General features: G+C 64.5%; 112 protein-coding genes, 1 tRNA gene and 1 riboswitch (2 of these 114 running past the window's edge). Of the genes, 56 read left to right on the top strand and 57 right to left on the bottom strand.

Going from position 1 to position 111950, the window contains the following annotated elements:
* A protein-coding gene (locus EN818_RS05660; RefSeq protein WP_165349994.1) for a M23 family metallopeptidase crosses the window boundary here: on the top strand, positions 1-344 show its final stretch. 1636 nt of this gene lie to the left of the window's left edge; the window shows 344 of its 1980 coding nt (coding positions 1637-1980); the start codon falls outside the window, past its left edge; it ends in the stop codon at positions 342-344.
* A 59-nt stretch (positions 345-403) separates the two neighbouring features.
* Here EN818_RS05660 and EN818_RS05665 read toward each other — a convergent pair whose 3' ends face one another.
* The 9 genes from EN818_RS05665 to EN818_RS05705 form a co-directional block, all read right to left on the bottom strand.
* Complete coding sequence (locus EN818_RS05665) at positions 404-1951, bottom strand: MFS transporter (protein WP_129553744.1); 1548 nt, start codon at positions 1949-1951, stop codon at positions 404-406.
* Between the two features lie 226 nt (positions 1952-2177).
* On the bottom strand, positions 2178-3716 hold the full coding sequence (locus tag EN818_RS05670) for a L,D-transpeptidase family protein (protein ID WP_129553743.1): 1539 nt from the start codon (positions 3714-3716) through the stop codon (positions 2178-2180).
* Between the two features lie 121 nt (positions 3717-3837).
* Positions 3838-4197, bottom strand: coding sequence for an MmcQ/YjbR family DNA-binding protein (locus EN818_RS05675; protein WP_095804917.1), 360 nt, complete (start codon positions 4195-4197; stop codon positions 3838-3840).
* Between the two features lie 122 nt (positions 4198-4319).
* Positions 4320-6926, bottom strand: coding sequence for an ATP-dependent chaperone ClpB (gene clpB / locus EN818_RS05680; protein ID WP_129553742.1), 2607 nt, complete (start codon positions 6924-6926; stop codon positions 4320-4322).
* A 261-nt stretch (positions 6927-7187) separates the two neighbouring features.
* Positions 7188-8189 (bottom strand): DUF4167 domain-containing protein, encoded by a 1002-nt coding sequence (locus tag EN818_RS05685; RefSeq protein WP_135904122.1) that lies wholly within the window; start codon positions 8187-8189, stop codon positions 7188-7190.
* Positions 8190-8499: 310 nt separating this feature from the next.
* Entirely contained in the window at positions 8500-9369 is an 870-nt protein-coding gene (gene prmC / locus EN818_RS05690) for a peptide chain release factor N(5)-glutamine methyltransferase (protein ID WP_129553740.1), read from the bottom strand.
* On the bottom strand, positions 9362-10441 hold the full coding sequence (gene prfA / locus EN818_RS05695) for a peptide chain release factor 1 (protein ID WP_135904124.1): 1080 nt from the start codon (positions 10439-10441) through the stop codon (positions 9362-9364). The genes prmC and prfA overlap by 8 nt, the downstream gene beginning before the upstream one ends.
* A gap of 201 nt (positions 10442-10642) precedes the next feature.
* On the bottom strand, positions 10643-12913 hold the full coding sequence (ptsP, locus tag EN818_RS05700; RefSeq protein WP_095804439.1) for a phosphoenolpyruvate--protein phosphotransferase: 2271 nt from the start codon (positions 12911-12913) through the stop codon (positions 10643-10645).
* Positions 12914-12995: 82 nt separating this feature from the next.
* Entirely contained in the window at positions 12996-14249 is a 1254-nt protein-coding gene (locus tag EN818_RS05705) for an aspartate kinase (RefSeq protein WP_126089711.1), read from the bottom strand.
* A 213-nt stretch (positions 14250-14462) separates the two neighbouring features.
* Here EN818_RS05705 and EN818_RS05710 point away from each other — a divergent pair, with 213 nt between their 5' ends.
* On the top strand, positions 14463-14759 hold the full coding sequence (locus EN818_RS05710; RefSeq protein WP_129553738.1) for a hypothetical protein: 297 nt from the start codon (positions 14463-14465) through the stop codon (positions 14757-14759).
* A 132-nt stretch (positions 14760-14891) separates the two neighbouring features.
* Complete coding sequence (gene ubiG, locus EN818_RS05715; protein WP_129553737.1) at positions 14892-15641, top strand: bifunctional 2-polyprenyl-6-hydroxyphenol methylase/3-demethylubiquinol 3-O-methyltransferase UbiG; 750 nt, start codon at positions 14892-14894, stop codon at positions 15639-15641.
* A gap of 10 nt (positions 15642-15651) precedes the next feature.
* On the opposite strand, the gene EN818_RS05720 is transcribed toward ubiG, so the two are convergent.
* Positions 15652-16566, bottom strand: coding sequence for a DMT family transporter (locus EN818_RS05720; protein ID WP_129553736.1), 915 nt, complete (start codon positions 16564-16566; stop codon positions 15652-15654).
* A 92-nt stretch (positions 16567-16658) separates the two neighbouring features.
* Here EN818_RS05720 and EN818_RS05725 point away from each other — a divergent pair, with 92 nt between their 5' ends.
* Positions 16659-17153, top strand: a complete 495-nt coding sequence (locus EN818_RS05725) for a MarR family transcriptional regulator (RefSeq protein ID WP_165349993.1) — start codon at positions 16659-16661, stop codon at positions 17151-17153.
* Positions 17154-17195: 42 nt separating this feature from the next.
* On the opposite strand, the gene EN818_RS05730 is transcribed toward EN818_RS05725, so the two are convergent.
* The 4 genes from EN818_RS05730 to EN818_RS05745 all read right to left on the bottom strand — a co-directional run bounded on the left by EN818_RS05730 (position 17196) and on the right by EN818_RS05745 (position 19635).
* Entirely contained in the window at positions 17196-17621 is a 426-nt protein-coding gene (locus tag EN818_RS05730; protein ID WP_129553735.1) for a DUF1178 family protein, read from the bottom strand.
* A complete protein-coding gene (locus EN818_RS05735) occupies positions 17618-18478 on the bottom strand; it encodes a carbon-nitrogen hydrolase family protein (protein WP_129553734.1) in 861 nt (286 codons plus the stop codon). Before EN818_RS05735 ends, EN818_RS05730 begins: the two co-directional genes overlap by 4 nt.
* Positions 18479-18481: 3 nt before the next feature.
* Positions 18482-18751 carry a glutaredoxin 3 gene (grxC, locus tag EN818_RS05740; RefSeq protein WP_095804446.1) on the bottom strand — a complete coding sequence of 90 codons (270 nt, stop codon included), beginning with the start codon at positions 18749-18751 and terminating at the stop codon, positions 18482-18484.
* An 83-nt stretch (positions 18752-18834) separates the two neighbouring features.
* Positions 18835-19635 carry a ComF family protein gene (locus EN818_RS05745; protein ID WP_129554076.1) on the bottom strand — a complete coding sequence of 267 codons (801 nt, stop codon included), beginning with the start codon at positions 19633-19635 and terminating at the stop codon, positions 18835-18837.
* Between the two features lie 65 nt (positions 19636-19700).
* On the opposite strand from EN818_RS05745, the gene EN818_RS05750 reads away from it, so the two are divergent.
* Positions 19701-20573, top strand: coding sequence for a methyltransferase domain-containing protein (locus EN818_RS05750; RefSeq protein ID WP_129553733.1), 873 nt, complete (start codon positions 19701-19703; stop codon positions 20571-20573).
* A 29-nt stretch (positions 20574-20602) separates the two neighbouring features.
* Here EN818_RS05750 and EN818_RS05755 read toward each other — a convergent pair whose 3' ends face one another.
* From EN818_RS05755 to EN818_RS32570, 6 genes are all read right to left on the bottom strand, one after another.
* A complete protein-coding gene (locus EN818_RS05755; RefSeq protein WP_095804449.1) occupies positions 20603-20791 on the bottom strand; it encodes a Flp family type IVb pilin in 189 nt (62 codons plus the stop codon).
* 105 nt (positions 20792-20896) lie between these two features.
* On the bottom strand, positions 20897-21205 hold the full coding sequence (locus EN818_RS05760) for a hypothetical protein (protein ID WP_095804450.1): 309 nt from the start codon (positions 21203-21205) through the stop codon (positions 20897-20899).
* Positions 21206-21430: 225 nt separating this feature from the next.
* Positions 21431-21853, bottom strand: coding sequence for a (deoxy)nucleoside triphosphate pyrophosphohydrolase (locus EN818_RS05765; protein ID WP_095804451.1), 423 nt, complete (start codon positions 21851-21853; stop codon positions 21431-21433).
* A complete protein-coding gene (locus EN818_RS05770; RefSeq protein WP_245454744.1) occupies positions 21850-22623 on the bottom strand; it encodes a GNAT family N-acetyltransferase in 774 nt (257 codons plus the stop codon). Before EN818_RS05770 ends, EN818_RS05765 begins: the two co-directional genes overlap by 4 nt.
* A 5-nt stretch (positions 22624-22628) precedes the next feature.
* Complete coding sequence (argJ, locus tag EN818_RS05775; RefSeq protein ID WP_095804452.1) at positions 22629-23870, bottom strand: bifunctional glutamate N-acetyltransferase/amino-acid acetyltransferase ArgJ; 1242 nt, start codon at positions 23868-23870, stop codon at positions 22629-22631.
* A 244-nt stretch (positions 23871-24114) separates the two neighbouring features.
* Positions 24115-24303 carry a hypothetical protein gene (locus EN818_RS32570; protein WP_186815417.1) on the bottom strand — a complete coding sequence of 63 codons (189 nt, stop codon included), beginning with the start codon at positions 24301-24303 and terminating at the stop codon, positions 24115-24117.
* Here EN818_RS32570 and EN818_RS05780 point away from each other — a divergent pair.
* The gene (locus tag EN818_RS05780; protein ID WP_165349991.1) at positions 24296-24859 is read left to right on the top strand and encodes an RHS repeat-associated core domain-containing protein; all 564 of its coding nucleotides are present in this window, start codon (positions 24296-24298) and stop codon (positions 24857-24859) included. The genes EN818_RS32570 and EN818_RS05780 overlap by 8 nt on opposite strands.
* A 179-nt stretch (positions 24860-25038) precedes the next feature.
* Here the strand turns inward: EN818_RS05780 and EN818_RS05785 are convergent, their stop codons facing one another.
* Positions 25039-26121 (bottom strand): transposase, encoded by a 1083-nt coding sequence (locus EN818_RS05785; protein ID WP_129553731.1) that lies wholly within the window; start codon positions 26119-26121, stop codon positions 25039-25041.
* Positions 26122-26593: 472 nt separating this feature from the next.
* Between EN818_RS05785 and EN818_RS05790 the strand changes: the two genes are divergently transcribed.
* Both EN818_RS05790 and EN818_RS05795 read left to right on the top strand, forming a co-directional pair.
* Positions 26594-26992 carry a hypothetical protein gene (locus EN818_RS05790; RefSeq protein ID WP_135904126.1) on the top strand — a complete coding sequence of 133 codons (399 nt, stop codon included), beginning with the start codon at positions 26594-26596 and terminating at the stop codon, positions 26990-26992.
* A 107-nt stretch (positions 26993-27099) separates the two neighbouring features.
* Positions 27100-28035 carry a hypothetical protein gene (locus tag EN818_RS05795; RefSeq protein ID WP_095804456.1) on the top strand — a complete coding sequence of 312 codons (936 nt, stop codon included), beginning with the start codon at positions 27100-27102 and terminating at the stop codon, positions 28033-28035.
* A gap of 68 nt (positions 28036-28103) precedes the next feature.
* Here EN818_RS05795 and EN818_RS05800 read toward each other — a convergent pair whose 3' ends face one another.
* On the bottom strand, positions 28104-29021 hold the full coding sequence (locus EN818_RS05800) for a peptidylprolyl isomerase (RefSeq protein ID WP_129553729.1): 918 nt from the start codon (positions 29019-29021) through the stop codon (positions 28104-28106).
* A 264-nt stretch (positions 29022-29285) separates the two neighbouring features.
* On the opposite strand from EN818_RS05800, the gene secA reads away from it, so the two are divergent.
* The 3 genes from secA (at position 29286) to EN818_RS05815 (ending at position 34827) form a co-directional block, all read left to right on the top strand.
* On the top strand, positions 29286-32018 hold the full coding sequence (gene secA / locus EN818_RS05805; protein ID WP_129553728.1) for a preprotein translocase subunit SecA: 2733 nt from the start codon (positions 29286-29288) through the stop codon (positions 32016-32018).
* 125 nt (positions 32019-32143) lie between these two features.
* A complete protein-coding gene (locus EN818_RS05810) occupies positions 32144-33547 on the top strand; it encodes a lipopolysaccharide biosynthesis protein (RefSeq protein ID WP_095804459.1) in 1404 nt (467 codons plus the stop codon).
* Entirely contained in the window at positions 33547-34827 is a 1281-nt protein-coding gene (locus EN818_RS05815) for a GNAT family N-acetyltransferase (protein ID WP_129553727.1), read from the top strand. The genes EN818_RS05810 and EN818_RS05815 overlap by 1 nt, the downstream gene beginning before the upstream one ends.
* Before the next feature lie 72 nt (positions 34828-34899).
* On the opposite strand, the gene EN818_RS05820 is transcribed toward EN818_RS05815, so the two are convergent.
* Positions 34900-35154, bottom strand: coding sequence for a DUF1127 domain-containing protein (locus tag EN818_RS05820; RefSeq protein ID WP_129553726.1), 255 nt, complete (start codon positions 35152-35154; stop codon positions 34900-34902).
* Positions 35155-35274: 120 nt separating this feature from the next.
* Between EN818_RS05820 and EN818_RS05825 the strand changes: the two genes are divergently transcribed.
* Positions 35275-36795 carry a winged helix-turn-helix domain-containing tetratricopeptide repeat protein gene (locus EN818_RS05825; protein WP_245454743.1) on the top strand — a complete coding sequence of 507 codons (1521 nt, stop codon included), beginning with the start codon at positions 35275-35277 and terminating at the stop codon, positions 36793-36795.
* Between the two features lie 133 nt (positions 36796-36928).
* On the opposite strand, the gene EN818_RS05830 is transcribed toward EN818_RS05825, so the two are convergent.
* Positions 36929-37321 carry a GFA family protein gene (locus EN818_RS05830; RefSeq protein ID WP_129553724.1) on the bottom strand — a complete coding sequence of 131 codons (393 nt, stop codon included), beginning with the start codon at positions 37319-37321 and terminating at the stop codon, positions 36929-36931.
* 209 nt (positions 37322-37530) lie between these two features.
* On the opposite strand from EN818_RS05830, the gene EN818_RS05835 reads away from it, so the two are divergent.
* Positions 37531-38001 carry a nucleoside deaminase gene (locus EN818_RS05835; protein WP_129553723.1) on the top strand — a complete coding sequence of 157 codons (471 nt, stop codon included), beginning with the start codon at positions 37531-37533 and terminating at the stop codon, positions 37999-38001.
* A gap of 138 nt (positions 38002-38139) precedes the next feature.
* On the opposite strand, the gene EN818_RS05840 is transcribed toward EN818_RS05835, so the two are convergent.
* A tRNA-Leu gene (locus tag EN818_RS05840) sits at positions 38140-38224 on the bottom strand.
* A gap of 331 nt (positions 38225-38555) precedes the next feature.
* On the opposite strand from EN818_RS05840, the gene EN818_RS05845 reads away from it, so the two are divergent.
* Together EN818_RS05845 and EN818_RS05850 are read left to right on the top strand one after the other, a co-directional pair.
* Complete coding sequence (locus EN818_RS05845) at positions 38556-39146, top strand: YqaA family protein (protein ID WP_129553722.1); 591 nt, start codon at positions 38556-38558, stop codon at positions 39144-39146.
* Positions 39147-39169: 23 nt separating this feature from the next.
* The gene (locus tag EN818_RS05850) at positions 39170-39688 is read left to right on the top strand and encodes a disulfide bond formation protein B (RefSeq protein ID WP_129553721.1); all 519 of its coding nucleotides are present in this window, start codon (positions 39170-39172) and stop codon (positions 39686-39688) included.
* A gap of 164 nt (positions 39689-39852) precedes the next feature.
* Here EN818_RS05850 and EN818_RS05855 read toward each other — a convergent pair whose 3' ends face one another.
* Positions 39853-40410, bottom strand: coding sequence for an HNH endonuclease (locus tag EN818_RS05855; RefSeq protein ID WP_095804476.1), 558 nt, complete (start codon positions 40408-40410; stop codon positions 39853-39855).
* 111 nt (positions 40411-40521) lie between these two features.
* Positions 40522-41181, bottom strand: coding sequence for a DNA-3-methyladenine glycosylase (locus tag EN818_RS05860; RefSeq protein ID WP_135904128.1), 660 nt, complete (start codon positions 41179-41181; stop codon positions 40522-40524).
* A 106-nt stretch (positions 41182-41287) separates the two neighbouring features.
* Here EN818_RS05860 and gluQRS point away from each other — a divergent pair, with 106 nt between their 5' ends.
* A complete protein-coding gene (gluQRS, locus tag EN818_RS05865; protein WP_129553719.1) occupies positions 41288-42163 on the top strand; it encodes a tRNA glutamyl-Q(34) synthetase GluQRS in 876 nt (291 codons plus the stop codon).
* Positions 42164-42264: 101 nt separating this feature from the next.
* Here gluQRS and EN818_RS05870 read toward each other — a convergent pair whose 3' ends face one another.
* The gene (locus EN818_RS05870; protein WP_095804478.1) at positions 42265-42552 is read right to left on the bottom strand and encodes a hypothetical protein; all 288 of its coding nucleotides are present in this window, start codon (positions 42550-42552) and stop codon (positions 42265-42267) included.
* 160 nt (positions 42553-42712) lie between these two features.
* Here EN818_RS05870 and EN818_RS05875 point away from each other — a divergent pair, with 160 nt between their 5' ends.
* A complete protein-coding gene (locus EN818_RS05875) occupies positions 42713-43648 on the top strand; it encodes a DMT family transporter (protein ID WP_129553718.1) in 936 nt (311 codons plus the stop codon).
* A gap of 71 nt (positions 43649-43719) precedes the next feature.
* Here EN818_RS05875 and EN818_RS05880 read toward each other — a convergent pair whose 3' ends face one another.
* Complete coding sequence (locus EN818_RS05880; RefSeq protein WP_095804480.1) at positions 43720-44571, bottom strand: YihY/virulence factor BrkB family protein; 852 nt, start codon at positions 44569-44571, stop codon at positions 43720-43722.
* A 58-nt stretch (positions 44572-44629) separates the two neighbouring features.
* On the opposite strand from EN818_RS05880, the gene EN818_RS05885 reads away from it, so the two are divergent.
* The 7 genes from EN818_RS05885 to EN818_RS05915 all read left to right on the top strand — a co-directional run bounded on the left by EN818_RS05885 (position 44630) and on the right by EN818_RS05915 (position 50157).
* Positions 44630-45496, top strand: a complete 867-nt coding sequence (locus EN818_RS05885) for an SDR family oxidoreductase (protein WP_095804481.1) — start codon at positions 44630-44632, stop codon at positions 45494-45496.
* A 24-nt stretch (positions 45497-45520) separates the two neighbouring features.
* A complete protein-coding gene (locus EN818_RS05890; RefSeq protein WP_095804482.1) occupies positions 45521-45712 on the top strand; it encodes a twin transmembrane helix small protein in 192 nt (63 codons plus the stop codon).
* Between the two features lie 16 nt (positions 45713-45728).
* Positions 45729-46310 (top strand): cob(I)yrinic acid a,c-diamide adenosyltransferase, encoded by a 582-nt coding sequence (locus EN818_RS05895; protein ID WP_095804483.1) that lies wholly within the window; start codon positions 45729-45731, stop codon positions 46308-46310.
* 25 nt (positions 46311-46335) lie between these two features.
* Positions 46336-47145 (top strand): rhomboid family intramembrane serine protease, encoded by an 810-nt coding sequence (locus EN818_RS05900; protein WP_095804484.1) that lies wholly within the window; start codon positions 46336-46338, stop codon positions 47143-47145.
* 161 nt (positions 47146-47306) lie between these two features.
* Entirely contained in the window at positions 47307-48056 is a 750-nt protein-coding gene (locus tag EN818_RS05905) for an electron transfer flavoprotein subunit beta/FixA family protein (RefSeq protein ID WP_095804485.1), read from the top strand.
* 23 nt (positions 48057-48079) lie between these two features.
* Positions 48080-49009 carry an electron transfer flavoprotein subunit alpha/FixB family protein gene (locus tag EN818_RS05910; protein WP_095804486.1) on the top strand — a complete coding sequence of 310 codons (930 nt, stop codon included), beginning with the start codon at positions 48080-48082 and terminating at the stop codon, positions 49007-49009.
* Positions 49010-49278: 269 nt separating this feature from the next.
* Positions 49279-50157, top strand: a complete 879-nt coding sequence (locus EN818_RS05915; RefSeq protein WP_095804487.1) for a 3-hydroxybutyryl-CoA dehydrogenase — start codon at positions 49279-49281, stop codon at positions 50155-50157.
* Between the two features lie 18 nt (positions 50158-50175).
* Here the strand turns inward: EN818_RS05915 and EN818_RS05920 are convergent, their stop codons facing one another.
* The 3 genes from EN818_RS05920 to EN818_RS05930 all read right to left on the bottom strand — a co-directional run bounded on the left by EN818_RS05920 (position 50176) and on the right by EN818_RS05930 (position 53454).
* Positions 50176-52137 carry a PAS domain S-box protein gene (locus tag EN818_RS05920; protein ID WP_245454742.1) on the bottom strand — a complete coding sequence of 654 codons (1962 nt, stop codon included), beginning with the start codon at positions 52135-52137 and terminating at the stop codon, positions 50176-50178.
* Positions 52138-52276: 139 nt separating this feature from the next.
* Positions 52277-52915, bottom strand: a complete 639-nt coding sequence (locus EN818_RS05925; protein WP_095804489.1) for an NrsF family protein — start codon at positions 52913-52915, stop codon at positions 52277-52279.
* Complete coding sequence (locus EN818_RS05930) at positions 52912-53454, bottom strand: sigma-70 family RNA polymerase sigma factor (RefSeq protein WP_095804490.1); 543 nt, start codon at positions 53452-53454, stop codon at positions 52912-52914. The genes EN818_RS05925 and EN818_RS05930 overlap by 4 nt, the downstream gene beginning before the upstream one ends.
* A gap of 203 nt (positions 53455-53657) precedes the next feature.
* Between EN818_RS05930 and EN818_RS05935 the strand changes: the two genes are divergently transcribed.
* From EN818_RS05935 to EN818_RS05950, 4 genes are all read left to right on the top strand, one after another.
* Entirely contained in the window at positions 53658-54665 is a 1008-nt protein-coding gene (locus EN818_RS05935) for an iron ABC transporter substrate-binding protein (protein WP_095804491.1), read from the top strand.
* A gap of 172 nt (positions 54666-54837) precedes the next feature.
* Positions 54838-56415 carry an iron ABC transporter permease gene (locus EN818_RS05940; protein ID WP_129553717.1) on the top strand — a complete coding sequence of 526 codons (1578 nt, stop codon included), beginning with the start codon at positions 54838-54840 and terminating at the stop codon, positions 56413-56415.
* Complete coding sequence (locus tag EN818_RS05945; protein WP_095804493.1) at positions 56412-57494, top strand: ABC transporter ATP-binding protein; 1083 nt, start codon at positions 56412-56414, stop codon at positions 57492-57494. Before EN818_RS05940 ends, EN818_RS05945 begins: the two co-directional genes overlap by 4 nt.
* A 178-nt stretch (positions 57495-57672) precedes the next feature.
* The gene (locus EN818_RS05950) at positions 57673-60111 is read left to right on the top strand and encodes an EAL domain-containing protein (protein WP_135904130.1); all 2439 of its coding nucleotides are present in this window, start codon (positions 57673-57675) and stop codon (positions 60109-60111) included.
* A 50-nt stretch (positions 60112-60161) separates the two neighbouring features.
* Here EN818_RS05950 and EN818_RS05955 read toward each other — a convergent pair whose 3' ends face one another.
* Positions 60162-60842, bottom strand: coding sequence for a TlpA disulfide reductase family protein (locus tag EN818_RS05955; RefSeq protein WP_095804495.1), 681 nt, complete (start codon positions 60840-60842; stop codon positions 60162-60164).
* A gap of 35 nt (positions 60843-60877) precedes the next feature.
* On the opposite strand from EN818_RS05955, the gene argH reads away from it, so the two are divergent.
* The 7 genes from argH (at position 60878) to EN818_RS05990 (ending at position 68546) form a co-directional block, all read left to right on the top strand.
* Complete coding sequence (gene argH, locus EN818_RS05960) at positions 60878-62278, top strand: argininosuccinate lyase (protein WP_095804496.1); 1401 nt, start codon at positions 60878-60880, stop codon at positions 62276-62278.
* An 11-nt stretch (positions 62279-62289) separates the two neighbouring features.
* Positions 62290-62553: a hypothetical protein gene (locus EN818_RS05965; RefSeq protein WP_095804497.1), complete on the top strand. Its 264-nt coding sequence runs from the start codon at positions 62290-62292 to the stop codon at positions 62551-62553.
* A gap of 87 nt (positions 62554-62640) precedes the next feature.
* Complete coding sequence (locus tag EN818_RS05970) at positions 62641-62847, top strand: lipoprotein (protein ID WP_095804498.1); 207 nt, start codon at positions 62641-62643, stop codon at positions 62845-62847.
* A gap of 52 nt (positions 62848-62899) precedes the next feature.
* Positions 62900-64168: a diaminopimelate decarboxylase gene (gene lysA, locus EN818_RS05975; protein ID WP_095804499.1), complete on the top strand. Its 1269-nt coding sequence runs from the start codon at positions 62900-62902 to the stop codon at positions 64166-64168.
* Positions 64169-64225: 57 nt separating this feature from the next.
* Positions 64226-65164 carry a threonine/serine dehydratase gene (locus EN818_RS05980; protein WP_095804500.1) on the top strand — a complete coding sequence of 313 codons (939 nt, stop codon included), beginning with the start codon at positions 64226-64228 and terminating at the stop codon, positions 65162-65164.
* Positions 65165-65279: 115 nt separating this feature from the next.
* Entirely contained in the window at positions 65280-67868 is a 2589-nt protein-coding gene (locus EN818_RS05985; RefSeq protein ID WP_135904132.1) for a TIGR02302 family protein, read from the top strand.
* A gap of 75 nt (positions 67869-67943) precedes the next feature.
* Positions 67944-68546 (top strand): 2-hydroxychromene-2-carboxylate isomerase, encoded by a 603-nt coding sequence (locus EN818_RS05990; protein WP_095804502.1) that lies wholly within the window; start codon positions 67944-67946, stop codon positions 68544-68546.
* 26 nt (positions 68547-68572) lie between these two features.
* On the opposite strand, the gene EN818_RS05995 is transcribed toward EN818_RS05990, so the two are convergent.
* Positions 68573-69448: a LysR substrate-binding domain-containing protein gene (locus EN818_RS05995; protein WP_095804503.1), complete on the bottom strand. Its 876-nt coding sequence runs from the start codon at positions 69446-69448 to the stop codon at positions 68573-68575.
* Positions 69449-69674: 226 nt separating this feature from the next.
* Here EN818_RS05995 and EN818_RS06000 point away from each other — a divergent pair, with 226 nt between their 5' ends.
* Positions 69675-70625 (top strand): DMT family transporter, encoded by a 951-nt coding sequence (locus EN818_RS06000; RefSeq protein ID WP_095804504.1) that lies wholly within the window; start codon positions 69675-69677, stop codon positions 70623-70625.
* Between the two features lie 108 nt (positions 70626-70733).
* Here EN818_RS06000 and EN818_RS06005 read toward each other — a convergent pair whose 3' ends face one another.
* From EN818_RS06005 to EN818_RS06015, 3 genes are all read right to left on the bottom strand, one after another.
* Complete coding sequence (locus EN818_RS06005) at positions 70734-71105, bottom strand: response regulator (RefSeq protein ID WP_095804924.1); 372 nt, start codon at positions 71103-71105, stop codon at positions 70734-70736.
* 157 nt (positions 71106-71262) lie between these two features.
* Positions 71263-71805 carry a hypoxanthine phosphoribosyltransferase gene (gene hpt / locus EN818_RS06010; RefSeq protein WP_095804505.1) on the bottom strand — a complete coding sequence of 181 codons (543 nt, stop codon included), beginning with the start codon at positions 71803-71805 and terminating at the stop codon, positions 71263-71265.
* Between the two features lie 90 nt (positions 71806-71895).
* A complete protein-coding gene (locus tag EN818_RS06015) occupies positions 71896-72534 on the bottom strand; it encodes a hypothetical protein (protein ID WP_095804506.1) in 639 nt (212 codons plus the stop codon).
* Positions 72535-72715: 181 nt separating this feature from the next.
* On the opposite strand from EN818_RS06015, the gene ftsE reads away from it, so the two are divergent.
* The 4 genes from ftsE to EN818_RS06035 all read left to right on the top strand — a co-directional run bounded on the left by ftsE (position 72716) and on the right by EN818_RS06035 (position 76144).
* Entirely contained in the window at positions 72716-73375 is a 660-nt protein-coding gene (gene ftsE / locus EN818_RS06020) for a cell division ATP-binding protein FtsE (protein ID WP_095804507.1), read from the top strand.
* Positions 73368-74357: an ABC transporter permease gene (locus tag EN818_RS06025; protein ID WP_095804508.1), complete on the top strand. Its 990-nt coding sequence runs from the start codon at positions 73368-73370 to the stop codon at positions 74355-74357. The genes ftsE and EN818_RS06025 overlap by 8 nt, the downstream gene beginning before the upstream one ends.
* A 77-nt stretch (positions 74358-74434) precedes the next feature.
* A complete protein-coding gene (locus EN818_RS06030) occupies positions 74435-75184 on the top strand; it encodes a YdcF family protein (protein ID WP_095804509.1) in 750 nt (249 codons plus the stop codon).
* 165 nt (positions 75185-75349) lie between these two features.
* On the top strand, positions 75350-76144 hold the full coding sequence (locus tag EN818_RS06035) for a 1-acyl-sn-glycerol-3-phosphate acyltransferase (RefSeq protein ID WP_095804510.1): 795 nt from the start codon (positions 75350-75352) through the stop codon (positions 76142-76144).
* A gap of 6 nt (positions 76145-76150) precedes the next feature.
* Here the strand turns inward: EN818_RS06035 and EN818_RS06040 are convergent, their stop codons facing one another.
* The 3 genes from EN818_RS06040 to EN818_RS06050 form a co-directional block, all read right to left on the bottom strand.
* Positions 76151-76771, bottom strand: a complete 621-nt coding sequence (locus EN818_RS06040; protein ID WP_095804511.1) for a LysE family translocator — start codon at positions 76769-76771, stop codon at positions 76151-76153.
* A 114-nt stretch (positions 76772-76885) separates the two neighbouring features.
* Positions 76886-77833: an aldo/keto reductase gene (locus EN818_RS06045; protein ID WP_095804512.1), complete on the bottom strand. Its 948-nt coding sequence runs from the start codon at positions 77831-77833 to the stop codon at positions 76886-76888.
* 225 nt (positions 77834-78058) lie between these two features.
* Complete coding sequence (locus tag EN818_RS06050) at positions 78059-78595, bottom strand: gamma-glutamylcyclotransferase (protein WP_135904149.1); 537 nt, start codon at positions 78593-78595, stop codon at positions 78059-78061.
* A gap of 123 nt (positions 78596-78718) precedes the next feature.
* On the opposite strand from EN818_RS06050, the gene EN818_RS06055 reads away from it, so the two are divergent.
* Positions 78719-79717: a DUF2125 domain-containing protein gene (locus tag EN818_RS06055; protein WP_095804513.1), complete on the top strand. Its 999-nt coding sequence runs from the start codon at positions 78719-78721 to the stop codon at positions 79715-79717.
* Between the two features lie 8 nt (positions 79718-79725).
* Positions 79726-80652: a sugar kinase gene (locus EN818_RS06060; protein ID WP_095804514.1), complete on the top strand. Its 927-nt coding sequence runs from the start codon at positions 79726-79728 to the stop codon at positions 80650-80652.
* A 15-nt stretch (positions 80653-80667) separates the two neighbouring features.
* Here EN818_RS06060 and EN818_RS06065 read toward each other — a convergent pair whose 3' ends face one another.
* Positions 80668-81606, bottom strand: coding sequence for a prephenate/arogenate dehydrogenase family protein (locus EN818_RS06065; RefSeq protein WP_176478325.1), 939 nt, complete (start codon positions 81604-81606; stop codon positions 80668-80670).
* 5 nt (positions 81607-81611) lie between these two features.
* Positions 81612-82715 carry a histidinol-phosphate transaminase gene (gene hisC / locus EN818_RS06070; protein ID WP_165349989.1) on the bottom strand — a complete coding sequence of 368 codons (1104 nt, stop codon included), beginning with the start codon at positions 82713-82715 and terminating at the stop codon, positions 81612-81614.
* 152 nt (positions 82716-82867) lie between these two features.
* Positions 82868-82945: riboswitch (SAM riboswitch) on the top strand.
* Between the two features lie 96 nt (positions 82946-83041).
* Between hisC and EN818_RS06075 the strand changes: the two genes are divergently transcribed.
* The 4 genes from EN818_RS06075 (at position 83042) to EN818_RS06090 (ending at position 87125) form a co-directional block, all read left to right on the top strand.
* The gene (locus EN818_RS06075; RefSeq protein ID WP_095804517.1) at positions 83042-84211 is read left to right on the top strand and encodes a homoserine O-acetyltransferase; all 1170 of its coding nucleotides are present in this window, start codon (positions 83042-83044) and stop codon (positions 84209-84211) included.
* A 91-nt stretch (positions 84212-84302) separates the two neighbouring features.
* Positions 84303-84917, top strand: a complete 615-nt coding sequence (gene metW, locus EN818_RS06080; protein WP_095804518.1) for a methionine biosynthesis protein MetW — start codon at positions 84303-84305, stop codon at positions 84915-84917.
* 47 nt (positions 84918-84964) lie between these two features.
* Entirely contained in the window at positions 84965-85957 is a 993-nt protein-coding gene (locus tag EN818_RS06085) for a glycosyltransferase family 2 protein (protein WP_095804519.1), read from the top strand.
* Positions 85958-86189: 232 nt separating this feature from the next.
* Positions 86190-87125: a glycosyltransferase family 2 protein gene (locus tag EN818_RS06090; protein ID WP_095804520.1), complete on the top strand. Its 936-nt coding sequence runs from the start codon at positions 86190-86192 to the stop codon at positions 87123-87125.
* A gap of 13 nt (positions 87126-87138) precedes the next feature.
* On the opposite strand, the gene EN818_RS06095 is transcribed toward EN818_RS06090, so the two are convergent.
* The 3 genes from EN818_RS06095 to EN818_RS06105 form a co-directional block, all read right to left on the bottom strand.
* Positions 87139-87939 (bottom strand): DUF1194 domain-containing protein, encoded by an 801-nt coding sequence (locus tag EN818_RS06095; RefSeq protein ID WP_095804926.1) that lies wholly within the window; start codon positions 87937-87939, stop codon positions 87139-87141.
* A gap of 70 nt (positions 87940-88009) precedes the next feature.
* On the bottom strand, positions 88010-89836 hold the full coding sequence (locus EN818_RS06100; protein ID WP_095804521.1) for an ABC transporter ATP-binding protein/permease: 1827 nt from the start codon (positions 89834-89836) through the stop codon (positions 88010-88012).
* A gap of 101 nt (positions 89837-89937) precedes the next feature.
* Positions 89938-90714, bottom strand: a complete 777-nt coding sequence (locus EN818_RS06105) for a methyltransferase domain-containing protein (protein ID WP_095804927.1) — start codon at positions 90712-90714, stop codon at positions 89938-89940.
* A gap of 201 nt (positions 90715-90915) precedes the next feature.
* Here EN818_RS06105 and gloB point away from each other — a divergent pair, with 201 nt between their 5' ends.
* Both gloB and EN818_RS06115 read left to right on the top strand, forming a co-directional pair.
* On the top strand, positions 90916-91683 hold the full coding sequence (gloB, locus tag EN818_RS06110) for a hydroxyacylglutathione hydrolase (protein ID WP_095804522.1): 768 nt from the start codon (positions 90916-90918) through the stop codon (positions 91681-91683).
* A gap of 68 nt (positions 91684-91751) precedes the next feature.
* Entirely contained in the window at positions 91752-92183 is a 432-nt protein-coding gene (locus EN818_RS06115; RefSeq protein WP_095804523.1) for a cupin domain-containing protein, read from the top strand.
* A 99-nt stretch (positions 92184-92282) separates the two neighbouring features.
* Here the strand turns inward: EN818_RS06115 and EN818_RS06120 are convergent, their stop codons facing one another.
* The 3 genes from EN818_RS06120 to EN818_RS06130 all read right to left on the bottom strand — a co-directional run bounded on the left by EN818_RS06120 (position 92283) and on the right by EN818_RS06130 (position 94714).
* The gene (locus EN818_RS06120; protein WP_095804524.1) at positions 92283-92954 is read right to left on the bottom strand and encodes a lysoplasmalogenase family protein; all 672 of its coding nucleotides are present in this window, start codon (positions 92952-92954) and stop codon (positions 92283-92285) included.
* Positions 92951-93838, bottom strand: coding sequence for an EamA family transporter (locus EN818_RS06125; protein ID WP_095804525.1), 888 nt, complete (start codon positions 93836-93838; stop codon positions 92951-92953). The genes EN818_RS06120 and EN818_RS06125 overlap by 4 nt, the downstream gene beginning before the upstream one ends.
* Before the next feature lie 87 nt (positions 93839-93925).
* Entirely contained in the window at positions 93926-94714 is a 789-nt protein-coding gene (locus tag EN818_RS06130; RefSeq protein WP_129553712.1) for a DUF3108 domain-containing protein, read from the bottom strand.
* 255 nt (positions 94715-94969) lie between these two features.
* Here EN818_RS06130 and rpmB point away from each other — a divergent pair, with 255 nt between their 5' ends.
* The 3 genes from rpmB to EN818_RS06145 all read left to right on the top strand — a co-directional run bounded on the left by rpmB (position 94970) and on the right by EN818_RS06145 (position 97924).
* Positions 94970-95266 (top strand): 50S ribosomal protein L28, encoded by a 297-nt coding sequence (gene rpmB, locus EN818_RS06135; RefSeq protein ID WP_095804527.1) that lies wholly within the window; start codon positions 94970-94972, stop codon positions 95264-95266.
* 109 nt (positions 95267-95375) lie between these two features.
* Entirely contained in the window at positions 95376-96053 is a 678-nt protein-coding gene (locus EN818_RS06140; protein WP_095804528.1) for a queuosine precursor transporter, read from the top strand.
* Positions 96054-96145: 92 nt separating this feature from the next.
* A complete protein-coding gene (locus tag EN818_RS06145) occupies positions 96146-97924 on the top strand; it encodes a polysaccharide biosynthesis protein GtrA (protein WP_095804529.1) in 1779 nt (592 codons plus the stop codon).
* A 13-nt stretch (positions 97925-97937) separates the two neighbouring features.
* On the opposite strand, the gene EN818_RS06150 is transcribed toward EN818_RS06145, so the two are convergent.
* From EN818_RS06150 to EN818_RS06165, 4 genes are all read right to left on the bottom strand, one after another.
* Positions 97938-98960, bottom strand: coding sequence for an esterase-like activity of phytase family protein (locus tag EN818_RS06150; protein ID WP_095804530.1), 1023 nt, complete (start codon positions 98958-98960; stop codon positions 97938-97940).
* Positions 98957-100855, bottom strand: coding sequence for a cobaltochelatase subunit CobT (cobT, locus tag EN818_RS06155; protein WP_095804531.1), 1899 nt, complete (start codon positions 100853-100855; stop codon positions 98957-98959). Before cobT ends, EN818_RS06150 begins: the two co-directional genes overlap by 4 nt.
* A 51-nt stretch (positions 100856-100906) precedes the next feature.
* Positions 100907-101893 (bottom strand): cobaltochelatase subunit CobS, encoded by a 987-nt coding sequence (cobS, locus tag EN818_RS06160; protein WP_095804928.1) that lies wholly within the window; start codon positions 101891-101893, stop codon positions 100907-100909.
* A gap of 122 nt (positions 101894-102015) precedes the next feature.
* Positions 102016-102639 (bottom strand): J domain-containing protein, encoded by a 624-nt coding sequence (locus EN818_RS06165; protein WP_095804532.1) that lies wholly within the window; start codon positions 102637-102639, stop codon positions 102016-102018.
* A 136-nt stretch (positions 102640-102775) separates the two neighbouring features.
* On the opposite strand from EN818_RS06165, the gene EN818_RS06170 reads away from it, so the two are divergent.
* Positions 102776-103078, top strand: coding sequence for a BolA family protein (locus tag EN818_RS06170; protein ID WP_095804533.1), 303 nt, complete (start codon positions 102776-102778; stop codon positions 103076-103078).
* 24 nt (positions 103079-103102) lie between these two features.
* Here the strand turns inward: EN818_RS06170 and EN818_RS06175 are convergent, their stop codons facing one another.
* The 5 genes from EN818_RS06175 to EN818_RS06195 all read right to left on the bottom strand — a co-directional run bounded on the left by EN818_RS06175 (position 103103) and on the right by EN818_RS06195 (position 108330).
* Positions 103103-104656: an acetolactate synthase large subunit gene (locus tag EN818_RS06175; RefSeq protein ID WP_129553711.1), complete on the bottom strand. Its 1554-nt coding sequence runs from the start codon at positions 104654-104656 to the stop codon at positions 103103-103105.
* Positions 104657-104763: 107 nt separating this feature from the next.
* A complete protein-coding gene (locus tag EN818_RS06180; protein ID WP_095804535.1) occupies positions 104764-105567 on the bottom strand; it encodes an alpha/beta hydrolase in 804 nt (267 codons plus the stop codon).
* A gap of 119 nt (positions 105568-105686) precedes the next feature.
* On the bottom strand, positions 105687-106580 hold the full coding sequence (locus EN818_RS06185) for a transporter associated domain-containing protein (protein ID WP_095804536.1): 894 nt from the start codon (positions 106578-106580) through the stop codon (positions 105687-105689).
* Positions 106577-107722 (bottom strand): 3-dehydroquinate synthase, encoded by a 1146-nt coding sequence (aroB, locus tag EN818_RS06190; RefSeq protein WP_095804537.1) that lies wholly within the window; start codon positions 107720-107722, stop codon positions 106577-106579. Before aroB ends, EN818_RS06185 begins: the two co-directional genes overlap by 4 nt.
* On the bottom strand, positions 107719-108330 hold the full coding sequence (locus EN818_RS06195) for a shikimate kinase (RefSeq protein ID WP_095804538.1): 612 nt from the start codon (positions 108328-108330) through the stop codon (positions 107719-107721). Before EN818_RS06195 ends, aroB begins: the two co-directional genes overlap by 4 nt.
* 191 nt (positions 108331-108521) lie before the next feature.
* Between EN818_RS06195 and EN818_RS06200 the strand changes: the two genes are divergently transcribed.
* From EN818_RS06200 to EN818_RS06215, 4 genes are all read left to right on the top strand, one after another.
* Positions 108522-108674, top strand: coding sequence for a histidine kinase (locus EN818_RS06200; protein WP_095804540.1), 153 nt, complete (start codon positions 108522-108524; stop codon positions 108672-108674).
* A 20-nt stretch (positions 108675-108694) separates the two neighbouring features.
* On the top strand, positions 108695-109609 hold the full coding sequence (locus EN818_RS06205) for a site-specific tyrosine recombinase XerD (RefSeq protein WP_095804541.1): 915 nt from the start codon (positions 108695-108697) through the stop codon (positions 109607-109609).
* Between the two features lie 99 nt (positions 109610-109708).
* A complete protein-coding gene (locus EN818_RS06210; RefSeq protein WP_095804542.1) occupies positions 109709-110659 on the top strand; it encodes an acetyl-CoA carboxylase carboxyltransferase subunit alpha in 951 nt (316 codons plus the stop codon).
* Between the two features lie 350 nt (positions 110660-111009).
* On the top strand, positions 111010-111950 hold the 5' portion of the coding sequence (locus tag EN818_RS06215) for a murein L,D-transpeptidase family protein (protein ID WP_095804543.1). Its footprint extends 352 nt past the window's final position; the window shows 941 of its 1293 coding nt (coding positions 1-941); it begins with the start codon at positions 111010-111012; its stop codon lies beyond the right edge, outside the window.

A 111950-nucleotide genomic window follows, 5' to 3' on the forward strand; every position in this document is an offset into this window, starting at 1 on the left:
AGATCATCATCCGCCACGCCAATGGCTACGAGACTTCCTACAATCACCAGAGCGCGTTCGCCAAAGGCATGCAGCCCGGCATGCGGGTGCGCCAGGGCCAGGTCATCGGCTACCTCGGCCAGACCGGCCTCGCCACCGGCCCGCATCTTCACTACGAGCTGATCGTCAACGGCACCAAGGTCGATCCGATGCGCGTGCGCCTGCCGGTGGGCAAGGTGCTGAGGGGCGACGACCTGGTCGCCTTCAAGCGCGAGCGCGACCGCATCGACGACCTGCTCAAGCAGGAAGACGGCAATTCGCTGAAGGTCGCCAGCGCCAAGACGGATTCGCAGGTTCCGAACTGAGCAGTTCCACGAAAGGCGAGAAACCGGCTTTGCCCGGCATAGCATAAGACGCGGACTGCCTATCCGCGCTCCGTTTGCTGCGGCCAGGGCGACGCCTGGCCGGGCACCGTGAACCAGGCGGTGATCGCGGACAGCAGGCAGAGCAGCGCCGTGACCGCCGCCACCGCGGCAAAGGCCGAATCGCTCGCGGCGATCCTCGACGCATCGAGATTGGCTGCCAGCCCGGACGCGGGCTCGCCGAAGCCGGGCATGCCGGCGGGATTGCCGGTCAATCGTGCATAGACGAAAGCCGCCAGGGAACCCATCGCCGCCACCGCGATCAGCCCGCCGATGCGCGAGACGGCGTTGTTGATGCCTGAGGCCGCACCCGTATCCCGGTCCTCGACGGAGGTCATGATCGCCGTCGACAGCGGCGACACGACCAGCGCCATGCCAAGCCCCATCAACGCCATCAGCGGAAAGATCCCGGTCCAGAACCGGTGGATGCCGGCATGGCTGAGCAGGGCGAGACCGGCAAAGGCGACGGCGACAATCAGGCTCCCCGCGGCAATCGGCAGGCGCGGACCGATTCGGTCGGACCAGTGGCCGACCGGCCCCGAAAGCAGCGCGATCAATGCCGAGAGCGGCACGAAGATGACGCCGACCTCGGCCGAGTTCAGGCCCCAGCCGGCGATCAGAACCATAGGCAGGTAGAAGAGGTTGGCCGAAAGCGCGAAATAGAGGAAGAAAGTTGCAAGGTTGGCGCCGGCGAAGGCGCGGTTGCGAAACAGGCCGAGATCGATCATCGGCTCGCGCTGCCAGCGCTCGTAGAGGACGAAGACGATCAGCAGGACGACACCGGCGCCGATCGCCGGCCCTGCCATCACGCCGCCGCCCTCGGCGTTCATCGCCGTCAGCCCGTAGGCCAGCGATCCGAAGGCGAGCGTGGCGAGCCCGGCACCGCCGAGATCGAGGCTGCGTTTCTCGGTCGGCTGGTCGGCCGGAATCTTGGCGAGCAGCAGATAGATCGAGACCAGTCCGAGCGGCAGGTTGACGGCGAAGATGGCGCGCCAGACGCCGTTGCCGAAGGTCGACAGCACCAGGCCGCCCAGCACCGGACCAAGCGCCGTCGTCAGCGCCGACGCCGCTGCCCAGATGCCGATCGCCCGGCCGCGCTCCTTTTTCGGATAGGCCTTGGCGATGATGGCAAGGCTGCCTGGCACCATGATCGCGGCGCCGATGCCCTGGACGGCGCGAACCGCGATCAGCACCGCCGGATTGGGCGCCAACGCGCAGGCGAGGGAAGAGACGATGAAAAGCGCGATGCCGGTGACGAAGGCGTGCCGCAGTCCGAATCGGTCGCCGGCGGCACCACCTGCGAGAATCAACGCCGAGAGCGTCAGCGCATAGGCATTGGAGATCCACTGCGCTTCCGCCAGGCTGGCGCCCAGGTCGACGCGCAGCGCCGGCATGGCGATGGCCAGCACAGAGCCGTCGATGAAGCCGAGCGCCGAGGCCAGGATCGCCGCGACCAGCACGAACTTGCGTCGCGCCTGAGGACAGAACGTGCCGTTCGCGCGCTGCGCGGTCGAAAGCGAATCGGCGGTGTGTTCGTCCGAAGCTGACATGACAGCCTGCTTAGCTCTGCGATGCACTCGCAACAACGAGCCACAGGATTGCGGTTCTTGAAACAGATTGTGCTGGCACACGGCCAGCGGGCGACAGTCATGAGACAAACGAACCGGCCTGCGTCAGGTTCCGGTCCCCCCGGGCGCTGTCCGTTCAGACCTGGCCCCAGGGTCGCCTTTATCGTGCGTGCTGGCGCGGCTTTTCTATGCCGCCGCGCCGCGCGCCTCACTGCTGCACAAAATCATCGGTTGCGGTCCCGCCGACGTCAGCGATTGTTGGTCCGCCGACGAATTCCACGGTAACGCCCGGCGACACGAGCTTGGCGAGTTCGCGTGCATCCCAGTTGGTCAGTCGCACGCAGCCATGGCTTTCGGTCTTGCCGATCTTGGAAGGGTCGGGCGTGCCGTGAATGCCATAGGTCGGCTTGTCCAGCGCGATCCAGACCGAGCCGACCGGACCGTTCGGCCCCGGCGGGATGGTCAGGATCTTGTCGTTCTGGCCTTGCTTGAAATTGATGTTGGGATTGTAGGTGTAGTTGGGGTCGAGCGCGATGCGGGACACAGTGTGGATGCCCGACGGAGAAGGCGTGTCGGACGAGCCGATGGTGGCCGGGTAAGCCGCGACCAGCTTGCCGCCGGCATCATAGGCGAAGACTTCCTTCTTGTCCTTGTCGGCAACGATGCGTGCAACCGGTGTCGACACCAGCTGTCCGAAATTGGCGACCTTGATGATCGTGCCCGGGCGATTGAAGTCGAGGCCCTTGTTGATCGACTTGAGGTAGTTCTCATCCATGTGGAAGCGCTCGGCGAGCGCCTCGGTGACGGAGGTGTAACCCATGCGATCGAGCTTGGCCTTCTGGCTGTAGTCTTCCGGGATCGACGCGACATAGGGGCCTGCCACGTCCTCGGGGGTGATCGTGTAAGAGGCGAAAGCGTCGCCGCCCGATTGAGCGAGGGCGGCCTCGATTCCGGCCGCATCGGTCGATTTCAGATTGCTGCCGGTGATCTGATTGTAGGCGGCCAAAGCCTTGTCGACATTCGAGCCGAAGCGCCCGTCGATGACCCCCGGCGAAGCGCCGCCGCGGTCGAGCAGCACCTGAAGCGCGGCAACGTCCTGGCGCACGCCGAGCGACAACGATGGATCGACGCTGGCCTTGCCGCCGGTGTCCGGCGGCAGCGAGGCCTGCGTTTCCGGATTGACCTGCAGCACTTCTCCCTGGCCAGGCTGCGCCGGCTCGATCGACGCCTCGTCCAATGGCTGGCGCTTGATCGTGTCCGAGTTTGGTGACTGCGGCAAAGTGGCGGTTTCGCCCTCATCGTTCGGCGCCGGCGGATAGGCATCGATGAAATTTTCGCCATACGGATCGTTTTCATCGACCGGCGGCGGAATCACCCTGCCCTCTTCTTCCAACTGCCTGCGGCGGAAGCGCGCCATGTCTTCGGGATCGTCGAGATAGTAGCGATCATCCTCGGCCGGAGCGCGGCCAAGTTCCTGCATGCGCAACTGACGGCGAAGCGCCCTGCGGTCGAGCCTGGTCCCGGGCGGCTGGATGGCGATCACCTTGCCGGTCTCGGCATCGACAAGCACCCGGTTGCCCCTGCCGTCATAGTAGATGTCGATATCGCCTTCCTGGGCGAGCATTAGCCCGCCGTGCTGCGCTGGCCGGGCGGCACTCTGCCCGCCGTCCACGCTCGGCGCCGCGAAGGCACTGGAAGTCACCAGCCCGGCCGCGAGTGCCGAAAGGGAAAGGATCGTGCGCAGCATGTAGGTCAAGCTCTCCGGTCGACGTGGTCTTGGCAGGCGAACCCTTCGCCAGCAAACCAGTTACCAAAACTAAGGTTCCAACATGAACCGGGCATGAAGATGGCGGATTCCCGGCGTTTCATCAGCCCAGCCCCAACTCGCTGCGCACCTGCCTGGTCAGCTTGAGGACAACCAGCCGATGGCTCTCGCGTACATAATCCTTCAGCGCGCCATCATCCACGCTCTGGCTTGTCTGGCGCTGGATCCATTTCATCCCGCGCGAGGCAAGATAGGGCGCGGGCCGGCAGCCCGGCTGCTCCTTCAGCACGTCATAGGCCAGGTCGGAACATTTGAAGGTGACGAAGACCTGCCCCTCCCGGTCATGCCCGCCGATCGCGAACACCTTGCCGCCGACCTTCCACACATGCGCGCCGCCCCACTGCACGACATGCGTCGCGGCCGGCAGCCCGGCGCAGAAGCCGTTGTAGTCCTCAAGCTTCATCCGAGCCACCTCCACGGCCTTCAAGTTCGGCCGCGGATTTGCAATGCGGTCGGATAAAAAAGCAAGAGCGCGCCGCATCCATGTGATGCGACGCGCTCCGGTTCATGCGCCCTGGTCCGGGCTCAGGCCGCGGCGTCGGTCGCCACAACCGAGGGCTTGGAGCGGAAGTTCAGGCGGTCGGAGCCGGCAGTGACCTTGACGGTCGAGCCGTCGAGGATCTCGCCCAGCAGTATCTGCTCCGCCAGCGGATCCTGCAGTTCCTTTTGCATCACCCGCTTCAGCGGCCTTGCGCCATAGGCCGGATCATAGCCCTTCGAGGCCAGCCACTCGATCGCCTCATGATCCAGCGACAGGCTGATCTTGCGATCGGTGAGCAGGTTCTCCAGCCGCTTGAACTGGATTTCGACGATGCGGTCCATATCGTGCCGACGCAGCCTGTGGAACAGGATCACTTCGTCGACGCGGTTGAGGAACTCCGGCCGGAACGAGGCTCTCACCACGCTCATCACTTCGTCGCGAACGGCATCGACATCCTGGTCTTCGCCAAGGTTGACCAGATATTCGGCGCCGAGGTTGGACGTCATGATGATCAGCGTGTTGCGGAAGTCGACCGTACGGCCCTGGCCGTCGGTCAGGCGGCCGTCGTCGAGCACCTGCAGCAGCACATTGAAGACGTCGGGATGCGCCTTCTCGATTTCGTCGAACAAGACGACCTGATAAGGCCGGCGCCGCACCGCTTCGGTCAGCGCGCCGCCTTCCTCATAGCCGACATAGCCGGGAGGCGCGCCGATCAGCCGGGCGACCGAGTGCTTTTCCATGAACTCCGACATGTCGATGCGCACCATGGCGCCCTCGTCATCGAACAGGAAGTTGGCCAGCGCCTTGGTGAGCTCGGTCTTGCCGACGCCGGTGGGCCCAAGGAACATGAACGAGCCGATCGGCCGGTTTGGATCCTGCAGGCCGGCGCGCGCGCGCCGCACGGCCTTGGAAACCGCCTGCACCGCCTCGCCCTGGCCGACGACCCGCTTGCCGATCTCGTCTTCCATGCGCAGCAGCTTCTCGCGTTCGCCTTCCAGCATCTTGTCGACCGGAATGCCCGTCCAGCGCGACACGATATGAGCGACGTGGTCGGGCGTGACCACCTCCTCCACCATGCCGCCCTTGCCGTCCTGCGCCTCGGCTTCGTTCAGCCTCTTTTCCAGTTCCGGGATCTTGCCATAGGCAAGCTCGCCGGCGCGCTGGAACTCGCCCTTGCGCTGGGCAATCGCCAGTTCGTTGCGCGCTTCGTCGAGCTGCTTTTTCAGGTCGGCGGCGAGGCCGAGCTTCTGCTTTTCGGCCTGCCACTTGGTGGTCAGTTCGGTCGACTGCTCCTCGAGGTCGGCGAGGTCCTTCTCCAGCCGTGCAAGCCTGTCCTTCGAGGCGTCGTCCTTTTCCACCTTCAGCGCCTCGCGCTCGATCTTGAGCTGCATGATGCGGCGGTCGATCTCGTCCAGCGCCTCCGGCTTCGAATCGACCTGCATCCTCAGCCGCGAGGCGGCCTCATCGACGAGGTCGATCGCCTTGTCCGGCAGGAAACGGTCGGCGATGTAGCGGTTGGAAAGCGTCGCAGCCGACACCAGGGCCGAATCGGAGATGCGCACCTTGTGGTGCTGCTCGTACTTCTCCTTCAATCCGCGCAGGATCGAGACGGTGTCCTCCACCGTCGGCTCGTCGATGAAGACAGGCTGGAAGCGGCGGGCAAGCGCGGGGTCCTTCTCGACATGCTTGCGATACTCGTCGAGCGTGGTCGCGCCGACGCAGTGCAGCTCTCCGCGCGCCAGCGCCGGCTTCAACAGGTTCGAGGCGTCCATGGCGCCATCCGCCTTGCCAGCGCCGACCAGCGTGTGCATCTCGTCGATGAACAGGATGATGTTGCCGCTGGCGGCCGTCACCTCGTTGAGCACGGCCTTCAGCCGCTCCTCGAACTCGCCGCGATATTTGGCCCCGGCGATCAGCGCGCCCATGTCGAGCGCCATCAGTTGCTTGTCCTTCAGCGATTCCGGCACATCGCCATTGACGATGCGCAGCGCCAGGCCTTCGGCGATCGCCGTCTTGCCGACGCCCGGCTCGCCGATCAGCACCGGATTGTTCTTGGTGCGGCGCGACAGCACCTGGATCGTGCGGCGGATCTCGTCGTCACGGCCGATGACCGGATCGAGCTTGCCGGAGCGGGCGTCCGCGGTGAGGTCGCGCGCATATTTCTTGAGCGCGTCATAGCCCTGCTCGGCATTGGCCGAATCGGCGGTGCGGCCCTTGCGGACGTCGTTGATGACCTGGTTCAGCGCCTGCGCGGTGACGCCGGCCTTGGCCAGTATGTCGGCGGTCTTGGCCGACTTTTCCATGGCGAGCGCCTGCAGCAGGCGCTCCACGGTGACGAAGCTGTCGCCGGACTTCTTCGCCAGTTCCTCGGCGGTCGAGAACACTTTGGCGAGCGGCTGGGCGAGGTAGAGCTGGCCGTTGCCGCCTTCGACCTTGGGCATGGCTTCCAGCGCCGCCTCGACGCCGAGCTTGACGTCGCGCGCACGACCGCCGGCGCGCTCGATCAGGGAAGCGGCCAAGCCCTCGTCGTCGTCGACGAGCACCTTGAGCATATGTTCGGGAGTGAATTGCTGGTGGTTGCGCGAGAGCGCCATCGTCTGCGCGGACTGGATGAAACCGCGCACGCGCTCCGAATATTTTTCGAGATTCATATCTGTCTCCTTCCGTCACCGGCCCGCTTTGCGGCACCGGATCAGATTGCGGTGACGGACCCGCTCATTCGAGCCGGGCCCTGTTCAGCCGAGATATGGTGTATGGGCCCAAGTCTCTCAAGACACGTTGATATTGGTCAACGCAGATTATTCCAATGCGGGTCGCCCATAAGTGTGCAGACACGGCGGCTTTTGGGCGCGCACAAACGAAAACGGCGGAGATGTCTCTCCGCCGGTCAATGTCTCATGATCAGGTCTGGATCAGTCGTTTGCTGCGACGACCGCAGGTTCGCTCGCCGGCTCGCCAGCACTGTTGTCGCCGGCGTTGTTTTCGGTCGACGGCGCGGCATTAGTCTCCTCGCGCGCAGTGGCTACGGCGTCGTTGCCCTGCCCTGCCGCCTCACGTTCATCGGCCGAGGCGTTCGCCTGGTCGCTGTTTCCCTGCTCGGCATTGCCGCGCTGGCGGCGCGGACGCCGCGGGCGGCGACCGCCACCATTGTCCATGGCGGCCTCGTTGAGTTCAGCCTGGGCAGCAAGAGCGGCCGGCGAAAAACTGCCGAACAAAGGCGCCTGCTCGGCCGGGAGACCAGCCTCGCTGGAGGCGGCCGCTTCCGGCTGCGCGGCCTGTGCCTCGCCGCGGCGGTTCTGGTCGAACTGCTGCCCGCCATGCTCGCCACGCTGGCCCTCGCCGCGCTGTCCATTATCGCGCTGGCCATACTGGCCATAGCCGCCATTGCGGCGGTCGCGGTGTCGGTCGCGGCCACTGTTGTCGCGCTGGTTGTTGTCGCGGCGATTGTTGTCGCGGCCGTTTTCCTGGTTGTAAGCCAGTTCGGCCGGCGTGCCCTCGATCACGGGCTGCGGACCGGACCCGGTCGCCGCGGCCGGCTGCTCGCCGGCATTGGTGTTGCCGATGCTCTCGAAATCGTCGCGATCCTCATCGACCTCGTCGTCGAAATCGTCGCGGTTCTGCTGGACGTTCTGGATCGGCATCTGCGCCTGCGCAGCGGCAATGATGCGATTGTAGTGTTCGGCGTGCTGGAGATAGTTCTCCGCCATCACCCGGTCCCCGGAGCTTTGCGCGTCACGGGCGAGTGCGGCATATTTTTCGGCGATCTGCTGAGCCGAGCCACGGATCTTCACGTCCGGACCGTTGCTCTCGTAGTTGCGCGTCAGGGGATTGGGCCCCTTGCGGTTGTTGTTGTTGGCACCGCCGCCATTGTTGTTGCGACCGCGCATGCGCCTGTTCTGCTGTTGTGGCCTCATTCGACTCTCTTCGATGTGAAAATATCAAATCTCTCGCGACCGGTGGCGCTCATGCAGCCAGCCGTTTCGCTTCTTCACCGGCGTTCGCCCGCATCGATTGCGTTGGCGCCACGTGCCATCCTGTTCCGGTTACATCACTTGCCGGACGATCCCCGCACGAAGCTTGGGCGTCGTTTTCGCAAGAAGGCAGCTATTTCCAAGGAAAACCGAATCGCTAGGAGCACTGCCTGCTTCGTCTCATCCGGTCAAGCTGGACCCTAGCTGTATTCCCTTGCATTGCCAAGCGTTTTTTCGCATTGCACCAAGGCTTTCAACGCTCGAACACCAGAACCCTGTCGTTTCCACCGAGATCGCGATACGCGCCTGCCGGGCTGTAGCCTTCTGTGGTGAATATCCCGGTAACCTCGTCTCGCTGCGTGTAGCCGATCTCGACAGCTACCTTGCCTTGCATTTCAAGAAATGGGCCCGCCTCGCGGGCAATGATCCTGTAGGGTGCCAGACCGTCCGCGCCGCCATCTAGGGCCAGTCGCGGATCGAAATCGCGGACCTCGTCCTGCAGATTTCCAATGTCTCGACTGCGTATATAGGGAGGGTTCGCGACAATTACATGGTATCGGCCGGAAACTTTTTCGAACCAGTTGGAATGCAAGGCTTTGAACCGGCCGTCGAGCCCGAGATCCACGGCGTTTTGCATGGCAGTGGCCAAGGCGCCGGGGGAGACGTCGACGCCGGTCGCGGTGGCGACGGCAACGGCGCTGAGCAGCGCCAGCGCGATGGCGCCGGTTCCGGTGCCGAGGTCGAGGATCCGGCACTCTCCAAGGCGCTCCGCCGTCGTCTTCACAAAGGGCAGGATCGCCTCGACCAGCGTTTCGGTGTCGGGCCGCGGCTCCAGCGTTTCCGGCGAGAGCGACAGTCGCAGGCCGTAGAATTCGCGATAGCCGAGGATGCGATGCACCGGCTCACCTGCGACGCGACGCCTCAGGGCGGCGTCAATGGCAGTGAGGGCAGTTGCGTCGACCGGATGACCTGGCTCGGCGATCGCCTGGACGCGGGTCGCGCCCGAGAAATGCTCGACGATCAGTCGGGAATCGAGCGCCGGATCGGCAATGCCGGCGGCAGCGAGCCGTTGCCTCGCCGCGCGCAGCAGCGAACCGAGCGCGGCGGGCAGCGCATCAGCCATCAGGGCTCATATCGGCAAGCAGCTTCGACTGATGGTCGGCGATCAGCGCGTCGATCACCTCGTCGAGCTCGCCCATCATCACTCGGTCGAGCTTGTAGAGCGTGAGGTTGATCCGGTGGTCGGTGACCCGGCCTTGCGGGAAATTATAGGTGCGGATGCGCTCCGACCGGTCGCCCGAACCGACCTGCGATTTGCGCGACTCCGAGCGTTCTTCGTCCGCGCGGCTGCGTTCGAGGTCGTAAAGCCGAGCCCGGAGGATCTGCATGGCCCGCGCCCGGTTCTGATGCTGCGACTTCTCTGCCTGCACCACCATGATGCCGGTCGGCAGATGGGTGATGCGCACCGCCGAGTCGGTGGTGTTCACATGCTGGCCGCCGGAACCCGAGGCGCGCATCGTGTCGATGCGGATGTCCTCGGGCCGGATCTCGATGTCGACCTCCTCGGCCGCCGGCAGCACAGCGACGGTCGCCGCCGAGGTATGGATGCGTCCGCCGGCCTCGGTTTCCGGCACGCGCTGCACGCGGTGCACGCCCGATTCGAACTTCAGATGCGCGAACACGCCCTTGCCCGACACCGAGGCGATGATTTCCTTGTAGCCGCCGACTTCGCCCTCGCTGGCCGAGACGACCTCGAAGCGCCAGCCGCGCGCGGCGGCGTAGCGCTCATACATGCGGAACAGGTCACCGGCGAACAAGGCCGCCTCGTCGCCGCCGGTGCCGGCGCGGATTTCAAGGATAGCGTTCCTGTCGTCGGCGGCGTCCTTGGGCAGCAGCAGGATCTGGATGTCCTTCTGCAGCGCCTCGATGCGGTTTTCCACCTCGGGCAGGTCGGCCTCGGCAAGCGACCGCATCTCGGCGTCGGTGCCCTTGTCGGCAAGCATCGCTTCCAGATCGGCCTGCTCCTGCTCGGCGGCGCGCAACGCCCGGATCTTGCCCACCATCTCCTGGATGTCGGCATATTCCGAAGCCATCTTTACATAGGCATCGGCCGTCGGCCCAGCCGACATCTGCGCTTCAAGCATGTCGAAACGCTTGACGACTTGGTCCATGCGGTCGCGGGGCAGGTTGATCATGGTCTTGGAACTTCGATGGAATTCACGCCAGAGCTAGTCGAAAATGGCCGGTTTCGAGACCGGAGTGTACATTTAGGTACATGAGCACCGGCCTACGCCGGCCATAGCCTTAATTCAACTGCCGCGCCACTCATGAATACTGCGGCCGGCTGAGGCCGGAAGCGCAGAAAATTGCCGTTTGCAGACCGCCCTCACGTGAAGCTAGAGCGGAATGGAGCGGTCGTCGGCAAAGGCCTGCAGCAGCGCCCGCATTGGGATTCCTTGCGCAGGCGCCATCAAATTGTCCTTGAAGAAGGCCTCCAGTTCCTGCAGCGGCAGTTCGGTCAGCATCGCCTTGACCGGTCCGATCGAGGCCGGCGACATCGAGATCGAGCGAAAGCCCAAGCCGATCAGCGCCATCGCAGAGATCGGCTTGCCGGCCAATTCGCCGCACAGCGTCACCGGCGTGTGGTTGCGCGCGCCGGCATCGGCGATCGACTTCAGCACGCGCAGGAACGGCACCGACAGCGTGTCGAAACGGTCGGCAAGCTGGGTGTTGCCGCGATCGACCGCCATCATGAACTGGAAGAGATCATTGGAGCCGACCGAAACGAAGTCGACCGCCTTCATCAATTCGTCGAGCTGGAACAGCAGCGACGGCACCTCCAGCATCGCGCCGAGCTTGAGGCTGGTCGGCAGATGATGGGCGAAGCGCGACAGATGCCGGACCTCGCGATCGATGATCTCGCGCGCCTGCGCAATCTCCGACAGCTCGGTCACCATGGGCAGCATCAGCTTCAGCTCACGGCCGCCGCAGGCCTTGAGCAAGGCGCGGATCTGAGTCCTCAGCAAGCCTGGACGGTCGAGGGTGAGCCGGATCGCCCGCCAGCCAAGCGCCGGGTTTTCTTCCTGAAGGGCGCCCTTGAAATAGGGCAGCACCTTGTCGCCGCCGATGTCGATGGTTCGGAACGTCACCGGCTTTCCGCGCGCGGCGTCCAGCACGTCGCGGTAGAGCCGCTCCTGCGCCTCGGCGCGCGGGAAGGTCGAGGCGACCATGAACTGCAATTCGGTGCGGAACAGGCCGATGCCGGCAGCGCCCGATTCGGCAAGCTGCGGCAGGTCGACCGCGAGCCCAGCATTCATCAGCAGATCGACATGGACGCCGTCCTTGGTCAGCGACGGCTTCTTGCGCAGTTCGCGGTAGACCTCCTGCCGCCGGGCGCGGAAGCGGACCTTCTCGGCATAGGCGGCTTCGAGATCAGCCTGCGGCCTGAGATGGATCGTGCCTTCGTCGCCGTCGACGATGATGGCATCGCCGTTCTCCGCCATGGAGACGGCGCCCTTCATCTGGCCGGCGACGGGTATGCCCATGGCCCGCGCGACGATGACGACATGGCTGGTGGCCGCGCCGTCCTCCAGCACCACGCCGCGCAATTTGTCCCTGGGGTAATCGAGCAGTTCGGCCGCACCCATCGAGCGGGCGACAAGGATGGCATCCTTGGGCAGCGAAGCGGCCACGTCCTCCGGACCGCGCCCCATGAGCTGGCGCAGGAGCCGGTTGGCGAGGTCATCGAAATCGCTCATCCGCTCGCGCAGGTAAGGATCGGTCATGTGCAGCATGCGGGCGCGCATGTCGCTCTGCACCTTTTCGACCGCCGCTTCCGCCGTCAGGCCGTTGCGGATCGCCTCTTCCAGCCGGCGCACCCAGCCGCGATCGTTGGCGAACATGCGATAGGCTTCCAGCACCTCGCGATGCTCGCCCTCGAAGGCGACGTCGCGCCGCTCCAGCATGTCGTCGATGGAGAGCCGCAGCGAACCGAGCGATCGGTCGAGGCGGCGCACCTCCTCCTCGCTGTCCTCGTTGAACAGGTTGGTAACGACGATGCGCGGCTCGTGCAGCACGACATGGCCGAGGCCGACGCCTTCGTTGAAGGAGAGGCCGGTGAAGCTTACCGGGCGACTGAGATCGAGCTCGAGCCCCGGCCGGGTCAGGCGGGCGAGATCGCCGGTAGCGATCATCTCGGCGATCACCATCGCCGTCGTTTCCAGCGCCTCGACCTCGTCGTCGCGATAATGGCGCATGGTCTTGTTCTGCACCACCAGCACGCCCAGCGTGCGCCCTGCCCTCAGCACCGGCACGCCGAGGAAGGAATTGTAGATCTCCTCGCCCGTCTCCGGCAGGTAGGCGAAGGCCGGATGCTCCTGCGCATTGGAAAGATTGAGCGGCCGCGCGCTGGCGGCAATCGTGCCGACGAGACCCTGTCCGAGCCGCAACTGGGCCAGGTGGACCGCGTTGGGGTTCAGACCCTCGGTGGCGTAGAGCTCGAGCACCGAATCGGCGCGCAGCACGTAGAGCGAGCACACTTCGGCGACCATGTTGGAGGCAATGTCGCGCACGATACGGTCGAGCCGCTCCTGCGGCTCCAGCGGCTCTTGCATGAGCTCGCGGAGCCGTTTCAGCAGAACGCGCGGGCCACTGGCCGTATCACGCATCGCGGCTTCTTCTCCAATAGAGTCCTTGCCGGCGCAGTTTCGGCTGCGCCCGGCTCTCACGCAACAACTGACTCAGTTCTAGCTATTGCTTATCGAGACCGTAGACGGAATGCAAAGTGCGAACCGCAAGTTCCGTATAGGGACCATCGATCAGTATCGAGATTTTGATTTCGGACGTCGTGATGGCGCGGATATTGATCGCCTTGTCGGCCAGCGCCTTGAAGGCGGTGGCGGCGACGCCGGCGTGGCTGCGCATGCCGATGCCGATGACCGAGACCTTCGACATGCCGGCTTCCGACTGCACCACGTCATAGCCGACATCGGCCTTCAACCGCTCGAGCACGGCCAGCGCCTTGTCGACGTCGCCCGAAGGCACGGTGAAGGTCATGTCGGTGAACTTGCCGTCCTCGGAGATGTTCTGGACGATCATGTCGACATTGATGTTGGCCTCGGCCAGCGGGCCGAAGATGCCAGCGGCCACGCCAGGGCGGTCGCCGACGCGGCGCAGCGAAATCTGCGCCTCGTCCTTGGCGTAGGCAATTCCGGTGACGACCTGCTGTTCCACGATCTCTTCCTCGTCGCAAATAAGCGTTCCGGGCGGATTGAGCAAATCCCCCATTCCGGGCGCATCGGGATCGTCGAAGGACGACCGCACGAAGGTACGCACCCTGTGCACCATGGCAAGCTCGACCGATCGCACCTGCAGCACCTTGGCGCCCAGCGAGGCCATTTCGAGCATTTCCTCGAACGAAATCTTGGCCAGCCGGCGGGCTTTCGGCTCGATGCGCGGATCGGTCGTGTAGACGCCGTCGACATCGGTGTAGATGTCGCAGCGGTCGGCCTTGACCGCCGCGGCGATGGCCACGGCGCTGGTGTCGGAGCCGCCGCGGCCGAGCGTCGCGATGCGGTTATCCGGGCCGATGCCCTGGAAGCCGGCGATCACCGCCACCTGGCCCTCGCCGAAGCGCTTGACCAGGAACGCGCCGTCGATGTCGAGGATCCGCGCCGCGCCATGCGCGTTGTCGGTCTTGATCGGGATCTGCCAGCCTTGCCAGGAGCGGGCGTGCACGCCCATGTTCTGCAGCGTGATCGCCAGCAGGCCTGCGGTGACCTGCTCGCCGGACGCGACGACGGCGTCGTATTCGCGCGCGTCGTGCATCGGCGAGGCTTCCCGGGTCCAGGCGACCAGCTCGTTGGTCTTGCCGGCCATGGCCGAAACCACCACGGCAACCTCGTGGCCTGCGTCGACCTCGCGTTTGACATGGCGCGCCACATTGCGGATGCGAGCGATGTCGGCGACCGAGGTTCCGCCGAATTTCATCACGATGCGCGCCATGGAAGCGAAATGCCTTTGACTGAAGCCGGCTCAAGGCCGGAGATGCGAAAGTTGCGCCCGGCAAGCCGAGCCGCGGAAATGCGCGGCCTCCTTAGCCAAATCGGCCAGGCTTCGCAAGCGATGGCCGACAAAGAAGGATCGTGCCAGGCATCCTGACAGCTTTCTTGCGGCCGGCATGCGATAGGATGGGAAATCAAACTCGCGGAGGAATTCATGACCGAGACCCTCGAAATCGTCAGCTTCCGTCTCAAGCCGGGAGCTGCGGCCGATTTTGTCGCCAGCAACGGCGTTGTCACCGACTGGCTTGCGCGGCAGCCCGGCTTTCTCAGCCGTCAGCTCGGCGAACGCGAAGATGGGGAGTGGATCGATGTCGTGCGCTGGCAAAGCCTCGAACAGGCGCAGTCCGCGGCTCAGCGCATTATGCCCGAGATCGGCGACTGCAAGGCGATGCAGGCGATCGAGCCGGCCAGCGTCACCATGAGCCATGTCGCTGTTGCGCTGTCGCGTTAGGCTCGATTGCCCTTTTGACCGAGAGGTTTGGCAGCGAGTGGCGGCAGCAGCGGAAAAACCTGCCTTGACTTTCGCTGCCGGGGACCCGACTTCCTAGCGTTCCCCGATTTCGTAGTGTTCGAGGAGTCCCCCATGCCAGAGCCCCGCCGATCGACCATCGACGCCGGAGAAGTCGAGCGCTTCTCCGCCCTTGCCGCCGAGTGGTGGAACCCGAATGGCAAGTTCCGCCCGCTGCACAAGTTCAATCCGGTACGGCTCGCCTATATCCGCGACCAGGTGGCAGCGCGCTTCGGCCGCGATCCGCGCGCCGCGCGGCCTTTCGAGGGCCTGCGCTTCCTCGACATCGGCTGCGGCGGAGGTTTGCTGTGCGAACCTATGGCGCGACTTGGCGCCGAGGTTGTCGGCGCCGATGCTTCCGCCACCAACATCGAAGTCGCCAAGCTCCATGCGGCCGAGGGCGGCGTCAGCATCGACTACCGCGCTACCACCGCCGAGGCGTTGGCGGACGCCGGCGAGACGTTCGACGTCATCCTCAACATGGAAGTGGTCGAGCATGTCGCCGACGTCGATCTGTTCGTCGCCAAATGCAGCGAGATGGTCCGGCCTGGCGGCATCATGTTCGTCGCCACCATCAACCGCACGCTGAAGGCGCTGGGACTCGCCATCATCGGCGCCGAATATGTGCTGCGCTGGCTGCCGCGCGGCACGCATCAGTTCGGCAAGCTGGTGCGGCCCGAGGAATTGGGAAAGGCGCTTGTCGCGGCCGGACTCACGATCATCGATCGAACCGGCGTGATCTATCATCCGCTGGCCGACCGCTGGCAGAAATCGAAGGACATGGACGTCAACTACATGGTGCTGGCCGAGAAAGCTTCGGTCTGACCCTTGCTTGTCAGGCCGGCTGGTTCTGCACCTTCATGCTCGTCTGGTTCTGCGCCTTGGTCGTGATGAAGACGCCGGCCGTGATGATGACCGCCCCCAGCCAGGTCAGCAGCTGATAGTGCTCGCCAAGGAAGATCGTGCCGGCAAACAAGCCGACCGCCGCCGCGACATAGCCGATCTGGCTGAGATAGACCGGCCCGCCGACCGACTGCAGCCGGAAGAAGAAAGCGAACATCGCCGAAGCCGAAGCGATCTGTCCGGCAGCCACCAGCGGCACGCCACGAAGCGGCGCAAACGCCTGCCAGCCGAACAGCGTCAGGATACCGATCAGCAGCAAGGTCGCCGAAGCGAGATGACTGCCGACCGCAAGCTCGATCGGGCCGGTGTTTTCCGGCCAATCGATTGTGCGGTAGATGTTGCCGACCGCGAGGCTTACCGGAATGAGCAGCCCCACAGCCACCCAGAAATAGTCGGCCGGCTGGCCGGCTTCGCCCCGCGTCAGGGCAACCATCGCCGCCCCGGCAAAGCCCACTGCGATGCCGATGACGCCGAGCAGGTTGGGCCGCCGCACGCCGAGCAGGATCGAGAAGACCAGCGTGATCACCGGGGACAGCGTGAACATGATGCCCGTGTAGCCGGCGCCCAGATGCGGGATGGCCGAGAACATCAGCAGGTTGGGAAAGGCGTAGGAAACGGCGGCGGTGACGAAGAAATAGCGCAGCTTGCGCGCAGTCAGCCGGATGCGCCGACCGCCGAGCAGCAACGCGCACAACAGCACGCCGCCGGCGCCGAACGAGATCACGAAAGCCCAGACCATCGCCGGCACTCCGGAGGCGGTCGCCAGCTTGCCGAAGGGCAGCGTCATGCCGAGCAATCCGCCGGTGACGATCAGGAGGCCGGCTGCCGAATCCCAAAGAAATTTCATCGAATGGGTCCATTCTTCACAGTCGGCGCTTGGCCGCCACGATATCTTGCGTTAATATACTGCCAAGATTCTTAACGTCAAGATACTTTTAAATGAGACACATCGATCGCGCGAGCAAGGCCATCGAGCAATGGCGGAAGGAACGGCCGGACCTCGACGTCTCGCCTATGGGCGTGATCGGGCGGTTGAATGAAGTGTCTTCGCTGATCGCACGCGACCACCTGGCGCCGGTCTTCGCCCGTTTCGGCCTGCAGCAGGGCGAATTCGACGTGCTGGCCACGCTTCGCCGCTCCGGCGCGCCTTACGCGCTGACGCCGACCGACCTCTATGAGGCGACGATGGTCACATCGGGCGCCATGACCGCCCGCCTCGACCGGCTGGAGAAGGCCGACCTGATCCGACGCGCGCCGCATCCCAGCGACCGGCGCGGGATTGTGGTGCAACTGACCACGAAAGGCCGCGAGCTTACTGACCAGGCGCTTAACGCCCATGTTGCCAATGAACACCAGATCCTCGCCGGCCTGACACGTGAGGAGCGGGAAATTCTGGCGAGTTTGCTGCAGAAACTGATTGGAAGCCTGGGCTAAGCAATTCCAGGAAATGCGAGCCGCTTTTGCCAAGGGGCATCCTTAGTGCCGGTCCTCCGGAAAGCTCGGGATCGGCATGAACTCGACCCCGTCCTCGGCGAGGCTCTTTGCCTCCTCGGGCGTCGCCTCCCCATAGATGCCGCGCGGATCGGTTTCGCCGAAATGGATCTTGCGCGCTTCCTCGGCGAACTTGTCGCCGACATAGTCGGCGTTCTCGCGCACCTTGTCGGCCAGCGTCTTGAGCTGCTCCAGCGCCTGCTTCTGCGCCTCGCCCATGGCAAGTGCGACCTTTTCCTGTTTGCGCGACGTCGAGACGGCCGGCGCCATCAGCGCCTTTTCGACCTTATGCGAACCACAGGTCGGGCAATCGACGAAGCCGCGCTTCTTCTGCGTGTCGAAATCGTCATTGCTGCGAAACCACGCCTCGAATTCGTGCTCGCGCTCGCAGATGAGGGAAAAGCGGATCAAGAGGCCGCACCCCTGAGGCGCGGTGCCTCGCCGGCACTGACGCTGAACTCGCGCGCGTTCTTGAGATTGGGGATTTTCCTGCGCGCGGCGAGCGACTGGGCCGGATCGATCTCGGCGACGATCACCGCCGGCTCGTCATGCGCGGCTTCGGCGATGACACGGCCCCACGGGTCGACGATCAGCGAATGGCCGTAGGTCTCGCGGCCGTCCTCGTGCAGGCCGCCTTGCGCGGCCGCCACGACATAGGCGCCGTTTTCGATCGCGCGCGCCCTCAACAGCACATGCCAATGCGCCTCGCCGGTTTGACGCGTGAAGGCGGCCGGCACCGACAGCACATCGGCACCCGCCAGCGCCTCGGCGCGGAACAGCTGCGGAAAGCGCAGGTCGTAGCAGACGGCAAAGCCGAGTGTTGCGCCGTCGATCCCGGTGACGACCGCCTCGGTGCCCGGCTCGTAGGCGGCGGACTCGCGCCAGCTTTCACCATTGTCGAGATCGACGTCGAACATGTGGATCTTGTCGTAGCTGGCGAGCGTTTCGCCGTCCGGCGACAACAGCAGCGCGCGGTTGGCGAGCTTGCCGTCGGCGCGCAGGATGGCGGTCGAGCCGATATGCAGGAAGATGCCGAGTTCCTTGGCAAGCCTGCGCGCCGTCGCGACGATGACGTCCTTGTCCTCCGAGGTGAAGGACGCGGCCCGCGCCTCCTTGTCGCGCACCAGCGCGCCGGTCATTTCCGGCGTCTGGATATAGGTCGCGCCTTGGCTCGCCGCCTCGCGCACCAGTCGCTCCAGGTCGACTGCGTTGCGTTCGGGGCTCGTGCCGGAACGCATCTGGACTGCCGCCGCTTTGAAAACACCCATTGATCAGGCCCTCGAACCGTTGGCGAGCAGCGTGTCCAACCGACCCTGAGCCTCCAACTCGTGGAGATCGTCACAGCCGCCGACATGCGTGTCGCCGATGAAGATTTGCGGAAAGGTGGTGCGCCCATGCGCGCGGGAAATCATTTCCTGGCGCAACTCCGGCGAAAACGACGCGTCATGCTCGGTATAGGCCACGCCCTTGCGCTCGAGCAGCCGCTTGGCTGCCGTGCAATAGCCGCACATCATGCGCGTGTAGATCGTCACATCGATCATCAGCTCAACGGTCCTGCCTGTGCATGTCTTCCCAAAATGCGCAGCAATTGCTGGATACATGCACAAAAACAACGATTTCAACCCTATATAGTTGCGGACTCGTCGGCCCGGAAGTCCCCCGGCAGGACACGCGCGAAGGTAAGCACGTCGACGGCCCCCGCGCCGCCCCTCTTCAGCGCCTTGGCCGCCGCCCGCGCTGTAGCTCCGGTAGTGTAGACATCGTCGATCAACAGCACCCGACGCCCGGCGATCACGATCTCGGCCTCGGGAGGCACGCGGAACGCAGCGCGCACATTCTCCTCGCGTTCATGCCGCTCCAGCCCGACCTGCTGGCGGGTGAGCTTCACGCGTCGCAGCGCCGCGGGAGAGAAAGGCAGGCCGCTCAGTTTCGAGACCGCCCGCGCCAGCTCCGCCGATTGGTTGAACTGCCGCCGGAAGAAGCGGCGCCAGTGCAGCGGCACCGGCACGACGACGTCGGCTTCGGCAATCAGCTCGGCGCCGGCGCGCATCATCCAGCGCGCCATCCATGGCGCAAGGTCGGTTCGATCCTGGTACTTCAGCCCTTGTACCATCTGCCGCGCGACTCCCGAATAGACCACCGCCGCCCGTGCCCGCTCAAACGGCGGCGGATCGGCGATCGCCTCGGCGGAAAGAAACCCTTCGCCCATGTCGTGGGTGAATGGCGTGCCCATCACCGGGCACCAGGGCTTCTCCAGCAGCCTGAGCTTCGGCCAGCAGGCGCCGCACAGCGCGCCGGGCTGTGAGACGTGGCGCCGGCAGCCGGCGCAGACCGGCGGAAACAGGATGCGCGCCGGCCAGCCCAGCGCCTGCCGCGCCAGGCTGCTGATCGCCATGGTCTTGATCTTCCGCACCGGATCGGCCACGTGACTGAAACCCCCGCGCCACCATAGCATCACTCCACTATGCGCGGACAACAGGAACCCGCCCGTTGCAGCCCTTGATCGATCCGCAGCTCTGGCTCGCGCACAAGCGCCGGGCGCTCGCTCGCCCTGTCGGGGGTGCTGATTTTCTCATGCTGCGCGCGGCGGAAGACCTCGCCGACCGGCTCGGCGCCGTCGAGCGCCGCTTTGGCAAGGCGGCGGCGCTTTTCTGCCAGACGCCGGCCGCGGCCGAAGTTCTCGCCGGCAGTGGCAAGGTGTCCGACATCGTGCGCGTCGAGATGGACGCAGCCTTCCTGGCTGGCGGCGCCGGCATCGTCGCCCGGCCGGAAACCGTGCCCTTCGAGCCCGAAAGTCTCGATCTTGTCGTCTCGCTGCTGTCGCTGCAGGCGGTGAACGACATTCCCGGCGTGCTTGCCCAGGTCCGCCGCGCGCTGAAGCCCGATGGGCTTTTCCTTGGCGCCTTGGCCGGCGCCGGAACGCTCGCCGAATTGCGCGAAAGCCTGCTTGCCGCCGAGACCGAGCTTTATGGCGGCGCCAGCCCGCGCGTCCTTCCTTTTACCGATGTCCGCGATGCCGGCGCGCTCCTGCAGCGTGCCGGCCTGGCACTGCCGGTCGCCGATGTCGAGACGGTCACGGTACGCTACGATTCACTGTTCGGGCTGGCCGCCGATCTGCGCGCCATGGGCGAGACCAACCCGCTTTTCGACCGCAGCCGACGGCCTGGCGCCCGGCGCCTGTTCGCCCGCGCCGCCGAAATTTACGCCGAACGCTTTTCGGATCCCGACGGCAGGGTCAGGGCGAGCTTTTCGATTGTCTGGATGTCCGGTTGGGCCCCCGATGCCTCGCAGCAGAAACCGCTGAAGCCCGGATCAGCCAAGGTCTCGCTGAAGTCGGTGCTGGAGAAGCCCACGAGGCCCTAATCGCCCCACCTATTGCCTGACCAAGCCGGTCAGTGCTGGGCGAAGGCGTTGACGAGCCTGCTGTTGTTGTCGCTGAACAGCCACTGGATTGCGTTTGCGGCTTGGCCGACACCACCGATGATAGCAAGCGACAGCACCGCAGCGATCAGACCATATTCAATAGCCGTGGCACCGGTCTCGTCTCTGGCAAATTGCTGCAGCAGGTTTTTCATGGTCATCGATCCCTCTTGCCGGGAACCATAGTGCCTACCCGTTAAGAAAGGTTAATTTCAAAAGCTTAACAGGCGGTGAAACGGCCGCTTCTCGCTGAAATTATTAACCAATTAGCAATCGCCGTGACGGCTGCCATCGTTTCGTATGACGCAGATCGAACTTGGCAGCGGCTGCAGCACGCTGCGGCGCAGCGTATAGGTGTCGCGATGGCCGATCGAGCCGGTGCTCGCCATGTCGAGGCCGCCGTCGCGGGCGATTTGCTGCCGCGTCTGGCTGTCGAGGAACGGCGTTGCGACCAGCGCCAGCGCCACGGCCGCCGAGCCAAAGAGCAGCGTGATGCGTAGCATGCCCATGCCGGCATCCGCGACGCGAAAACTGCGCTCCGGGCGGATCGAATCCCAATCTCTGTCGAGGCTCATGGAATGGCTCCAAACAAATCGACGTGCCGCCGCGCGGACGATTCTGCCTCAATTTTCCACGCTGAGATAAATCTTCCATTAACGCTGCCTAAAACAGACGGGGAGCGGCCGGTTGGAGCGTTTCCAAGGAAGTGCGCAGTGGCTTTCCGTCCAGATCGCGCGAAACACAAATGGTCGGAGCGGAAGGCGCTTCCGTGCAAAGCTCAACTGTCTCTAGTTGTGTAGTCACAGAAGATCGATGAGAAACTGGATCAGCGGCGCGTCGGCCGGCGGCATCGGGTAGTCGCGCATCTGCCGCGGCCTGACCCATTTCAGGCCCTGCCCTTCCTTCGGCTGGGCAATGCCTCGAAAGCGGCGGCAGATATAGAGCGGCATCAGCAAATGAAAATCGTCGTAGCTGTGGCTGGCGAAGGTGAGCGGCGCCAGGCACGGTATTTCGGTCTCGATGCCGAGTTCCTCATGCAGTTCGCGGATCAGGCACTCTTCGGGCGTCTCGCCGGGTTCGACCTTGCCGCCGGGGAATTCCCACAGGCCGGCAAGCTGCTTGCCTTCCGGGCGCTGCGCCAAAAGCACCCGTCGGTCGGTGTCGACCAGCGCGCAGGCCGCGACCAGGAGCAGGCGCTTGCCAGGGGGCTTGAGCGCGCTCATGCGCCGGGCGGCCGGCGATAGTGGTAGCGATAGACCTCCTCGAAGCCGAGCGCGCGATAAAGCGACAGCGCAGGCAGATTGCCGGCCTCGACCTGCAGCCAGGCTTCGCGCGCGCCACGCAGCCGCGCCCATTTGAGTGCCGAGGAGATGAGATTGCGGCCATGCCCCTTGTTGCGTGCCGCCTTGTCGGTGGCGATCTCGAACAGGCCTGCCAAATCGCCGTCATGAACGCAGATCAGCGTCGCCAGCGGCTCGTTTCCGTCTTCAAGGGCGAACAATCCCGCTTCCGGCTGGATGGCGCCGATGATCTCCGATAGGCCGGGCCGCAGCGAGGCGTCCGAGCCGCTGACCTTGAGCGAGGCGCCGATGAAACGGCTGATGTCCTTGAGCGGGATCTGGTCCATGGCGGCATCGAGCCGCGCGTCGGCCAGCGGCAGCCGCATCACCAGCGACTCGTCGAAGCTGCTCCAGCCGGCGTCGTCGAGATGCCTGGACAGGACCTGCCCCGACAGCGGCGACACGCGGAAAGTGAGCGGCCGGCCATAGGCCTCGAAGCGGCGGCTGGCGCGGCCGATGCGCTCGGCAATGTTGAGCGTGTCGCCCGGATCGAGCGGATTGACCGAATTCAGCCGCTTTGCCGGGTGGCCGGCGGTAAGCCGCACCACCCAGGTTCCGTCATAATGCACGGCTGCCGCCGGCCAGGCGCGAAAGCCCGCCGCCTCGTATCGGCGAACGGTCGCGAGCACGCTTGCCGGATGTCCGGACACCAACGTTCTCAGCTCCGATAGTCGCCGTTGATGGCGACATATTCCTTGGTGAGGTCGCAGGTCCACACCGTCGCCTTGCCGCGGCCGATGCCGATATCGGCGCGGATGCGGATGTCGTCGCGCTTCATGTAGGCCGAGGTTGCTTCCTCGGAATAGCCCGGGTCGCGCTCACCCTCGAACGCCAGCCTGTTGTCGCCGAACCAGATCGACAGCCGGTCGCGGTCGGCCGGCTCGCCGGCCTTGCCGACGGCCATGACGACGCGGCCCCAATTGGCGTCCTCGCCGGCGACCGCCGTCTTGACCAGAGGCGAGTTGGCGATGGCGAGCGCGATGCGCTTGGCCGAGCGTGCCGACTTGGCGCCGGTGACGGTGACCTCCACCTGCTTGCGTGCGCCTTCGCCGTCGCGCACCACCTGCAGCGCCAGCGACTTCAATATCTTGGCCAGCGCACGGCGGAACGCGCCGAGCCTTGGGTCCTTGGCATCGCTGATTTCCGGCGCGCCGCGGGCGGCGGCCTTGCCGGTGGCGAACAGGAGCAGCGTGTCGCTGGTCGAAGTGTCGCTGTCGACGGTGACGGCGTTGAAGGTCTTGGCCGTGCCGCGCGACAGCAGTTCCTGCAGCACAGGCGCGGCGATCGGCGCGTCGGTGGCGATGAAGGACAGCATCGTCGCCATGTCGGGTGCGATCATGCCTGCGCCCTTGGCGATGCCATTGATGGTGACGTCTGCATCGCCGAGCTTCACCGTCTGCGTCGCCACCTTCGGATATGTGTCCGTGGTCATGATGGCCTTGGCCGCTTCGGTCCATTGATCCGGCTTGCCGTTCTTCACGAGGCCGCCGAGCAGATGGCTGAACTTGTTGGTGTCGAGCGGCTCGCCGATGACGCCGGTCGAGGCCAGGAACACTTCGCTTTCACCGCATCCCGCTGCCTTTGCCGCCGCCTCGCCGGTCAGAGCCGTCGAAGCCTTGCCCTTTTTGCCCGTGAAGGCATTGGCATTGCCGGAATTGACCACCAGCACGCGCGCCTTGCCGGCCGGCAGGTTCTGCCGGCAGTAGTCGACCGGTGCCGAAGGACATTTCGAGCGCGTGAAGACACCGGCGACGGCCGTGCCCGCATCGAAGACCATGGCGAGCAGGTCGGTGCGATTCTTGTATTTGATCCCGGCCTCGGCGGTAGCGATGCGCACGCCCTCGATGACCGGCATCTTCGGGTATTTCTTCGGCGCGAGCGGCGAGATCGTTGCGGACATGGGCACCCCGGAGCGGCAGGAACGCGAAAGGAAGGCCGGTTTGCCCGATAGCGCGCCCTGGCGCAAGGGCGTTCTGAGGATGTGGGCGACCCCTTCGCAATGACGGTTTCGTAGACCACCGATACATTTGGCCGCACCGCAACCTTCGCCTGATCCAAGTTCTGTCTCAAGCTTGCCGAACATCGCCGGGTCGTTACCGTTGCCGGAAGCGGTCCAAGAGATCACCTTCTGGATGGAACCAAGCTCATCTACACCTGCGATCGTCCGGAAAGCGTGGCCGCGCCGTCGTCACCTCGAGCGACGTCCACTCGCTGCAGCCGGGCTCGAACCGGCTGACCGGCATCGTCACCGACGGCACGCCGAGCCGCGGCTTCCAGTCGGACCTTTCCGGCAACATCAGCCAGGACGCCACCGTCACGCCGGCGGTGACCAAGGCCTACAGCTACAATGCCGCCGGCCAGCTTGCCGGCGCCACCAGCAACGGCGCGGCCAGCGGCGCCTATGTCTATGACTACCTGTCGCGGCTGGTCTCGCGCAGCATCAGCGCCACCTCGACGACGCTGCACATGGTGCACGATCTCGACGGCAATGTGATCGCCGAATATGACGCCTCGGGCGCGCTGGTCACCGAATACATCGCGGTCGACGGCCGGCCGCTGGCCATGATCGACGCCGCCGGCACGGCGCCGGTCCTCTACTATGTGCTCACCGACCATCTCGAACGCCCGATCATGATGACCGACGAGAGCCGCGCCATCGTCTGGCAGGCGAGCTATCTGCCCTATGGCGAGGTGCGCACCATCACCGGCAGCGCCACGCTCAACCAGCGCTTCCCCGGCCAGTGGTTCCAGATCGAGACAGGGCTTTCCTATAACTGGCATCGGCATTATGATCCAAGCACAGGCCGCTATCTGCAGCCCGACCCGCTTGGTATGCCCGATGGGCCGAGCAGGTTTGCCTATGTCAGAAACAGCCCCTTGATGGCATAGGCGCTAAGATAGCGTTGGCATGGACTGGAATTTGCGTTTTCGTGGTGGCTCGCGCCAACGATGTCGCAAGGCATGGAGATTTTGGCGCAGGGTTGCCAGGGGCGGTTGCGTAAAGATCGCTGCGATCAGGGAGGCGACGATCTGGCGGGTAGCGCGCCACAGCAGCGGGCGCCCGTCGCTCAAGGGGGAGAGACACCCAACTCCTGCGAGAGGGGTTCGGTCACAAGCGCGATGAGGAAGTGGGCAAGAATCCAAGGCTTTGCGATCCTTGGGTCTTTGGCGGGAGGCGCGCGCAGTCCGATCAGGCTCTTCAGACGCTTGAAGGCGAGCTCGATGCGCCAGCGCATGCGATAGAGCTTGAGAACCGTGCCGGGGGGAAACGCCTCCCGGTCAAGCGAAGTCACAAGGATGACGAAGCCGGCGGCAATCAGCGTCTGCGGTTGAACCTTGTTGCCCTTGGCCTTGGCTTCCTTGTTGATTTTGCGCCGCGCTTCCTGTGCCGCGGCCTCGGATTTGCGCAAGGCGATCAGGCGCATCTTCACAGGCTCGCCCTTCTTGAGACCTAGCCGGACAGGCGTTTCGAAGACCTCCTCCCGGCAGCTCTCCAGGTGGCCGATGAGATCGAACGCCTCGCCGTTGGCGTCGAGCCATCGCGCATTCTTCCACGACGCGCGCACGACAACGTCGCCGCCTTGCGCCATGACCTTTGCGATCCGCTCGGCCTGCAGATAGACGCGGTCGCCGATGCGGATCTCGCCCGCCACCACCGGCACCCGGTCGATCAGCTCGGCCTCGCTCTGGTCGGTGATCTCGAGGAAATCGAACTGCTCGCGCTCAAGCTCGAAGGCGCAGTGCATGCGCCAAAGGCCATTGTTCTTCTTCTCATGCGCACCGGCCTTGGCAACCGCCGTCGCATCGAGGATGCGGATCAGCCGGCCCTTGGCCAAGCCTGCCTCCTCGCGCTTCAAAAGATGTCCGATCAACTGCTGCAGCCATGGCCCTGCATTGCGCAGCCGGCCGAGCAAGGCCACGTCCGAGATGTCGGCTATCCCGCTCGCCGCCGCCCAGGCCACGACGCCCCGCATGCCCACCTTGCCGAGGCAGTAAGCCAGCGTCAGGCGCAGCAGATCGCTCGCCGACCGGATGCCGCGCGGGCGCAGGAACGCCTTCGTCTCGCGCGCGCTCCCGGCGATCAACTCTTCGCCGCCGAGAAGCTCAATCGTCTCGGCCCAGCCGTCATCAACAAGCGATTCGTGTGTCATCCTCAGCGTAGAATCACAACCGATTCCGCGCCGCAATACCTATCGTCGAGGGGTGTCGATCCGGAAGGGTTGGCATGGAAGCAGACTAGGTTGGGCAGAATGTGGTGCTATGGGCCATGGAGCTGCATACCGGCGCCCCCCAGTACCGCAGTCGTGCGATGCTGGCACCTATAACCCCAATGCGTACCCACCGCTGCTTCCTTTGCCGATGTCGCAAGGGCCGCCCGGTTCGACTTACGAAGATGAAGAAGGCAGCCGAAGATATGGACCTGATAGATATCCCGAGGTAGATCGCGATAGACCGCACCCCGGACATCCACCCGGATCATTGGGAACGGGAGATCATTCCCATGATTGGGGCAGGCCGGCAGACGGTACTCCGCCGACACACAAGGATCGTGGCCCTCATAGGTTACCAAAGCCAACGGACCCTCCGCCACCAAAAGCTAATAACGATAGGAGCGACTGACCAATGGAAAAACAGCACGATATTGAGTTTGTCGGCGATCCTAAGACAGTACGCGGCTACATTCACGATGCTGTCATTGTAGAGTTTCATTTGGAGCGCAAAGACCGTTTTACAGTATGGCTTGAATACGAGGGTGAAACCCGACGAATCTCATTTGTGGGTAACGTCAGGGTTGGAATTGTGAATTTCACTAGCCTTACAATCGTTGGCGATATGTACGTGTATTTTCCAAATAATGATATCCCAGACGAGGTTTTAAAAGTATTGTATGGTCTTGTTCACATAGGTAATGAAAGTATTCATATTTGTAAAGATAATATACGAAATAACAATCAGAAGATATGTTACATTAATTCGTCATATGGGGGTGAGATCGCAATTCAATTCTCGGATTTTGGATGATATGGTGCTTGTAGATAATACCGTTGCCAATATAATAGCACGGGTCCCTCGTTACTTCGGGTATCTGGAATTGCGGTGACGCTGCACTTTTATTCTTGGGATTCACTGTGATCGAGGCAAAGCCCGATAACTCAACGGCCTTGTGCGAGCCGCAATACTCCGGCTTCGCCCTCGTCGCCGTCCTCGTCTTCCTCCTCGTCGTCTCCGCCATCACCTCCACCTTCGCCCTGGCCGCCTGGACCCGCCGCACCGTCGCGGCGAACGAACTGCAGGTCCAAAGGTTCAGCTTGCTTGCCGAAGGCCTCACCAATGTGCTTGCCGCCCGCCTGGGCGAGGGCGCCGAAACAAAGCTGCCCTTGAATTTCGAACCTGTTGCCTGCAGGACAAACGATCTGGCGATCGTGACGCGGCTTCAGGGCCATGCCGGGCTGATCGATCTCAACGCTGCGGACCGCAACCTGCTGACGCTGGGATTTGCCTCGCTCGCGCTCAATGCGCAAACGTCCGGCGACCTGTCAATCGCGGTCGAATATTTCCGCAGCGGCGCCAGCATCTTTGCCGCCGCTGCCAAGGCGAACGTCGAGATCGCAGGCGGCTACAAATTCGCCCGCTTCGAATCGGTGGCCGAGTTGCAGGATTTTGCTCCGCTGCGCGCGGTACCCTTGGCCGCCCTCTACCGGACGTTCACCGTCAATTCGCGCAGCGGCGCCTTCGACCCGGCCGAGGCGCCGGCCGTGCTTGCCGCCGTGGCCAGCAACGGAATGCCGGAGAGGGCATCGATGGCGCACAGGGCAGCAGAGGCGGCCTTCACCATCCAGGTTGCGATCATGCGGCGCGGCTCTCCCATCGTCGGCTCCGCCGGCTACATTTTCGAAAACCGCTCCAATGCCGGCTTGCGCCGCAGCGCGATCGATCCGGCGGCCGTTCCGGACGAGTCGGCGTTTGCGGGCGTGTCGGCTTCGTGCGACGCGCTCTTTGCGGGCACGATGCTGCGATGGAGGCGAGGCGACGATCGGTCCGTCATATCACGCGCACAATGCTGATGCGCTGATCGCGAAATCAAAAGGGCACCCGACGGCGCCCTTTGCAACATACCTGGATCGGCAGCGAATCACTTGCCGCTTTCCATCGTCTCGACTGCGGCCTTCAGCTTCGCGTCGGCGATTTCGACCTTGGCCGCCGCGCGCAGCTCCTTGACCATGGCGAAATACTTGTCGCGGATCACTGCCTGCTTGGCCTGGTCCTTGACGTCGTCGAAGGCCGGCGGCTGCTTGGCGCGCTTGTCTTCGACCTTGATGACGTGCCAGCCGAACTGCGACTGCACCGGCTCCTTCGAATATTTGCCGACCTCCAGCGCAAACGCCGCCTTGTCGAACTCCGGCACCATCTGTCCGGGACCGAACCAGCCGAGGTCACCGCCGCTGGTCTTGCCGCTCGGGTCGCTGGTGTGCTCGTTGGCGAGCTTCTGGAAATCGGCGCCGCCGTCGAGCTGCTTGATGATCGCCTCGGCCTCTTCCTTCGTCTTCACGAGGATGTGACGGGCATGGATTTCGTTGACCGGGGGCGTGTTGGCGATTTCCTGGTCGTAGCGCGCGCGGATTTCGGCGTCCGTCACCTTGCCGACAACGTCCTTCTCGACCACTTCGCCGTGCAGCGCCCGCTGCTGCAAAAAGGCCATGCGGCGCTGGAAATCGGCATCCTTGTCGAGGCCGCTGTCGATCGCCTTCTTGGCCATGACGCGGATCTCGATAGCCGCCGAAAGGGCTGCCGCGCGGCGCTGTTCCGGCGGCAGCTGCGCGAATTGCTGCGACAGCTCGCCTTCGGCGAGGGCAAGATCCGCCTCGGTCAGCTTCTCGCCGTTGATGGTTGCGACCACCGCATTCGGATCGACCGGAGCGGCAGCGGGAGCGGCGGTGTCGGGCTGGGCCGGCTTCGTCTCCTGCGCCATCAGGGGCGAGAGTGAAAGAGCCGAAAGGCCGAAGGCCAGGCCGACGCTGGCGAGCGACACGCGGCGGAACGACAGGGACATCTAGATAAACTCCAATGGGGATTGCCAATACGGATCGCTTGCGCGGAAGGGTTCCAGATCAGCCGGATTGTGGCGGAATTTGGCGCTGCCCATAGGGCTAACGCGGCGTTGACATCAGTTGAGCCCCCTCTTATCTGTCCAACGACTTGGCGTCCAGAACCGTTTTCCGGGCGCTTTTTGCGTTTGTCCGCCTTCACGCGGATTTGATGGGCCCGCCAGGCGCCTGTCGCAAACGACCAAAATTGCTATCGAAAGGGCCATTGGATGGTCAGTCTCGGCGGTCTCGCCCGTAAGGTTTTCGGCTCTTCCAACGATCGCCGCGTCAAGGCGACCCGGCCCCGCGTCGAGGCCATCAACGCCATGGAAAACGAGATGCGGGCGCTCTCCGATGCCGAGCTGCAGGCCCGCACTGGAAAATTCCGCCAGGATCTCGCCAACGGCGCCTCGCTCGACGATCTGCTCGTGCCGGCCTTCGCCACCGTGCGCGAGGCGGCCCGCCGCGTGCTTGGCCTGCGTCCTTTTGATGTGCAGTTGATCGGCGGCATGGTGCTGCACAATGGCGGCATCGCCGAAATGCGCACCGGCGAGGGCAAGACGCTGGTCGCGACCCTTCCGGTCTATCTCAACGCCTTGGCCGGCAAGGGCGTTCACGTCGTCACCGTCAACGACTATCTGGCGACGCGCGACTCCGAATGGATGGGCCGCATCTACAAGTTCCTCGGCCTCACCGTCGGCGTCATCGTCCACGGCCTCTCCGACGAGGAGCGCCGCGCCGCTTACGGCGCCGACGTCACCTATGCCACCAACAACGAGCTCGGCTTCGACTATCTGCGCGACAACATGAAGTATGAGCGCTCGCAGATGGTGCAGCGCGGCCATGCCTACGCCATCGTCGACGAGGTCGATTCCATCCTGGTCGACGAGGCGCGCACGCCGCTGATCATTTCCGGTCCGCTCGAGGACCGTTCGGAAATGTACAACACCATCGACGCCTTCATGCTGAAGCTCGGCCCGGCCGACTACGAGGTCGACGAGAAGCAGAAGACCACCATCTTCACCGAGGACGGCACCGAGAAGCTGGAAAACATGCTGCGCGCGGCAGGCCTGCTGAAGGGCGAGTCGCTCTACGACGTCGAGAACGTCGCCATCGTCCACCACGTCAACAACGCGCTCAAGGCGCACCTGCTGTTCCAGAAGGACAGGGACTACATCGTGCGCAATGGCGAGATCGTCATCATCGACGAATTCACCGGCCGCATGATGCCCGGCCGCCGCTATTCCGAAGGGCTGCACCAGGCGCTCGAAGCCAAGGAGCATGTCACGATCCAGCCGGAGAACCAGACGCTGGCCTCCGTCACCTTCCAGAACTATTTCCGCCTCTACAAGAAGCTCGCCGGAATGACCGGCACGGCGCTCACCGAAGCGGAGGAATTCGCCAACATCTACAACCTCGAAGTCACCGAGGTTCCGACCAACCTGCCGGTCGCCCGCAAGGACGAGGACGACGAGGTCTACCGGACGGTGGACGAGAAATACAAGGCGATCATCAAGGAGATCCGCGACGCCCGCGAGCGCGGCCAGCCGATCCTGGTCGGCACCACCTCGATCGAGAAGTCCGAGCAGCTCGCCGAGCGCCTGCGCAAGGAAGGCTTGAAGAATTTCGAGGTACTGAATGCCCGCCACCACGAGCGCGAGGCGGCCATCGTCGCCCAGGCCGGCAAGCCGGGCGCCATCACCATCGCCACCAACATGGCCGGCCGGGGCACCGACATCCAGCTCGGCGGCAATGCTGACATGCGCATCGCCGAGGAGCTTGCGGACGTTCCGGCCGGACCGGAGCGCGACGCGCGGGAAAAGCAGATCCGCGACGACATCGCGCAATTGAAGGAAAAGGCGCTGGCCGCCGGCGGCCTCTACGTGCTCGCCACCGAGCGCCACGAGTCGCGCCGCATCGACAACCAGCTTCGCGGCCGTTCAGGACGCCAGGGCGACCCTGGCCGCTCGAAATTCTTCCTGTCGCTGCAGGACGATTTGATGCGCATCTTCGGCTCCGAGCGCATGGACGGCATGCTGCAGAAGCTCGGCCTCAAGGAAGACGAGGCGATCATCCACCCCTGGATCAACAAGGCGCTGGAAAAGGCGCAGAAGAAGGTCGAGGCGCGCAATTTCGACATCCGCAAGAACCTCCTGAAATATGACGACGTCTCGAACGACCAGCGCAAGGTCGTGTTCGAGCAGCGCATCGAGCTGATGGACGGCGAAGGCCTGTCGGAGACGATCGCCGAGATGCGCGAAGGCGTCATCGAGGAGATCGTCGCCAAGAACATCCCCGAAAACGCCTATGCCGAGCAGTGGAACGTCGCCGGCCTCAAGGAGGAAGTGGCGCAGTACCTCAATCTCGACCTGCCGGTCGAGGAGTGGGTCAAGGAAGAAGGCATCGCAGAGGACGACATCCGCGAGCGCATCTCCGCTGCCGCCGAGACCGCCGCCAAGGAGCGTGCCGAGCGCTTCGGCCCGGATGTGATGAACTATGTCGAGCGCTCCGTGGTGCTGCAGACGCTCGACCATCTGTGGCGCGAGCACATCGTCAACCTCGATCATCTGCGCTCGGTGGTGGGTTTCCGCGGCTATGCCCAGCGCGACCCGCTGCAGGAATACAAGGGCGAGGCCTTCGAGCTGTTCCAGGCCATGCTCGGCAATCTGCGCCAGGCCGTCACCGCGCAGCTGATGCGCGTCGAGCTGGTGCGCCAGGCCGCCGAAGCACCGCCGCCGGAGGCGCCCGACATGTTCGGCAGCCACATCGACGGCACCACGGGCGAGGACGATTTCCAGGGCGGCGAGACCGCGCTGCTGATCCGCCAGGACCAGAACGCCATCGTCGCGCCGGAAAACCGCGATCCGAAGAACCCGGCGACCTGGGGCAAGATCGGCCGCAACGAAGCCTGTCCCTGCGGCTCCGGCAAGAAATACAAGCACTGCCACGGCGCCTTCGCCTGACGCCTTCTTCCTTCTCCCCGTCTCTATGGCGTCGTCGCGGGAGAACGAAGCCTCACCCAACCGTTTCTTAAGGGGTTTTCGCTAGACCGGAACGCTGGAAAGAGGCGGAAAACGGAGAGTTTTGGGTGCGCTTTTCCGCGGCGACGACTGCCGGGCGGTTGCTGCCGCAGCGCTGGGCGCTGCGGATGCGACCACTGCTTGGCCGCATCGACGCCGTCCTCTTCACCGCCGACGAGCGCGGGCAAGCCGGCCGCATGTCGCTGATCGCGTTTTCGATCCGCATCGTCAGCGCCGTCATCGCCTTCGTCAGCCAGGTGCTGATGGCGCGCTGGATGGGCTCGTTCGAATACGGCATCTTCGTGCTGGTCTGGGTGACGATGGTGATCGTTGGCAACCTGGCCTGCCTCGGCTTCCACACCTCCGTCATCCGCTTCATCCCGGAATATCGCGAGCGCGGCATGCTGGCCGAGCTGCGCGGCATCGTGCTGGCGAGCCGCCTTTTCGTGATCGCCGCCTCGACGCTGATTGCCGGCCTCGGCGCGCTCGGCGTGTGGCTGTGCTCGGGCTGGATCGAGGCCTACTACGTCATCCCCTTCATCCTCGGCATGATCTGCCTGCCGATGATTGCGATGGGCGACCTGCTGCAGGGACTGGCGCGCGCCAATTCCTGGGCGCTGTTCGCGCTGTCGCCGACCTATCTGGTGCGGCCGGTGCTGATCCTGGTTTTCATGGCGGCAATGCTCGCCTTGAACTACGCGCCCGATGCCAAAACCGCCATTTTCGCCTCGATCGCCGCCACCTACGTGACAACGCTCGGCCAGCTGATTGGCGTCACCTCGCGCATGCAGCGCAAGGTTCCGGCCGGGCCGATGACCGTGCATTTCGGCCGGTGGTTCCTGGTGTCGCTACCGATCTTTCTGGTCGAGAGCTTCTTCTTCCTGCTCACCAATGCCGACGTGCTGATGGTCGGCGCCTATCTCGATCCCAATGACGTGGCCGTCTATTTCGCCACGGTGAAGACGCTTGCCCTGGTGCATTTCGTCTATTTCGCCGTCAAGGCCGGCGTTGCCCAGCGCTATGCGCAATTCACCCATGGCGAGCCCGAACGCCTCGCCGCTTTCGCCCGCGAGACGGTGTCCTGGACCTTCTGGCCCTCGCTGGCGATGGCGCTGCTGGTCCTGGTGCTCGGCGAGCCGATGCTGGTGCTGTTCGGCCCCGAATTCACGGCCGGCTATCGGCTGCTCTTCCTGCTCGTGCTCGGCGTGGTGGCGCGCGCCGCCGTCGGCCCGTGCGAGAGCCTGCTCACCATGAGCGGCAACCAGAACATCTGCGCCGCCGTCTATGCCATGACGCTCGCCCTCAACATCGGCCTCAACGTGATGCTGATCCCGTTCTTCGGCCTGTGGGGCGCCGCGATCGCCACCAGCCTGGCCATGGTCTTCGAGGCGAGCGCACTGTCCTTCACCGTCTGGCGCAAGCTCGGCATCGTCATGGCGGTCTTCGTGCCTGCAAAGAAGGAAACTGCCTGATGGCCGCCGTCCCGTTGCTCGAGGAGACCAGCGGCGGCCCCGCCGGCGCCATGGTGTCCGGCCTTGCCGGCCTGGCGCGCGAGGTCGATCCCGCCCATATCGAGCTCTTCGCCAACAACCGGCCCGAGCGTAAGCTCGCCATCTATCCGGCATCGGCCGGCTTCGATCTGGTCGACGAGCTCGATTATCTCTGTACCCGCACGATCGAGCCCAACGTCTTCTTCAACCCGCGCTTCCTGGCGCCCGCCATGCCGCGGCTGGAAGATCGCGAGGTGCGGCTGGCGGTGATCCGCGACGGCGACGAGTTCCGCAGCCGGCTGCGGCTTCTGGTGCCGTTCTCGGTCGAGCGCCCGGGCATCCCCCTCGGCGTCCCCGTCATGCGCACCTGGTCGAGCCCGTTCGGCCCGCTCGGCACGCCGCTCGTCGACCGCGACGACCCGGTGGAAGTCATCGAGGATTTCTTCGCGATGCTTTCGCGGCCGCATCTCAAGCTGCCGAAGGTCTTCGTGCTGCCGGACATCAGGCTGGACGGCCCGGTGGCGAGCCTGTTGACCTCCTTTGCCGACAGCCGCGGACTGACCCTGGTCACCACCGGCAGGATCGAGCGGCCGGTGCTCGAAAGCGACGCCGACGGCGAGGACTACCTCAAAGCCTCGCTGCGCTCGCACCATTACCGTGAGTTCCGCCGGCTGAAGCGCCGCCTTGCCGATCTCGGCAAGCTCGAGCACGAGGTGGCGCGCGGGCCGGAGGAGATCCGCCACGCCATCGAGAGCTTCCTGACCCTTGAGGCCGCCGGCTGGAAAGGGCGGGAACGCACGGCCATGGCGATCGACCGCTATCGCGCCGCCTTCGCCCGCGAAGCCGTGCACGGGCTGGCCGAGCAGGACATGTGCCGCATCCATTCGCTGACGCTCGACGGCCGCACCGTCGCCTGCCTCATCGTCTTCGTCGAGGCGGGTGTCGCATACACCTGGAAGACGGCCTATGACGAGACGTTGTCCGCCTATTCGCCCGGCACGCTGCTGATGATCGAGGTGACAAAGCAGCACCTCGACGATCCCAACATCGTGATGAGCGATTCCTGCGCGGTGCCCGACCACCCGGTGATGAGCCGCCTGTGGAGCGAGCGCAAGCCGTTCGGCACGCTGGTCGTCGGACTGACGCCCGACGCCGACCGCCAGACCCGCCAGGCCGCATCGCAACTGCATCTCTACCGCGAGACCCGCAACATGGCGCGTCTCCTGCGCAACCGCATGCGGAGCCTGCTGAAAAGGCGCTAGATGAGAAGCCTTGCGCAGGCGATGGCATCCGGCGCTGGCCTGCTTGCCATTTCCATGAAGCGGTGAACCGCTCTACCGCTGCCAGAAGGGCAGCTTGGCGATCTCCTCCTCGGCCTGCTCTCTCGTCAGGCCGATATCGTCGATCAGATGCGGATTGGTCTCCGACATCCGCTTGAGATCCCGGCGGAAATAGGCCCGCGCGCGCCAGGACGCGATGATGCTTCGCAGGGCGGCCAGGGTGTTGCGCCGGCGCGAGGGCCGTGCCGCGGGCGTTCCGGTCCGCGCTGCCTGATGCGGGGCTGACGCCAGGGTGCAGGTATCATTCATGGCAACCTCCATACGGGCCCGGAGGCCTCCGATCTGAAAGAGGTTGAATTCTGAAGCATGCAGACGGCGCCGTAATTAAGCGCTCCCAAATAGTTCTCAAAACTTCCAAATTGGCTATAGATGCCCCGTATGCAGGGATCGCGCTTTGCCTTTGGTCCGTTTGTGCTTGATCCGGATGCGGGAACGCTGCTTCGGAATGATGTTCCCGTTGCCGCCGGCTACCGGGGGCTGAAGTTGCTTTCGGCGCTGGTAGCGCGGCCCGGCGAAATCCTCGGCAAGGCCGAATTGATGGATGCCGCGTGGCCGGACACGGCCGTCGAGGAAGGCAACCTCACCGTTCAGATCGCGCAGCTCAGGAAGCTGCTTGGCCCGGCCGCCGATGGCGGTGAGTGGATCGCCACGGTTCCGCGCGTCGGTTACCGCTTCACGGGGGCGATCGAACAGCGCGACGGGGGCACGAAGCGAAAACCCTTGGCGCTGCCCGACAAGCCGTCGATAGCCGTGCTGCCCTTCGTTGCGTTCAGCAACGATCCCGAGCAGGAATCCTTCGCCGATGGCTTGACCGAGGACCTGATCACCGACCTGTCCAGAATCGGCGGCCTGTTCGTCATCGCCCGCAACTCGGCCTTTGCCTACAAAGGCAGGGCCATGGACGTGCGCAGGATAGCCGAGGACCTTGGCGTTCGCTACTTGCTGGAGGGGAGTGCCAGACGCGCCGCGGGGCGCGTGCGCATCAATGCCCAGCTGGTCGATGCGGTGAGCGGCGAACATCTGTGGGCCGAGCGCTTCGACCGCAGCCTCGAGGATATCTTCGCCGTCCAGGACGAGGTGACGGCCAAGATCGTGGAGGCGCTGCTTGGCCGGCTGCGCGCGCCGCCGCCGCGCAATCGGCCCAGGAATCTCGAAGCCTACGATCTCTGCGTGCGGGCCCGCAAGCTGATCGACGACTCGCCGCAGTCGGCCCGCGAAGCGCATCTGCTGCTGACGCGCGCGGTGTCGCTCGACCCGGACTACGCCGAGGCCTATCGCTGGCTTGCCATGAACCACTGGATGTCATGGGTGCACTGGGGGGAACCCGTTGAGCCGAACCGCAGCATCGCGCTGGAGCTGGCGCACAAGGCCGTGGCGATCGATCCCAACGATGCCGGCTGCCGCTGGGTGCTCGCCAACCTGCTTGCATATGAACGCCGCTTCGAGGAGTCGGATGCCGAGTTCGCCAGGGCGATCGAGCTCGACCCGAACGAGGCTGACATCTGGGCGACACTGTCCGACATCGTGGTCCTGGCCGGACATGTTGATGAAGGCCTCGAGCATATTCGCAAGGCGTTCCGGCTGAACCCCTATCCGGCCAGCTGGTATTATCTGACGCTCGGCGCGGCGCAATATGCGGCCCACGACTACGAAGCCGCCATCGAGACGCTGCGCACGGACGAGACTTATCGCACAAGCTCGCGCCGTTTCCTGGCGGCAAGCCTTGCCCAGCTCGGCCGGCTCGACGAGGCCCGCGCGGAGGTCGAGATGTTCCTCGTCGCCAACCCGCATTTCACCACCAGCCACTGGGTCTGGACCGAGCCGTTCCGCGATGCCGCCACGCAGCAGCATTTCGTCGACGGCTTCCGCAAGGCCGGCCTTCCGGAGTGACGCGCCGGCTCCGACGCGGAAAATGATGCGACCTAGGGCAATTCCAGGAAAAGTGCGTAGCGGTTTTCCGTCCGGAATTGCGCAAAATCAAGAACTTAGAGCGGTCAGCGATTCTGTGAAAAGCTGAACCGCACTAGGGCTCGAACGGACTCGCGGCGTCGCGGTCGCGCTCGTATTGCGTCGCGACCGGAAATGGCGGCAGCCACGACTCGCGACGGATGGTCCAGCTTTCATAGGTCGGCTTCAACTGGTCAGGGGCGTCCAGGGATCCCAGGTGCACTTCGATCTCGTTCGCCGTGCGTGCGAAAACAGACGAGCCGCAGCGCGGACAGAAGAACCGCCCGGCATAGTCGCGGGTCTCGCCTTCGACCGTCACCGCATCCTGCGGGAATACCGCGGCGGCATAAAAAAGCGCCCCATGATGCTTGCGGCAATCGAGACAGTGACAGATGCAGACCCGGTATGGGCGTCCCGACGCCACAATCCGCACATTGCCGCACAGGCAACCGCCAGTGAGCCGGTCCATGCAGCGCCTCCTCTGAAATCAAGCGACGAGGAATGTTTAGAACGAGCCGCAGGCAGGGTCCATGACGACTCTCAAATCGAACGTCGATCCTGCGACTGCGGCCTTGGCCGCGCAAGGCGTGGCGCCCGGCTATGGCCCCGAACAGATTCGTATCGAGATAACTTGCCCGCCCCTTCCCATGCGGCCTCACGCGCCTTAGGCTGGGCGATATGACGCGCGACCAGATGATCGCTCACCTTTTCGCGGCCGATGCCGTTGCCCGCGGCGTGGTCGCGCATGGCCATCACCCATTCGGTGCGGTGCTGGTCGGGCCCGACGGCGCGATCCTCATGCGCCAGGGTAATATCGACACGGTGCATCACGCCGAGACCGAACTCGCGCGGCGCGCGGCGGATGCCTATTCGCCGGAGTTTCTCTGGACCTGCACCCTGGTCTCGACCGGTGAACCCTGCGCGATGTGCACCGGAACGCTTTACTGGGCGAACATCGGCCGGCTGGTCTACGGCTACGAGGAGAGCAAGCTTCTCGCGCTGACCGGCGACCATCCCGAAAACCCGACGATGAGCCTGCCCTCGCGCGTCGTGCTTGGCTCTGGCCAGAAGAAGATCGAGGTTCACGGCCCCTTCCCCGAAATTGAGGACGAGCTTCTCGCTGCGCATCGCGACTTCTGGCGACGGTAAAGTGGCGACCAGGGCGCCGGCTTAGGATTGCTGATCCACGAACGTCGCTGGATCAAATCCGTCGACGGTCCTGCACCAAGGCATCGCAGTCTAACCATCTTTGAGTGGCCTGCCACCCGAAGCTCGGAGAGCGAAGGGTGGTGCCCCTAGCCGGGATCGAACCAGCACTCCTTGCGGAACTCGATTTTGAGTCGAGCGCGTCTACCAATTCCGCCATAGGGGCTCAGGCCGGGCGGCCTGGATGGGCGCGGACTATACGGTCGGACGGGTCTTCGTCAACTGGCCCGTTGCCGATTTGCCAGCGCCAATCGCACCGGATGCCCCGTCATTCGGTTTGAAAACGGCATCGCCATTGTCCGGCGCGGAGAATCTTTCTAGACAGGCGAGCTATTGGGCTGCCCCGGCGAAAGCCTGGCTGCGGCGCTTTGGGTGCTTGTTTCGTGCCTGCCGGTGGCCGAAAACCACGGCAGTGTTGTCGGGCGACCAGAGCAATTGCAGGAAAAGTGCGCGGCGGTTTTCCGTCCGGAATTGCGTCAACCGCATTAGGAGAGCCGATGCTTCGCGGACTTTACGACTGGACCCTGTCGCTGGCGGCGCGCAAATCGGCCGAATGGTGGCTGGCCGTCATCGCTTTCGTCGAAAGCTCCGTCTTCCTGGTGCCGGCCGACGTGCTCTATCTGCCGATGGCCCTGTCCAAGCCCGAGCGCGCCTATCGCTATGCGCTTGTCGCAACGGTCGCCTCGGTGCTCGGCGGCGTCGCCGGCTGGTTCATCGGCCACTATGCCTACGAGGCGGTCGCCAAGCCGATCCTGGAATTCTACGGCAAATATGATGAGTTCGAGCAGTTGCGGACCTCGTCGGGCGTCGGCTTCATCATCCTGATGCTGATCACTTCGGGCGCCGCCCACCTGCCGCCGATCAAGGTGGTGACGATCCTGTCGGGCGTCATCGGCGTCAATCTCCTGCTTTTCATCGGGCTGGCCATCGTGGCGCGCGGCGCCCGTTTCCTGCTGCTCGCGTGGCTGCTGCGCCGCTATGGCGAGTCGATCAAGGAGTTCATCGAAAAGCGTTTGGGATTGATTGTCGGCGCCGGCGCCGCTGCCCTTATTTTGCTCTATATGCTCGTCAGATACGCCCACGCGTAAGCGTAACGAACGGACCGAAACCGATGACAGCGACGATGACTGCCGACACCGCGAACCAGCAGACGCGCGCCGCACTGTTTCTTGCCGTCGCCATGGCGGCGACCGTCGGTTCGGCGCTCGCGTTCCAATATATCGGCGGCTACATCCCCTGCCATCTCTGCCTGGAGCAGCGCACGCCCTACTATATCGGCGCGCCGCTGATGGTGGTGGCGGTGATCGCGTCCGTGCTGCGCGCGCCGGCCTGGGTGACGCGCGGGCTGCTGGCCATCGGCGGCTTCTTGATGCTCTATGGCCTCTATCTCGGCGTCTATCACTCCGGCGTCGAATGGGCCTGGTGGCCGGGTCCAGCCGATTGCACCGCGGGCGCGGGCCCGGTCGACACTGGCGGCAAGGGCGTGCTCGATGCCCTCGACAAGTTCGTGCCGCCCTCCTGCGACAAGGCGGCCTTGCGCATCCTTGGCCTGTCGCTCGCCGGCTGGAATGCCATCGCCAGCTTCATCCTGGCCGCCGTCGCCTTCCGCAGCGCGCTGTCGCCCGATTGAGCCAATTCGATTGAGTGGCACGACGCAGAGTTCGGACAAAATTCGGCAGGCTGAGTCGGATGGCGCGGCTTTCGAGAACCGGAGCGGAGCGTACTTGAGTACGTGAGCACCGGAAGCGCAGAAAGCTGCGTCAGGCGGCCAGCATGGCGGATTTGTGCCGAACTCTACGGCTCCAGCTCGACATCCCAGTAGAGATAATCCATCCAGCTTTCATGCAGATGGTTGGGCGGGAACAGGCGACCGTTGTTGTGCAGGTCGTGCACCGTCGGCTGATACGGCTTCTGCAGCGGCCACATCTTGGCCTGCGCCGGCATCATGCCGCCTTTTCTAAGGTTGCAGGGCGAGCAGGCGGCGACGACGTTGTCCCAAGTCGTCGCCCCGCCGCGATGGCGCGGGACGACATGGTCGAAGGTCAGGTCCTCGGTCGTGCCGCAATACTGGCATTGGAAGCGGTCGCGCAGGAAGACATTGAAGCGGGTGAAGGCGGGATGCCGCGACGGCTTCACATAGGCCTTCAGGCTGACCACGCTCGGCAGCTTCATCGAGAAGGTCGGCGAGGAGACCGCATGCTCGTATTCGGCGACGATGTTGACCCTGTCGAGGAAGACCGCCTTGATGGCGTCCTGCCACGACCAGAGCGACAAGGGGTAATAGCTGAGCGGACGGTAGTCCGCATTCAGCACCAGTGCGGGAAGCCCATCCGGAGATACGGCAACCGTCACGTCGTTGGCCTCCTTCGCTCTAGAACCGAACGCCGCGGATACTGTAAGCCCGACATGACAGGGATGTGAAGCGGATTGTCACGCGCCCGAGATGTCCAAAAGGCGCGATTTTCAGGCTTTTTTGACGGTTTGTTCGACGGGTGCGGCGTCTTTGCCCTTCAATTCGCGGTAGTAGGCCCAGAAAAGCCGCGATGCGACCCCTCGCCAGGGGCTCCATGATTCGGCCAGCCGGATGAGCATTTTCTCCGGTGGACGCGGCTCGATGCCGAGCGCATGACCGACCGCGCTCTGCAGCGCGACGTCGCGCGCGGGGAAGACATCCGGATGGCCGGCGGCGAACAGGAGGTAGCATTCCGCCGTCCACGGGCCGATGCCGGGCACCGCTGTCATTGCCGAGATCGCCTCGCCGGCATCGACCGAGCAGAGGTGATCGAGATCGAGCCCGCCGGCCACCGCTTGCGCGACCGCGATCAGCCCGCGCTGTTTCGGCCGCGACAGGCCCGCCTCGCGAAATATGTCTTCGCCGGCGCACAGAATCCCTTCCGGCGTCAACGGATCGACCAGCTTGGTCAGCCGGCCGAAGATGGCGTCGGCGCTGGCGCGCGACACCTGTTGCGAGACGATGATCGAGGCGAGGCTGCCGAACCCCGGCTCCGACAGCCTGAGCGGCACTTCGCCCGCCCTGTCGCGCACCTGCTCCAGTCTCGGATCGATGCGGCAGAGCGCGTCCAGCCCTGCCGCAATGTCGTCGAGCGAGGCGATGCGTTGCACGTTGCTTGTTCCCAGGGCGCCCGCGAAGTGGCAATTGATGGCTGGAGACCGTTTCCAAAACTATCAACCGGCTGAAGCGCCTGACAACCCGAATGCCGCCTTGGACATGACACTGCTGACATTCCGCTTCGCGCCGAGCCCCAATGGCGAATTGCATCTCGGCCATGCCTATTCGGCGCTGCTCAACCAGCAGATGGCGGCGCGAGCGGGCGGGCGCCTGCTGCTGCGCGTCGAGGACATCGACGTCACCCGCTGCACGCCGGAATTCGAGGCCGGCATTTTTCGCGACCTGGAATGGCTGGGGCTGGCCTGGGAGAAGCCGGTTCGGCGCCAGTCGGAGCATTTCGCCGAATATGGCACCGTGCTCGACCGGCTGATCGCCGAAGAACTGGTCTATCCTGCCTTCATGAGCAGAGGCGAGATCCGCGCCTTCATTGCCGAGACCGAAAAGCAGGGCCGTGATTGGCCGCGCGACCCCGATGGCGTGCCGCTCTATCCTTCTTTGGACAAGGCTTTGCCGGTCAAGGAGCGCAAGCGCCGCATTGCCGAGAACATGCCATTCGCCTGGCGGCTGGACATCGAAGCGGCCGTGGCCCGCGCCTCACCTCACCTGTCGTGGACCGAATTCAACGACGAAACCATGAGCACGACGCAAATCGTCGAAGCGAGACCGCAAGTCTGGGGTGACGTCATCGTGGCCCGCCGCGACATCCCGACCAGCTATCACCTCGCCGTCGTTCTCGACGACGCGCTGCAGGGTGTCAGCCATGTCGTGCGCGGGCAGGACCTCTATTCCGCGACCGGCGTCCAGCGGCTGCTGCAGGAACTGCTCGGCCTGTGGCCGCCACGCTATTTCCATCACCGCCTGATCCTCGGGCCGGACGGCAGGAAGCTGGGCAAGAGTCTGAAGGATACCGGCCTTGCCGCGCTCCGGCAGGCGGGCGTGTCTGCGCAGGACGTCAAGCGGCTGGTCGGGCTTTGATTGGCGCAGTTCGCCGTTTCAGGAAACGGGAAACCGCTCTATCTCACTGTTTTGAGGCAATTCCGCACGGAAAACCGCTTCGCCCGTTTTCTGGAGTTGCCTTAGAGGCGCGCCAGCCCGGCCTTGATCAGCGCCGTCACGCTGATGAAGGCGAAGGCGCCGCTCAATCCCCAGGCAACCGCAAGTCTGAGGTCCCTCAGGCTGATGCCATGTTCATTGGCGACGATGACAGCAACGAAGAAGCCCAGCGTGAAGAGCAGCGTGTTGCCGGTCGAGCCGAAACCGTCTTCTTTCATGATGGCATCGAGCGCGGTGCCGAAGAAGAAGCCGAAGACGGCCACCGACGCAACCGCGAACAGCAACCAAGTCGAGTCGAGATGCAAAAGCATGCTTGCTCCATGGCGTTTCTCAACGCCATGCCCCCGTTGGCACCATCTGTTGAATTCTAATGAGCTTATGGATCAACCATTTCATTTTGCTTGCCGAAATGATCGGCATTAGAGCAATTGCCATCATCATCTCTTCACTGCGGCCAGGCCTATCCCGAAAATGCAAAGCATCAAGCGGTTCATCCCCGCCTCCTTCGTCGTCCTGTGGGCAACCGGCTTCATCGGCGCTCGCTATGCTATGCCATGGGCCGAGCCCTTCACTTTCCTCTCCATTCGTTTCGTGCTGGCGGCGATCCTGCTCGCCGCCCTGACGGTCGCGCTCGGTTCGCGCAGGGCGACCCGCGCCGAGGCCCTGCACGCCACCACCGCCGGCGTCCTCATGCATGGCGTCTATCTCGGCGCGGTGTTCTGGGCGATTCACCGCGGCATGCCGGCCGGGTTCTCGGCGCTGATCGTCGGCCTTCAGCCGCTGATCACGGCGGTGCTCGCCGGAAAATTCCTGGGTGAGGCGATCCTGCCCCGCCATTGGGCCGGCCTCGCGGTCGGGCTGGTCGGCGTGGTCATTGTGCTTTGGCCGAAGCTCGGCGCCATCGGCGGCGGCGTCACCGCCGCGACGCTGACGGCTTCGCTCGTCTCGGTGCTCGGCATGAGCGCCGGCACCATCTGGCAGAAGCGTTTTGCCTCAGGCGGCGACCTGGTGGCGGCCACGATGTGGCAATATGTCGGCGGCTCCGCCCTGATGATCCTGGGCTCGCTCGCCTTCGAAACGCGCACCATCACGCTCAACGGCGAGTTGATCTTTGCCATGGCATGGCTGGTGCTGGTGCTGTCGATCGGCGCCATCTTCCTGCTGATGGTGATGATCCGCGACGGCGAGATGTCCAAGGTGGCGTCCCTTTTCTACCTGGTTCCGGCGGTCACCGCCGTCATCGCCTGGGTCCTGTTCGGCGAACAGCTCAATCTGCTGCAGATCGTCGGCATGGCGATCGCCACGCTGGGCGTCGGCCTGGCGACGGCGGGGCAGGCGAGAGCAAAAGAGGAATTGAAGAACCGAGGAACTGAGGAACTGAGGAATTGGAGAAAAAGGCGACAATGACTGGCGCTTTGTTCTTCTTCAGTGCTTCAGTTCCTCAGTTCCTCAGTTCCTCAGTTCCTCAGCTCCTCAACTCAACCGACCCGCGCACGGGCCTCGAGATAGCGGCTGATGGCGGCATTGAGCTCGCCGCCGAGGATGAAGATGGCCGAGATGATATAGAGGAAAACCACCGCGATCATGATCGAGGCGAGCCCGGCATAAGTCGTCACATAGGATGAGAAATGGTCGAGATAGGTGGCGAAGATGGTCGAGCCGGCCAGCCAGGCGACCAGCGTGAACACGATGCCGGGAACGATCGAGACGAAGCGGCGCTTGCCGGCCGGCAGCCAGATATGCACCGAAAACAGGCCGATGATGATGACCGTCGAGGCGATCACGTAGCGCCATATGGTGATCGTGCCCATATAGGGCCTGATCCATTCGAAATGCGCTTCCGCCAGCCGCGCCAGCAGCGGCGCGAACACCAGGAGCACGCTGACGGCCAGGAAGCAGGCCGTCGCGATCAGCACGAAGATGATGCTCTGCACCCGCCGATGGATGATGCCGCGCGTCTCGGTCATTCGGTATGCGCGGTTGAGGGACGTCCGCAGCGCCTCGATGCCGTTCGAGGCGAAGTAGGCAGCAAGCAGCACGCCGAAAGTCAGAAGATCGGTGCGACGCACGGTGAGCACGTTCTGCACTTCGCGCGCGATGGGCTTGGCGATCTGCTCCGGCCAGGTGTCGAAGACCAGGTGCACGGCCGTGTCGGCGAAGGCGCGCGCGCCGAGAAAGCTTGCCAGGGTGGTCGCAAAGATCAGGAACGGAAACAGCGCCATCAGCGAGGTGATCGCCAGATGGCTGGCCATCGCCCAGCCGTCGTCAGTGTTGAAATGGCCGATCGCATCGTAGAGCACGCGCTTGACTGCTACGATATTCCTGAGCAAGGACCCGCGCTCCGCTCAATTGTGTCGACGCCGCGAATATGGGAAGTGATTGCGGCAAATGGCAACCCCAGGTGAAACCACGATTCCCTCCGCGAAAGAGTTGCGCACCATTATCGTCACCGGCGCCTCTTCCGGAATAGGCGCCTATTGCGCGCGCGCCTTGAAGGCGGAAGGCTGGCGCGTGTTCGCCACGGCGCGCAAGCCGGCCGACATTGCCGCCCTCGAGGGGGACGGGATCGAGGGCTTCTATCTCGACTATCGCGAGGCTGATTCCATCGCCGCCTTCGTCGATGGCGTGCTGGAGCGCACCGGCGGCACGCTCGGCGCGCTTTTCAACAACGGCGCCTACGCGCAGCCGGGCGCGGTCGAGGACCTGCCGGTCGAGGCGCTGCGCGAGCAGTTCGAAGCGAACTTCTTCGGCTGGCACGACCTCACCCGCCGCATCGTGCCGATCATGCGCCGCCAGGGTCACGGGCGGCTCGTCCATTGCTCCTCGATCCTCGGCCTGGCCCCTGTGCGCTTTCGCGGTGCGTATTCGGCATCGAAACATGCCGTCGAAGGCCTGATGCTGTGCATGCGCCAGGAGCTTGAAGGCAGCGGTATCCACCTCTCGCTGATCGAGCCGGGTCCGGTGACATCGAAGATCGCCAGCAACGGCCTGGCCTGGTTCCTGAAGAACATCGATGTCGAGAACTCGGTCCACCACGCCGACTATCAGGCGCAGTTGGCCCGGCTGCGCGCCGGCGGCAGCGTCTCGCGGCTGAAGGCCGGACCGGAGGTGGTCCATGCCGCCTTGCGCCACGCGCTTCTGTCGCAGCGCCCTCGCCCACACTATGTGGTAACCGTGCCGGCCAGAATCGGCGTGCTGCTCAAGCGCATCCTGCCGGCTTCAGCGCTCTACCGCGTGCTCGCCAGGCGAGCCTGACCGAAACCGAACTGGAGCCCGCCCATGGCAACCGTCTTCAACATCCTGGCCATCGTCGTCATGGTCGCCGTTGTCATCGTGCTGATCCGGGGGCTCATCAACATGATGCGCGGCGGGTCCGGCATGACCTCGAACAAGCTGATGCAGGCCCGCGTGCTGCTGCAATTCGTAGCCTTGGTGCTGATCATGCTGACGGTGTATTTCAGCCGCAAATGACGCGAAAGAGGAAGGCGTGGTCAAGCTCAACAAGATCTACACGCGCACCGGCGACGACGGCACCACCGGACTTGGCAGCGGCGAGCGCCGGCTGAAATCCGACCTGCGGGTCGATGCTTACGGTACGGTGGACGAGGCCAATGCCTGCATCGGCATGGCGCGCCTGCACACCGGGGGGCAGCATCCGGTCATCGACGCCATGCTCGCGCGCATCCAGAACGATCTTTTCGATCTCGGCGCCGACCTTGCCGTGCCGGACCAAGGCAAGCCTCTGGACTATGAGCCGTTGCGCATCGTCGCCGCGCAGACCGAGCGCGTCGAAAACGATATCGACCTGCTCAACAAGGACCTGCAGCCGCTGAAATCCTTCGTGCTGAACGGCGGCGCGCCGGCCGCGGCGGCTCTTCACCTTGCCCGCACGGTGGCGCGGCGTGCGGAGCGCATCATGGTGGCGCTGGCGCAGGATCCGGCCGAGCACGTCAACCGCGAGGCGCTCAAATACATCAACCGCGTGTCGGACTTTCTGTTCGTCGCCGCCCGCGCGGTCAATGACAACGGAAATGCCGACGTGCTATGGGTTCCCGGCAAGAACCGCTGACAGTCCTGCGTGGCGGGAGGATCCGATGTTTATCCCGCTCTACGATACCAACAGGCTGCGCCACATCCGCCTGCAATATGTGACGATCGGCCTGATCGCGGCGAACGCGCTGATCTATCTGGCGACCGCGATCGGCGGCGAGAACTTCACCAATGCGGCGGTGCTTGGCCTTGGCTTCATTCCCTCCGTCGTCCACGACAAGGTCGAGCTCTCTCCCGAATTCGTCGTCATCCCGGAAAGCCTCAGCTATCTAACATACTCGTTCCTGCACGCCGACATCTTTCATCTCGGCGGCAACATGCTGTTTCTGTGGGTATTTGGAGACAATGTCGAGGATGCGCTCGGCCACATCCGCTACCTGATCTTCTATCTCGCTTGCGCGGTCGCCGGCGCCTTCTTCCAGGGCTTGGTGGCCTGGGATTCGCAGGTGCCCTTGATCGGCGCCTCGGGCGCCATTGCCGGCGTGGTCGCCGCCTACCTGATCCTCTATCCGAGGGTGAAGGTCTGGGTGTTGGCCTTTGCGCGCATCCCGCTGCGCATTCCCGCCTTCATTCCGCTCATCCTCTGGATCCTGTTCCAGATCGTGATGTTTGTCGCGGGCGGCGAGGACCGGGTTTCGTGGGCCTGCCACATCGGCGGCATCGTCGCCGGCTCCATCCTGGTGTTGGTGCTGCGCAGCCGCGGCGTGCCGCTGCTGGCCGGTGCCGACGGTGAGCCCGAGCCCACGCCGAAGATCCAGCAGGCCCCCGTTCCGACCGAACCCACCGCGAATGCCGGCAGTGCCGCGCAGCCGAAGCCGCAATGGGGCCGTGGATCAGTTTCCCCCCAGGACTGAACCGATTTGAGTGCGCTGTGGGATATTGACGCGCCGGATTGCCGCAACTACGGAAACGCCACCACCGGACGGATATTTCGCCCGCAATGTCGGCTTTCGACAACTCTGACCAGGCGCACGCTGCTATAGCGCGCCGACTATCTCAGGAGAGGTGACAGGAAATGAAGATCCTTGTGCCCGTGAAACGGGTTGTGGATGCGAACGTCAAGGTTCGGGTGAAGGCCGATGGCCTTGGCGTCGAACTTGCCAACGTCAAGATGGCGATGAACCCGTTCGACGAGATCGCCGTCGAGGAAGCGATCCGCCTGAAGGAAGCCGGCAAGGCCGAGGAGATCGTCGTCGTTTCGATCGGTCCGCAGCAAGCGCAGGAAACGCTGCGGACCGCGCTCGCCATGGGTGCCGACCGCGGCATCCTGGTCAAGACCGACGAGCAGGCCGAGCCGCTGGGCGTGGCCAAGGTCCTGAAGGGCGTGGTCGAGGCCGAGAAGCCCGGTCTCGTCATCCTCGGCAAGCAGGCGATCGACGACGACTCGAACCAGACCGGCCAGATGCTGGCGGCGCTGCTCGGCTGGGCGCAAGGTACCTTCGCTTCCAAGGTGGAACTCGCCGGCGACCATGCCAAGGTGACGCGCGAGGTCGATGGCGGTCTGCAGACGGTGCAGCTGAAGATGCCGGCGATCGTCACCGCCGACTTGCGCCTGAACCAGCCGCGCTATGCTTCGCTGCCCAATATCATGAAGGCCAAGAAGAAGCCCCTCGACGAAAAGAGCCCCGCCGACTACGGCGCCGACGTCAAGCCGCGCCTGAAGGTGATCAAGACCGAGGAGCCCGGCGGCCGCAAGGCGGGCGTCAAGGTCAAGAGCGTGGCCGAACTGGTCGAGAAGCTCAAGAACGAAGCCGGCGTGCTCTGAGCGATCGGGAAAGGAACAAGACAATGGCTATTCTTCTGATTGCCGAACACGACAATGCAAGCCTTTCCGACCAGACCGCCAAGGCGCTGTCGGCTGCGCTGCAGATCGGCTCGGATGTCGACGTGCTGGTTGCCGGCAAGGGCGCCAAGGCAGCAAGCGACGCCGCCGCCAAGCTGAAGGGCGTGCGCAAGGTGCTCTTGGCTGAGGCCGACGAGCTTGCCGAGCGTCTGGCCGAGCCGCTGGCGGCCCTCGTCGTCTCGCTCGCCGGCTCGTACGACACGATCATTGCCGCGGCGACCTCGTCGGGCAAGAACGTTGCGCCGCGCGTGGCCGCCTTGCTCGACGTCGCCCAGGTGTCGGAAATCATCGAGGTGGTCTCGCCCGATACCTTCAAGCGGCCGATCTATGCCGGCAACGCCATCCAGACCGTGCAGTCGACCGACGCCAAGAAGGTGATCACGGTGCGCACCGCCTCCTTCTCGGCCGCCCCGGAGGGTGGTTCGGCCTCGGTCGAAACGGTCGGCGCCGTCGCCAACCCCGGCCTCTCCTCCTTCGTCGAGAACAAGCTCTCCGAGAACGACCGTCCGGAGCTGACCTCGGCCAAGATCATCATCTCGGGCGGCCGTGCTCTCGGCTCCTCGGAGAAGTTCCAGGAAGTCATCTTGCCGGTCGCCGACAAGCTCGGCGCCGCCGTTGGCGCATCCCGCGCCGCGGTCGACGCCGGCTACGCCCCGAACGACTGGCAGGTCGGCCAGACCGGCAAGGTGGTGGCGCCCGACCTCTACATCGCCGTCGGCATCTCCGGTGCAATCCAGCACCTGGCCGGCATGAAGGACTCCAAGGTCATCGTGGCCATCAACAAGGACGAGGAGGCGCCGATCTTCCAGGTTGCCGACTACGGCCTCGTCGGCGATCTGTTCGTCATTCTGCCGGAACTGCAAAAGGCGCTTTGACGGCTTCTGCTCAGGCATATTAAAATCCAAAGGGTGGGGTAGACGAAGTCGCCCCGCCCTTTTAGTTTGCACTGCACAAAAAGAGGCCATGAAGGCACAAAGCAATTCCGGGAAAGATGCGTGGCGGTTTTCCGCCCGGAATTGCGACAGACAATGAATGCAATTTCAGCAAAACGGCGCAGCGGTTTTGCGTCTGGAATTGCGGGAAACAACAAGGCAGCGTTTCTTCGCTTCGAAGAAGCGGAAATGCTCCAGACGGGATCGGGGTAATGAGCAAGATCGAGACGATCGGCATTGTCGGTGCGGGCCAAATGGGGGGCGGCATCGCCCATGTTTCGGCGCTGGCCGGCTACAAGGTCCTCATTCACGACGTCTCATCCGACCGCATCGAGAAAGGCATTGCCACCATCAGCGGCAACATGGCGCGCCAGGTCGGGTCCGGAAAGCTGGAGGAGAAGGCCCGTAACGAGGCGATGGCGCGCATCTCGTCGGCCTCAACGATGGCCGACCTTGCCGCTGCCGATCTGGTGATCGAGGCGGCGACCGAGGATGAGACGATCAAGCGCAAGATCTACGCCCAGCTCTGCCCGCAGCTCAATCCGGAAGCGATCCTGGCGACCAACACCTCGTCGATCTCGATCACCCGCCTTGCCGCCCAGACCGACCGGCCCGAGCGCTTCATCGGCATCCATTTCATGAATCCGGTGCCGGTGATGAAGCTGGTCGAGCTGGTGCGCGGCATCGCCACCGAGGACCAGACCTTCGAGGCGGCCAAGACCTTCGTAAAGCAGCTGGACAAGACGATTACCGTTTCGGAGGATTTCCCGGCCTTCATCGTCAACCGCATCCTGCTGCCGATGATCAACGAGGCGATCTACACGCTTTACGAAGGCGTCGGCACGGTCGATGCCATCGACACGGCCATGAAGCTTGGCGCCAACCACCCGATGGGACCGCTGCAGCTCGCCGATTTCATCGGCCTGGACACCTGCCTGTCGATCATGCAGGTGCTGCATGAGGGCCTGTCGGATTCGAAATACCGCCCCTGTCCGCTGCTGGTCAAATACGTCGAGGCCGGCTGGCTCGGCCGCAAGACGGGTCGCGGCTTCTACGACTATCGCGGTGAACATCCGGTTCCGACGCGTTGATCTTCGCTCGGCTTCCCCTCAGGAGGCCACGGCAAGCGGTGTCGGCGCGAGGCTTTCGCTGATGGCCTCGTCCGGCGCCGCCGAGACGCATCCGCGTCCTGCCGCCTTGGCGACATAGCAGGCGGCATCCGCGCGGGCGATGATCTCGTCCACCTCGCCGCAGCCGGCGCGGATCGGCGCCAGCCCGATGCTGGCGCCGATCGAATGCGGGCGTCCGTCCCACTTGAAGTTCAAGTTGCGGATGGCGTCGATGATGGACCGCGCCGCGCTCTCGCCACCGGCGGACGATCCCGACTTCAGGATGACCGCGAACTCGTCGCCGCCAAGGCGTGCGACGATGTCCTCGGGGCCGAGCACGCTGCGCACTGCGTCGGCGACGCGCTTCAGCAGCGCATCGCCCGCGGCGTGGCCGCCGGTGTCGTTCACCGCCTTGAAATGGTCGAGGTCGATGAACATGAACTGATGGGCGCTGCCGTCTCGCAGGCTCTGATCGATCAGCCCTTCCATGGTTTGGATGAAGCTCGGGCGGTTGGCCAATCCGGTCAGCGCGTCGTGGGCCGCGGCATAGGCCAGCTGGCGCTGCAGCGCTCGCGCGTCGGTAAAATCCTGGAAGACGATGACCAGCCCGCAGAACTCGTGGCGGTCGTTCATGATCGGAGACACGACCTGGCGGATGCTGCAGCGCGTTTCGTCGCGACGGATCAGCACGGCGCGGCTGTTCTGGTCGATGGGGCCCAGGCTGCCGGCCGCGGGCCGTGCCATGCCGATCCGCTGCCCGGTTTCCTCGTCGACCGCCCAATAGATGTGGCCGAGAGTCTTGCCCAGCGCCTCGGCGGCGGCAACGCCCGTCAGCTTTTCGGCCACCGGATTCATGAAGGTGATGCGGTTGGCGGCATCCGTGCAGATCACCGCGTCGCCGATCGATTGCAGGGTGACCCTGAGACGCTCCTTCTCGTCGGCCAGCATCGCCGCCGAGACCATGAGACGCGCTTCGGCCTCCTTGCGCTGGGTGATGTCGGTCAGGCTGCCGATGGCCCTGATGAGCTTTCCCTCGCTGTCGCGCTCGATCGCCTTGCCGCGGTCGAGGATCCATATCCAGTGGCCATCCTTGTGACGCATCCGGAACTCCGCCTCGAAGTACGGCGTTTCGCCGGCTAGATGCGCCCGGTCCGCTTCGGCCACCAGGGCGCGGTCGTCGGGATGGATCATCGTCAGCCAGCGATCCGGGTCGCCGTCCATTTCGCCATCCGCATAGCCCAGCATGTTCGCCCAGGTCGTGGAATAGGTCGTGCCGCCCTTGCGCATGTCGAGGTCCCAGACGCCTTGCCCGGCGCTGGTCAGCGCGAAATTCCAGCGGGTCTCCGCTTCGGCGATGCGCGCCTCCGCCTGCTTGCGTGCGTCGATATCCTCGATCTGGGAGACAAGATAGAGCGGGCGATCGGTTTCCTCTTCGCGGATCACCGATCCGGCAAGCTGCGCCCACACGGGCGTTCCGTCCTTCTTGAGGTAGCGCTTTTCGAAATGGAAGGAATCGATCTTGCCATCCTTGAGAGCGAGCATCGTCTCCCTTCCGATCTGTAGATCCTCGGGATGGGTGATCTGGAAGAAGGTCAGCGCCTCGATTTCCGCGCGGCTGTAGCCGAGCATGGCGGCAAAGGCGGGATTGGTCTGCAGGATGCGGCCGTCGAGACCGACGATGGCGACGCCGATCGCCGAGTCTTCCATAGCCCGGCGGAAGCGCTGCTCGCTCTCGGCGATCTGACGGCGGTCGTCGGCGATCTGCCGGATGAACATTGCCGCGAGAAACACCGCGCCTGCCGCCATGGCAATCGAGAGCTGGAGGCAGAGTTTCAGCGTCTCGGCGCCAAGTTCCAGCCGCGGCGACAGGACGGCAGTGGCCGTGGCGATCACGCTGGCCGTCACCAGCCCCGGCGCGGCATACCTTTCCGCCCGAAGAGCCTTCCAGTTCAACCGCCTCACAATGCGTTCCACCCCTGCGTCTGCACGTTCCGATAGAACCTTCGCCGATCGATTTTAAGGAATGGTTGCACCCACGGCAGCGGCTGGCCGGTCAACCGGCAAACAATTTCCGACATGATTAAGGATCGGTTGCGCGGCCTTACCAGCGCACGAAGAACCGGCCTCCGATCGCGCCGAGCGCGGCCAGAAAGGCGATTGCGATCGTGTACCAGGTGGCGACGAACAGCGGCGAATCGTCGAAGCAATGCGCCGCATAGAAGGTCGCCGCCAGCCCGCCGGCGAGCAGGCCGGCGACCGCGCCGGCCAGCACGGGACGCGCCGGCGCGCCATAGCGCAGCATCCACAGGAAGATCGCCAGCGGGCCGACGCCGATCAGCGGGATGAACGCCATGCAGATCATCATGTTGGACCCGACAAGCCGCCTGCCCCATTCGGCCTCGGGCACCGCAAGAAGCTCCAGGACCACCGCAACCACGACGAGCAACGGCGCGGCGACCATCCAGGCCATCGCCCGTCGCGTGGAAGCACCAGGCGTGGACAGCGCGCGGCTCAGCGCGAAGGCGGCGGCGGCGAGCACGATCGTGAAGACGAATTTGGCGAGGAAGCGCATCGTGTGCGCGGCCGCCATGAAGTCGGGGCGCGGGCCGATGGTCATCCAGAATGCCGCCGCCGCGATTACGGCGGCCCCGGCAAGCGCCAACAGCCAGGCCGCGTTTAGCGGCATCGCCTTGCTGCGCGCATCGGCGTCGAGCGCCCTGATGAGATCCTCGGTCCTCATGTCGATTGTCGTCCGAACCTCTTCGCGATGGCGGCAAGGCCGCGGTGCAGCGAAACGCGCACTGCCGTCTCGCTGACCCCCAGCTTGGACGCTGTCTCTCCGATTGAGCGGCCTTCGACCGAGATCGCCGAGACCACCGAGCGTTGTGCCGGGGGCAAGCCGTCGAGGGCGCGGTTTATGTCGCGCTCGCTGACCGTCTCGCTTTCCGGCTCGGCGAATGTTTCCGCGATCTCGTCGATCTCGATCTCGATGCGGCGCCCGCGACGGCGGAACGCGTCGATGAGCTTGAAACGGGCGATCGCGTAGACCCACGGCAGAACCGCGGCGTCCTCGCGCCATGTATGCCGTTTCACGTGAATGGCCAGCAAGGTTTCCTGCACGACATCCTCGGGGTCGACCCCGCCCTGTACGATCTTGCGCCGGACAAAGCCGCGAATGAGAGCGGCTATCCGGTGCAGAAAGTCCGCGTAAGCCCTTTCGTCTCCCGCGATCGCGGCTCTGAGGAGCCGGGAGAGCTCGGCCTCGTCCTTGCCGGTCACAAGAGTTCACCCCCGAAATTCGCGCTGCGGCCCTGGTTTGTTACGTGGCCGGCGAAATAATGTCCAAGCCAAAGTGCCGGGAAATCACGAAAGTTTGCGCCCCGGCGACCGAATGAAGCAGGGCCGCAATGTTGACTATTATATTCAGGTATAGGTAGGTGCAGCCGAGCCTGATCCATGTCTCCAAATTGAGGACGATGCCCATGAAACTATCGTTTTCCACCCTCGCCGGCGCGACCGTGCTGGCGCTCAGCCTGGCGGCGGGCCCGGCCCTTGCCGAGGACGCAGGCATCGTCGTCTACAATGCCCAGCATGAGAGCCTGGCCAAGGAATGGGTGAAAGGCTTCACCAAGGAAACCGGCATCAAGGTCACGTTGCGCAACGGTGGCGACAGCGATTTCTCCAACCAGATCGTTGCCGAAGGCGCGGCATCGCCTGCCGACGTCTTCCTGACCGAGAATTCGCCGGCCATGACGCTGGTCGAGGCGGCGGGGCTGTTCGCGCCGGTCGATGCAGACACACAGGCCCAGGTTCCGCAGGAGTACCAGCCCTCGAGCGGCAAATGGGTCGGCGTTGCCGCCCGCAGCACCGTCTTTGTCTACAACAAGGACAAGCTCAAGGAAGACCAATTGCCCAAGTCGCTGCTTGATCTTGCCGATCCGAGCTGGAAAGGCCGGTGGGCCGCCTCGCAGGCTGGCGCCGATTTCCAGGCTATCGTCAGCGCCTTGCTCGAACTCAAGGGAGAGGCCGCGACCGCCGACTGGCTGAAGGCGATGAAGACGAACTTTACCGCCTACAAGGGCAACAACACGGTCATGAAGGCCGTCAATGCCGGCGAGATCGATGGCGGCGTGATCTATCACTACTACTATTTCGGCGATCAGGCGAAGACCGGCGAGAACAGCAAGAACGTCGGCCTGCACTATTTCAAGAACCAGGATCCGGGTGCCTTCGTATCGGTCTCCGGCGGCGGCGTGCTGGCTTCCAGCAAGCATCCGAAGGAGGCGCAGGCGTTCCTGAAGTGGATCACCGGCAAGGGCGGCCAGGAGGTGCTGAAGAACGGCACGTCCTTCGAATATGCGGTCGGCAAGAGCGCCGCGTCCAACCCGAAGCTGGTGCCGCTCGCCGATCTGCAGGCGCCGAAGGTCGATCCGGCGAAGCTGAACTCGAAGAAGGTGACCGACCTGATGACGGCAGCCGGCTTGCTTTAGTTCGCGCAGGTCCTAAAAGGGCAGCCGACCGTGCTCCTGCGGGAATTCGCTTTCCGCGGGAGCGTCTTGTTTTGGAGGTAGCGTCGTCGATGACGAACAGCTGCGTTTGGAGCCGCTTCCGCGGCTCGCCCGATCGCTTCCGCCACTCGGCGACTGCCAGGCTGTCTGCCTGATGCATTCGGCGATCGGCGTCCCGCATGCAGGCCTGCCGGCTGCCGGACTGCGGCAGCGCCGGCGGTCCGTGTCCTGGACCCTGCTCGCGGCGGCGCTGGTGTCGATGATTGCCCTGCTGCCGCTTGCCTTTATCGTCTGGGTGGCGATCCAGACCGGCTGGGAGACGGTGGCGGCGCTGATCTTCCGTCCGCGTGTTGGCGAGCTTCTGGTCAATACCATCCTTCTCGTCGTGGTGGCGGTTCCGATCGCCATCGTGCTGTCGGTGGCGCTGGCCTGGCTGACCGAGCGCAGCGACCTGCCCGGCCGGCGCTGGTGGTCATGGCTGTCGGTCGCGCCATTGGCCATTCCGGCCTTCGTCCATAGCTATGCCTGGATCAGCCTGGTGCCGGGCCTGCACGGCCTGGGGGCTGGCGTGCTCATCTCCGTCATCGCCTATTTCCCGTTTCTATATCTGCCCATTTCCGCGGCGCTGCGCCGGCTGGATCCCGCGCTGGAAGACGCCGCCGCCGCTCTTGGCCTCGGGCCCTGGCGCGTCTTCGCACGCGTCGTGCTGCCGCAACTGAGGCTGGCCATCTGCGGCGGCGCGCTGCTGGTCGGCCTGCATCTGCTCGCCGAATATGGCCTTTACGTCTTCATCCGTTTCGACACCTTCACCACGGCGATCGTCGATCAGTTCCAGTCGACCTTCAACGGCCCGGCCGCCAACATGCTGGCCGCGGTGCTGGTCGCCTGCTGCTTCGTCATGCTCGGCCTCGAAGTGCTGGTGCGCGGCGAGGAGCGCTACGCCCGCGTCGGCTCGGGCGCCGCGCGCCAGCAGCAGCGCACCCGCCTCGGCCGGGCCGCGCTCCCTTGCCTGATGCTGCTTGCCGTCACCGCGCTGCTCTCGATCGGGGTGCCCTTCGTCACCGTCGGTCGCTGGCTGCTGGCCGGTGGGCTCGAGGTCTGGCGCTGGGATGAAATCGGCCTGGCGCTGGGCCAGACTCTCGTCCTGGCGCTCGCCGGCGCGCTGCTTGCCACCGTCGCTGCCATGCCGATGGCATGGGTCTCGATCCGCGCGCCGGGCCCTTTGCAGCGTCTTCTCGAAGGCTGCAACTACATCGTCGGATCGCTGCCGGGCGTGGTGATCGCGCTGGCGCTGGTGACCATTACCGTGCGCGTCGCCATGCCGCTCTACCAGACGCTGTTCACCATCCTGTTCGCCTATGCCCTGATGTTCCTGCCGCGTGCGCTCATCAGCCTGCGCGCTTCGATCGCCCAGGCGCCGGTGGAGCTCGAGCGCGCCGCCTCGAGCCTCGGCCGCCCGCCCCTCAAGGCGCTGTGGTCGACGACGATCCGCCTCTCGGCGCCTGGCGCGGCCGCCGGCATGGCGATGGTTGCGCTCGGCATCACCAACGAGCTCACCGCCACGCAGATGCTGGCGCCGAACGGCACCCGAACGCTGGCGATGGCCTTCTGGTCCTACAGCGGCGAGATCGACTATGCCTCCGCCGCGCCCTACGCTCTGATCATGGTGGCGATGTCGCTGCCGATGACCTGGCTGCTCTATGTCCAGTCGAAGCGGATGGCCGGACGATGAGCTTCCTCGAACTCAGCGGCGTCGCCAAGCAGTATGGCCGGGTTGCAGCGCTCGCCGGCGTCGATCTGAGCGTGCCGAGCGGCAGCCGCACCGCGATCGTCGGACCCTCCGGCTGCGGCAAGACGACCCTGCTCAGGCTGATCGCCGGCTTCGAGGCGCCGGATCGCGGCCGCATTTCGCTCGACGGCAAGGTGCTCGCCAATGGCGGTGCCGCCGTGCCGGCGCATCGCCGCGGCATCGGTGTCGTCGCGCAGGACGGTGCCCTGTTTCCGCATCTCACCATTGCCGACAATATCGGCTTCGGCATGGCGCGCGGCGAGGACAAGCGCGCCGAGCGCATCGTCGAGCTGGCCTATATCGTCGGGCTCGACAAGGCGATCCTGAAGCGGCGGCCGCATCAGCTCTCCGGCGGCCAGCAGCAGCGCGTCGCCCTTGCCCGCGCCATGGCCATGCGGCCGCGGCTGATGCTGCTCGACGAGCCGTTCTCGGCGCTCGACACCGGGCTGCGCGCCTCGATGCGCAAGGCGGTGGCCGAGCTGCTGGAGGAAGCCGGCATCACCACCATCCTCGTCACCCATGACCAGGCCGAGGCGCTGTCCTTCGCCAGCCAGGTGGCGGTGATGCGCGACGGATTGTTCTCGCAAGTCGGCACGCCGCGCGAGCTCTATTTCCAGCCCAAGGACAGGATGGTCGCCGAATTCCTCGGCGACGCCATCATCGTGCCGGCGAGGATCGCCGACGGTTTTGCCATTTCGCCGCTCGGCCGCATCGCCGTCGACACCGCCGAACGGCGTGACGTCGCCCGCATCATGCTCAGGCCCGAACAGGTCCTGCTCAAGCGCACCTCTCAGGAAGGCATGTCTGGCACGCCGGAAATGCTGTTCGGCGAGGTGACGGAATCGGAGTTTGCCGGCTCCATCTGCACGATTGCGGTCAGACTGCTCAACAGCCCCGATCCGCCCGATGCGGCCGCGATCGGCAACACGCCGCTCATCCTGCGCAAGCCGGGCATGGACGCGCCCGCCATCGGCGAGATCGTGCGACTCACCGTTTCGGGCAAGGCGCACGTTTTTCCCTGACCCAGCGCGGTCGCGGCTCTGCGCGCCTATTGCCGCTGACCAGAGCGGCCAGTTATTCTTATATACAACCTGAAAAGACACGCTGTGGTTGCAGATGAATTAATCGATTGTTCAGCCGTTGGGCACTATTGATAGTCGCATTGCCCTTGATTGAAGCGGGAAGATCAGGTGATGCAAGATGTTGACAGTCTATAACTGTATCGTGCTTGAGCATGATCTGAGACTGGTGGCACTTGCAGCGCTGATTTGTGGTATCTCATCTTTCTCCGCGGTTAACCTTCTTCGCCATGTAGAGCAATCGACGAACAGAAATCGCCATGCCTGGCTGATGATTGCCGCAGCTTCGACCGGATTCGGCATATGGGCGACGCACTTCATCGCCATGATCGCCTTCACGCCCGGGATACCAAACGCCTACAATGCGGAGCTTTCCGCGCTTTCCCTGGCCGCCGCCATTGTCCTGACTGCCGCCGGAATGTGGATAGCCACCGTGCGCGGCGGGATCGATCACTACCTTGTCGGCGGTGCCGTGCTCGGAGTCGGCATCGCGACCATGCATTATACCGGCATGGCGGCTTTCGAGGTGCAGGGCAGGATCGTCTGGAACCAGCTTCTGGTCGCGGTTTCGCTGGTCGCCGGCGTCACGCTTGCCGCGCTGGCGCTGTTCGTCGTGCTGCGCCGTCCCTCGACATTGGCGACGGCCGCGGCCGCCGTCCTGCTGACGTTGGCCATCTGCACGCTCCATTTCATCGCCATGGCTGCCGTCTCGATCTTCCCGGACAGCTCGATCGAGATTTCCAAATACACCATCGAGCCTATGTCTCAGGCCTTCGCCGCCGCAGCGGCAAGTCTGGTCATCCTGGTGCTCTCGGCCGCTGCACTCTGGATCGATCTGCGTTTCCGCCGCCACAGGGTCGAGGCCGAACGCATGCACGGGCTGGCCAATGCCGCCGTTGAGGGCCTGATCGTCTGCGACGGTGCACGCATCGTCAGCGCCAATGACAGCATCGCGGCTCTGAGCGGCATCGCCGACGAAACATTGAATACGATGAGCCTTGGCGACCTGTTCGGCGAGCGTATCGCCGCCAGCATCGCCGGCGGCAACGGCCAGGCGCAGGAGACCGAGTTGCGAGGCCATGACGGATGCCGCATCCCCGTCGAACTGATCGCCCGGACCATCGACTATTGCGGCAGGCCGCACAATGTTGTCGCCGTTCGCGACGTCCGCGAGCGCAGGAAGGCCGAGCAGGAGATCCTGCGGCTGGCGCACTACGATCCGCTGACCGGCCTCGCCAACCGCCGCAGCTTCACCAGCCGGCTCGAGGCCGAGATCGCTGCGGCAGGTCGCGGCGGCACGGGCAGCCAACTCGCGCTCATGCTGCTCGATCTCGACCGGTTCAAGGAAGTGAACGATCTCTTCGGCCACGCGGCCGGCGACGCGGTGCTGCAAAGAACCGCGCAATGCGCTTCGAGCGTGCTCCGTCCCGGCCAGATGCTGGCCCGCCTGGGCGGCGACGAGTTTGCCATCATTGCCCCGAACCTTTCCGATCCGCAGGCCGCCGGCCGCATCGCCGAGACGGTGCTTTCCGCCCTGCGCGAGGAAAGCCGGCTGTCGCCCGGCGCCGAGTTCGTGTCGGCCAGCATCGGCATTGCCCTTTTCCCGCTCGACGCCGATGAGCAGGCGGCGCTGGTCAGCCACGCCGACACCGCGCTTTATCGGGCAAAGGCCGAAGGCAAAGACACCTATCGTTATTTCGAGGCATCGATGGGCGCGGAGGCGCGCGACAAGCGCGTCATGGAACATGATCTGCGCCAGGCGGTGGCCCGCGACGAGTTTCGCCTCGTCTACCAGCCGCAGAAGGAGATCAGCAGCGGCAGGATGATCGGGTTCGAAGCCCTGCTCCGCTGGCACCATCCGCAGCGCGGCGACATCCCGCCGGCCGTCTTCATTCCGGTGGCCGAAGACAGTGGCTCCATCGCCCAGATCGGCGAATGGGTGCTGGCGACGGCTTGCGAGGAGGCTGCGCGCTGGAAGAATCCGCTGACGGTCGCCGTCAACATTTCGGCGGTTCAGCTCCACAACCCGAATTTCAGCCGCAAGGTGCACGAGATCCTGCTGCTCTCGGGCCTTCCCGCCGGTAGGCTCGAGCTCGAAGTGACGGAAACGGCGCTGATCAAGGACATGCCGCGCGCCCTGGCGACCTTACGGCAGGTGAAGGCGCTGGGTGTCCGCGTGGCGATGGACGACTTCGGCACCGGCTATTCTTCGCTGTCCAACCTGCGCGCCTTTCCATTCGACAAGATCAAGATCGACGGTTCCTTCGTCAAATCCGTCGACAGCAACCGCCAGGTCGCGGCCATCGTGCGCGCCGTGCTCGGACTGGGGCGTGGTCTCGGCCTGCCGGTTCTGGCCGAGGGCGTCGAGACGCTGGACGAACTGCGCTTTCTCGATGCCGAGGAGTGCGCGATCGGACAGGGATATTATCTGGGCAGGCCGGGCCCGATCGAAACCTTCGCAGAGTTGACCGGCACGCCGGCACCGGCAGGCGGTCACGCCGCGCCTCGCGGTGGCGGCATGCTCACGCTGCAGCCCGCCGCCGCCCTGCGCTCAAGCTGACTTTGTGGCGTGACGGACTACGAACAACCGACGGATTGCTTTTCCGATGTTCACCGTGCCAGCGCGGCTTCCACCAGTCGCCTGGCGTCGGGGCTCGACCATTCCGCCGGGCCGTTCATATGCGCGATCAGGCAGCCTTCGCCGTCGATCAGCATCGTCACCGGCAAGCCCAGCGCCAGTCCCCGCGCCTTGGTCTCGTTGAACAGGCCCATGGTCGAATCCCGGTAATAGCCGAGCGTTTCGACGCCGATCTCCTTGAGGAATTTTTTCGGCTTGGCGTCGTCGCCGGTGTCGACATTGACGGCGACGACCTCGAAGGCATCGCTGCCCTTTTCCTTCTGCAACGTGTCGAGCGCCGGCATTTCGGCGCGACAGGGCGCGCACCATGTCGCCCAAAGATTGAGCAGCATCGTCTTGCCAGCCCGGTCGGCGATCGTCATCGGCTTGCCGTCGGGACCATTGAAGGCGAGGCTCTTCAGCGACTGGGGCGGGTCCGCCGGCTGCAGCGCCGCCACCTGCCCGACCGCCTTCGCCGCGATTTCCTTGGCGCGGCCCGCCTTGGTCTTGCAGGCGGCATCGTCCTTGCCGTCGGCTGCTGCCGCCTGGGTCTGGGCGTTGTTGCCAGAACCGCTCTCGCTGACATATACCGCGACCGCGCCGGCCAGCACGCCCGCCACCAAAGCGGCGAGGATCAGGCGCGGGGCCGGGAAGAATCGATTACCGTCTGCCATTTTCTCAAAACTGTTCCGGAGCACGGGTTATAGCGATGAGCGACAAGAAGGCCAGCAACCAGATGTGGGGCGGACGTTTTGCCTCGGGTCCGGCCGCGATCATGGAAGCGATCAACGCGTCGATCGGGTTCGACCGCAAGCTCTATGCGCAGGACATCCGCGGATCGATCGCCCATAGCGAGATGCTAGCGCAGACGGGCATTATTTCCGCGGCCGATCAAGAAAAAATCGCTCACGGCCTGAACACGATCCTGAAAGAGATCGACGCCGGCCAATTCGAATTCTCGACCCGGCTCGAGGACATCCACATGAATGTCGAGGCGCGCCTCGCCGATCTGATCGGCCCGGCCGCCGGGCGCCTGCACACGGCTCGCTCGCGCAACGACCAGGTGGCGGTCGATCTCAGGCTCTGGGTCAAGGAAGAATGCCAGCGCGTCCTGCAGGCACTGAAGGACCTGATTGCCGCCTTCCTGGAGCGCGCCGAAGAACATGCGGCAACGGTGATGCCGGGCTTCACCCATATGCAGGCCGCGCAGCCGGTGACCTTCGGCCATCACTGCATGGCCTATGTCGAGATGTTCGGCCGCGATCTTTCGCGTGCCCGGGACGCCATCGAGCGCATGGACGAAAGCCCGCTCGGCGCGGCCGCCCTTGCCGGCACCAGCTTCGTCATCGACCGCCATATGACTGCCAAGGCGCTGGGCTTCCGCGAGCCGATGCGCAATTCCCTCGACAGCGTCTCGGACCGCGACTTCGCGCTCGAATTCCTGTCGCTCGCCGCGATCTGCGGCACCCACCTGTCGCGGCTTGCCGAGGAGATCATCATCTGGTCGACGCCGCAATTCGGCTTCATCAGGCTGTCGGACTCCTTCTCCACCGGCTCTTCGATCATGCCGCAGAAGAAGAACCCGGACGCCGCCGAACTGGTGCGCGGCAAGACCGGCCGCCTCAACGGCCACCTCGTCGGCCTGCTGACGGTGATGAAGGGCATGCCGCTCACCTACGGCAAGGACATGCAGGAAGACAAGGAATCGGTCTTCGACGCCGCCGAGACCCTCGACCTGATGCTGGCTGCAACAACCGGCATGGTGCGCGACATGACCGTGAACGCCGCCGCCATGAAGAAGGCGGCCGGCGCCGGCCATGCCACCGCCACCGACCTTGCCGACTGGCTGGTGCGCAATCTCGGCCTGCCGTTCCGCGAGGCCCATCACGTCACCGGTCGCGCCGTGGCGCTCGCCGAGGAGAAGAAGGTCGGCCTGGAGAAGCTCTCGCTGGAGGATCTGCAATCGATCCATCCCGGCATCACCGAGGGTATCTTTTCGGTGCTTGCCGTGCAGAATTCGGTGAAGAGCCGCGTCAGCTTCGGCGGCACCGCGCCGTCCGAAGTGAGGAAGCAGATTCGCTACTGGAAAAAGCGGCTGGCGAAGGCGTGAAGGGCTGAGGGATGCAAACCGACGAGATTTTCAAACGCTACAGCGGCCAAAAGTCCAACCTGAGTCTGGCCGTTCTCCCCGACACCGACGGTGGCGATACAAAGATCCTCATACAAGGGTCCGCGCGGGCGTTGCATCTTCTCGCAGAGCTTATCCTAGCGGTTGCTGATGAGAAGGCTAACGACGGCTTCGGCATAGGTCCCAAAAGCGCCGGGAGTTTTCACTTTTCCGCCACGTCTGAGTTTGGCGTGTACATTCACCGGCTGGATGAATAACGAGGCCTGATTTTGCCAGGATGCATTGCGCTCAGAACTCGGCTAAAAGCGGCAGCACAAGAAAGACAGTTTGGAACGGATGGATCGATGACCGGAAGCAGGATTTTGGTGACGCTCGCGTTGCTGGCAGCGGTTGTCACCGTCACGGCCTGCGGCAGGAAAAGCGGCCTCGACACCCCGTATGAAGCGGCCGAGCAGGCGCGCAAGGATGCGGAGCGGGAAAAGCAGCCGCTGCCGCCCGAGCCGGAAAAACCGGTCAAGGACAAGAAGTTCATCCTCGATCCCTTGCTCTAGAGCCGAGGAGATCGCTCGATCTCATCGCGCTCCAACTGACCGGAATACTCTCGTGAACCATTTCGACTACCGTGACGGCGTTCTGCACGCCGAAGATGTCGCGATCTCGGACATCGCGGTCGAGATCGGCACGCCCTTCTACTGCTATTCGACGGCGACGCTTACCAGGCATTTCCGCGTCTTCAAGCAGGCTTTTGCCGGCCTCGACGCGCTGGTCTGCTACGCCATGAAGGCCAACTCCAATCAGGCCGTGCTGAAGACGCTCGCCAGGCTGGGCGCCGGCGCCGACGTCGTCTCGGAAGGCGAATTGCGCCGCGCATTGGCCGCCGGCATCCCGGCAAGCAAGATCCTGTTTTCAGGCGTCGGCAAGACCGCGCGCGAAATGGACTTCGCACTCGCCGCCGGCATCCTCTGTTTCAACGTCGAGTCCGAGCCGGAGTTGGAGCTGCTTTCGGACCGCGCCGTAGCGCTCGGCAAGGTGGCGCCGGTCTCGCTGCGCATCAATCCGGATGTCGACGCCAAGACCCATAAGAAGATCTCCACCGGCAAGGCCGAGAACAAGTTCGGTATTCCCTGGCAGCGGGCACGGCAGGTCTATGCGCGTGCGGCCGAACTGCCGGGCATCAGGATCACCGGCATCGACACCCATATCGGCAGCCAGATCACCGAACTGCAGCCCTTCGACGATGCCTTCGCGCTGCTGGTCGAACTGGTCGGGACGCTGCGCGCCGACGGTCATGCGATCGAGCATGTCGACCTCGGCGGCGGCCTCGGCATCCCATACCGTGTCGACAACAGCCCGCCGCCGCTGCCCGACGCCTATGCCGAGATCGTGCGCAAGCACGTCGCCAAGCTCGGCCTGAAGGTGATGTTCGAGCCCGGCCGGCTGATTGTCGGCAATGCCGGCATCCTGGTCTCCGAGGTGATCTACCTCAAGGAAGGCGACGCCAAGAACTTCCTCGTCGTCGACGCCGCGATGAACGACCTGATCCGGCCGACCCTCTACGACGCCTTCCACGACATCCGCCCGGTGGTGCAGCAGCCCCCGGCCACGCCGCGCCTCACCGTCGATATCGTCGGCCCGGTCTGCGAGACCGGCGATTTCATCGGCCATGATCGCGACCTGCCGAGGCTGAAGTCCGGCGACCTGATCGCCATCGCCACCGCCGGCGCCTATGGCGCGGTGCAGGCGGGCACCTACAACTCCCGGCTCCTGGTGCCCGAAGTGCTGGTCGACGGCGACCGCTTCCATGTCGTGCGGCCGCGCCAGACCTATGACGAACTGATCGGACTGGATTCGCTGCCGGACTGGTTGAAATAGGTCATATTTGCCGGGCGGTCCCGTCCGTGCGGCGGACGTCCATCCGAGGAGCCATGCATGTCGAACAGCAAGATCACGCGCGAAGGGATCGCGGCCGTCGAACCGCGTATCCGGCCTTATGTGCGCCACACCCCGGTGATGCGCGTCGACATGGCGGATTTCAGCCGGCCGGCCTTCCCGGTCGCCCTCAAGCTCGAATGCCTGCAGCATTCCGGCTCGTTCAAGGCCCGCGGCGCTTTCACCAATCTGCTCGAGCGCCCGGTTCCGGCGGCCGGCGTCGTCGCGGCGTCCGGAGGTAATCATGGTGCAGCGGTCGCTTATGCAGCCATGAAGCTGGCGCACAAGGCCACCATCTTCGTGCCGGAAGTGAGCCCGCCGGCCAAGCGCGAGCGCATCCGCGGCTATGGCGCCGAACTGGTTGTCGGCGGCGCGCGCTATGCCGAGGCGCTCGTCGCCAGCGAGGCTTTCGCCGAAAAGACCGGTGCCTTGCAGATTCATGCCTTCAACCAGGAAGAAACACTGCTCGGCCAGGGCACGCTCGGCCTCGAGATCGAAGCTGACCTGCCCGAGATCGACACGCTGCTGGTCGCCGTCGGCGGCGGCGGCCTGATCGGCGGCATTGCCGCCTGGTTCTCCGGTCGCATCCGTATCGTCGCTATCGAGCCTGAGGGTGCGCCGACGCTTTATAAGGCCTTCGAGGCCGGCCGCCCGGTCGATGCCCCGGCCGAGGGCGTCGCCGCCGACTCGCTGGCAGCCAAGCGCGTCGGCGAGATGATGTTTCCGATCGCCGAGGCCTTCGTCGAACGGGCGATCCTGGTCAGCGACGACGACATCGTCGCAGCGCAGAAAGCGCTCTGGGATCGTGCGCGAATCATCGCCGAGCCCGGCGGTGCGGCGGCCTTCGCGGCGCTGCTTTCCGGGCGCTATGCGCCGGCGTCAGGTGAGAAAGTCGCCGTTCTGGTGTGCGGCTCCAACACCAACCCCGCGAATTTCTGACCACAGGCCGGGGTAAGCTCTTCACGAATTTTGGAACCCGCCTCGCCTTCGCCGTGTTTGGTGGTATCCTTCTGACCATGAGGTCCGGGCCATCTCGCCCGGCCAGGAAGGGCCGATGACGGAACGACCCATCTCCAGCGGCGAACGCGGCCTGGCCGGGCGTCTGGCGCTCAGCCGGCTGGCGACGCGGACCTCGATGATCTTCGAGCGCGGCTGGCCGCTGCTTCTGCCGCTGGCGATTGTCGCCGGCCTGTTCCTCAGCATTTCCTGGTTCGGCCTGTTTCCCCGCCTGCCCGACGCGGCGCGGCTCGCCCTCCTGATTCTGTTCGGTGCGGCAGCTCTCGCGGCGCTTTTTCCGCTGCGTCTTTTCCGCCTGCCCTCCGCCCCCGAGATCGACCGCCGCATCGAGGTGGCAAACCAGTTGCAGCACAGCCCGGTTCAAGTGCAGACGGACCGGCCGAGCGGCGCCGGCAGCCTGTTTTCGCAGGCGCTGTGGCGCGAGCATCAAAGGCGCATGGCGGAGCGCCTGGGTAGCCTTGGCGCCGATAGTCCGCGCACCCGCGTGCCGGAATACGACCGTTGGGGTTTGCGCGCCTTGGCCGGGCTTCTGGTCGTCACCGCCTTTGCCTTCTCCTTCGGCCCATCCGGCGGCAGGCTGAGCGATGGCTTTGTGGCCCGCGCCGCGCATGATGCGGTGCCGCCGCGCATCGACGCCTGGGTGACGCCGCCTCCCTATACCGGCAAGGCGCCGCTGTTCCTGACCGCCGATGCCAATCAGGCCGCCTCCACCTTCGTCGTGCCGCAAGGCAGCGATGTCTCGCTGCGCGTCACCGGCGGCTCCGGCGAGGAGACGCTGAGCTATGCGGACACGAAGGGCAATGCCCGCGCCATCGAAGCGGCCGCGCCCAAGGCCTCTCAGCCGGTCGCCGGTCAGACGGCGCCCAAGATCCGCCAGTTCACCGGCAAGCTGGACTCGGACGGCACGCTGACGCTGAGTTCCGGTGAAAGCCATCTCGGCCACTGGGCCTTTGCGGTCACTCCGGACAAGCCTCCGACGATCCGCTTCGTCGGCGATCCGAAGCGCGCCGTGAACGGCGCTCTCGAGGTCAATTACCAGATCGACGACGATTATGGCGCGGCCTCCGCTCAGGCCATTTTCGAGCTGGCGGATTCGCCAACTGCCAAGGCCCATCCGCTCTATGGACCGCCGGACATGCCGCTGACGCTGCCTCGGCGCGGCGGCAAGGGCAATGCCGCCAAGACGACCAAGGACCTGACGGAGCACGTCTGGGCCGGCCGCACCGTCAAGCTGACGCTCACCGCCACCGATGATGCCGGCCACACCGCGACCAGCGAAACCAAGACTTTGGTGCTGCCGCAGCGGCCCTTCTCCAACCCGCTGGCGCGCGCGGTGATCGAGCAGCGCCAGCTGCTTGGGCTGGACGCCAACGCCAAGCCGCGGGTGCTCGACCTGATGGACGCCATCACGCTGCGTCCTGAAGACACCTTCGACAACATGTCGCACTATCTCGCCATCATGAGCGCGATGAGCCGCCTGAAGCTGTCGGAGACCGACGATCAGTTGCGCAACGAAGTGTCCTATCTCTGGGAAATCGCCCTCGGTATCGAGGAAGGCAACCTGTCCGCGGCCGAGCGGCGGCTGCGCCAGGCGCAGCAGGCGCTGCAGGACGCCATCAAGAACGGCGCCAGCGACGAAGAGCTCGAGAAGGCGATGAAGGAACTGCGCGAGGCGATGAACGAATTCCTGCAGGAGTTCGCCCAGCGCGCGCAGCAGAATCCGAACGCGCCGCAGATGCAGCAGAACGGCCGCGAGCTGCGCCAGAGCGACATCGACCGCATGATGGACGAGATCGAGAACCTGGCGAAATCCGGCGACCGCGACCGCGCCCAGCAGCTTCTGTCCGAGCTGCAGGACATGATGAACAATCTGCAGGCCGGCCGCCAGCAGCAAGGCGGCGAGCAGGACAGCGAGATGCGCCAGCAAATGGACAAGCTGGGCGAGATCATGCGGCGCCAGCAGGAGATGATGAACGACACCTTCCGTCTCGACCAGATGCAGCGCGGCCAGCGTGGCCAGAATGGCGAACAGCAGTTTGGTGAAGATGGCGAGCCGGGCCAGCAGCAGGATGGCCAGAGGCCTGGCCCCGGCGAGGACCGCGATCCGCTCGGCCGACCCGGCATGTCGCCGCAGGATCTGGCCGATGCCCTCAAGCAGTTGCAGGAGGGCCAGGGCCAGTTGCAGAGCGATCTCGAGCAGTTGAAGAAGGGCCTCGAAGGCTTGGGCATGCAGCCCAATGAAGGCTTCGGCGAGGCCGGCAAATCCATGGGCGATGCCGAGCAGTCGCTTGGCGAGGGCGACGGCGACCAGGCGGTCGGTCACCAGGGCCGGGCGCTGGAAGCGCTGCGTCGCGGCGCCAAGGACATGATGAAGCAGATGCAGGCCATGCAGGGCGACCAGGGCGGCAGCGAGCAGGGCGGACGCCAGCAGGACGCTGACCGCGATCCCCTGGGCCGGCCGCGCGCAACGAAGGGTCCGGACGACGGCAACTCGGTCAAGGTGCCGGACGAGATCGACGTGCAGCGCGCGCGCCAGATCCTCGAAGCGATCCGCAAGCGGCTCGGCAACGCGCTGAGCCCCGATATCGAGCGCAGCTATCTCGAACGGCTGCTGGAACTGAAGTAGCCGTCCGGACCGTTTCGCTGAAAGATTGCCGGCCAATCCCGGTGCCGCTATCTTCAGGTCGGAGGATCACGGGCGATGATCGACTTCTGGTTTTCCATCGGCAGCACCTACACCTATCTCTCGGTGATGCGGCTGGCAGAGGTCGGGGCGGAGGCGCATGTTCAGTTCCGCTGGCGCCCCTTCAACGTGCGCGCCATCATGATCGAGATGGACAACATCCCCTTCGCCACCAAACCGGCCAAGGCCGCCTATATGTGGCGGGATATCGAACGCCGTGCGGCGATGTACAGGATGGCGCCGCGCCTGCCGGCGCCCTATCCGCTGGCCGAGCTGGAGCGCGCCAATCGCGTCGCTCTCATTGCCGCGCGTGACGGCTGGTGCGAGGCCTATGCGCGGGAAAGCTACCGGCGCTGGTTCGAGATGGACGAACCGGCGGGCAGCGAGCCGAACATTTCGGCAAGCATCGAGAAGGCCGGCCAGAAGCCGGAGCCGATCCTTCGGCAAGCCGACAGCGATGCCGCCAAGGCCGATCTGGCGAGGGCGACCGAACAGGCCAAGGCGCTCGGCATTTTCGGATCGCCAAGCTTCGTCGTCGACGGCGAGCTGTTCTGGGGCGACGACCGGCTGGACGATGCCATACGCTGGCTGAAGCAGATGGAGAGCGGCCCGCCCGACTGAGCCGGGCCAGGCTTGCTCGTCAAAGATCATTCCGCACGCGCCTGCCGGGTCAGCATGAAGGCGTCGCGGATGGCGTACTCCATGCCGTCGATCGCTTCGCCGGTCGCCAGCGGATTGCGACGCAGCACGACGTTCGAGGAATCGATATCGCCGAAGCCGTCGGCGGATGTCAGCTCGCGGCATTCCGCGGGAATGTTGCTGCGCGAGATCGGCGCAATGGCGAGCCCCGAGGTGACTGCAAGCGCCAAGCCGCCGTTGGTGTCGCTGGTATAGGCCACGCGGTAATCCAGTCCGCGCTGCTGCAGCGATTTGATCGCGAAGTCCCGGCACCAGCCGTCACGGCTGTAGAGCGCGATCGGCACCGGCCGCTCCTCATGCATGTGATGCAGTGTCGAGGTCACCCACACCGTCGGATCGTGCATCAGCACCTCGCCGCCGGAAAAGCCTTCCCATTCGAACACGACCGCCAGATCGAGTTCGCCCGCCGCCAGGGCTTTCACCTGTGAGGCCGAGTGGGCGTAGCGCACCGTGACTTCCACGCGCGGATGCCGTTTGGCGAATTCGCCGAGCGCCCGCGACAGGATAGACCGCCCGTACTCGGCCGGGATTCCGATGCGCACCAGCCCGCCGAGAGGCGGCGCCACCAGAGATGCCGCCGTTTCGTCGAGCAGCGAGACGATCCGGCGGGCATTGGCAATCAGCTCGCCGCCGCGGCGCGTCAGCGCCACGCCGCGCGAGCCCCGCTCGAACAGGCTGTCGCCGACCAGGTCCTCCAGCTTCTTCATCTGCATGGAGACCGCCGACTGGGTGCGGCCTGCCTTTTCGGCGGCCCGGGTGAAATTGCCGGTCTCGGCCACCGCCACGAAGGTGCGGAGAAGGTCGCTGTCGAGGGTCGGCTTCATGAAGGATCATCATAAGGAAATTTGATTGCTGGTATAATTTCAATTCGTTTGCAACATGTCAAACCTCGCAGGATAGTCCTATCTCCCATTGGATATGCGACCGCGAAATCGGTCGCGGACCAATTGAAAGTCCTCACTCATACCCGCTGCCCGAAAACGGTAGCGGGTTCTTTTTACCCGGTATGCCAATGCCGGTAAGTTGGCGGCTCGCGGGGGGCCGAAGCAAATGCAGAACCGGACGATGCTTGGCATCCTGAGCCTCTGCCTGGGCGTTCTGGTGTTCTCGTTGCAGGACCCGCTCGTGAAGGCGGTGTCCGGCGGCTATCCGGTGACCGAGGTAATGGCTATCCGCGCGGTCGTCGCGCTGCCCATTCTGCTTGTTGTCGTCTACGCCGATGTCGGCCTGCGCGCGCTCTTGTCGAAGCGATTCGGCATGCTGACGCTGCGCGCCTTCATCCAGTTCTCATCCTATACGTCCTACTATCTGGCGATCGCCGCCTTGGCGCTGGCCGACGCGATAGCGCTTTATTTCATGGCGCCGCTGTTCATCATGGCAATGGCCGGTCCCTATCTCGGCGAGCGCGTCTCCTCGCGAACGCTCACCACCGTGCTGATCGGTCTGGTTGGGGTCGTCGTGATGCTGCGGCCGGGCACCGGATTGTTCGACTGGGCAGCGTTGCTCTCGCTCGGCTCAGCCCTTTTCTATGGCTTTTCGCAGGTGATGGCGCGCCGCATCGGCGACACCGAATCCTCAACGGTCATGGCTTTCTACCAGAACGGCGCCTATCTCACCGGCGCCATCGCCGTTGCCGCCGTGTTTCACCTGGCCGGCATCACCCACGCGGTGCACCCGAGCCTCGACTTTCTGGTGCGGCCCTGGGTTTGGCCGACACTCCCGGACTTCCTGAAGATGGCCGCCTGCGGCGTGGTGGCCTCGGCCGGCATGATTCTCTTGTCGCAGGCCTACCGGATGGCGCCGGCCAACCGTGTCGCCACCTTCGAATACACCGGCATAATCTGGTCGCCGCTCTGGGGTTTTCTGTTCTTCGCCGAGGTTCCGCGCGAAACGACCGTGCTGGGGGCGGCGCTGATCATCGGCGCGGGCCTGTTCGCCCTCAACGGCGAGCGGCGGCGGCGTGCCGCGCCAGCGGTCGCCGCGACGGGCGAAGCCGTATGACGAGTGCATGTCGCCCAGTGTGCATCGGTTCTGGGGCCACGACATGCATCAAAACAAAGATTTAGAACGCGTCGCCTGAAATTCGTTTCAGCGCGCCGCGCTTTAAGCTCAGGCGAAGCAACTCAACGCGCGTCCGACGCGGGCGCGGATCTCGGCAAGCGTGAACGGCTTCTGCATGACGTCGAGAATGATGCCGTTCAACTCCTCGGCCCGCTCGCGCTGGTCGGCATAGCCGGTCATCAGCATGATCTTCATCGCCGGGAACTGTCTTGCCGCCGCGGTCGCCATCTCGATGCCGTCCATCTCCGGCATGCGGATGTCCGAAACCACGAGATCATAACCGCCTCGCTCTGCCTCGATCAGCGCCAGTCCCTGTGCGCCGTCGGCGGCGACGGCGACGTTGTGCCCGTCGCGCTCCAGCGCGCGGGCGGCGAGGGTGCGGACGGACTCATCGTCCTCGACGATCAGAAGCTTTGCCATGGCGAGATACATGGCGGCGAAACGTTGACGTTTCCTGAACCGGAAAGCGCGCCCGCAAGAAATCCAGTGAGCCTTCGGATCCGACGCTCAAGGCTATGTTGAGGTACAGGTCAGGCCGGGTCGCAGTCCTGACGACATCCTGAATATCGACATTCCCTCAGGCGTCACCTTTCACCACTCCTACAAAAGGCAACTCGCGAAAGGCGTGCGCGACATCCATGCCGTAGCCGACGACGAAATAGTCGGGGCAGTCGAAGCCGACATAGTCGGCGTTGAGCGTGGTCTGTCGGCGCATCCGCTTGTCGAGCAGAACCGCGATGGCGCAGCTTTTGGCGCCGCGCGACAGCATGAGGTCGCGGGTGAAGGAAAGCGTCTTGCCGGATTCCAGTATGTCGTCGATCAGAAGCACGTCACGGCCGGCGACCTGATTGTCGATGTCGCGCAGCACCCTGACCTCGCCGCTGGTGGTGCCGGCGCCATAGCTGGAAATGAAGATGAACTCGACTTCCGGCGACAGGCCGACATCGTGCATGGCGCGGATGAGATCGGCGGCAAAGACGAACGAGCCCTTCAGGATCGAGATCACCAGAAGGTCATGATAGTCGCGGCCGGCGATCTCCTTGGCGAGCTCGAGATTGCGTCGTGCGATCGCCGACGCCGAAAACAGGACCTCGATGTCCTTGCCGCGCACAACAGGCATCAACTACCTTCCAAAGAAATCGCCCGAAGCAATTCGCCCAGGCGTGTCGAGATTCAGGTCAGGCCGGCCTCGCCTGAATATCAATACGCCTCAGCCGGCAAAGGTGACCGATACGGCCCTCACGCCGTTTCTAGGCACATCGAGGCGGCTCGAAAAGCCGAATCTTTCGCCGGGTGCCAGCGACCGATCGGATGTCCCCAGCCGGTAGCGGGTAATGCTGCTGTCATTGCCGGTGACCCGGATCTCGAGCGGCGGCAAGGATGCGGCCTGCATCCCGTCATTGGCGGCCTCGCCGTCGACGAACAGCACCGGCCTCGACCCCGAATCGTCGATCCGCGACGTCACGCCGGAGATGGTCAGCGCGCTTGCCGGCTGCGGGCTGGCCCAGAACGGGCTCTGCCGGACCAGCGCGTGTCCGCCCGACACCCAGAACGCGGCCAAGGCCATGCCGACACCGGCGATCCAAAAGATCGGGCCGCCACGCGAAGCCGCTCTTGCCGGCGCGATCTCGGGTTTGCGCAGCATGTCCATGCCTTCGATCGAAGGCGTGGCCGGCAGTGGCGGCGAAGCCACCGGTTCAGAACGGCCTGTAAAACGAGGCAGCACCACATAGTCGGCATCGACGATATCGGCCGGCGCATCGAACATGGCGCGCTCCAGCACGGCATCTGCGGCCGTGCCGGTCATGATTTCGCCGGAAACAGGGCGCGCGGTTCGATCGTCAGCCATTACGGCCCCAGTGCAATCTTCGTTTGTTTTGCGTAAACGGAATTGGTTAACGCTTCCCCACCGGAAATGCTGTGAAACGTCGAAAATGCGTTAGAATTAACTCACCATTAACCATGCCGGCCGATGGTCTGGACAGACAAAAGGCTGGCAAAGCGCCGCCGCGAGTTTCAGGTCGCCGAACGTGATCCGCTTCGAAAATGTCGGCCTCCGCTATGGCATGGGTCCGGAGATTCTCCGCGACATTTCCCTGCACATACCGGAGCGCTCCTTCCAGTTCTTGAGCGGTCCCTCTGGCGCCGGCAAGACCACCTTGCTGCGCCTTCTGTTCATGTCCTTGAAGCCGACGCGCGGGCTCATCACCATTTTCGGCAAGGATCGCTCGCGCATCTCGCGCAGCGAGTTGCCGCTTCTGCGCCGCCGCATCGGCGTGGTGTTCCAGGATTTCCGCCTGCTCGACCACATGACCACCTATGAGAACGTGGCCCTGCCCCTGCGCGTGCGCGGGCGCGAGGAAGCGAGCTACCGGACCGATGTCACCGAGCTCCTGAAATGGGTCGGCCTCGGCGACCGAATGCACGTGCTGCCGCCGGTGCTGTCCGGCGGCGAGAAGCAGCGCGCCGCGATCGCGCGCGCGCTGATCGAGCAGCCGGAGATACTGCTTGCCGACGAGCCGACCGGCAATGTCGATCCGCCGCTGGCGCGCCGGCTGCTGCGGCTCTTCATCGAGCTCAACCGCCTGGGCACTGCCGTGGTGATCGCCACCCACGATCTCGGCCTGATGGAACAGGTCGACGCGCGCCGCATGATTCTCGCCGGCGGAAGGCTGGACATCTATGACTGACCTTCCGGCTGAGCGGTTGCATGACGACGATGCCGAAGACAGGGCGCCCGCTCAGCGCGTCCAGCGCCGCATGGCGCCGATCGTGCCGGCGCACAACATCGCCGGCCGGGCGCTGGTGCTGGTCATCGCCATCATGACCTTCCTGTCCTGCCTGACCTTCGGCGCGGTGACGCTGGTGCGCGACACCGCTTCGGTGTGGGAGAACCAGATCTCGCGCGAGGCGACGATCCAGATCAAACCCGCCGACGGCCTCGACATGGAAGCGGCCCTTGCGCAAGCCTCCCAGATCGCCAGCGAGTTTCCAGGCGTGAAGGGCACCAAGATCATCGACCGCGACGCCACGGCGCGCCTGCTGGAGCCGTGGCTTGGCACCGGCCTCAACATCGATGAATTGCCGGTGCCGCGCCTCATCATAGTCACCATCGACGAGGCCAATCCGCCTGACTTTGCCGCCATGCGCGAAGCGATCACGCCGAAGTTTCCAAGCGCCGCGCTCGACGATCATCGCACCTGGGTCGACCGGCTGGTTGCCATGGCCCATACCACGGTGACGATCGGCATTGCCGTCCTGGCGCTGATGCTCTCGGCGACGGTGCTGACGGTGGTTTTCGCCACGCGTGGCGCCATGGCCGGCAACGGCCACATCATCGAGGTGCTGCATTTCGTCGGCGCCGAGGCGCGCTTCATAGCCCGCGAGTTCCGCTGGCATTTCCTGGTCACCGGCATGAAGGGCGCTGCTGCCGGCGGCGCGGCCGCCATCGTCGTCTTCATCGTCTTTTCCTGGTGGTCGTCGCGCAACATGGCAACGCCCGAGGCCGACCAGGCGACTGCGCTGTTCGGCAATTTTGCGATCGGCTCCGCCGGCTATCTGGGTGTCGGCCTGATGGTGCTGGTGATCGGCGCTCTGACGGCCGCGACGTCGCACGCGACCGTCGTCGCCTATCTCAGCGATATCGAGGTCCGCCAGCCCGACGGAGGATAATCACGCATGCGCCGATTCCGTAACGTAATGTGCGCCTTACCGGCTATCAAAGGCGGCATTTCAGGATTAGATTCAGGATGATGAACGCGCGGGACTCGACCGGGACGGCTGGACGGATGCCGGTGGTGCTGGCAAGCGCTGTCGTGCTCGCCAAAACCGGTCGCCTGAGGCTGGCGCTTCGAATCCTCGGTTTCTCGATGCTTGCCGTGCTGGCCCTGTTTGCCGGCGGCTTCGGCTGGTTTGCCGACAAAGTCAGCCACATGACGACGCCGCTCAATCCGGCGAAGGCCGACGCGATCATCGTGCTTACCGGCGGCCAGTCACGTCTGGACGCCGCGATGGAACTGTTGGCCACCGGCAAGGGCGAGAGGCTGCTGATCAGTGGCGTCCACCCCTCGGCCAGCCGCCGCCAGCTGCAAGCAGCCATGGGCGGCGACAAGCAACTGTTCTCCTGCTGCGTCGACATCGACCGCGCTGCGCTCGACACGATCGGCAATGCCGAGGAAAGCGCCAAATGGGTGGAGAGCCACGCCTATGGCAGCGTCATCCTCGTCACCAACAACTATCATATGCCGCGCAGCCTGCTCGAAATGGGCCGGCTGCTGCATGGCGCAAGGCTCGAGCCCTATCCCGTCGTCAACACCAATCTCGGCAATGGCGGCTGGCTGACCAAGCCGGAAGCGCTGCGCGTGCTGCTGACCGAATACAGCAAATATGTGTTGGCACTTGCGCGCGGCATCCTGCCCCTGCGGCCCTCCGCGGAAGGCATCACGCTCGCCGAAGCCTCGGTGGCCAAGGACGAGAAGCCCGGCCCCATCATCCCGTAGCGGAGATGCCGCGGACGGCGGAGGCCGTGGTGAAATTGCGCGCCTTTTCGCAATTTCGCCTGAAGGAGCGGCTGGCACGGCCGCCATGACGGCGGGCGCCCGCCCTTTCCTTTTTGCCCGCGCTTGGTGTAACGACACACACTTTCACACCGGGCCCCTTCCCGCATGCTCTATGTCCGCTCGCTGGCGTTCAATTTCGCCTTCTATCTCAGCCTGATCGTCCAGATGATCTTCTGGACGCCCTACTATTTCCTGTCGCCGCGCCACCGCGCCTGGTTCGTGCCGAAATTCTGGTCGCGCACCTCGATGTGGCTCTATGACAAGATCGCCGGCACCAGGAGTGAGATCACGGGGTTGGAATACCTGCCCGAAGGGTCCTTCATCCTGGCACCGAAGCACCAGTCGTTCTGGGACGCGATCGCCTTCTTTCCCTATCTCAACGATCCGCTCTACATCCTGAAGCGGGAGCTGACCTGGATTCCCTTTTTCGGCTGGTACATCATGAAGATGCGCATGATCCCGGTCGATCGCGGCAGCCGCTCGAAAGCGCTGAAGGCGGTGGTGGCCGCGACCAGGCAGGAGATGAACCGCAATCCCCGCCAGTTGATCATCTATCCCGAGGGCACACGCCGGGCGCCCGGCGACGAGCCGGCCTACAAATACGGCATCGTCGAACTCTACACCCAACTGGGGGTCCCGGTGGTGCCCGTCGCCCATGTCGCCGGCCTCTATTGGCCGCGCCGCAAGTTTCTACGCTTCCCCGGCACCATCAAGGCACGTTTCCTGGCGCCGATCCCGCCCGGCCTCGAGAAGGAGGAGTTCATGCGGCGGCTGATCGGCGAGACGGAAGCCGCCTGCGACGAGTTGCTGGTCGAAGCTGCGGGCACCGCCAACCCGCCGCCCATGCCGCCGACGGCGCAGAAGCGGCTGGCCGAGCTCGGTGCTGGCAAAGCAGCATAGGCCTGCTCAGGGCAGTGCCGCCGAGGCGGTCGTCAGCACCAGCGTTGCCGCGAAGACCAGGTTGATCGCCCGCGACGCCAGCGGATCGCGCAGCAAACGCGCGAAAACCGTTCCGGCGAGAAGCCAGAGCACATGGATGGCCACGATCATTGCCGCGAGCACCAGCAGCCTGGCCGGAAGACCGAGCACGTCTGTTTGCGACGCAACGCCGGCGAGCACGGCACCAATCGCCACATAGGCCTTCGGATTGGCGACGGCGAGCACGAAGCCGCCCAGAAAGCTGGGACGGGCTGCGGTAGTTCCGCGTTCGGTCAGCGGCGGGGCCGTTGCGATCTTGAAGGCGAGATAGAGGATGTAGCCGGCTGAAGCGACCGCCAGCATCGGGGCCAGCCTAGGTGTCGAGGCGAGCATGCCGAATATGCCGGCGGCGACGACGACAAGCACCGCGATCGTTCCAAGCACGACGCCCGAAGTGTAACGCAGCGACGGTCGCAGGCCAAAGGCGGCGCCGATGGCCGTGACGCTGATCGTCGCCGGACCGGGGCTTCCCATGACGACGGCCGCCGCGATGACCAGCGCCAGCACCTGCTGCCAGCGCTGCGCCTCAGACAGAACATCTCCGGACATGCCGAACCCCGTTTCCTCGCGTGATGCGAGAGGAAATTATCGCGAGCGATCCGCGGGGTCTTGGACGATCGTGCGCGATTCCCGGCGGGCCTCGCACACCTGTCTTGAGTGACGCTACGCGCTGGCTTGGTCGAGCGCGCCTATGTCTTCGGCGGAAAGCTCCAGCGATGCCGCGCGAATAAGACTGTCCATCTGCGCCAATGTCGTGGCGCTGGCGATGGGCGCGGTGATTCCCGGCCGCGCCATCACCCAGGCGAGCGCGACCTCGGCCTGCCTGGCCGCGTGGCGCTCGGCCACCGCGTCGAGCGCGGAAAGGATGCGCATGCCGCGTGGATTGAGGTAATCCCTGACGCCGCCGCCACGCGTGCTTTTGCCGAGGTCGGCCTCGCTGCGGTACTTGCCGCTCAGAAATCCCTTCGCGAGACCATAGTAGCTGATGACGCCGATGTCTTCGGCCAGGCAGAGATCGCGCAGCGGACCGTCGAAGGATGAGCGGTCGTAAAGATTATAGGCCGGCTGCAGCACCTCGTAGCGCGGCAGGTCGCGCAGGCTTGCGACGTTGAGTGCCGCGCGCAGTTGCGCCGCATCGAGATTGGAGCAGCCGGCATAGCGGATCTTGCCCTTCTCGAGCAGGCGCTGATAGGCGCCGAGTGTTTCCTCGTAAGGCGTGGCCGGATCCGGCCAATGCGACAGATAAAGATCGATGACATCGGTCTGCAGCCGTTTCAGCGACGCCTCGACCGCCTTCTCGATGTAGGCGGCGGAGAGGTCCTTCTTGCCCTGCCCCATATCGGAGCCGACCTTGGTGATGACGACGATCCTGTCGCGGTTGCCGCGGCGCTTCATCCAGTTGCCGATGATGGTCTCCGATTCGCCGCCCTTGTTGCCGGGGACCCAGCGCGAATAGGCATCGGCGGTGTCGACGGCGTTGAAGCCGGCCTCGGCAAAGCGGTCGAGCAGGTCGAAGGAGGTCTTTTCGTCGGCGGTCCAGCCGAATACGTTGCCGCCCAGAACCAGGGGCGCGATGGAAAGGTCGGTGCGACCGAGACGGCGTTTCTGCAAAACTGATCTCCGTGACGACTGTGAAGCCTGGAAGGCGTGCGGGTTGCCGCTAAGCTAGGTCTCGCTCTCGGGAGGTCAAAGGCATGGTTTTGCTTTTTGATCGGACCAGAGCAATTCCAGCAAAATGTGTAAGGTTAGGCTCGGCGGGTTCGCCGTAGCCTTGCGTCCGGGATTGCGTGAAAACAAAGAGATGGAGCGTTGGAGGCGATCTGCCGGAAATGCGCTTCACGAAGGCGCGACCCGTCGCCCCACCTCCTCGAGCCAATGGTCGCGTATCCCCAATGCCTTGAGATGCTCGACCGTGCTGAGCACATAGTCCTCGTTGCGGCCCGATTGACCGACGGCGCCGCGAACGACCGCTGCCGCATGGCTGGCGTCGAGACCGCCGGCATATTGCACATGGGCGCGGTCGACGACATAGGCGACCGCCTCGACGGTTCCACCCGCACCCGTGCCATCCTTGTCGAGCCTGACGTCGAGCTTGCGTTCGAGGTAGACGCTGGTTACGAGCTCGCGCTCGCGCAGATAGGCCAGCGCCTCATCGCGCAGATCGCCCGGCACGCGGAAGGCGAGGCCCACGCAGGAGCCGCCACGATCGAGGCCGAGCACCAGTCCCGGCCGTTCGCGTGTGCCGCGGTGCACGAAGGAATAGACGCACAGCGAACGGCGATAGCCGTGGAGACGGGCGCGCCGCGTTTCCACATGGGCGAATCCTGGCCGCCAAATCAGCGATCCGTAGCCAAAAACCCAAAAATCGCCCATATCGCCAAGCCTGATCGATTCGAATGAAGCCATCGCAACGGTAGGTGTTCTTTCTGTCCCCACCTTGTTGTGCGTAGGACAACCAGCCTGCTCGCTGCATGAGGGGTTAACGAGAGCCGCAGCATGACGTCAAGTGACGAGCGATCGCCGAACCATCGCCGCCGGCTGCTCTGGTTTGCCGGAGCCATCGTGGTTCTGTTCGCGCTCTACAGCGCCGGCTGGTTCTACCTCGCCGACCGGGTCAAGACCGAGGCGGAGAGTGCCGTGGTCGAGCTTGGGGATAAAGGCATCAAGGCCGATTGCGCCAATCTCACGGTCAGCGGCTACCCGATGACCTTTGCCGTCTCCTGCGACAGCCTAGCCTATCAGGACGACGCCAAAAACATCGCCGCCTCCACCGGCACCTTCAATGCGGTCGCGCAGATCACCCAGCCTTTGTCGCCGGTCGCCGACGTCAGGGGTCCGCTGCGGACCTCGGCGCCGGGCATGACACCGTTGTGGATCGACTGGGAGAAGCTGCGCGCCACGGTCAAACTATCCTGGCCGTTGCCCCGGCGCGTTTCGCTGCAGGCGGAAGGATTGTCGGGCCAGACCGACCCGGCCGACGACTCCGATCCGGCCGAACTGTTCTACGCGGCAAAGGCGGTCGGACAGTTGGAACCAAATGGCCCGGATGTCACCTATGCCGGCAGCTTCAGCGATCTCGAAATCGATGCCGACGCCATCGGCGGACGCGTGCTGCCGGCCCTCGACGGCAGCGGCGAGGCGACACTGAAAAACGGCGTCGCGCTGATCGCGACCCCGCCGAAGAGCCTGCGCGGCCAGGCGGTCGACGTCAGCAAGCTCGATCTGTCGTCGGGAACGGCGCGCGTGACGGTGTCCGGTCCGCTCTCGGTCGACGCCGACGGCCTGATCGATGCCGATCTGACGATCAAGCTGAAGGATCCAAAGGCGGTGGCGGGCATCCTTGGCGGCGCCGTTCCCGAGCACAAAAACGAGATCGAGCAAGGTTTTGCCGGCCTGGCGATGCTCGGCAACGAACCGTCCATGCCGCTCAAGATCGTCAAGGGCAAGGCCTCGCTAGGGTTCATCCCACTGGGCAAGATCAAGCCGGTTGATTGAGGGCTGCGATGCCGCGATCCGTCAGACTTCTCAGCGTCGGCGCGTTCACCCTCGATACGATCCTGCGCGTCGAGACGCTTCCCGTGCACCAGGGCAAGTTCATCGCCGGCGACGGTGTCCAGATCGCCTCGGGCATGGCGACGAGCGCTGCCTGCGCGGCGCAGCGCCTCGGTGCCAGCGTGTCCCTTTGGGCGAGCGCGGGCGACGACGCGGTTGGCGACCGGATGGTTGCCGAGATCGCGGCCGAGGGAGTCGACTGCAGCCTGATCCGCCGCGTTGCCGGCGCCCGCTCGGCGCTGGCCGCGATCCTGGTCGATGCCCATGGCGAACGCATTATCGTGCCGTTCTACGACAGGCAGGCGCAGGCCGATCCCGAGACTTTGCCGCTTGCCGATCTTTCTGCCTTCGACGCCGTGCTGGTGGATGTGCGTTGGCCGGGTGCCGCGGCGCTGGCCCTCAAGGCAGCGCGGGATGCGGGCCGCCCGGCGATCCTCGATGCCGACACCGCGCCGGTCGAGGTTCTGGAGCAATTGCTGCCTTTGGCCTCGCACATCGTTGCCTCGGAGCCGGCGGCGCGCATTGTCTGCGGCCACGCGCTCGACCCCGAAAGCGCCTGCGCCGATCTCGCCTCGCGCACCGACGCCTTTGTCGCGGTCACCGCAGGCGCTGCCGGAACCTGGTGGCACGACCGCGAAAGCGGCAGCGTGCGCCACGTCGAGGCGCCGAAGGTCAAGGCGGTGGACACGCTCGCTGCCGGCGACGTCTTTCACGGCGCCTTCGCCGTTGGACTTGCCGAAGCAATGCCGCCTGAACAGGCACTGCGCTTTGCGAGCGCCGCCGCCGCGCTCAAATGCCTGCGCTTCGGCGGCCGGCTCGGCGCACCGGACAGGACCGAGACATTGGCAATGATGGCGGCGCACTGGCCGGCATCCTGACAGGCGCGAAGACTTTCAGGGCTTGGAAGCGGGATGCTCCACCACCTGGCGGCCGAAATCCGGCACGTCGATGTCTTGGCCGGCCTCGATGATCGAGCGGCGGATGGCACGCGTGCGCGTGAAGAGGTCAAACAGCTTCTCGCCGTCGCCCCAGCGGATCGCCCGCTGCAGCGAGGCGAGATCCTCGGAGAACCGCGCCAGCATTTCCAGGATCGCATCCTTGTTGTGCAGGCAGACGTCGCGCCACATGGTCGGGTCCGACGCCGCCAGGCGGGTGAAATCGCGAAAACCCGAAGCGGAGTATTTGATAACTTCCGTCTTGGTCACAGATTCAAGATCGTCGGCGGTGCCGACGATGTTGTAGGCGATGATGTGCGGCAGGTGCGAGACGATGGCCAAAGTCATGTCGTGATGCTGCGGGTCCATCGTGTCGATGTTGGAGCCGCAGCGCCGCCAGAACTCTGACAGCTTCTCCAGCGCTTCCGGATCGGTGTCCGGCAGCGGCGTGAAGATGCACCAACGGTTGTCGAAGAGATCGGCGAACCCGGCATCCGGACCGGATTTTTCGGTGCCCGCCAGCGGATGGCCAGGGATGAAGTGCACGCCTGCCGGCACATACGGCTGCATCTGGGCGATGACCGAGGCCTTGGTCGAGCCGACATCGGTCAGGATAGCGCCCTTCTTCAGCGCCGGCGCGATTTCGGCCGCAACCTCGCCCGAGGATCCGACCGGCACCGAGACGATGACAAGATCGGCATCGCGCACCACTTCGCTGGCGTCGGTCGAGTAGGAATCGCCTAGACTCAGCTCTTCGGCCCGCTTGAGCGTCGATCGGCTTCGCGTCGCTATGGCGATGTGGCGGGCCAACCCCTCCCGGCGGACGACGCGGGCAAGTGACGAGCCGATCAGGCCGATGCCGACCAGTGCGATCTTTTCGAACATCGGTGCTGCCATGTGCTCTAGCTTTTCAGGAAACTCGTCAACGCATCGACGACGCCGCGATTGGCTTCCTCGGTGCCGATGCTCATGCGCAGCGCGTTGGGGAAGCCGTAGCCGGTGACGCGGCGCAAGATGTAGCCGCGCTGGCTGAGATAGTCGTCGGCGGCGGCAGCCGAATGCTTCTTGTCGTCGGGGAAGTGGATCAGCACGAAATTGCCGACGCTGGGCGTGATGCGCAGCCCGAGCCCCGTCACCTGCTCGCTCACCCAGGCAAGCCATTTCTCGTTATGCGTCACGCTGCGCTCGACATGGGCGCGGTCGCTTATCGCCGCGATGCCGGCCTCGATCGCGGTGGCATTGACGTTGAATGGGCCGCGCACCCGGTTGATCGCGTCGACGATATGCGCCGGGCCGTACATCCAGCCAATGCGCGCGCCGCCGAGCCCGAGCTTGGAGAAGGTGCGGGTCATCACCACGTTGTCGGAGCTGCCGGCCAGTTCGACGCCGGCTTCGTAATCGTTGCGCCGCACATATTCGGCATAGGCCGCGTCGAGCACCAGAAGCACGTTTTTCGGCAGGCCGGCATGCAGCCGGCGCACTTCCTGGAACGGCACGTAGGTGCCGGTCGGGTTGTTCGGATTGGCAAGGAACACGATCCGGGTCGCCGGCGTCACCGCCGCGAGCATCGCATCGACATCGGCGCGCTCGTCGGTTTCCTTGACCGCTACCGGCTTGGCGCCGGCAGCCTGGATATAGATCTTGTAGACCATGAAGGCGTGTTCGGTGAAAACCGCCTCGTCTCCGGGCGCGAGATAGGTCTGCGCCAACAGGCCCAGGATCTCGTCCGAGCCGTTGGAGCAGATGATGTTCGCCGGGTTGAGGCCATGCACTTCGGCGATGGCCTCGCGCAGTCGGCGCGCCGTGCCGTCGGGATAGACGTCGAGCTTCGCCGCCACCTGTCGCGCAGCCTCGATCGCCTTCGGCGATGGACCGAGCGGGTTCTCGTTCGAGGACAGCTTATAGACCTTCGTCACGCCGGCTGGCGCCGTGCTCTTTCCCGGCACGTAGGCTTCGATGTCCATGATGCCCGCGCGGGGCGTCGGACGTGGCTGATCCTGCTTCATTGTCACAAATCCGTCGAAAGGCCTCTGTCCACAGGCCGCAGCGGAAATACAGGCCGTGGCCCGGAATGTCGAGGGCCGGCGCTTGCGTGGACCGGGCTGGATCCAAGATGCCGAATGTTGACGAAGCGCGGCGCTGGCCCTAGAAGAGCAGCCAGACTTCCCGTGGTGATTTGGCCGGTCGGCTTGCAGCCACGTTAAACAATTCGCTAAAGGGCCGTTTGCAACCTGTAACCGGCTTTGCGAAGGCAGGCCGGTTTTTTGTTGTCCGCTGCCGGCCGGACACTGCATCGGAAGAGATGCCGACGCGGGAACAATTGAGGGATGCAATGGCCGCTCAGCGCGCTGCAAGGACCAACAATGAGGTCGAGAACCCATCGAGCCCGGTGTTGCGCTTCGGCGCCGACAAGCCGCTGAAGCTCGATGCCGGCACGTTGCTGTCGCCCTTCCAGATCGCCTACCAGACCTATGGCACCCTCAACGAAGCCCGCTCCAACGCCATCCTCGTCTGCCACGCGCTGACCGGCGACCATCACGTCGCCAGCACCAATCCGGTCACCGGCAAGCCGGGCTGGTGGGAGGTGCTGATCGGCCCCGGCAAGATCATCGACACCAACCGCTTTTTCGTCATCTGCTCCAACGTCCTCGGCGGCTGCCTGGGCTCGACCGGTCCCGCATCGATGAATCCGGCAACGGGCAAGCCTTACGGGCTCGACCTGCCGATCATCACCATCCGCGACATGGTGCGCGCGCAACTGATGCTGGTCGACCATTTCGGCATCGAGAAACTGTTTTGCGTGCTTGGCGGCTCGATGGGCGGCATGCAGGTGTTGCAATGGGCAGCGAGCTATCCGGAGCGAGTCTTCGCGGCGCTGCCGATCGCGACGGGCGCCCGCCATTCCTCGCAGAACATCGCCTTCCACGAGGTCGGACGGCAGGCCGTCATGGCCGACCCCGACTGGCACGGGGGGAAATATTTCGATTTCGGCAAGCGGCCGGAAAAAGGCTTGGCTGTGGCGCGCATGGCCGCCCACATCACCTATCTGTCGGAGGCGGCCCTCCACCGCAAGTTCGGCCGCAACCTGCAGGACCGCGACGCGCTCACCTTCGGTTTCGATGCCGACTTCCAGATCGAAAGCTATCTGCGCCACCAGGGCATGACGTTCGTCGATCGCTTCGATGCCAATACCTATCTCTATCTGACCCGCGCGATGGATTATTTCGACCTCGTCGCCGACCATGGCGGGCGCCTCGCCGATGCCTTCGCCGGCACCAAGACGCGCTTCTGCCTGGTGTCATTCACCTCCGACTGGCTGTTCCCGACGGAGGAAAGCCGCTCGATCGTGCATGCGCTCAACGCGGCGGGCGCCTCCGTTTCGTTCGTCGAGATCGAGACCGATCGCGGCCACGACGCATTCCTCCTGGACGAGCCGGAGATGTTCGCCGCCATCAACGGCTTCATTGGCTCGGCCGCCCGCGCCCGGGGGCTCAACCTATGAGCAGTTCGCAATCCCCAACGCATGACCCCCAAGCATGCGCGGCGCTCTTGGGAGAACGCCATGCGTCAAGAAAAAGATCGGAGGTGCGCTCATGAGCGTCAACCGCGCCCAGCGCGTCGATCTCGACGTCATCAACGATCTCATCCCGCCGCGCTCGCGCGTGCTCGATGTCGGCTCGGGCGATGGCTTGCTTCTGGAACTCCTGCAGGAGGCCAAGCAGGTCGATGGCCGCGGGATGGAGCTGTCGCAGCGAGGCGTCAACGAATGCGTGGCGCGCGGCCTCTCGGTCATTCAGGGCGACGCCGACAAGGATCTCGAGTTCTATGCCGACAAGGGCTTCGACTTTGTCGTCTTGTCGCAGACCCTGCAGGCGACCCGCAACCCGAAGCTTGTGCTCGACGAACTGCTCAGGATCGGCAATCGCGCCATCGTCTCCTTCCCTAATTTCGGCCATTGGCGGGTGCGCTTCTCGCTGCTGATCAAGGGCAGGATGCCGGTCACCAAGGATCTGCCCTACTCCTGGTACGACACGCCGAACATCCACTTCTGCACCATCCGCGATTTCGTCAATCTGTGCGAGGAGCTCGGCGCGACCGTCGAGAAGGCGACCGCGCTCGACGCCAACGGCCAGAAGATCGGGCTGTCCATGCCCTGGTGGTTCTGGAACTTCTTCGGCCAGCAGGCGGTGTTTCTGCTCAGGCGATGACGGTGGCTTCGATTCGCACATTGGCCATGGTTTGAGCCGGCGGGGACATGTCAGCCGAGCAGCCAACCTATTCAGTTGTCCTGGAGATGGAGAATGCCAGATCCATCGACTGGGACGAAATCGGCGCCGGGCTGAAAGCCTTGGCGCGCGACATTGCCGAGATTTCCGCTGCCGGATATGCAAGGCCGAAGCTTGTCGTCTCGCATGGCGGCCGGGAAGCGGACGCGGACGCGCTGCGCAGCAGCATCGAAGCTGAGGCGCCTCAGTTGGCGCAGGTTGCCGACCTGGCTTTCGCGGCCTGTCCGGCCGGCCGGTACTATGAGCTCAAGAACAACGGCATTGCCTCGACCGAGGGAAGCATCGTCGTCTTCCTCGATTCCGATACGGTTCCGGAACGGGGCTGGCTCTCGACCCTGCTGAAGCCCTTTCGTGACCCCGCAACCATCTGCGTGAACGGGCACACCTATCTTTCCTACGATGACTTCCTGTCGCGCACTTTTGCCTTGATCTGGTTCTTCCCGCTGGCCGAGGGAGACAAGCGCTTTGCCTCCAAGCGGGCGATCAATGCCAACAACATCGCCTTCCGGCGCGACTGGATATGCAGCCACCCGTTTCCCGCACATAACGGTTTCAAGGTCTCCTGCACGCTGCTGATGCACCAGCTTTGGCGCGAAGGCCGCAAAATCGTCAATGTCGACGCCCGCGTCAGTCACTACCCGCCGCGCGGATGGCGGTTCTTCTACTGGCGCGCCCTGGTCACCGGCCGAGATGCCGACAGAAAATTCGTCGAGCTCCATTCTCCCACTCGCACCCGGCGGGTGGTGAAGTCTTGCAGCCGATGGGGCACCATGTCGTGGCGCACCACACGACGCGTCATCCGTTTTGCGCGGCAAACAGGCATGCCGTTCTGGCAAATCCCGTTCTCGCTGACGGTCGGCCTGGCTTTCTATACCTTGGCCTTCCTTGGCCATTTCAGCCTGGCCGCGGGCCTCGTCCGTGACGAGGTCGAAACTGTCCCTGACTATGTCGGCCACAGTTGAGGTCTTGAGGCTGTATTGCCATCGGAATACCACCCTCAGGACCTGGTAAACTGTGGCAGTCAAATCGCATGATCTAAGGAATACGCGCCAAAACCTGCATCCGGAACGGCACTTTGGGTGACATGGCCGCTGGCTTTTTGTAACGCTTGGCGGAATCCAATCCGGGGGCGGCATGGAAGGCAAGCTGGAGGTCCGTCCGATCACCACCAGATCCGGCTGGTAGCGGAGACAGATGCCGACGTTACCGGACACCAGTCCGCTGATCACAGTGGTCACGCCGACCCATAACCGGCGTAGCCAGGTTGTGCGCGCAGTCGAAAGCGTTCTCGCGCAGACGCTTCCCCGCTTCGAGCACATCGTCGTCGATGACGGCTCGACGGACGGGACCGCCGCGGCGCTCGCCGATGTCCGCGACCCACGTCTGATCTATGTCGGGGCGAAATGGCGAGGCGCCAATGCCGCGCGCAACGCCGGTATCGAGCGCGCGCGGGCGCCGGTGGTCACCTTTCTCGATTCCGACGACGTCTATTTGCCGGATCGGCTGGAGCGCACGCTGGCGCGGTTCGACGAGGACCCTTCGCTCGAAGTTCTGATCAGCTCGTTCGTATCCGTCAAAGGCAATCGCAGCACCAAATGTATCAACCGCGAAGGCTTTCTCGGCCAGAACGCGCTGGAGCGGGCTTTGGTCTCGCAGACCATCTTCATCGCCGGCTCGGCGATCACCGCCCGCCACGCCTCGCTCCTGGAGATCGGCGGCTACGACAGCGACATCACACGCATGCAGGACCGCGAGCTTCTGCTGCGCTTTGCCCGGCGCAGCGGAGCCCTGCTGACCGGGGACATCGACTGGAAGAAATACAACTCCGAAAACTCGATCTCGGGCCGCCGCGACGGCTATGTCGCAGCCTACGCCGATCTCATCGAGAAGCACCCTTATATTCCCGATCGCTATCCCGACGTGCCGCCCTACATGATCGCGCGCCAGCTCATCGCCGATACTATCAAGGGCAGGCTGCCGCAGGCTTTGTCGGGCTATCTTGCCAACCGCTCGTCCAAGGCGCTGGGCTATTCGCTGCCGCATTTGCTGCGCGGCTATGTCGTCGGTCGACGCTGGCGCCGCACTTGCTATCAGGAATTCCGCTCCAACTATGGCGACCAGCCGGCCTGAAAAGCGGAAGCTTTCATCGGTCGAGTTCGGGAAAGTACGGGTCGGAATATTTCCGCCGATCGCGCTCGCCCTGCAGGCAATCGACAGGCGGCGCCGCCTCGATCCTGACCGTGGTCTCCCGGGTGATGCCGCTCACCTCCTGGATCAGCTTGCGGCGTATGGCCGTCGAGAACTCGGCAGCCGAGTAGATCGGCAGCACGAAGGAACCGGGTCCGCCCGTCACGCAGTCGGCATAGTAGGCATCGAGATGGCCGATGCTTGGCGATGGGCTGATCAGGATCGGCAGCCCGTTGATGACGATGCCCCTCGCCAGGACGGCATTGCGGATCATGGCGACAGGCAGCCCGGAATTGTTCGGTCCGTCGCCCGATATGTCGATCACGCGGCGCGGCGCCGAGAAGCCGGTTTTCTCCAGAAGCCCTGCGCCGAAGCCCAGCGCGCCGGAAATCGAGGTACCGCGAAAACTCCGGAACGGACGCTGGGCGATCTTGTCGGCGAAAGCGTCGGCACTCTCCTGGCCGTCGACGATCTGCCAGCCGATGACGCCGTCGTCGCGCACCACGCCCGCCCATTCGAAATAGGCGAGCGCAATCCGGCCGTTGCTGCCCGATCGCACCGCCCGGATGAAATCGGGATGGCGCAACGCATCGACATAGCCGGCGCGCTGCAGGACGAATTCGCCCTCGTCCATCGACTGCGAGATGTCGACGGCAAGCACGAGTTCGACGTCGACCGCCATATCCTGGCCAGGTGCCGGCAGCGGCGCCGCCTCGGCGCAGGCAAGACAGGCAAGCAGGCTGAACATCTCGAGCATGGCAGCAAGCAACCCTGACGGTTCGCGCAGATTGTTTCCGCCGATCACGGCGAAATAAAGCTTGGCGTGCCTATTTCCGGCGGCGGGCGACAACCGGCGGCGGTTCGATTGCGCCAGCCCTGACGCGAGCAGGTTTCAGCGCTGGTGCGCCGGAATCCTTCACGATCGTCAACGAGCGCGGGAAGAACTGGACGTTGTGCAGGCCGCGGCCGATGTTGAGGATAGCTGTCTCGGGCAAACGCTTCTCCAGCATCGACAGCACCCGCCTCAGCGATGGGCCATCGAAGGCGTCCAGGGCCTCATCGATGATCACCCAGTTCGGTTTCCGCAGGGCGAGCCGGGCAAAGGCGAGCGAGCGTTGTTCGTCATCGCCCAGTTCACGTTCCCAGCGTCCGCTGCGGTCGAGCGAGGACGACAGCCGTTCGAGACCAACCTCGGCAAGCACCGCCGCGATCTCGGCATCGCTCGCCGGCGCAGATCCGTTCGCATGGTCGAGCACCTCGCGCAACGTTCCGGCCGGAAAATAGGGAACGCGAGGCACGAAGATGGGCGCTTCTCCCTCCGGCAGGCCGATCTTCCCGCTGCCCCACGGCCACAGGCCCGCAAGGGCGCGGAAGAACAGTGTCTTGCCGGCGCCCGGCTCGCCGGTGATCATCACGCGCTCGCCGGCACGAATCTCGACATGCTCGTCGGCGAGCCTCGTGCATCCCTCCGGCGAGGCTACCTCGAGTCTTTCGAACGTCATGCTGCCATCGGCATTATCAGCGAACGCAATGCGCTTTTCCCTGTCGTGCAGCACATCGGTTTCGTTGAGCGCGATGCGGAAGTCTGCCACCCGCATCAGCGTGGCGCGCCAATCGGCGATGGCGCCGATGTTGTTGATGAACCAGCGCAATGACGAGTGCACCTGATTGAAGGCGCCGACCGCCATCATCAGCCCGCCGAAACTGATAGTACCCGAGAAATAAACCGGGGCAGCGACCAGGATCGGCGCCACCACGGTGATCCAGCCATAGGTATCGGTCACCCAGGCCAGGTTGATCTGGGCGGTGTAGATGCGCCGCATGGCGCCGAGCACCGCGCCGAGGTCGAGCTGAAGCCGTCGCCTTGCATCGGCTTCGCCACGGTAAAGCGCGATGGCGTCGACATTCTCGTTGACCCGCACCATGGAGGAGCGCAGCTCAGCCTCCCGTGTGTAGCGATCGCTGTTGAGGCCGATCAGCGGACGTCCGACCAGCCAGCTCAGCCAGGAGGCCGTGCCGGCATAGAGGAAGGCCGCCCAGACCATGTAGCCCGGTATTGCCAAGGAGCGATCGCCGATGTGGAAGACGAAACCCGAGGACAATTGCCACAGCACGCCGACGAAGGACACGAGCAGGATGAACGATTGCAGCAGCCCGACGCCGAGATCCGTCGACAGGTCGGACAGATGCCCGGCATCCTGCTGCATGCGCTGATCGGGATTGACGCCGATCGCTCCGGCATTGGCCAGCCGGAAAGCGCGCGCGGGTCGCATCCATTCCTCGATCAGATCGAGCGTCAGCGCCTCGCGCAGCTTCAGCCGGATCATCTGGTTGAGCCAGGTCTGGCCGATGTTGAGCACCAGCAGCCCGCCGGCAATGGCCGCGAAGACGAGAAGCTGGTGCAGGAAGTCCGCCATGTCGCGGCGCGCCAGCGCATCGTAGAACGGTTGGTTCCAGCGGTTGAGCAGGACCTGGCCCATCGCCGTCGCGACGATGACGCCCACCATGCCGACCGACGTCCACAGCAGCCACCTGCGAACTGGTGATGCTTTGAGCGCCAGCCCGATCGTCGCCACCTGATCGGAAAGGCTGCTGGCCTCGACCGACACGGCGGCCCGCTGGGTTTCGGGCAATTGATCCAGTTGATCAGCCATGAAGGAAATTCCCGATTTCGGGCACGATCACCGGCACAGCGCCGGGAACCCGCCCCTCAGATAGGGGAATGGCGAGCATGCGATGCAAGGAGCGCACCCGTTCACGAACGCGTCAATCGCTTCCGCGTGGCGTCCAAGGCTGTGCGGCCGAGCGTCGTCGCCCCTTGCGGCGAGAAGACCGGCACGAAGACACGGCGCGAGGCGCGCTGCGCGACCGGCACGCCTTGATAGAGCCGTTTCTGCGCCTCGACGATGATGACGCCCGAAAAGATCGGCCAGAACCGTCGCCCCGCCTGCTCCAGCACATTGTGGAACCGCATCATGAAGTGCCGCGGCGACGGCGGAAAGAACAGCGCGTCGGACCATGCCGCCGGAGTGAAATTGGCCTCGCGCAGCAACTCGGTCAGTTGGCCGCGCGAGAACGGCCGGCCATTGCCGAAGGGCGTGTGCTCGAAACGCGCCCAGACGCCGCGTCGGTTCGGGACCACGATGACGACCCGACCCGCCGGCGACAGCACGCGCCAGATCTCGTTCAGCGTCTCGCGCGGATTCTCGACATGTTCGAGCGAATGGACGAGCAGCATCCGGTCGATGCAGGAATCGACCAGCGGCAGCTCCTCGTCGAAGACGAGCGCCGTCGCCGTCGGCCCGGTCGGCGGCCACACCACCGCTCCTTGGGTCGCCGGCATGAAGGCGAACACCCGCTCGGCGTCGGTGCCGAAGCGCTCCAGCCAGGGCAATGTATAGCCGAGCCCGACCAGCCTTTCGTTCGGCACCGCCGCCCATATCGACGACAATGCCATGGTGATCGCGCGCTCGGCCAGGCGCCCGAGCGTGGTCGAATAGAATGAGCGGAGATCGACGATATCGGAATGCATGGCCGGAACGGTAGCGGCGAAGCCTGCCAAGTTCAACAAAGGCCGATGACATCGGCGGCCGAGCGCCCTATGTCTCTGCGGCGCCTGCATCAGCCTGAAATCAATTTCGATTTCGGCAAGGACGATGCGGCAGGTAACAAGTGTTAGGCGTCCTCTTGTGCGTCCACCTGGACGCGCGGCGCTCTGACGGAGGGAGATGCAATGTCCGTCCAGATCGAGCAGTTCATGTGCCGCACCGACAATTTCGGCGTACTCGTGCACGATCCCAGGAGCGGACAGACGGCGCTCATCGACGCGCCGGAAGAAGCGCCGATCCTTGCGGCGGTCAAGCGCACCGGCTGGACGCCGACGATGATCCTGACCACGCACCACCATGCCGATCACGTCGAAGCCAATCGGGCGCTGAAGGAGCGGTTCAAGCTGCGCATCATCGGGCCGGCGGCGGAGAAGGATAAGATCCCCGGCATTGATGAAACCGTCGAGGAAGGCTCAGTCGTCCATCTTGGCGACGAAAGGATCGAGGTCATCGCAACGCCCGGGCACACCGCCGGCCATGTCTCCTACCATCTGCCGGCATCGAGAGTGGCCTTCACCGCCGACACGCTGTTCGCGCTGGGCTGCGGCAGGCTGTTCGAGTGCAAGCCGCCGGTGATGTACGGCTCGCTTAAGAAGCTTGCAGCGCTGCCGGCCGAGACGGCGATCTATTGCGGGCATGAATACACGCTCTCCAACGCCCGCTTCGCGCTGACCATCGACCCGAGCAATTCGGCGCTCAAGGAACGCGCCTCCAGGATCGAGGCGCTGCGCGCCGATAACAAGCCGACCTTGCCGACGACGATCGGCGAGGAACTGTCGACCAACCCGTTCCTGCGCTGGCACGACCCGGCGATCCGCAGGCATCTCGGCATGGAAAGCGCGAGCGACGCCGAGGTTTTCGCCGAAATCCGCAAGCGCAAAGACAACTTTTGATGCATGTCGCCCAAACTGCATTGCGGTCTTGGGGTAGCCACATGCATTAAGGTGAACGGCCTCTTTCCATGACCAGCGCTGCCGAAATCATAGCCACGCTCGACCTCAAGCCGCATCCCGAGGGCGGCTGGTATGCCGAGACTTTTCGTGACGGTGCCGCAGGCACGCGCGGCCACTCGACCGCGATCTATTTCCTGTTGGAAAAAGGCCAGCTTTCGGCCTGGCATAGGGTCACGGACGCGGCCGAGGTCTGGCACTTCTATGCCGGCGGACCGCTGGCGCTCGCCATGCATGAGGAAGGCTCCGCCACAGTGATCGAACAGGTGCTGGGCACCGCACTTGCCGCGGGCGAGCGGCCGCAGATCGTCGTTCCGGCCGGCTGGTGGCAGTCGGCGCGCAGCCTCGGCGAGTGGACGCTGGTCGGCTGCACGGTGGCCCCGGGCTTCGACTTCGCCGCCTTCGAATTGGCCGAACCGGACTGGCAGCCAAAAACCGCCTGATGCATGTCGCCCGGAAGTGCGCAGCGGTTCTGGGGCAACCACCAGCGTAAGAACCAAGACTTAATGCGCGTCGCTGAACCCACTCAGCGCGACGCGGTACTAAAACAGCAGGAATCCCAGGGTGATCGCCAACTGGGCTGCATAATAGAGCACCCAGACCGCGTAGCGCATCCAGACGCGATGCGGCGAGATCGCGGCGAGCAGGAACCGCTCCGCCGCCAGCAGCCCGTCCGAGGTCATGAACAGCACCGCGCCCGGGATGACCAAGGGCTGGAAGGTGGTGAGCGCCGCGATGCCCATTCCCATGATCGTCGCGACATAGACGGCGATCGGGATCCGCAGAGCGGGGCCGACGCGGCGCCAGAGCGCAGCGAGCATCACGATGCCGAATGCAACCATCGCCAGCGCGATCGCGCCGCGCCACGATTGGGCAGAGAGCAACTCGAGGCCGCCGCCGATGTCGAGAAACAGCACGACATAGGCGACATGCGCGGCGAGGAAGCTCGCCAGCCCGGCGAGAAAGGCCTTCTCGCCGTCGCGCGAGAGAAAGGCATCGCCGGCCGCGCTGAGCGCCAGCGCCGCGACGAGCAGCACTGGGCCGCCCTGCATGGCGGCGAGCACCGCCAGAAAGGCGACGGCCAGCGTCTTGGCCGCCGACCGGGCAAGCCGCGGCGGCATGTCGAGGGCAAAGGCGTAGATCACCGCGGCGGCAAACGAAAACAGCAGCGTCGCGTTGGCGTTGGCCTCGATGCCGCCCGCAAAGGGCATCATGCGCCGGCGTCTCCGATTGCCGGCCTGCGCAACAGGAGCGACTTCGCCGCGAGCGCGGCGCCCCCGGTGATAAGCAGACAGGCGGCGAGAATGCGCAGCGACGGCTCGGCGACTCCGGCCGCAAGCAACACCAGGGTCGACAGCAGCGGCGCGGCATAGCTTGCCGCCCCGAGGACCTGGATGTTGCCGCGCTTGACGCCGACATCCCAGGCGTAGAAGGCCGCCCCCACCGGCATCAGGCCCAACCCAAGCACGGCCAGCCACTGTGCGGCGCCGTCGGGCAGAACTGTCCTCTCGAGCAGAAAGTGGCAGGCCAGCGAAAGCACCGATGTCGCGGCGCAGAACCAGGTGACGATCGAGGTCGGCACCGAGGGAAACCGCCGCGACAGCAGCGAATAGGAAGACCACAGGAGCGCGCAGACGCCGGCCATCGCGTAGCCGAAGGCATAGCGGGCGTCGAAGGCCAATCCACCGCCCTTGGTGACGATCAGGACCGTGCCGGCTAGGCCGAGCAGCGCGCCGACGACATGGTTCCAGGCCAGCCTCTCGCCCGGCATCAGTGCCGAGCCGAGCACGATCAGGAGCGGCCACAGATAGGCGATCAGGCTGGCCTCCACCGCCGGCGCATTCCGCAAGGCGGTGAAGTAGAAGAAGTGGTAGCCGAACAGGCCGGCGATGCCGATGACCCAGACCTGCGGCGGAACCTTCTCAGGCCGTCCGGCGGCCGGCATCACCAGCCGCGCGGCAAGTCCGACGCCGGTGCCGATGGCGAAGGTGACGGCCGACAACAGGAACGGCGGCACCTGCCCGGAGGCGTCGGTGAGCAGCGCCAGCAGCGCCCACATGGCGACCGCGGAGAAGCCGATCAGTGTTGCCCGCCCCATCCGCGTCTCCTGCGGCGCATAAGGGCGCCTCTGACAATTCCAGGAAAAATGCGTAGCGGCTTTCCGTCCGGAATTGTGAAAAACAAGCTAGTTGGTTGCCTCAAACCGTCTCGCACTGATGGTCAGCGGCCCGATCTGGGTGCCGACTGTGGCGCGGATCGGCGCATATACGCCGGTTTGGCCGAGCGGTGCAAACGTCACCATCATTCGGCTCTTGTTCTGCAGGAAATCCAGGGCTTTGCGCCCCTTGCGATAGCCCGCCACCGGCTGGAAGCCCATTTTGCAGGTCACCGTGTCGCCTTTGTAGCCGCGTACCGAGATCGAGCCCTTCGAGGCATAGGTCAGCGTCAGATTGGCGCGCATCTCGCCGTCATAGAATTTGACCGTGCGGCCGCAGACCTGGTCGAGGCTGTCGGCATGGACGACCGTCGCCGCCATCGGATCGAGCACCGATGTCAGATCGCCGGCGCCGAGCGGCACCCAGCTTTTCGGATCGCGCTTTTTCGGCTCCGGAACGACCTTGGTCGAAGCCACCGCGCCGTTGGCGAAGCGGATGTCGACCATCGACGCCTTCTTGCCGGAGGTGTAGTCGGCGCGGAAGACCTGCGGCCGGATCTGCTTGCCCGAAATCGTGCCTTTCGAAGAGATTGTGCCCTTGGTGTCGTCGAAAATCCTGGCCAGACCGGCCGCTGAGACGGTGCCGTTGATCGCATAGTTGTCGCCGTCGTAGCGGCTGGAAAACGTCGCGCGGGCGACCGAAAGACCAAGGAAGGATACGGTATATTCGCCGTTGAACGACTGCGGCGCCGCGGCAAGGCTTGCCGTCGGCACCGCGAAGGCAAGCAGGCTGGCAAGTGCATGGGATGGGCGAAGCATGACGGGCGGCGAGTCCTTGGTTCGGCCTGAACACTATGGTTCCAGCCTGGCATATCCCTTCGCAACGGGGTTATAGGGTGGAATCCGGCCTTTATATGGAGCGCACGCTGTCGCCGCCCATCTGCCGGAGCTTGACGCGCTGGCGAAATGCAACTATGGAACGCCAACTTTTCCAAAGGCCGCCTGACAGAGACCGCGCGCCGCCTGGCGCGGGCAGAATGGTTTGGCAGGTTTAGAAACTGAAGGTTAGACAAGATGTCCCGCACCTGCGAACTCACTGCCAAGGCAGTCCAGACTGGCAACAATGTGAGCCACGCCAACAACAAGACCAAGCGCCGCTTCCTGCCGAACCTGGTCAATGTGACGCTGATTTCCGAAGTGCTGAACCAGAACGTTCGGCTGCGCATTTCGGCCAACGCGCTGCGTTCGGTCGAGCATCGCGGCGGCCTCGACGCGTTCCTGGCCAAGGCCGATGCCAAGGAGCTGTCGCAGCGAGCTCGCCTGCTCAAGAAGCAGATCGCCAAGAAGCTCGCCGAGCAGCCGGCCGCCTAAGCAACTTTCCGGCGGATGACCGCCACGGGCTCCGGGCGGATCCGGTGCTCGATATCGTAAGCGAGCGCTCATCTGACGCTCAGCTGGTTCCATCACCCAGGATAAAAAAATGAACTTCCTGTCGCGATACCTGCCTTTCGTGGCTGCCATGGCGCTTGTCGTCGTGGCGTCGAACATTCTCGTGCAGTTCCCGATGCAGGGCCAGATCGGCGGTCTTTCGCTGGCCGACCTGCTCACCTGGGGCGCTTTCGCCTATCCCTTCTCGTTCCTGGTCACAGATCTTGCCAACCGCCGCTACGGTCCGGCAGTGGCGCGCAAGGTGGTCTTCGTCGGTTTCATGACGGCGGTGATCTGCTCGATCCTGGTTCCGCCCTTCCTGTTCCGCCACGGCCTGATCGAGTTCGAGACCGCGGCCGACCGGCTGGTGCGTATCGCGGCTGCCTCCGGCGCGGCGTTCCTGACTGCGCAATTGCTCGACGTGACCGTGTTCAACCGGCTGCGGCGGCAGAGCTGGTGGCGCGCACCGATCGTCGGCACGCTGGTCGGCTCGGTATTCGACACGGCCGTGTTCTTCGCCCTTGCCTTTTCCGCCGCCTTCGCCTTTGTCGGCCCCAACGATGCCTTTGCGCTGGAGACGGCGCCGCTGCTGGGCGTGCTGTCGGTCGAGACAATGCGCTGGGTCTCCTGGGCGCTCGGCGACCTCTCGGTCAAGCTGATCATCGCCATCGTGGCTTTGATCCCCTACCGGCTGCTGGCGGCCCGCTGGAGCCAGCCTGCCATCGCCTGACGCTTCCAACTGGCCGGGTGTGCCAGCGCTTTACGCTTTGTTACGTCACATGGTGCAGGATCGCGAAAAATTTCCAGGACATCGCGACCCGCATGACCACGCAGGCTACCGGTTGGAAACATGATCTCCTGCTGGCGTTCTGCGCCACGCTGCTGGTCCTCGCGATCAACGCTATATCCGGCTTTCCGTCGCTCGCCGACTATGGCGGCGACAACGACAGCATGCTGCGGATGGTCGAGGTCCGCGATCTTCTCGGCGGCCAGGGCTGGTTCGATCTCCATCAATACAGGATGGGCCTGGCGGGCGGCTTCGTCATGCACTGGTCGCGCCTGGTCGATACCCCGATCGCGCTCATCATCCTGGCTTTCGATGCGCAGGGCGCCGGCGCAGCCACGGCCGAGAGGGCCGCACAGATCATCTGGCCGCTTTCTCTCTACGGCATGACGATATTCGTCATTCTGCGCGCCTCGCAGCGTTTTGCCGGCGCGAATGTGGCGATGCCCGCTCTGGTGCTCTCGACCGCCGCGCTGTTCTTCCTCCGCATCTTCAGCCCTGGCTTCCTCGACCACCACAACATCCAGCTGCTTTTGACAGCGGCGAGCCTCTGGCTTTTGATGGAGGCGCCCCCCTGGCGGATCGCCGCCGTTCTCTCCGGCATGTGCGCGGGCCTCACGCTTGCGATCGGCATGGAAACCGCGCCTTACGTGGCGACGCTGGGCGCCGCTGTCGCCGTGCTCTTCATTCTCGATGAAAAGGAGCGCATGACCGCATCCGGCTTCGGCATCGGATTTGCAGCGGTCGCGTCGGTGGTCTTCGTCGCCACCATACATCCGTCCTCCTGGGGCGCACCCCAGTGCGATGCCTTTTCGTCCTTCCAGTTCGTGATCGCGGCGCTCTCCGGCCTCGGTTTGGCCATGCTTGCCGGCCTGCCCGGACAGTCTACGGCCAAGAGCCGGCTCATCCGCATGTCGATGCTGGCCGTGGCGGTCGCAGCGGTCGCGGTGGTGTTCTTCCCGCAATGCCTGGCCGCGCCCTATGCAGATGTAGACCAGCGACTTCGCACCTATTGGCTGAACGACGTCGTCGAGGCGCAGCCCTTCTTCAGCGTTGCGGTCCATCAGCCGAAGCTGATGGCCGCGCGCTATGTGACGCCCTTCATCGGCATCCTGCTGATCGCCTTTCAGCTTCGCAGCCGACGCCTTCGCCGCGAGGAGGCTCTTGCCGGCTTGCTGCTTGTCGTCGCCTTCGCCGTCAGCCTATGGCAGGTCCGCGGCTCCACCTTCTCGGTCGCCTTCGCGGTGCTGCCGCTCTCGGCCTGGATCGCCCGTATCCGCCTTCAGGCAAGCATCGCTCGCTCATGGCGCATATCCACGCGGATGGCCGCAGCCTGGCTGATGTCGCTCAACGCGACCTGGGCCGGCGTCGCGGTCGCCGCGCAGTCGATGGTCCAGACGGCGCCCAGAGCCATCAACTCCGACCCGGACCACGGACTGAGCTGCGGCAAGCCCGGAGACTTCCGCGATCTTGCCGCCATGCCGGCAACCACCGTGCTTGCCTCGTCCAATCTCGGCTCTGGAATACTGATGTTTACCGGCCACAGGGCGCTGGCCGGCCCGTACCACCGCAATGTCGGCGGCAATCTCGCCATGTTCGACGCCTTCATGGGAACGCCGGAAATCACGCGTGCGGTCATCGAGCGCGAACATGTCGGGCTGGTCGTGATCTGCCGCGGCAATTCGGAGGAAATCTCGCTTGCGCAGGACGCTCCGCTTGGGCTGGCGGCCCAGTTGGTGAAGGGGCGTGCACCGGACTGGCTCGAGCTGGTCGCCTCGACCGCCGGCAAGCCGATCGAGATCTACAAGGTCCGCTGACCGCGACCCCGCTTCAATCCTCGTGCAGCATGAATTCCAGATAGAGGTTGCGCTGCAGGATCGAGTGATTGTCGTCCGACATCAGTGACACGATCAGGGCGCCGTCGTCCCGGGTCCAGACGTCAAGCCCTTCCATATTGTCGATCTGGTCGCCCATATCGGCTTCCATCAGCACTGGACCGTCGGCAACGGCGCCCTTCTCGACGCTTTCGCCATAGATGCGTCGCAGCCGCATCTTCACCCCGCGCGCCATCGAGAAGCTGCGCTCCAACAGCAGAAGGTCACCGTTCGGCAGAAAGGCGCCGTCAGTGATGTCGAAATCGCCGTTGCGCTTGACCGTGAAGACGCCCTTGTGCGGTCCCTCGATGACGGCCGCGTAGATGTTGCCGGCCTTGTCCAGGCTCTTTTCCGACACCACCACCAGGCCGCCCTCATGCTGGCCGTAAGGATGCGCATGCGTCACGGTCTCGAAGCCGCGGTTCATCCGCAGCTCCCGGGCCGGAACCAGATAGTCGAGCTGTCTGAACGGTCCCTTCATATTATCGGCATCGATCTTGAACTGGGCGATCCGCTGGTCGCGCTCGAAACCGACGGTAGCGACGCCGTCCTTCACCGCGAGCCCTTCGGCATCGACCTTCCATTTCCTGTCGATCGGCAGGCCCGAGGCGTCGACCATCTGCTGCATACGGAAACTTGTTACGCCCGAGGGACGCCCCTCGGCATCGCGCGCGATGCTGCCGAAGAACCAGAAGCCGGTGTCGGCGACGCCGATGAAATCGCTGCCGGGCTTCAGGAAGCGAAAGGCCGACAGCGCGCCGAAATCGCGCGACGGCGAGGTCATCTCCAGCCCGCCGACGAATTCCAGCGGTCCGAACCGTTTCTCATCCCGGCCAGTATGGAACTCGGTGATTGGCCGCGCCGAAACCTCGATCGTCTCGATCGGGGTGCGCGCCTCGGCAAATGCCGGCGAAACCCACGCACAGGCCAGCGCACAAGCCGATATTGCCCGCCGGATCCGCGCCCTCGACAAGATCATCCGGCGCGCCGCAAGCCGCCGCGCCGGCTGTCGCGGGCGCTCTCCTCGTCGAACAGCGACGCCAGTTGCTCGGTCATGGCGCCGGCCAATTCCTCGGCGTCGACGATGGTGACGGCGCGCCGATAGTAGCGCGTGACGTCATGGCCGATGCCGATGGCGAGCAGTTCGACCGGCGAGCGCGTCTCGATCAGCTCGATCACGGCGCGCAGGTGCCGCTCGAGATAGTTGCCGGGATTGACCGACAGCGTGGAATCGTCGACCGGCGCACCGTCCGAGATCATCATCAGGATCTTGCGCTGCTCCGGCCGGCCGATCAGCCGGTTATGCGCCCAAAGCAGTGCCTCGCCGTCGATGTTTTCCTTGAGCAGGCCCTCGCGCATCATCAGGCCGAGGTTGCGGCGCGCGCGCCGCCACGGATGGTCGGCGGACTTGTAGATGATGTGGCGCAGATCGTTGAGCCTGCCGGGGTTCGGCGGCTTGCCGTCCTTCAGCCATTTCTCGCGCGCCTGCCCGCCCTTCCACGCGCGCGTGGTGAAGCCGAGGATCTCGACCGAAACACCGCAGCGCTCCAGCGTGCGCGCCAGAATGTCGGCGCAGGTCGCCGCCACGGTGATCGGGCGGCCGCGCATCGAGCCCGAATTGTCGAGCACCAGCGACACCACGGTGTCGCGGAACTTGGTGTCGCGCTCCTGCTTGAACGACAGCGGCTGCATCGGATCAATGACGACGCGCACCAGCCGCGATGGATCGAGGTAGCCTTCCTCGAGGTCGAAATCCCAGGAGCGGTTCTGCTGCGCCATCAGCCGGCGCTGCAGCCGGTTGGCCAGCCGGCCGACGACGCCGGAGAGATTGGCGAGTTGCTTGTCGAGGAAGGCGCGCAGCCGATCGAGCTCTTCTTCCTCGCAAAGATCCTCGGCGCCGACCGTCTCGTCGAAGGCGGTGGTGAAGACCTTGTAGTCGATTTCCTTCGGCAGGTTGAGGAACGGATTGTCGTTGCGCCGCGCTTCGCCGGGCGTCTCCGCGTCGGAATCGTCCTCGTCGGAAAGGTCGTCGGAGGTCGCGTCTGTCGCTTCCGTTTCGGCCGACTCTTGTTCGTCGGCAGAAGACTCGGCATCCTCGGACTGCGACTGCTCGGAGCCGGAGTCGTCCTCGCCGCCCTCCTCGCTTTGTTCTTCGCCCTGCTGCTCGTTTTCTTCGTTGTCCTCGGTGTCCTCCGTCTCCTGGTCGTCGCCGAGTTCCTCGGCCATTTCCATCGAGACGAGCATGTCACGCACCAGGCGGGCAAAGGCCTGCTGGTCGTCGAGCTTGGCCGACAGCGCATCGAGATCGGCGCTGGCCTTTTCCTCCACCCATGGGCGCCAGAGATCGACCAGCCGCTCGCCGCTCTTCGGCACGGTGCGGCCGGTGAGTTTTTCGCGCACCATCAGGGCCAGCGCTTCCTCGAGCGGCGCGTCGGCCTTGTCCCTGACATCGACCAGGTTCGCCTTGGCGTATTTGTCCTCGAGCATCGAGCCGATATTGTCGGCGACGCCCTGCATGGCGCGGCTGCCGATCGCCTCGACCCGCGCCTGCTCGACCGCGTCGAAGATCGAGCGCGCCAGCTTGCCTTCCGGCGCCAGCTTGTTGTGGATGCGCTGGTCGTGGCAGGCGCGCTTCAGCGCCATGGAATCGCCGATACCGCGGGTGATCGCTATGTCGTTTCGGGTAGCCTTCTTCGGCAGCTCGGGCAGCCGGGCGCGGCTGCCGGCCAGTGCGGGCCGGTCCTTGGCGAAACCGACTTCGAGATCCTTGTCGCCGGCGACGGCGCGCATGCATACCGTGACGGCACGTTTGAAGCTGTCCGCTTCAGACCCGTTCTTCGGCTTGTTGCGCGTGTTGTCGCCCGGACCCGCCATTGTCATTCCCTGCGCGATCTGGCCTGGAAGCTCAGGCCCTTCGGCACGCGCTTAGCCCAGCACCACGTTGGCGGCGCTCTCCGGCAGGTCCTCGCCGAAGGCGCGTTGGTAGAATTCAGCCACCACCGAACGCTCCAGCTCGTCGCATTTGTTGAGGAAGGTCAGCCGGAACGCCATGCCGATGTCGCCGAAGATCTCGGCGTTCTCGGCCCAGGTGATGACGGTGCGCGGGCTCATGACGGTCGAGAGATCGCCGTTGATGAAGGCCGAGCGCGTCATGTCGGCGACGCGCACCATCTTGTTGACGATATCCTTGCCCTTGCTGTCGCGGTAATGCTTGGCCTTGGCCAGAACGATGTTCACCTCGTTGTCATGCGGCAGGTAGTTGAGCGTGGTGACGATCGACCAGCGGTCCATCTGCGCCTGATTGATCTGCTGCGTGCCGTGATAGAGGCCGGTGGTGTCGCCAAGACCGACCGTGTTGGCGGTGGCAAACAGCCGGAACGCCGGATGTGGGCGGATGACCCGGCTCTGGTCGAGCAGCGTGAGGCGGCCCGAGGATTCCAAGACGCGCTGGATGACGAACATCACGTCCGGCCGGCCGGCATCGTACTCGTCGAAGCAGAGCGCCACATTGTGCTGATAGGCCCAGGGCAGGATGCCGTCGCGGAATTCGGTGACCTGCAGGCCTTCCTTGACGACGATCGCATCCTTGCCGACGAGATCGATACGGCTGACATGGCTGTCCAGATTGACGCGCACGCAGGGCCAGTTGAGGCGGGCCGCGACCTGCTCGATATGCGTCGACTTGCCGGTGCCGTGATAGCCGGACACCATGACGCGGCGGTTGTAGGCGAAGCCGGCAAGGATCGCCAGCGTCGTCGCCTTGTCGAACAGATAGTCCGGGTCGATGTCGGGCACGTGCTCGGTCGACACCGAATAGGCGGGAACCACCATCTTGGAGTCGAAGCCGAATTTCTCCTTCACCGGCACCGTCGTGTCGGGCAGGTTGGCGATGTCGCGATCGACCTTGTTCATCTCTATCAACGTCTCCACGGGCGAACGCGGCGTTTCGCCGGCAATCGATTTTGTTCGGGGGCGGTCTTAGAGCCTTTTCCTACCCGATGAAAGTTGGAAAACGACACGGACCGTAAGGCCGCTCAGCACAACCCTGCTTGCTTGAGCACGCGATAGGCCTGCAGCACGTCGCGGAACCGGTCTTCCGAACCTCTGTCGCCGCCATTCGCATCCGGATGGTGGCGCTTCACGAGTTCCTTATAGCGCGCCTTGATATCCTGACCAGTCGCCTTTGTATCAAGGCCAAGCGTTTCCAGCGCCTTGGCCTCAAGCGGCCTGGCCTTGCGCTCGCGCGGCTCGCGCGACCCGGTGCCGAACAGGTTGAACGGATCGCGCATGCGGTTGTAATAGCCGGCGCGCCCCGAACGCTGCTGCGCGAAGTCGGGCGCCGAACGCATCCCGCCGCCATTGGCGCCCATGCGCCAGGTCGGCCGATGGCCGGTCAGCGCCTCTTTCTGGAAGCGGGCGATCTCGCTGTCCGACACGCCGGAGAAGTAGTTGAAACTCTTGTTGTATTCACGCACGTGCTCGAAACAGAAGCGGAAATATTCCCCCTCCTTCAGCCGCCCGACCGGCGCCCGGTGCGTGCCCGCCTCCTTGCAACCGTCCCACTGGCAGATTGGCGCACGCGACTTCAGCTCGGCGTCCTTTTCCGGCCGTATGCGGATCTTCTCGAAATATTTGGGATACGGTTTCATCTCACCCATTTATGGGCTGTTCGCTGGTGCGAAACAAGAATTGACATTTCGCCGATGATCGCCCTAACCGCTGAATCGCGGCTTAAAAGCGGTCGAAAACTGAGATTTTGCGGCGGTGCCGTAGATGTGGTGAAGGGAAGCCTCGATGTCCATACAGGCGACGATGGAAAGCAAGCTGAAGGCGGCATTTTCGCCGGAAAGGCTGGCCGTCATCAACGAAAGCCATCTTCACGCCGGCCATCATCACCATGGCTCCGATCACCATGGCGCCTTCGACGGCGCCGGCGAGACGCATTTTCGCGTCCGCATCGTCTCGCCGCGCTTTGCCGGCATGAGCCGCGTCGAGCGCCACCGCGCCGTCAACGACCTGCTGGCCGACGAACTGAAGGCCGGCGTGCACGCGCTGGCGATCGAGCCCGCCGCGCCAGGCGAAAAGACGCGCTGGTAGGTGCTGCGAGCCCTCTCGGCTCGCTTAGATCACCGCTTCGATCAGGAACGGCCCTGGACGTGACAGGGCGCTGTCGAGCAGCGCATCGAACCGTTCGCATGTGTCGGCGCGGGCCGCTTCCACGCCCATGCCGTTGGCCAGCGAGACCCAGTCGAGCGCCGGCTGATCGAGGTCGAGCATGCGCCTGGCGTTCTCGCCAATCGCGTTCACCCCGACATTGCGCATCTCGCCATGCAATATGGCGTAGGTCCGGTTGGAAAAGACGATCGTGACCACGTCGAGCTTCTCCCTGGCCTGGGTCCACAGCGCCTGCACCGTATACATGCCGCTGCCATCGGCCTCGAGGTTGACCACCTTGCGCCCCGGACAGGCGATCGCGGCACCAGTCGCCATCGGCATGCCCTCGCCGATCGAGCCGCCGGTCGTCATCATGTAGTCGTGCTGGGCGGCGAAGGCTGAAAGCGCGAAATAGCGCCGCGCCGAGGTGACCGCCTCGTCGCAGACGATCGCATTGTCGGGAAGTCTCCTTGCCACCGAAAGCGCGATCGCATCGTCCGTCAGCTTGCCGCGCGGCGTCGGCTCATCGGGAAAAGCCGTGGCGGCAGCTACAGGCTGCGACGGTTTGATGCCGAGTTCGTCCCGAAGCAGGGCAAGCGCGGTCTCGAGATCTTGGCCGTGCTCGGCCAGCGACATCACCGCGCAGCCTTCGCGCACAAGCCGCCCCGGCTTGCCGGGATAGGCAAAAAAGGCCACCGGCTCCTTGGCGCCGACGAGGATCAGCACATCGATGTCGGCAAGGAAGGCCCGCGCGGCGTCTATCGGGTAGGGAATGCGGGCCGGCGCGACCCGTCCGCGGCCGCGCTGCATTCGGGCCACAAGGACCTCGCTGAACAGGCGGACATCCATGGCCGCGGCGATCTGCCCGGCAATTTCGAGCCCGTCGGCGCGCGCCGCTGGTCCGCGCAGGATCATGCCGACGCGACCGGGCGCGGCGCGAATGGCTTCGGCAACGTTGCGCACCGTGTTCATGTCGACCGCTGGTGGCGGGGCAAGTTCCACCTTGGCCGAGGAGACCACGCTAGCCTCGCCCCAGGCAGCGTCCGCCGGCAGGATCAGCGTTGCGGTGCCGGGAGGCGTCAGCGAAGCGCGAAAGGCCGCCTGCGCGGCCGGCGCGACATCGGCTGGACCGGCGATGCGGCGGACCCAGTTCGACATCGGCGCCGCAAGGCTTTCTATGTCGCTGGTGAGCGGCGCGTCGAGCGGCAAGTGATAGGAGGCATGGTCGCCGACGATGTTGATCATCGGCACTCGCGCACGCCTGGCATTGTGGATGTTGGCCAAGCCATTGGCCAGTCCGGGGCCGGTATGCAGCAGCGTCGCGGCCGGGCGGTCCGTCATCCTGGCATAGCCGTCGGCGGCTCCGGTCACCACGCCCTCGAAAAGGCCGAGCACGCAACGCATCTCGGGCTTGCGGTCGAGCGCCGCCACGAAATGCATCTCCGAAGTGCCGGGATTGGCGAAGCAGACATTCACGCCGTTGGCCAACAGCACGTCGCACAGGACATCGGCTCCGTTCATCGCTTCCCTCCTGCGTGACGATCCGGCGGCAATTGAGCGCATGCACGGTCAGGCGACAATGTCCCGCCGCGGATTTTGACGTGATCCAGTTGAGGCGCGTGCTGCGGTCAGGCGACCGTCGCCTTCAGGAACGCCATCACCGCGGCCGTCAGTGCGTCACCGTCCTCGCCGAAGCGGCGGTTGATGGCCATGTGCGAATAGGCGCTGCCGTCGAACAGCGTGACTTTGGTATCCGCTGCGCGCAGCCGCTCCGCGAAGTCGCGCGCGACTGTCGCGCGGATCGGCGCATTCGAATAGGCGATGAAGACAGGCGGAAGCTTGCCTTTGCCGACATAGGTCGCGGGCGAGAGCGCCCGCCATTGGCTCGGATCGGAAAACGCCTGCGCGTAGACCGGTCGCAGCTTGCCGCCCTGCGCCTTGGCCAGGGCCTCGATGTCGTAGGCCTCGGTGTCGTCCAGCACCAGCGCGGCGACGCCAGGCAGGCCGCCACGTAAGCCGGTCAGCGCCGCCAGATGGCAGCCGGCCGAGTGACCCATGACCGCGATGCGGTCGGGGTCGCCGCCATAGCTGGCGATATTGGCGCGAACATAAGCGTAAGCTCTCTCCACATCGGCTGCCTGGGTAGCGACGTCGGCGTCAGGCAGCATGCGGTAGTCGATGGAGACGAACAGGAATCCGTTGGCAAGCAGAAAGCCCGGCTTGCCGTTGACGTTGCCACGGCTGCCGATCCGCCAGGCGCCGCCATGGATGAAGAGCAGGACCGGCCTGTCCCTGGCGCCGTCGGCCGCATAGATGTCGAGCTTGGCGGGGCCATAGTCGACGGTCTTCGGCTGGCGAAGCCATGCGGGAAAAGCCTCCGCCGGCAGCATCGCCGCAAGGGACGCAAGCACAAGACTTCGCCGATCGATCATTATGCCTCTCCGACCGTTTTGCCAGAGTGTGCATGCCGGCACTTCGCGCGTCCAGTTACGGATTGGCAATTCTGAGGACCGAAGCTGCGAGCGGATCACAGTCAGGCTCGGGACAGATCCTAGGCATCCCCGGCAGGCCGGATCCGCAGCCTGGCGATGCGATTCTTGTCGCGTTTCATCACGACGAAACGCTTGCCGTGAAAGGTGAACGCCTGCTTCTCTTCGGGGATCGACTGCGTCTCGTGGATGACCAGGCCCGCGATGGTCGTGGCTTCCTCATCCGGCAGGTTCCAGTCGAGCGCCCGGTTGAGGTCGCGGATCGGCACCGTGCCGTCGACGACCACCGAGCCGTCCGCCTCCTGCTTGACGCCCTGCATGTCGACATCGTGCTCGTCGGCGATCTCGCCGACGATCTCCTCGATGATGTCTTCCAGCGTCACCAGCCCTTCGACCTCGCCATATTCGTCGACGACGACGGCGAAATGCGCCTTGCGGCGCAGGAAGGCATTGAGCTGGTCCTGCAAGGTGGTGGTGTCCGGCACGAACCACGGCTTCGACGCGATCTTCATCACGTCGATTTGGGAGAAGTCGTTGCCGACCTCATTGAGTGCCCTCAGCAGATCCTTGGCATGCAGCACGCCCACGATGTTGTCGAGCGAGCCCTTCCACAGCGGCATGCGGGTGTGCGGGCTCTGCAGGATCTCGCGCACCACCGCTTCCGGCGCATTGTCGGCATTGACCGAACGCATATTGGTGCGGTGGACCATGACGTCCGAGACTTCGAGCTCCTCGAGCTCGAAGAGGTCGCCCAAACGGTTGCGGTGCTGGTGGCCCGCTTGCCCGTCGCGACGGGATTCCTCCTCGTTCTCTTTCGCCCCGTCGTTTTCTGGACGCTGCGCCTCGATCGGCTTCAGCATGTAACCGAAGGCGGCAAGCAGGCGCGTGCGCAAGGCAAGCGCCAGCAGCACGACAGCGGCGAGGACGGCTGCGGCTATCCAGCCGGTCTCGATCATCTGGAATGGCTCATCTTGAGCCACTCGGGATGGCTCGCCTTGAGGAAGGACAGCACTTCCGAAGGCGGAACGTCCCTGGCAATGAAGGCCTCGCCGACACCGCGCGTCAGGATGAAGGTGAGCGCCCCGCGCGACACCTTCTTGTCCTGGGTGATGAAACCGAGCAGCGTCTCGGCGTCCGGCAACCCGCCGGGGATGTCGGCCATCCGCCAAGGCAGGCCTACCGCGCGAAGATGCGCCTCGACGCGGGCCGCGTCGTCCGGGCTCGCCAGATTGAGGCGCGCCGAAAAACGATGCGCAAGCGCCATGCCGATCGCGACGCCCTCGCCATGAACGAGGCGGGTGCTGTCATAGTTGGTTGCAGCTTCGAGCGCATGGCCGAATGTGTGGCCGAGGTTGAGCAGTGCGCGGTCGCCAGTCTCGAACTCGTCGCGGGCAACGACATCGGCCTTGGCGCGGCAGGCTTCCGCGATGGCTTCGGTCCGCTCCGGGCCGCCGGCGAACACTTTTTCCCAGTTATCCTCCAGCCAGGCGAAGAAGACGGGGCGGTCGATGAGCCCGTATTTGGCAAGCTCGGCATATCCGGCGCGGAATTCGCGGATCGGCAGCGTGTCGAGCACGCCGGTATCGGCCAGCACCAGCTTCGGCTGGTTGAAGACGCCGACCAGGTTCTTGCCGCGCGCACTGTTGATGCCCGTCTTGCCGCCGACCGAGGAATCGACCTGTGCCAGAAGCGAAGTCGGTATCTGCACGAAATTCATGCCGCGCCGCACGATCCCGGCGGCGAAGCCGGCAAGATCGCCGATAACGCCGCCGCCGAGCGCGATGACCACGTCGCGGCGTTCGAGCTTTGCGGCGAGAACGCCGTCGACCACGTCTTCAAGATGGGCAAAACTCTTGGTTTTCTCGCCGGCTGGCAGCGTGATGACGGCGGCCTGGATGCTGCCCTTTTCCAAGCCGGCCTTGAGCGCTTCCAGATGCGCGGCGGCGACATTCTCGTCGGTGATGATGGCCGCGCGGGTGCCGGGAAGGCGCCTCGCGATTTCGGTTCCGGCATCGGATAGCAGGCCGGGGCCGATCAATATGTCATAGGCGCGGTCGCCGAGCCCGACCTCGACCTTCACCGGTGCGGTCTTGTTCACGAATGCACCCCATCGCTGGTCGCAATCACAGCAACGCCGAGATGCCCGCAAAGCGCCGACACCACCTCGCCGGCAATGACCTCCTTGCGGTCGTCGCGGGTCGGAACCGTGATGTCGGCAGTCGCATAGACCGGGTAGCGCTCGCCCATAAGCCGCTCAAGCACGCCGCGCGGATCGGGGTTCTTCAGCAACGGCCGGTTCTGCTTCTTCGAGACCCGCTCCATCAAGAGGTCGAGGTCGGCCTTCAGCCACACCGACACACCATGGACCGCGATGGCCTCGCGCGTCTGCGCGTTCATGAAGGCGCCGCCACCGGTCGACAGCACCTGCGGCCCGTGTTCCAGCAGACGCAGGATAACCCGCTGCTCCAGCGCGCGGAACTCCGGCTCGCCATAGCGCTCGAAGAGTTCCGGCACGCTCATGCGCGAAACGGTTTCGATCTCCTGGTCGCTGTCGATGAACGGCAGGCTGAGCATAGCCGCCACCTTGCGGCCGATCGCCGTCTTGCCGGCGCCCATCAGTCCGACGAAGACGATCGAGCGGCTGCCCAGTTGTTCGAGCAGTGCGGCTTGGCCTTCGTCCGGCGGATTTGCTGGCGGCGCGTTCATGCGAGACCCCTTTGGGCCGTATCGACATCAAAAGCCTGTTTGCGTCAAGCGCGGCGCTTCGGGCGCGCCATCGTGAGGTTTTCCAGCATAGCTTCGACGGCGGGTGGTCCTTGGTCCTTGAATTGGCCGGACTGGCGTCCCATAAGGGCACAGGCTTGGAATCGCAGAACAAGAAGACAGGCGAAAACTGAATGCCGACATTGTTTCGCTTCGTCGTGACGCTCGCGGTTCTTGCAGGCATCGTCTACGGCGCGATGTTCGCGCTGGCGATGTTCGTGGAGCCGAAGAAGGCGGAAATGAGCGTGCGCATTCCGGCCGAAAAGCTCAATCCCAAGAAGAACTGACCAAAATTGCCCCCGCCCAGATGAACAGCGCGGCCCGCATCGAAGCCTTCCTCGAGATGATGAGCGCCGAGCGGGGGGCGGCCGAAAATACGCTTTCCTCCTATCGCCGCGACTTGGAGGATGCCTCCGAAGCGATCGGCGGCGGGCTGGCTGGAGCGGGAGCAGCCGACATCCGCGCCTATCTCGACGGCATTGCAGCGCGCGGCTTCGCGCCGACCTCGCAGGCGCGCAAGCTGTCGGCGATCCGCCAGTTCTTCAAATTCCTTTATGCCGAGGGCCTGCGCGGCGACGATCCGACCGGCACGCTGGACAGCCCGAGAAAGGGCCGGCCGCTGCCGAAGACCATGACCCAGGCCGAAACCGGGCGCCTACTCGACCGCGCGGCTGAGGAGGCGCGCGGCCCCGCCCCGGACGGCGACAGGCTGGCGGCGCTGCGCCTGCAGGCGCTGGTCGAGGTGCTTTATGCAACGGGTCTGCGCGTTTCGGAGCTGGTCGGCCTTCCGGTGACGGTGGCGCTGCGCGACGATCGCTTCTTCATGGTTCGCGGCAAGGGCGACAAGGAGCGCATGGTGCCGCTGTCGGCCAAGGCGCGCGACGCGATGCGTGCGTGGCTTGCCGCCAGGGCAGAGATGCCGGCTTTTGCCGACAGCGCCTATCTGTTTCCGGCCGCCTCCGACAGCGGGCATCTTTCCCGGCAGGTCTTTGCCCGCGACCTCAAGGGGCTGGCTGCCAGAGCCGGCATCGCCTCCGCCAAGATCTCGCCGCATGTGCTGCGACATGCCTTCGCCAGCCATCTGCTGCAGAACGGCGCCGATCTACGGGCCGTGCAGCAGTTGCTCGGCCATTCCGACATCTCGACGACGCAGATCTACACTCATGTGCTGGAGGAGCGGCTGGTGCGGCTGGTCAACGATCATCATCCGCTTGCCGACTAGGCCTCATATCGTTATGTGAGGACGACGTTCCTCCGCCCGGAGCCAGCATTTCCAGGGTTCCGCCAGCCATTGCCTTCCGACGGATCGGTCCGCCCAAGCATGTACAATTACCTCGATTTCGAAAAGCCGGTGCAGGATCTGGAGCTCAAGATCCTCGAGCTCAAGAAGCTCGCGGAGAACGGCGAGGCAGTCGATGTCGCTGACGAGATCAGCAGGCTGGAGAAGCGCTCCCGCGATGCGCTGCGCGACCTCTACAAGGCGCTGACCCCCTGGCAGAAGGTGCAGGTGGCGCGCCATCCGGACCGGCCGCACTGCGTCGACTACATCAAGGGCCTGTTCAGCGATTTCACGCCCTTGGCCGGCGACCGCAATTTCGGCGACGATCAGGCGATCGTCGGCGGTTTCGCCCGTTTCCGCGGCGAACCGGTGGCGGTCATCGGCCAGGAGAAGGGCTCGGACACGGCAAGCCGCATCAAGCATAATTTCGGCTCTGTCCGGCCCGAAGGCTATCGCAAGGCGGTGCGGCTGATGGAGCTTGCCGATCGCTTCAACATTCCGCTGCTGACGCTGGTCGACACCGCAGGCGCCTATCCCGGCGTGGGCGCCGAGGAACGCGGCCAGGCCGAAGCGATTGCGCGCTCGACCTCTGCCTGCCTGGCGCTCAAGGTGCCCTCGATCTCTGTCGTCATCGGCGAAGGCGGCTCCGGCGGCGCCATCGCCATCGCCACCGCCAACCGCGTCTACATGCTTGAACATGCCATTTATTCGGTGATTTCGCCGGAGGGCGCGGCCTCGATCCTTTGGCGCGACACCACCCGCTCCAGGGACGCTGCGACCAACATGAAGATCACCGCCCAGGATCTTCTCGACATGAAGATCATCGACGGCATCGTTGCCGAGCCGATCGGCGGAGCACAGCGTGCCCCTGAGACGGTGATTGCGGCCACCGGCGATCTCATTGCCAAGACGATGAAGGATTTTGCCGGCGCCAACACCGATTTCCGCGAGCAGCGCCGCGAGAAATATCTCGCAATGGGTCGCAGCCTTTAAAGCCATCCCAGGAAAAGTGCATAGCGGTTTTCCGTCCGGAATTGCGTAAAACCAAACACTGTCGGGCGACGCGCTTCCCAGGTCGGTCGTTTTGCTGCAGGTCGTTGCCCCAGAGACGGTTCCGCTTGGGGGCGACATGCATTGGCAGCCACGCGGCAAAGTGGTGATTGCGCATGATTCTGCCACAAAAATGCCGCCGCTTTCAGTTCAATGAAATCACCGTGAGGGGTTGGCCAAGGCTTGCGGTAAGGAATTTTCAAGGTTAACGGGCCTACGGTCCGTCAATGTTCAGCGTGCGGGCTCGGCGCTGCCGAAGCCTTTGGCCCGAGAGAAAAGACATAGCCGTACCCATGTTCGCCAAGCTTGCCCGCACCGGAGTCCTGATCGCCGCTATCGGCGTTGCCGGCTGCAATGATTCGTCGATGAAGGATTTTGCGCCGGAGGCCAACAAGCCGCTGCCGGACAAGATCCTCGCCGACATGAAGGCCAAGGGCATGGTGCGTACCTCCTCCGTGATGGCGCGCATCTTCAAGGAAGAAGGCAAGCTGGAAATCTGGAAGGCCAAGACCAACGGCCGCTACGATCTCGTCGCCACCTACGACATCTGCAAATGGTCGGGCAAGCTCGGCCCCAAATACACCGAGGGCGATCGCCAGGCGCCGGAAGGCTTCTATACCGTCCGGCCCTCGCAGATGAATCCGCGCTCGAACTACCACCTGTCCTTCAACATCGGCTTTCCGAACGCCTATGACCGCGCCAACGGCCGTACCGGCGCCAATCTTATGGTGCACGGCGCCTGCTCGTCGTCCGGCTGTTATTCGATGACCGACGCCCAGATCGAGCAGATCTACGCTTTCGGCCGCGACGCCTTCCAGGGCGGCCAGACCGAGTTCCAGATCCAGGCCTTCCCGTTCCGCATGACCGCCGCCAACATGGCGCGCTACCGCAACGACCCGAACTACGACTTCTGGAAGATGCTGAAGGTCGGCTACGACAATTTCGAGATCACCAAGGTGCCGCCAAAGGTTGACGTCTGCGAGAAGCGCTACGTCTTCAACCAGGTGGCGCCCGAAGGCACGACGTTCAACCCGACCGGCCCCTGCCCGGCAACGACGCAGCCGGATTCACTGAAGTCGGCCTATGCCGATTACGAGAAACGCTACGACGCTGCATACAGCTCCGCGGTCAAGTCGAGCACGCCTGCGCCCAAGCCGACCATTGCTGGCATCAAGGAAGCCAGCCTCGTTTCCGACTGGTCTAAGCGCCGTGCCCGCGGCGAACGCGTGCCGAT

The sequence above is a fragment of the Mesorhizobium sp. M3A.F.Ca.ET.175.01.1.1 genome (assembly GCF_004791945.1).
Lineage (GTDB): Bacteria > Pseudomonadota > Alphaproteobacteria > Rhizobiales > Rhizobiaceae > Mesorhizobium.

Bases quoted from the DNA above. Each gene is read 5' to 3' on its own strand.
- EN818_RS05665 (WP_129553744.1), bottom strand. From the start codon at position 1,951: ATGTCAGCTTCGGACGAACACACCGCCGATTCGCTTTCGACCGCGCAG.
- EN818_RS05670 (WP_129553743.1), bottom strand. From the start codon at position 3,716: ATGCTGCGCACGATCCTTTCCCTTTCGGCACTCGCGGCCGGGCTGGTG.
- EN818_RS05675 (WP_095804917.1), bottom strand. From the start codon at position 4,197: ATGAAGCTTGAGGACTACAACGGCTTCTGCGCCGGGCTGCCGGCCGCG.
- clpB (WP_129553742.1), bottom strand. From the start codon at position 6,926: ATGAATCTCGAAAAATATTCGGAGCGCGTGCGCGGTTTCATCCAGTCC.
- EN818_RS05685 (WP_135904122.1), bottom strand. From the start codon at position 8,189: ATGAGGCCACAACAGCAGAACAGGCGCATGCGCGGTCGCAACAACAAT.
- prmC (WP_129553740.1), bottom strand. From the start codon at position 9,369: ATGGCTGATGCGCTGCCCGCCGCGCTCGGTTCGCTGCTGCGCGCGGCG.
- prfA (WP_135904124.1), bottom strand. From the start codon at position 10,441: ATGATCAACCTGCCCCGCGACCGCATGGACCAAGTCGTCAAGCGTTTC.
- ptsP (WP_095804439.1), bottom strand. From the start codon at position 12,913: ATGCGTGATACGGCCAGTGGCCCGCGCGTTCTGCTGAAACGGCTCCGC.
- EN818_RS05705 (WP_126089711.1), bottom strand. From the start codon at position 14,249: ATGGCGCGCATCGTGATGAAATTCGGCGGAACCTCGGTCGCCGACATC.
- EN818_RS05710 (WP_129553738.1), top strand. From the start codon at position 14,463: ATGACCGAGACCCTCGAAATCGTCAGCTTCCGTCTCAAGCCGGGAGCT.
- ubiG (WP_129553737.1), top strand. From the start codon at position 14,892: ATGCCAGAGCCCCGCCGATCGACCATCGACGCCGGAGAAGTCGAGCGC.
- EN818_RS05720 (WP_129553736.1), bottom strand. From the start codon at position 16,566: ATGAAATTTCTTTGGGATTCGGCAGCCGGCCTCCTGATCGTCACCGGC.
- EN818_RS05725 (WP_165349993.1), top strand. From the start codon at position 16,659: ATGAGACACATCGATCGCGCGAGCAAGGCCATCGAGCAATGGCGGAAG.
- EN818_RS05735 (WP_129553734.1), bottom strand. From the start codon at position 18,478: ATGGGTGTTTTCAAAGCGGCGGCAGTCCAGATGCGTTCCGGCACGAGC.
- grxC (WP_095804446.1), bottom strand. From the start codon at position 18,751: ATGATCGATGTGACGATCTACACGCGCATGATGTGCGGCTATTGCACG.
- EN818_RS05755 (WP_095804449.1), bottom strand. From the start codon at position 20,791: ATGACCATGAAAAACCTGCTGCAGCAATTTGCCAGAGACGAGACCGGT.
- EN818_RS05760 (WP_095804450.1), bottom strand. From the start codon at position 21,205: ATGAGCCTCGACAGAGATTGGGATTCGATCCGCCCGGAGCGCAGTTTT.
- EN818_RS05765 (WP_095804451.1), bottom strand. From the start codon at position 21,853: ATGAGCGCGCTCAAGCCCCCTGGCAAGCGCCTGCTCCTGGTCGCGGCC.
- argJ (WP_095804452.1), bottom strand. From the start codon at position 23,870: ATGTCCGCAACGATCTCGCCGCTCGCGCCGAAGAAATACCCGAAGATG.
- EN818_RS05785 (WP_129553731.1), bottom strand. From the start codon at position 26,121: ATGACACACGAATCGCTTGTTGATGACGGCTGGGCCGAGACGATTGAG.
- EN818_RS05790 (WP_135904126.1), top strand. From the start codon at position 26,594: ATGGAAAAACAGCACGATATTGAGTTTGTCGGCGATCCTAAGACAGTA.
- EN818_RS05800 (WP_129553729.1), bottom strand. From the start codon at position 29,021: ATGTCCCTGTCGTTCCGCCGCGTGTCGCTCGCCAGCGTCGGCCTGGCC.
- secA (WP_129553728.1), top strand. From the start codon at position 29,286: ATGGTCAGTCTCGGCGGTCTCGCCCGTAAGGTTTTCGGCTCTTCCAAC.
- EN818_RS05815 (WP_129553727.1), top strand. From the start codon at position 33,547: ATGGCCGCCGTCCCGTTGCTCGAGGAGACCAGCGGCGGCCCCGCCGGC.
- EN818_RS05820 (WP_129553726.1), bottom strand. From the start codon at position 35,154: ATGAATGATACCTGCACCCTGGCGTCAGCCCCGCATCAGGCAGCGCGG.
- EN818_RS05825 (WP_245454743.1), top strand. From the start codon at position 35,275: ATGCCCCGTATGCAGGGATCGCGCTTTGCCTTTGGTCCGTTTGTGCTT.
- EN818_RS05830 (WP_129553724.1), bottom strand. From the start codon at position 37,321: ATGGACCGGCTCACTGGCGGTTGCCTGTGCGGCAATGTGCGGATTGTG.
- EN818_RS05835 (WP_129553723.1), top strand. From the start codon at position 37,531: ATGACGCGCGACCAGATGATCGCTCACCTTTTCGCGGCCGATGCCGTT.
- EN818_RS05845 (WP_129553722.1), top strand. From the start codon at position 38,556: ATGCTTCGCGGACTTTACGACTGGACCCTGTCGCTGGCGGCGCGCAAA.
- EN818_RS05850 (WP_129553721.1), top strand. From the start codon at position 39,170: ATGACAGCGACGATGACTGCCGACACCGCGAACCAGCAGACGCGCGCC.
- gluQRS (WP_129553719.1), top strand. From the start codon at position 41,288: ATGACACTGCTGACATTCCGCTTCGCGCCGAGCCCCAATGGCGAATTG.
- EN818_RS05870 (WP_095804478.1), bottom strand. From the start codon at position 42,552: ATGCTTTTGCATCTCGACTCGACTTGGTTGCTGTTCGCGGTTGCGTCG.
- EN818_RS05875 (WP_129553718.1), top strand. From the start codon at position 42,713: ATGCAAAGCATCAAGCGGTTCATCCCCGCCTCCTTCGTCGTCCTGTGG.
- EN818_RS05885 (WP_095804481.1), top strand. From the start codon at position 44,630: ATGGCAACCCCAGGTGAAACCACGATTCCCTCCGCGAAAGAGTTGCGC.
- EN818_RS05890 (WP_095804482.1), top strand. From the start codon at position 45,521: ATGGCAACCGTCTTCAACATCCTGGCCATCGTCGTCATGGTCGCCGTT.
- EN818_RS05900 (WP_095804484.1), top strand. From the start codon at position 46,336: ATGTTTATCCCGCTCTACGATACCAACAGGCTGCGCCACATCCGCCTG.
- EN818_RS05905 (WP_095804485.1), top strand. From the start codon at position 47,307: ATGAAGATCCTTGTGCCCGTGAAACGGGTTGTGGATGCGAACGTCAAG.
- EN818_RS05910 (WP_095804486.1), top strand. From the start codon at position 48,080: ATGGCTATTCTTCTGATTGCCGAACACGACAATGCAAGCCTTTCCGAC.
- EN818_RS05915 (WP_095804487.1), top strand. From the start codon at position 49,279: ATGAGCAAGATCGAGACGATCGGCATTGTCGGTGCGGGCCAAATGGGG.
- EN818_RS05925 (WP_095804489.1), bottom strand. From the start codon at position 52,915: ATGAGGACCGAGGATCTCATCAGGGCGCTCGACGCCGATGCGCGCAGC.
- EN818_RS05935 (WP_095804491.1), top strand. From the start codon at position 53,658: ATGAAACTATCGTTTTCCACCCTCGCCGGCGCGACCGTGCTGGCGCTC.
- EN818_RS05940 (WP_129553717.1), top strand. From the start codon at position 54,838: ATGCATTCGGCGATCGGCGTCCCGCATGCAGGCCTGCCGGCTGCCGGA.
- EN818_RS05945 (WP_095804493.1), top strand. From the start codon at position 56,412: ATGAGCTTCCTCGAACTCAGCGGCGTCGCCAAGCAGTATGGCCGGGTT.
- EN818_RS05950 (WP_135904130.1), top strand. From the start codon at position 57,673: ATGTTGACAGTCTATAACTGTATCGTGCTTGAGCATGATCTGAGACTG.
- EN818_RS05955 (WP_095804495.1), bottom strand. From the start codon at position 60,842: ATGGCAGACGGTAATCGATTCTTCCCGGCCCCGCGCCTGATCCTCGCC.
- argH (WP_095804496.1), top strand. From the start codon at position 60,878: ATGAGCGACAAGAAGGCCAGCAACCAGATGTGGGGCGGACGTTTTGCC.
- EN818_RS05965 (WP_095804497.1), top strand. From the start codon at position 62,290: ATGCAAACCGACGAGATTTTCAAACGCTACAGCGGCCAAAAGTCCAAC.
- EN818_RS05970 (WP_095804498.1), top strand. From the start codon at position 62,641: ATGACCGGAAGCAGGATTTTGGTGACGCTCGCGTTGCTGGCAGCGGTT.
- EN818_RS05980 (WP_095804500.1), top strand. From the start codon at position 64,226: ATGTCGAACAGCAAGATCACGCGCGAAGGGATCGCGGCCGTCGAACCG.
- EN818_RS05985 (WP_135904132.1), top strand. From the start codon at position 65,280: ATGACGGAACGACCCATCTCCAGCGGCGAACGCGGCCTGGCCGGGCGT.
- EN818_RS05990 (WP_095804502.1), top strand. From the start codon at position 67,944: ATGATCGACTTCTGGTTTTCCATCGGCAGCACCTACACCTATCTCTCG.
- EN818_RS05995 (WP_095804503.1), bottom strand. From the start codon at position 69,448: ATGAAGCCGACCCTCGACAGCGACCTTCTCCGCACCTTCGTGGCGGTG.
- EN818_RS06000 (WP_095804504.1), top strand. From the start codon at position 69,675: ATGCAGAACCGGACGATGCTTGGCATCCTGAGCCTCTGCCTGGGCGTT.
- EN818_RS06005 (WP_095804924.1), bottom strand. From the start codon at position 71,105: ATGGCAAAGCTTCTGATCGTCGAGGACGATGAGTCCGTCCGCACCCTC.
- hpt (WP_095804505.1), bottom strand. From the start codon at position 71,805: ATGCCTGTTGTGCGCGGCAAGGACATCGAGGTCCTGTTTTCGGCGTCG.
- EN818_RS06015 (WP_095804506.1), bottom strand. From the start codon at position 72,534: ATGGCTGACGATCGAACCGCGCGCCCTGTTTCCGGCGAAATCATGACC.
- EN818_RS06025 (WP_095804508.1), top strand. From the start codon at position 73,368: ATGACTGACCTTCCGGCTGAGCGGTTGCATGACGACGATGCCGAAGAC.
- EN818_RS06030 (WP_095804509.1), top strand. From the start codon at position 74,435: ATGATGAACGCGCGGGACTCGACCGGGACGGCTGGACGGATGCCGGTG.
- EN818_RS06035 (WP_095804510.1), top strand. From the start codon at position 75,350: ATGCTCTATGTCCGCTCGCTGGCGTTCAATTTCGCCTTCTATCTCAGC.
- EN818_RS06040 (WP_095804511.1), bottom strand. From the start codon at position 76,771: ATGTCCGGAGATGTTCTGTCTGAGGCGCAGCGCTGGCAGCAGGTGCTG.
- EN818_RS06050 (WP_135904149.1), bottom strand. From the start codon at position 78,595: ATGGGCGATTTTTGGGTTTTTGGCTACGGATCGCTGATTTGGCGGCCA.
- EN818_RS06055 (WP_095804513.1), top strand. From the start codon at position 78,719: ATGACGTCAAGTGACGAGCGATCGCCGAACCATCGCCGCCGGCTGCTC.
- EN818_RS06060 (WP_095804514.1), top strand. From the start codon at position 79,726: ATGCCGCGATCCGTCAGACTTCTCAGCGTCGGCGCGTTCACCCTCGAT.
- EN818_RS06065 (WP_176478325.1), bottom strand. From the start codon at position 81,606: ATGGCAGCACCGATGTTCGAAAAGATCGCACTGGTCGGCATCGGCCTG.
- hisC (WP_165349989.1), bottom strand. From the start codon at position 82,715: ATGAAGCAGGATCAGCCACGTCCGACGCCCCGCGCGGGCATCATGGAC.
- EN818_RS06075 (WP_095804517.1), top strand. From the start codon at position 83,042: ATGGCCGCTCAGCGCGCTGCAAGGACCAACAATGAGGTCGAGAACCCA.
- metW (WP_095804518.1), top strand. From the start codon at position 84,303: ATGAGCGTCAACCGCGCCCAGCGCGTCGATCTCGACGTCATCAACGAT.
- EN818_RS06085 (WP_095804519.1), top strand. From the start codon at position 84,965: ATGTCAGCCGAGCAGCCAACCTATTCAGTTGTCCTGGAGATGGAGAAT.
- EN818_RS06090 (WP_095804520.1), top strand. From the start codon at position 86,190: ATGCCGACGTTACCGGACACCAGTCCGCTGATCACAGTGGTCACGCCG.
- EN818_RS06095 (WP_095804926.1), bottom strand. From the start codon at position 87,939: ATGCTCGAGATGTTCAGCCTGCTTGCCTGTCTTGCCTGCGCCGAGGCG.
- EN818_RS06100 (WP_095804521.1), bottom strand. From the start codon at position 89,836: ATGGCTGATCAACTGGATCAATTGCCCGAAACCCAGCGGGCCGCCGTG.
- EN818_RS06105 (WP_095804927.1), bottom strand. From the start codon at position 90,714: ATGCATTCCGATATCGTCGATCTCCGCTCATTCTATTCGACCACGCTC.
- gloB (WP_095804522.1), top strand. From the start codon at position 90,916: ATGTCCGTCCAGATCGAGCAGTTCATGTGCCGCACCGACAATTTCGGC.
- EN818_RS06115 (WP_095804523.1), top strand. From the start codon at position 91,752: ATGACCAGCGCTGCCGAAATCATAGCCACGCTCGACCTCAAGCCGCAT.
- EN818_RS06120 (WP_095804524.1), bottom strand. From the start codon at position 92,954: ATGATGCCCTTTGCGGGCGGCATCGAGGCCAACGCCAACGCGACGCTG.
- EN818_RS06125 (WP_095804525.1), bottom strand. From the start codon at position 93,838: ATGGGGCGGGCAACACTGATCGGCTTCTCCGCGGTCGCCATGTGGGCG.
- EN818_RS06130 (WP_129553712.1), bottom strand. From the start codon at position 94,714: ATGCTTCGCCCATCCCATGCACTTGCCAGCCTGCTTGCCTTCGCGGTG.
- rpmB (WP_095804527.1), top strand. From the start codon at position 94,970: ATGTCCCGCACCTGCGAACTCACTGCCAAGGCAGTCCAGACTGGCAAC.
- EN818_RS06140 (WP_095804528.1), top strand. From the start codon at position 95,376: ATGAACTTCCTGTCGCGATACCTGCCTTTCGTGGCTGCCATGGCGCTT.
- EN818_RS06145 (WP_095804529.1), top strand. From the start codon at position 96,146: ATGACCACGCAGGCTACCGGTTGGAAACATGATCTCCTGCTGGCGTTC.
- EN818_RS06150 (WP_095804530.1), bottom strand. From the start codon at position 98,960: ATGATCTTGTCGAGGGCGCGGATCCGGCGGGCAATATCGGCTTGTGCG.
- cobT (WP_095804531.1), bottom strand. From the start codon at position 100,855: ATGGCGGGTCCGGGCGACAACACGCGCAACAAGCCGAAGAACGGGTCT.
- cobS (WP_095804928.1), bottom strand. From the start codon at position 101,893: ATGAACAAGGTCGATCGCGACATCGCCAACCTGCCCGACACGACGGTG.
- EN818_RS06165 (WP_095804532.1), bottom strand. From the start codon at position 102,639: ATGGGTGAGATGAAACCGTATCCCAAATATTTCGAGAAGATCCGCATA.
- EN818_RS06170 (WP_095804533.1), top strand. From the start codon at position 102,776: ATGTCCATACAGGCGACGATGGAAAGCAAGCTGAAGGCGGCATTTTCG.
- EN818_RS06175 (WP_129553711.1), bottom strand. From the start codon at position 104,656: ATGAACGGAGCCGATGTCCTGTGCGACGTGCTGTTGGCCAACGGCGTG.
- EN818_RS06180 (WP_095804535.1), bottom strand. From the start codon at position 105,567: ATGATCGATCGGCGAAGTCTTGTGCTTGCGTCCCTTGCGGCGATGCTG.
- EN818_RS06185 (WP_095804536.1), bottom strand. From the start codon at position 106,580: ATGATCGAGACCGGCTGGATAGCCGCAGCCGTCCTCGCCGCTGTCGTG.
- EN818_RS06195 (WP_095804538.1), bottom strand. From the start codon at position 108,330: ATGAACGCGCCGCCAGCAAATCCGCCGGACGAAGGCCAAGCCGCACTG.
- EN818_RS06200 (WP_095804540.1), top strand. From the start codon at position 108,522: ATGCCGACATTGTTTCGCTTCGTCGTGACGCTCGCGGTTCTTGCAGGC.
- EN818_RS06205 (WP_095804541.1), top strand. From the start codon at position 108,695: ATGAACAGCGCGGCCCGCATCGAAGCCTTCCTCGAGATGATGAGCGCC.
- EN818_RS06210 (WP_095804542.1), top strand. From the start codon at position 109,709: ATGTACAATTACCTCGATTTCGAAAAGCCGGTGCAGGATCTGGAGCTC.